General features: G+C 37.3%; 119 protein-coding genes and 2 pseudogenes (2 of these 121 only partly in view). 90 read left to right on the top strand and 31 right to left on the bottom strand.

Annotation, left to right across the window (positions count from 1 at the left end; genetic code table 11):
• The 35 genes and pseudogenes from ACWPWK_RS08160 to ACWPWK_RS07990 form a co-directional block, all read left to right on the top strand.
• Positions 1-687: the 3' portion of a phage antirepressor KilAC domain-containing protein gene (locus tag ACWPWK_RS08160; protein WP_109373183.1), read on the top strand. Its footprint begins 21 nt before the window's first position; the window shows 687 of its 708 coding nt (coding positions 22-708); its start codon lies off the left edge, out of view; its stop codon occupies positions 685-687.
• Positions 687-1,712, top strand: coding sequence for a DUF968 domain-containing protein (locus ACWPWK_RS08155; protein ID WP_109373184.1), 1,026 nt, complete (start codon positions 687-689; stop codon positions 1,710-1,712). The genes ACWPWK_RS08160 and ACWPWK_RS08155 overlap by 1 nt, the downstream gene beginning before the upstream one ends.
• Positions 1,713-1,739: 27 nt before the next feature.
• On the top strand, positions 1,740-2,519 hold the full coding sequence (locus tag ACWPWK_RS08150) for an antitermination protein (protein ID WP_109373185.1): 780 nt from the start codon (positions 1,740-1,742) through the stop codon (positions 2,517-2,519).
• Positions 2,520-2,732: 213 nt separating this feature from the next.
• Complete coding sequence (locus ACWPWK_RS08145; RefSeq protein ID WP_109373186.1) at positions 2,733-2,927, top strand: hypothetical protein; 195 nt, start codon at positions 2,733-2,735, stop codon at positions 2,925-2,927.
• Between the two features lie 73 nt (positions 2,928-3,000).
• Positions 3,001-4,017, top strand: a complete 1,017-nt coding sequence (locus ACWPWK_RS08140) for a DNA-methyltransferase (RefSeq protein WP_109373187.1) — start codon at positions 3,001-3,003, stop codon at positions 4,015-4,017.
• Positions 4,018-4,084: 67 nt separating this feature from the next.
• Positions 4,085-4,429: a hypothetical protein gene (locus tag ACWPWK_RS08135; RefSeq protein WP_109373188.1), complete on the top strand. Its 345-nt coding sequence runs from the start codon at positions 4,085-4,087 to the stop codon at positions 4,427-4,429.
• Between the two features lie 90 nt (positions 4,430-4,519).
• On the top strand, positions 4,520-4,909 hold the full coding sequence (locus tag ACWPWK_RS08130; protein ID WP_109373189.1) for a putative holin: 390 nt from the start codon (positions 4,520-4,522) through the stop codon (positions 4,907-4,909).
• Entirely contained in the window at positions 4,906-5,205 is a 300-nt protein-coding gene (locus tag ACWPWK_RS08125) for a phage holin family protein (protein WP_109373190.1), read from the top strand. Before ACWPWK_RS08130 ends, ACWPWK_RS08125 begins: the two co-directional genes overlap by 4 nt.
• Entirely contained in the window at positions 5,183-5,602 is a 420-nt protein-coding gene (locus ACWPWK_RS08120) for a structural protein (protein WP_109373191.1), read from the top strand. Before ACWPWK_RS08125 ends, ACWPWK_RS08120 begins: the two co-directional genes overlap by 23 nt.
• Positions 5,599-6,051 carry a lysis protein gene (locus tag ACWPWK_RS08115; protein ID WP_109373192.1) on the top strand — a complete coding sequence of 151 codons (453 nt, stop codon included), beginning with the start codon at positions 5,599-5,601 and terminating at the stop codon, positions 6,049-6,051. Before ACWPWK_RS08120 ends, ACWPWK_RS08115 begins: the two co-directional genes overlap by 4 nt.
• Before the next feature lie 867 nt (positions 6,052-6,918).
• Entirely contained in the window at positions 6,919-7,287 is a 369-nt protein-coding gene (locus ACWPWK_RS08110; protein WP_109373193.1) for a hypothetical protein, read from the top strand.
• Positions 7,253-7,519: a hypothetical protein gene (locus tag ACWPWK_RS08105; RefSeq protein WP_154066698.1), complete on the top strand. Its 267-nt coding sequence runs from the start codon at positions 7,253-7,255 to the stop codon at positions 7,517-7,519. The genes ACWPWK_RS08110 and ACWPWK_RS08105 overlap by 35 nt, the downstream gene beginning before the upstream one ends.
• 19 nt (positions 7,520-7,538) lie before the next feature.
• Entirely contained in the window at positions 7,539-7,679 is a 141-nt protein-coding gene (locus ACWPWK_RS08100) for a hypothetical protein (protein ID WP_157926018.1), read from the top strand.
• A gap of 384 nt (positions 7,680-8,063) precedes the next feature.
• Positions 8,064-8,576, top strand: a complete 513-nt coding sequence (locus ACWPWK_RS08095) for a KilA-N domain-containing protein (protein ID WP_109373194.1) — start codon at positions 8,064-8,066, stop codon at positions 8,574-8,576.
• Positions 8,577-8,588: 12 nt separating this feature from the next.
• The gene (locus ACWPWK_RS08090; RefSeq protein ID WP_099659611.1) at positions 8,589-9,083 is read left to right on the top strand and encodes a DUF1441 family protein; all 495 of its coding nucleotides are present in this window, start codon (positions 8,589-8,591) and stop codon (positions 9,081-9,083) included.
• Positions 9,080-11,182, top strand: a complete 2,103-nt coding sequence (locus ACWPWK_RS08085) for a phage terminase large subunit family protein (RefSeq protein WP_109373195.1) — start codon at positions 9,080-9,082, stop codon at positions 11,180-11,182. Before ACWPWK_RS08090 ends, ACWPWK_RS08085 begins: the two co-directional genes overlap by 4 nt.
• A complete protein-coding gene (locus ACWPWK_RS08080; RefSeq protein ID WP_109373196.1) occupies positions 11,179-11,394 on the top strand; it encodes a hypothetical protein in 216 nt (71 codons plus the stop codon). Before ACWPWK_RS08085 ends, ACWPWK_RS08080 begins: the two co-directional genes overlap by 4 nt.
• On the top strand, positions 11,391-12,881 hold the full coding sequence (locus tag ACWPWK_RS08075) for a phage portal protein (RefSeq protein WP_109373197.1): 1,491 nt from the start codon (positions 11,391-11,393) through the stop codon (positions 12,879-12,881). The genes ACWPWK_RS08080 and ACWPWK_RS08075 overlap by 4 nt, the downstream gene beginning before the upstream one ends.
• Entirely contained in the window at positions 12,847-14,829 is a 1,983-nt protein-coding gene (locus ACWPWK_RS08070) for a ClpP-like prohead protease/major capsid protein fusion protein (RefSeq protein WP_109373198.1), read from the top strand. Before ACWPWK_RS08075 ends, ACWPWK_RS08070 begins: the two co-directional genes overlap by 35 nt.
• Positions 14,830-14,917: 88 nt before the next feature.
• Positions 14,918-15,259, top strand: a complete 342-nt coding sequence (locus tag ACWPWK_RS08065) for a DUF2190 family protein (RefSeq protein ID WP_109373199.1) — start codon at positions 14,918-14,920, stop codon at positions 15,257-15,259.
• 11 nt (positions 15,260-15,270) lie between these two features.
• Entirely contained in the window at positions 15,271-15,543 is a 273-nt protein-coding gene (locus ACWPWK_RS08060) for an ATP-binding protein (RefSeq protein WP_109373200.1), read from the top strand.
• 9 nt (positions 15,544-15,552) lie between these two features.
• A complete protein-coding gene (locus tag ACWPWK_RS08055; RefSeq protein ID WP_109373309.1) occupies positions 15,553-16,116 on the top strand; it encodes a phage tail protein in 564 nt (187 codons plus the stop codon).
• Positions 16,116-16,511, top strand: a complete 396-nt coding sequence (gene gpU / locus ACWPWK_RS08050; RefSeq protein WP_167392495.1) for a phage tail terminator protein — start codon at positions 16,116-16,118, stop codon at positions 16,509-16,511. The genes ACWPWK_RS08055 and gpU overlap by 1 nt, the downstream gene beginning before the upstream one ends.
• 11 nt (positions 16,512-16,522) lie before the next feature.
• A pseudogene (locus tag ACWPWK_RS08045) lies at positions 16,523-16,984 on the top strand (phage tail tube protein); the annotation flags it as partial.
• Between the two features lie 71 nt (positions 16,985-17,055).
• Entirely contained in the window at positions 17,056-17,445 is a 390-nt protein-coding gene (gene gpG / locus ACWPWK_RS08040; protein WP_109373203.1) for a phage tail assembly chaperone G, read from the top strand.
• 65 nt (positions 17,446-17,510) lie between these two features.
• On the top strand, positions 17,511-17,786 hold the full coding sequence (locus ACWPWK_RS08035) for a phage tail assembly protein T (protein WP_241253972.1): 276 nt from the start codon (positions 17,511-17,513) through the stop codon (positions 17,784-17,786).
• On the top strand, positions 17,755-20,751 hold the full coding sequence (locus ACWPWK_RS08030; protein ID WP_109373205.1) for a phage tail tape measure protein: 2,997 nt from the start codon (positions 17,755-17,757) through the stop codon (positions 20,749-20,751). Before ACWPWK_RS08035 ends, ACWPWK_RS08030 begins: the two co-directional genes overlap by 32 nt.
• Positions 20,752-21,081, top strand: a complete 330-nt coding sequence (locus ACWPWK_RS08025) for a phage tail protein (protein WP_109373206.1) — start codon at positions 20,752-20,754, stop codon at positions 21,079-21,081. It abuts the gene before it with no gap.
• A gap of 13 nt (positions 21,082-21,094) precedes the next feature.
• Entirely contained in the window at positions 21,095-21,727 is a 633-nt protein-coding gene (locus ACWPWK_RS08020; RefSeq protein WP_109373207.1) for a hypothetical protein, read from the top strand.
• Positions 21,728-21,781: 54 nt separating this feature from the next.
• Positions 21,782-22,486 carry a phage minor tail protein L gene (locus ACWPWK_RS08015; RefSeq protein ID WP_109373208.1) on the top strand — a complete coding sequence of 235 codons (705 nt, stop codon included), beginning with the start codon at positions 21,782-21,784 and terminating at the stop codon, positions 22,484-22,486.
• Positions 22,487-22,507: 21 nt separating this feature from the next.
• Positions 22,508-23,236 carry a C40 family peptidase gene (locus ACWPWK_RS08010; protein WP_109373209.1) on the top strand — a complete coding sequence of 243 codons (729 nt, stop codon included), beginning with the start codon at positions 22,508-22,510 and terminating at the stop codon, positions 23,234-23,236.
• Positions 23,140-23,790 carry a tail assembly protein gene (locus tag ACWPWK_RS08005; protein ID WP_208623309.1) on the top strand — a complete coding sequence of 217 codons (651 nt, stop codon included), beginning with the start codon at positions 23,140-23,142 and terminating at the stop codon, positions 23,788-23,790. Before ACWPWK_RS08010 ends, ACWPWK_RS08005 begins: the two co-directional genes overlap by 97 nt.
• A gap of 14 nt (positions 23,791-23,804) precedes the next feature.
• Positions 23,805-27,197 (top strand): host specificity protein J, encoded by a 3,393-nt coding sequence (locus ACWPWK_RS08000; protein ID WP_162558379.1) that lies wholly within the window; start codon positions 23,805-23,807, stop codon positions 27,195-27,197.
• A gap of 3 nt (positions 27,198-27,200) precedes the next feature.
• Positions 27,201-28,241, top strand: coding sequence for a hypothetical protein (locus tag ACWPWK_RS07995; protein WP_109373211.1), 1,041 nt, complete (start codon positions 27,201-27,203; stop codon positions 28,239-28,241).
• Positions 28,242-28,282: 41 nt separating this feature from the next.
• Positions 28,283-30,007, top strand: a complete 1,725-nt coding sequence (locus ACWPWK_RS07990) for a phage tail fiber protein (RefSeq protein WP_454208679.1) — start codon at positions 28,283-28,285, stop codon at positions 30,005-30,007.
• A gap of 75 nt (positions 30,008-30,082) precedes the next feature.
• Here the strand turns inward: ACWPWK_RS07990 and ACWPWK_RS07985 are convergent, their stop codons facing one another.
• The gene (locus tag ACWPWK_RS07985) at positions 30,083-30,679 is read right to left on the bottom strand and encodes a hypothetical protein (protein ID WP_109373212.1); all 597 of its coding nucleotides are present in this window, start codon (positions 30,677-30,679) and stop codon (positions 30,083-30,085) included.
• A 621-nt stretch (positions 30,680-31,300) separates the two neighbouring features.
• Between ACWPWK_RS07985 and ACWPWK_RS07980 the strand changes: the two genes are divergently transcribed.
• The 6 genes from ACWPWK_RS07980 to potD all read left to right on the top strand — a co-directional run bounded on the left by ACWPWK_RS07980 (position 31,301) and on the right by potD (position 37,291).
• Positions 31,301-31,405, top strand: coding sequence for a CbrC family protein (locus ACWPWK_RS07980; protein ID WP_109373310.1), 105 nt, complete (start codon positions 31,301-31,303; stop codon positions 31,403-31,405).
• A gap of 161 nt (positions 31,406-31,566) precedes the next feature.
• On the top strand, positions 31,567-32,853 hold the full coding sequence (locus ACWPWK_RS07975) for a S8 family peptidase (protein ID WP_109373213.1): 1,287 nt from the start codon (positions 31,567-31,569) through the stop codon (positions 32,851-32,853).
• Positions 32,854-33,399: 546 nt separating this feature from the next.
• Positions 33,400-34,515 (top strand): spermidine/putrescine ABC transporter ATP-binding protein PotA, encoded by a 1,116-nt coding sequence (gene potA, locus ACWPWK_RS07970; RefSeq protein ID WP_098941766.1) that lies wholly within the window; start codon positions 33,400-33,402, stop codon positions 34,513-34,515.
• Positions 34,499-35,359 carry a spermidine/putrescine ABC transporter permease PotB gene (gene potB / locus ACWPWK_RS07965; RefSeq protein ID WP_109373214.1) on the top strand — a complete coding sequence of 287 codons (861 nt, stop codon included), beginning with the start codon at positions 34,499-34,501 and terminating at the stop codon, positions 35,357-35,359. The genes potA and potB overlap by 17 nt, the downstream gene beginning before the upstream one ends.
• Positions 35,356-36,135: a spermidine/putrescine ABC transporter permease PotC gene (potC, locus tag ACWPWK_RS07960; RefSeq protein ID WP_036934543.1), complete on the top strand. Its 780-nt coding sequence runs from the start codon at positions 35,356-35,358 to the stop codon at positions 36,133-36,135. The genes potB and potC overlap by 4 nt, the downstream gene beginning before the upstream one ends.
• A gap of 112 nt (positions 36,136-36,247) precedes the next feature.
• Positions 36,248-37,291 carry a spermidine/putrescine ABC transporter substrate-binding protein PotD gene (gene potD / locus ACWPWK_RS07955; RefSeq protein ID WP_109373215.1) on the top strand — a complete coding sequence of 348 codons (1,044 nt, stop codon included), beginning with the start codon at positions 36,248-36,250 and terminating at the stop codon, positions 37,289-37,291.
• Positions 37,292-37,440: 149 nt separating this feature from the next.
• Here potD and ACWPWK_RS07950 read toward each other — a convergent pair whose 3' ends face one another.
• The 6 genes from ACWPWK_RS07950 to ACWPWK_RS07925 all read right to left on the bottom strand — a co-directional run bounded on the left by ACWPWK_RS07950 (position 37,441) and on the right by ACWPWK_RS07925 (position 43,235).
• Positions 37,441-37,743 (bottom strand): helix-turn-helix domain-containing protein, encoded by a 303-nt coding sequence (locus ACWPWK_RS07950; RefSeq protein ID WP_023583055.1) that lies wholly within the window; start codon positions 37,741-37,743, stop codon positions 37,441-37,443.
• Between the two features lie 26 nt (positions 37,744-37,769).
• Complete coding sequence (locus ACWPWK_RS07945) at positions 37,770-38,843, bottom strand: fimbrial protein (protein WP_160230756.1); 1,074 nt, start codon at positions 38,841-38,843, stop codon at positions 37,770-37,772.
• The gene (locus ACWPWK_RS07940) at positions 38,843-39,361 is read right to left on the bottom strand and encodes a fimbrial protein (RefSeq protein ID WP_109373217.1); all 519 of its coding nucleotides are present in this window, start codon (positions 39,359-39,361) and stop codon (positions 38,843-38,845) included. The genes ACWPWK_RS07945 and ACWPWK_RS07940 overlap by 1 nt, the downstream gene beginning before the upstream one ends.
• Positions 39,361-41,880: a fimbria/pilus outer membrane usher protein gene (locus ACWPWK_RS07935; protein WP_109373218.1), complete on the bottom strand. Its 2,520-nt coding sequence runs from the start codon at positions 41,878-41,880 to the stop codon at positions 39,361-39,363. The genes ACWPWK_RS07940 and ACWPWK_RS07935 overlap by 1 nt, the downstream gene beginning before the upstream one ends.
• 36 nt (positions 41,881-41,916) lie before the next feature.
• Positions 41,917-42,597 (bottom strand): fimbrial biogenesis chaperone, encoded by a 681-nt coding sequence (locus tag ACWPWK_RS07930; protein WP_109373219.1) that lies wholly within the window; start codon positions 42,595-42,597, stop codon positions 41,917-41,919.
• A 98-nt stretch (positions 42,598-42,695) separates the two neighbouring features.
• Positions 42,696-43,235: a fimbrial protein gene (locus tag ACWPWK_RS07925; RefSeq protein ID WP_109373220.1), complete on the bottom strand. Its 540-nt coding sequence runs from the start codon at positions 43,233-43,235 to the stop codon at positions 42,696-42,698.
• 875 nt (positions 43,236-44,110) lie between these two features.
• Between ACWPWK_RS07925 and yddG the strand changes: the two genes are divergently transcribed.
• The 20 genes from yddG (at position 44,111) to ACWPWK_RS07825 (ending at position 63,072) form a co-directional block, all read left to right on the top strand.
• Entirely contained in the window at positions 44,111-45,025 is a 915-nt protein-coding gene (gene yddG / locus ACWPWK_RS07920; protein ID WP_099660500.1) for an aromatic amino acid DMT transporter YddG, read from the top strand.
• Positions 45,026-45,232: 207 nt separating this feature from the next.
• Positions 45,233-46,507 carry a bifunctional O-acetylhomoserine aminocarboxypropyltransferase/cysteine synthase gene (locus ACWPWK_RS07915; protein ID WP_109373221.1) on the top strand — a complete coding sequence of 425 codons (1,275 nt, stop codon included), beginning with the start codon at positions 45,233-45,235 and terminating at the stop codon, positions 46,505-46,507.
• Positions 46,508-46,619: 112 nt separating this feature from the next.
• Positions 46,620-47,234, top strand: coding sequence for a hypothetical protein (locus ACWPWK_RS07910; RefSeq protein ID WP_454208673.1), 615 nt, complete (start codon positions 46,620-46,622; stop codon positions 47,232-47,234).
• Positions 47,235-47,494: 260 nt separating this feature from the next.
• Positions 47,495-48,082, top strand: coding sequence for a TetR/AcrR family transcriptional regulator (locus ACWPWK_RS07905; RefSeq protein ID WP_109373223.1), 588 nt, complete (start codon positions 47,495-47,497; stop codon positions 48,080-48,082).
• A gap of 26 nt (positions 48,083-48,108) precedes the next feature.
• A complete protein-coding gene (locus ACWPWK_RS07900; RefSeq protein ID WP_109373224.1) occupies positions 48,109-48,969 on the top strand; it encodes a transcriptional regulator in 861 nt (286 codons plus the stop codon).
• Positions 48,969-49,487, top strand: a complete 519-nt coding sequence (locus tag ACWPWK_RS07895; protein ID WP_006536331.1) for a FidL-like protein — start codon at positions 48,969-48,971, stop codon at positions 49,485-49,487. Before ACWPWK_RS07900 ends, ACWPWK_RS07895 begins: the two co-directional genes overlap by 1 nt.
• Before the next feature lie 663 nt (positions 49,488-50,150).
• On the top strand, positions 50,151-50,429 hold the full coding sequence (locus ACWPWK_RS07890) for a BMC domain-containing protein (protein ID WP_004249182.1): 279 nt from the start codon (positions 50,151-50,153) through the stop codon (positions 50,427-50,429).
• 20 nt (positions 50,430-50,449) lie between these two features.
• Entirely contained in the window at positions 50,450-50,734 is a 285-nt protein-coding gene (locus tag ACWPWK_RS07885) for a BMC domain-containing protein (protein ID WP_006536329.1), read from the top strand.
• A 14-nt stretch (positions 50,735-50,748) separates the two neighbouring features.
• Entirely contained in the window at positions 50,749-51,027 is a 279-nt protein-coding gene (locus ACWPWK_RS07880; RefSeq protein ID WP_006536328.1) for a BMC domain-containing protein, read from the top strand.
• Between the two features lie 73 nt (positions 51,028-51,100).
• The gene (locus tag ACWPWK_RS07875) at positions 51,101-52,768 is read left to right on the top strand and encodes an acetaldehyde dehydrogenase (acetylating) (RefSeq protein WP_109373225.1); all 1,668 of its coding nucleotides are present in this window, start codon (positions 51,101-51,103) and stop codon (positions 52,766-52,768) included.
• A 26-nt stretch (positions 52,769-52,794) separates the two neighbouring features.
• The gene (locus ACWPWK_RS07870) at positions 52,795-53,058 is read left to right on the top strand and encodes a EutN/CcmL family microcompartment protein (RefSeq protein WP_064721253.1); all 264 of its coding nucleotides are present in this window, start codon (positions 52,795-52,797) and stop codon (positions 53,056-53,058) included.
• A 7-nt stretch (positions 53,059-53,065) separates the two neighbouring features.
• Positions 53,066-54,214: a 1-propanol dehydrogenase PduQ gene (locus ACWPWK_RS07865; protein ID WP_109373226.1), complete on the top strand. Its 1,149-nt coding sequence runs from the start codon at positions 53,066-53,068 to the stop codon at positions 54,212-54,214.
• 56 nt (positions 54,215-54,270) lie between these two features.
• A complete protein-coding gene (gene cutC, locus ACWPWK_RS07860; RefSeq protein WP_109373227.1) occupies positions 54,271-57,699 on the top strand; it encodes a choline trimethylamine-lyase in 3,429 nt (1,142 codons plus the stop codon).
• A gap of 100 nt (positions 57,700-57,799) precedes the next feature.
• Entirely contained in the window at positions 57,800-58,750 is a 951-nt protein-coding gene (gene cutD, locus ACWPWK_RS07855) for a choline TMA-lyase-activating enzyme (RefSeq protein ID WP_109373228.1), read from the top strand.
• Between the two features lie 13 nt (positions 58,751-58,763).
• Complete coding sequence (locus tag ACWPWK_RS07850; RefSeq protein ID WP_109373229.1) at positions 58,764-59,279, top strand: BMC domain-containing protein; 516 nt, start codon at positions 58,764-58,766, stop codon at positions 59,277-59,279.
• Positions 59,279-59,923, top strand: coding sequence for a phosphate propanoyltransferase (locus ACWPWK_RS07845; protein WP_109373230.1), 645 nt, complete (start codon positions 59,279-59,281; stop codon positions 59,921-59,923). Before ACWPWK_RS07850 ends, ACWPWK_RS07845 begins: the two co-directional genes overlap by 1 nt.
• A 17-nt stretch (positions 59,924-59,940) precedes the next feature.
• Positions 59,941-60,645, top strand: coding sequence for a hypothetical protein (locus tag ACWPWK_RS07840; RefSeq protein ID WP_109373231.1), 705 nt, complete (start codon positions 59,941-59,943; stop codon positions 60,643-60,645).
• Positions 60,646-60,680: 35 nt separating this feature from the next.
• On the top strand, positions 60,681-61,097 hold the full coding sequence (locus ACWPWK_RS07835; protein WP_109373232.1) for a DMT family transporter: 417 nt from the start codon (positions 60,681-60,683) through the stop codon (positions 61,095-61,097).
• Between the two features lie 67 nt (positions 61,098-61,164).
• The gene (locus tag ACWPWK_RS07830; protein WP_004245856.1) at positions 61,165-61,491 is read left to right on the top strand and encodes a DMT family transporter; all 327 of its coding nucleotides are present in this window, start codon (positions 61,165-61,167) and stop codon (positions 61,489-61,491) included.
• A gap of 171 nt (positions 61,492-61,662) precedes the next feature.
• A complete protein-coding gene (locus tag ACWPWK_RS07825; protein WP_244185053.1) occupies positions 61,663-63,072 on the top strand; it encodes a protein-tyrosine phosphatase family protein in 1,410 nt (469 codons plus the stop codon).
• Between the two features lie 88 nt (positions 63,073-63,160).
• Here ACWPWK_RS07825 and ACWPWK_RS07820 read toward each other — a convergent pair whose 3' ends face one another.
• Positions 63,161-66,238, bottom strand: coding sequence for a MexW/MexI family multidrug efflux RND transporter permease subunit (locus tag ACWPWK_RS07820; protein ID WP_109373233.1), 3,078 nt, complete (start codon positions 66,236-66,238; stop codon positions 63,161-63,163).
• 12 nt (positions 66,239-66,250) lie between these two features.
• Positions 66,251-67,351, bottom strand: a complete 1,101-nt coding sequence (locus ACWPWK_RS07815) for an efflux RND transporter periplasmic adaptor subunit (protein WP_109373234.1) — start codon at positions 67,349-67,351, stop codon at positions 66,251-66,253.
• 209 nt (positions 67,352-67,560) lie between these two features.
• Here ACWPWK_RS07815 and soxR point away from each other — a divergent pair, with 209 nt between their 5' ends.
• Positions 67,561-68,010 (top strand): redox-sensitive transcriptional activator SoxR, encoded by a 450-nt coding sequence (gene soxR / locus ACWPWK_RS07810; RefSeq protein WP_109373235.1) that lies wholly within the window; start codon positions 67,561-67,563, stop codon positions 68,008-68,010.
• Between the two features lie 6 nt (positions 68,011-68,016).
• On the opposite strand, the gene ACWPWK_RS07805 is transcribed toward soxR, so the two are convergent.
• The 8 genes from ACWPWK_RS07805 to ACWPWK_RS07770 form a co-directional block, all read right to left on the bottom strand.
• Positions 68,017-68,448, bottom strand: coding sequence for a hypothetical protein (locus ACWPWK_RS07805; RefSeq protein WP_109373236.1), 432 nt, complete (start codon positions 68,446-68,448; stop codon positions 68,017-68,019).
• On the bottom strand, positions 68,438-69,142 hold the full coding sequence (locus ACWPWK_RS07800) for a ubiquitin family protein (protein WP_109373237.1): 705 nt from the start codon (positions 69,140-69,142) through the stop codon (positions 68,438-68,440). Before ACWPWK_RS07800 ends, ACWPWK_RS07805 begins: the two co-directional genes overlap by 11 nt.
• Positions 69,123-69,686, bottom strand: a complete 564-nt coding sequence (locus ACWPWK_RS07795; protein WP_109373238.1) for a type III secretion protein — start codon at positions 69,684-69,686, stop codon at positions 69,123-69,125. The genes ACWPWK_RS07800 and ACWPWK_RS07795 overlap by 20 nt, the downstream gene beginning before the upstream one ends.
• Positions 69,667-70,428 carry a type III secretion system inner membrane ring lipoprotein SctJ gene (sctJ, locus tag ACWPWK_RS07790; protein WP_109373239.1) on the bottom strand — a complete coding sequence of 254 codons (762 nt, stop codon included), beginning with the start codon at positions 70,426-70,428 and terminating at the stop codon, positions 69,667-69,669. Before sctJ ends, ACWPWK_RS07795 begins: the two co-directional genes overlap by 20 nt.
• 2 nt (positions 70,429-70,430) lie before the next feature.
• Complete coding sequence (gene sctI, locus ACWPWK_RS07785) at positions 70,431-70,715, bottom strand: type III secretion system inner rod subunit SctI (RefSeq protein WP_109373240.1); 285 nt, start codon at positions 70,713-70,715, stop codon at positions 70,431-70,433.
• 23 nt (positions 70,716-70,738) lie between these two features.
• Complete coding sequence (locus tag ACWPWK_RS07780; RefSeq protein ID WP_109373241.1) at positions 70,739-70,993, bottom strand: EscF/YscF/HrpA family type III secretion system needle major subunit; 255 nt, start codon at positions 70,991-70,993, stop codon at positions 70,739-70,741.
• A 51-nt stretch (positions 70,994-71,044) separates the two neighbouring features.
• On the bottom strand, positions 71,045-71,398 hold the full coding sequence (locus ACWPWK_RS07775; protein ID WP_454208663.1) for a PrgH/EprH family type III secretion apparatus protein: 354 nt from the start codon (positions 71,396-71,398) through the stop codon (positions 71,045-71,047).
• 335 nt (positions 71,399-71,733) lie between these two features.
• Positions 71,734-72,114, bottom strand: coding sequence for a hypothetical protein (locus ACWPWK_RS07770; protein ID WP_454208661.1), 381 nt, complete (start codon positions 72,112-72,114; stop codon positions 71,734-71,736).
• Between the two features lie 296 nt (positions 72,115-72,410).
• Here ACWPWK_RS07770 and ACWPWK_RS07765 point away from each other — a divergent pair, with 296 nt between their 5' ends.
• From ACWPWK_RS07765 to ACWPWK_RS07660, 22 genes and pseudogenes are all read left to right on the top strand, one after another.
• Positions 72,411-73,166 (top strand): helix-turn-helix domain-containing protein, encoded by a 756-nt coding sequence (locus ACWPWK_RS07765; RefSeq protein WP_109373243.1) that lies wholly within the window; start codon positions 72,411-72,413, stop codon positions 73,164-73,166.
• Positions 73,150-74,862: a type III secretion system outer membrane ring subunit SctC gene (gene sctC, locus ACWPWK_RS07760; RefSeq protein ID WP_109373244.1), complete on the top strand. Its 1,713-nt coding sequence runs from the start codon at positions 73,150-73,152 to the stop codon at positions 74,860-74,862. Before ACWPWK_RS07765 ends, sctC begins: the two co-directional genes overlap by 17 nt.
• A gap of 4 nt (positions 74,863-74,866) precedes the next feature.
• A complete protein-coding gene (sctW, locus tag ACWPWK_RS07755) occupies positions 74,867-75,943 on the top strand; it encodes a type III secretion system gatekeeper subunit SctW (RefSeq protein WP_109373245.1) in 1,077 nt (358 codons plus the stop codon).
• Positions 75,944-75,970: 27 nt separating this feature from the next.
• Positions 75,971-78,074: pseudogene (locus tag ACWPWK_RS07750) on the top strand (EscV/YscV/HrcV family type III secretion system export apparatus protein).
• Positions 78,075-78,082: 8 nt separating this feature from the next.
• Complete coding sequence (locus ACWPWK_RS07745; RefSeq protein ID WP_109373247.1) at positions 78,083-78,496, top strand: InvB/SpaK family type III secretion system chaperone; 414 nt, start codon at positions 78,083-78,085, stop codon at positions 78,494-78,496.
• Positions 78,497-78,499: 3 nt separating this feature from the next.
• Positions 78,500-79,801, top strand: a complete 1,302-nt coding sequence (sctN, locus tag ACWPWK_RS07740) for a type III secretion system ATPase SctN (RefSeq protein ID WP_109373248.1) — start codon at positions 78,500-78,502, stop codon at positions 79,799-79,801.
• Between the two features lie 13 nt (positions 79,802-79,814).
• Positions 79,815-80,249, top strand: a complete 435-nt coding sequence (locus tag ACWPWK_RS07735; RefSeq protein ID WP_244185054.1) for a type III secretion protein — start codon at positions 79,815-79,817, stop codon at positions 80,247-80,249.
• Positions 80,227-80,667, top strand: a complete 441-nt coding sequence (locus tag ACWPWK_RS07730) for a hypothetical protein (protein ID WP_454208657.1) — start codon at positions 80,227-80,229, stop codon at positions 80,665-80,667. Before ACWPWK_RS07735 ends, ACWPWK_RS07730 begins: the two co-directional genes overlap by 23 nt.
• Positions 80,583-81,029, top strand: coding sequence for a hypothetical protein (locus ACWPWK_RS07725; protein ID WP_454208655.1), 447 nt, complete (start codon positions 80,583-80,585; stop codon positions 81,027-81,029). The genes ACWPWK_RS07730 and ACWPWK_RS07725 overlap by 85 nt, the downstream gene beginning before the upstream one ends.
• Before the next feature lie 50 nt (positions 81,030-81,079).
• Positions 81,080-81,571, top strand: coding sequence for a hypothetical protein (locus ACWPWK_RS07720; RefSeq protein ID WP_454208653.1), 492 nt, complete (start codon positions 81,080-81,082; stop codon positions 81,569-81,571).
• Positions 81,568-82,491: a FliM/FliN family flagellar motor switch protein gene (locus ACWPWK_RS07715; protein ID WP_109373251.1), complete on the top strand. Its 924-nt coding sequence runs from the start codon at positions 81,568-81,570 to the stop codon at positions 82,489-82,491. The genes ACWPWK_RS07720 and ACWPWK_RS07715 overlap by 4 nt, the downstream gene beginning before the upstream one ends.
• Before the next feature lie 4 nt (positions 82,492-82,495).
• Complete coding sequence (locus ACWPWK_RS07710; protein ID WP_109373252.1) at positions 82,496-83,155, top strand: EscR/YscR/HrcR family type III secretion system export apparatus protein; 660 nt, start codon at positions 82,496-82,498, stop codon at positions 83,153-83,155.
• Positions 83,155-83,409 carry a type III secretion system export apparatus subunit SctS gene (sctS, locus tag ACWPWK_RS07705; RefSeq protein WP_072069116.1) on the top strand — a complete coding sequence of 85 codons (255 nt, stop codon included), beginning with the start codon at positions 83,155-83,157 and terminating at the stop codon, positions 83,407-83,409. Before ACWPWK_RS07710 ends, sctS begins: the two co-directional genes overlap by 1 nt.
• Before the next feature lie 5 nt (positions 83,410-83,414).
• A complete protein-coding gene (gene sctT, locus ACWPWK_RS07700; protein ID WP_109373253.1) occupies positions 83,415-84,188 on the top strand; it encodes a type III secretion system export apparatus subunit SctT in 774 nt (257 codons plus the stop codon).
• Positions 84,181-85,239 carry an EscU/YscU/HrcU family type III secretion system export apparatus switch protein gene (locus ACWPWK_RS07695; protein WP_109373254.1) on the top strand — a complete coding sequence of 353 codons (1,059 nt, stop codon included), beginning with the start codon at positions 84,181-84,183 and terminating at the stop codon, positions 85,237-85,239. The genes sctT and ACWPWK_RS07695 overlap by 8 nt, the downstream gene beginning before the upstream one ends.
• Before the next feature lie 152 nt (positions 85,240-85,391).
• Positions 85,392-85,916 (top strand): type III secretion system translocator chaperone SicA, encoded by a 525-nt coding sequence (gene sicA / locus ACWPWK_RS07690; RefSeq protein ID WP_109373255.1) that lies wholly within the window; start codon positions 85,392-85,394, stop codon positions 85,914-85,916.
• Positions 85,909-88,014, top strand: coding sequence for a type III secretion system translocon subunit SctE (gene sctE, locus ACWPWK_RS07685; RefSeq protein ID WP_109373256.1), 2,106 nt, complete (start codon positions 85,909-85,911; stop codon positions 88,012-88,014). The genes sicA and sctE overlap by 8 nt, the downstream gene beginning before the upstream one ends.
• Positions 88,015-88,042: 28 nt before the next feature.
• Positions 88,043-88,888: a type III secretion protein gene (locus tag ACWPWK_RS07680; protein WP_244185055.1), complete on the top strand. Its 846-nt coding sequence runs from the start codon at positions 88,043-88,045 to the stop codon at positions 88,886-88,888.
• Positions 88,889-88,891: 3 nt separating this feature from the next.
• On the top strand, positions 88,892-89,164 hold the full coding sequence (locus ACWPWK_RS07675; protein WP_454208649.1) for a hypothetical protein: 273 nt from the start codon (positions 88,892-88,894) through the stop codon (positions 89,162-89,164).
• Between the two features lie 107 nt (positions 89,165-89,271).
• Positions 89,272-89,832, top strand: a complete 561-nt coding sequence (locus tag ACWPWK_RS07670) for a hypothetical protein (protein ID WP_454208647.1) — start codon at positions 89,272-89,274, stop codon at positions 89,830-89,832.
• A 29-nt stretch (positions 89,833-89,861) separates the two neighbouring features.
• Positions 89,862-90,107, top strand: coding sequence for an IpaD/SipD/SspD family type III secretion system needle tip protein (locus tag ACWPWK_RS07665; protein ID WP_454208645.1), 246 nt, complete (start codon positions 89,862-89,864; stop codon positions 90,105-90,107).
• A 152-nt stretch (positions 90,108-90,259) separates the two neighbouring features.
• A complete protein-coding gene (locus ACWPWK_RS07660; RefSeq protein WP_109373258.1) occupies positions 90,260-91,279 on the top strand; it encodes an IpaD/SipD/SspD family type III secretion system needle tip protein in 1,020 nt (339 codons plus the stop codon).
• 104 nt (positions 91,280-91,383) lie between these two features.
• On the opposite strand, the gene ACWPWK_RS07655 is transcribed toward ACWPWK_RS07660, so the two are convergent.
• The 6 genes from ACWPWK_RS07655 to ACWPWK_RS07630 all read right to left on the bottom strand — a co-directional run bounded on the left by ACWPWK_RS07655 (position 91,384) and on the right by ACWPWK_RS07630 (position 97,964).
• Positions 91,384-93,330, bottom strand: a complete 1,947-nt coding sequence (locus ACWPWK_RS07655) for a TonB-dependent receptor plug domain-containing protein (protein WP_109373312.1) — start codon at positions 93,328-93,330, stop codon at positions 91,384-91,386.
• 160 nt (positions 93,331-93,490) lie between these two features.
• Entirely contained in the window at positions 93,491-94,339 is an 849-nt protein-coding gene (gene modD, locus ACWPWK_RS07650; protein WP_109373259.1) for a ModD protein, read from the bottom strand.
• A complete protein-coding gene (locus ACWPWK_RS07645; protein ID WP_109373260.1) occupies positions 94,336-95,160 on the bottom strand; it encodes a class I SAM-dependent methyltransferase in 825 nt (274 codons plus the stop codon). Before ACWPWK_RS07645 ends, modD begins: the two co-directional genes overlap by 4 nt.
• Positions 95,147-95,941 carry an ABC transporter ATP-binding protein gene (locus ACWPWK_RS07640; protein ID WP_109373261.1) on the bottom strand — a complete coding sequence of 265 codons (795 nt, stop codon included), beginning with the start codon at positions 95,939-95,941 and terminating at the stop codon, positions 95,147-95,149. Before ACWPWK_RS07640 ends, ACWPWK_RS07645 begins: the two co-directional genes overlap by 14 nt.
• Positions 95,938-96,936: a FecCD family ABC transporter permease gene (locus ACWPWK_RS07635; RefSeq protein WP_109373262.1), complete on the bottom strand. Its 999-nt coding sequence runs from the start codon at positions 96,934-96,936 to the stop codon at positions 95,938-95,940. The genes ACWPWK_RS07640 and ACWPWK_RS07635 overlap by 4 nt, the downstream gene beginning before the upstream one ends.
• The gene (locus ACWPWK_RS07630; RefSeq protein ID WP_109373263.1) at positions 96,933-97,964 is read right to left on the bottom strand and encodes an iron ABC transporter substrate-binding protein; all 1,032 of its coding nucleotides are present in this window, start codon (positions 97,962-97,964) and stop codon (positions 96,933-96,935) included. Before ACWPWK_RS07630 ends, ACWPWK_RS07635 begins: the two co-directional genes overlap by 4 nt.
• A 231-nt stretch (positions 97,965-98,195) precedes the next feature.
• Between ACWPWK_RS07630 and gntR the strand changes: the two genes are divergently transcribed.
• The 4 genes from gntR to ACWPWK_RS07610 all read left to right on the top strand — a co-directional run bounded on the left by gntR (position 98,196) and on the right by ACWPWK_RS07610 (position 102,491).
• Positions 98,196-99,191, top strand: coding sequence for a gluconate operon transcriptional repressor GntR (gntR, locus tag ACWPWK_RS07625; RefSeq protein ID WP_109373264.1), 996 nt, complete (start codon positions 98,196-98,198; stop codon positions 99,189-99,191).
• A 322-nt stretch (positions 99,192-99,513) separates the two neighbouring features.
• Positions 99,514-100,068 (top strand): gluconokinase, encoded by a 555-nt coding sequence (gene gntK / locus ACWPWK_RS07620; protein WP_109373265.1) that lies wholly within the window; start codon positions 99,514-99,516, stop codon positions 100,066-100,068.
• Positions 100,065-101,402, top strand: a complete 1,338-nt coding sequence (gene gntU / locus ACWPWK_RS07615) for a gluconate transporter (RefSeq protein WP_109373266.1) — start codon at positions 100,065-100,067, stop codon at positions 101,400-101,402. Before gntK ends, gntU begins: the two co-directional genes overlap by 4 nt.
• A 150-nt stretch (positions 101,403-101,552) precedes the next feature.
• On the top strand, positions 101,553-102,491 hold the full coding sequence (locus tag ACWPWK_RS07610) for a methyl-accepting chemotaxis protein (RefSeq protein WP_109373267.1): 939 nt from the start codon (positions 101,553-101,555) through the stop codon (positions 102,489-102,491).
• 68 nt (positions 102,492-102,559) lie between these two features.
• Here ACWPWK_RS07610 and ACWPWK_RS07605 read toward each other — a convergent pair whose 3' ends face one another.
• From ACWPWK_RS07605 to ACWPWK_RS07575, 7 genes are all read right to left on the bottom strand, one after another.
• A complete protein-coding gene (locus tag ACWPWK_RS07605) occupies positions 102,560-103,792 on the bottom strand; it encodes an SGNH/GDSL hydrolase family protein (protein ID WP_109373268.1) in 1,233 nt (410 codons plus the stop codon).
• Complete coding sequence (locus tag ACWPWK_RS07600) at positions 103,767-104,969, bottom strand: SGNH/GDSL hydrolase family protein (RefSeq protein ID WP_109373269.1); 1,203 nt, start codon at positions 104,967-104,969, stop codon at positions 103,767-103,769. The genes ACWPWK_RS07605 and ACWPWK_RS07600 overlap by 26 nt, the downstream gene beginning before the upstream one ends.
• Positions 104,956-106,374, bottom strand: a complete 1,419-nt coding sequence (locus ACWPWK_RS07595) for an MBOAT family O-acyltransferase (protein WP_109373270.1) — start codon at positions 106,372-106,374, stop codon at positions 104,956-104,958. Before ACWPWK_RS07595 ends, ACWPWK_RS07600 begins: the two co-directional genes overlap by 14 nt.
• Before the next feature lie 163 nt (positions 106,375-106,537).
• Complete coding sequence (locus tag ACWPWK_RS07590; protein ID WP_109373271.1) at positions 106,538-107,332, bottom strand: protein bax; 795 nt, start codon at positions 107,330-107,332, stop codon at positions 106,538-106,540.
• A gap of 275 nt (positions 107,333-107,607) precedes the next feature.
• Positions 107,608-108,762, bottom strand: coding sequence for a DUF4056 domain-containing protein (locus tag ACWPWK_RS07585; RefSeq protein WP_109373272.1), 1,155 nt, complete (start codon positions 108,760-108,762; stop codon positions 107,608-107,610).
• Positions 108,762-109,904, bottom strand: a complete 1,143-nt coding sequence (locus ACWPWK_RS07580; protein ID WP_109373273.1) for a BamA/TamA family outer membrane protein — start codon at positions 109,902-109,904, stop codon at positions 108,762-108,764. The genes ACWPWK_RS07585 and ACWPWK_RS07580 overlap by 1 nt, the downstream gene beginning before the upstream one ends.
• Positions 109,904-110,899: a hypothetical protein gene (locus tag ACWPWK_RS07575; RefSeq protein ID WP_109373274.1), complete on the bottom strand. Its 996-nt coding sequence runs from the start codon at positions 110,897-110,899 to the stop codon at positions 109,904-109,906. The genes ACWPWK_RS07580 and ACWPWK_RS07575 overlap by 1 nt, the downstream gene beginning before the upstream one ends.
• Positions 110,900-111,260: 361 nt before the next feature.
• Here ACWPWK_RS07575 and ACWPWK_RS07570 point away from each other — a divergent pair, with 361 nt between their 5' ends.
• On the top strand, positions 111,261-111,722 hold the full coding sequence (locus tag ACWPWK_RS07570) for a regulatory protein RecX (RefSeq protein ID WP_109373275.1): 462 nt from the start codon (positions 111,261-111,263) through the stop codon (positions 111,720-111,722).
• Positions 111,723-111,726: 4 nt separating this feature from the next.
• Here ACWPWK_RS07570 and ACWPWK_RS07565 read toward each other — a convergent pair whose 3' ends face one another.
• Entirely contained in the window at positions 111,727-112,599 is an 873-nt protein-coding gene (locus tag ACWPWK_RS07565) for a LysR family transcriptional regulator (RefSeq protein WP_160230733.1), read from the bottom strand.
• Between the two features lie 422 nt (positions 112,600-113,021).
• On the opposite strand from ACWPWK_RS07565, the gene ACWPWK_RS07560 reads away from it, so the two are divergent.
• Positions 113,022-115,343 carry the beginning of a Tc toxin subunit A-related protein gene (locus ACWPWK_RS07560; protein WP_109373277.1) on the top strand. It continues 4,536 nt past the right edge of the window, so only the first 2,322 of its 6,858 coding nucleotides appear in the window; it begins with the start codon at positions 113,022-113,024; its stop codon lies beyond the right edge, outside the window.

The following is a 115,343-nucleotide window of genomic DNA, read 5'->3' as shown; positions in this document are numbered from 1 at the left end:
GTTACAGCATTACCCGCAATGAATCGCGAATTAACTATGTCGAGTAGAGAGATTGCTAGTTTAACGGGCAGCAATCACTCAGATGTTAAACGTTCTGCAGATAGGCTTTTTGTTGCTCAAATTTTAACCCAGCCATTGGCTGAGTTCCCTTTTGAGCATAACGGCAATCAATATACTGAATATCGTTTTAATAAAAGAGACTCTTTAGTGCTGGTGGCTCGATTATCACCTCAGTTCACAGCGAAAATTGTCGATCGCTGGCAGGAATTAGAGTCAAAAATGCAACCTCTCATTCCTCAAACATTACCAGAGGCATTGCGATTAGCTGCAGACTTAGCAGAAGAAAAACAAAAGCTGGAAAGTGAATTGGCGATTGCCACACCTAAGGCTCAGTTTGTTGATAATTATGTTCTATCAAGTGGCTCTATGACATTTCGACAAGTGTGTAAATTACTGCAGGTGAAAGAAACGGATTTTCGCTGTTTTCTAATAGATAAGAAAATCATGTATCGCTTGAATAATACATTTACGCCTTATCAAACCCATGTAGATCTTGGTCGCTTTGAGATAAAGACAGGCACTAACCAAACCAATAACCATTCATTTGCACAATCACGGTTTACCGCTAAAGGCGTGAAGTGGATCGCTGGGCTATGGGCTGAATATAAAGTAGGGGATATCATCTAATGAAATTATTATTAACACCCTACATTCAACCAGAACTAGGTGTTGTACTACTTAAACCGGGTGCTGAATTACTCGAGCAATTTAAGAAGCACCATCGTGTAATTATCAGTGATGTGCCTAAAAGTTTAGATGTATTGCCCTCAGGTGCATTAACGGGTGATGAACAGCCTATTTTAAACAATAAGCACATCGTCCAATTTCTCAATAACAAAAAAGTGATCCACACCATCGATAAAGTATCACCGATGGATACGTGGGTTATCCGTCATATTCAATGCTGTCAGATTGATAACGATGAAGATAATTATCATCACCATGAGTTAGTGACGACCTTTCAGGAGGCAGGCGTGATCCGCACCTGTTGGCATCATGATAACCATATTCGTCATTCATCTGCAGGGTGGGTTGCTGAATTAGCTCATAAAAATCGTATTAATTGGATGTTAGATACTATTCGTTTTCGGTTGAGATTAGATAGTGGCCACCAGCTAACGATACCTGATTTTTTCTCATTTGCAGTAATGCATAGCTTGGTTGATGAATTACCCGAAGCGGTATTGCGCCAGATTTTAAACTGGTCAGATAAACAAGAAGAACGAAGAGTTCACGGTGGTTTTCCAGAAGCTGACATTATCCCAAGCAACGTAACCGCATTATCCGCAATGAATGAACGTTTAGATGCGATAAAGCCGGTTATTAAAGTATCTGTCGATCCGGAGCCACCAGCGTCATTTCTTCTTAAACCTAAAATGCAACGTTGGGAAAATACCAACTGGCTTCAATGGGTGAAAACTCAACCGTGTTGCGTGTGTGGGCAACAGGCTGATGATCCGCACCACATCATAGGTCATGGCATGGGCGGTATGGGTACTAAGGCTCACGACTTATTCACTATTCCATTGTGTCGCATTCATCATGACGAGCTACACCGTGACCCAAAACAATGGGAAGCCACTCACGGTAATCAACTCGAATTGTTATTTCATTTTTTAAACCGTTCATTAGGTATCGGTGCATTTATTTAACGTGTGTACGGCACGAGGAGTATTAGCATGAAACTAGAGTCAGCATTAAAACAATTTTATCCAAAGTCACCGATGATCACCGATACGTCAAACTGTACAGATCCCGACAGAATGAAGGGGATGGATACCGCAGGAGCACTTGGCATGACGGAACATCGCGCCAAATTTGGTATGTCTGCGTTTTTTGCTAAGAATGACGTGAGCGAAGAGGATAAGTCCAACGCCGTTGGACAATTAACAAAATACGCATTAAAAGTAACGCCACGGCTGGTAGCTAAGTCAGCAGGTAATAAACTAGGTTACTGTTTGGTTATTTTATCAAAGATGGCGTTTGAAGATTATTCTCGTTCAGCAGGTTCGGTGTGTGAATGCCCTAGCTGCAAAGGTAAAAAGCTTATTTATAGCCACAAAGACGTCATTAAATATCCGGGCATTATAAAATCGAATGGCGAAGTGATTACGGAGCCAGTGATTAAAAATGAACTGGTTGGTGATAAATGCCAAATGTGTGGAGGAAAAGGAATTATTACGCATCGATGTCGTTGTAACGGGAGAGGTCAAGTCTTGGACGAAGAGCAAACCGAATTACAGGGTGTACCTGTATTTAAAGAGTGTCCTCGTTGTACTGGTCGCGGATATAGAAGAATGCCTTCCTCTGTTGCATATCAAGCTATTAGTAAATTATTACCAGAACTTAATGAAAGAACATGGCGTAGAAACTGGAAGCCATTTTATGAGCAATTAATTAGTAAATGTTTTAGTGAAGAAAGCAATGCTGAAGTCGTATTTAGTCAAGTTACTAATTAACTGGTTTTATATACAGATAAAAGTTGTATTTTGTCCGAACTTGGATTAAAGTCTTTTCATAGTGGGATATTTATTACTCAACCACACTAAATTAAACAAACCTCGCCTTGGCGGGGTTTTTTGTTATTAAAAAGAAGATAAGACTTGCTGTTCTATTTGGTCAGAGTTACATGTGTAGTTATGCACAATAACTAACCAAAGGTATAAAATATCATGTTAAAACAGAATGATATGACAACGCAGGCAAGTTGTGTACTTGAAACAATTTCAAAAAGTGATTGGCAAACAGTACAAGTAATTTCAAATCAAACTGGGTTAAGTAATGAAAATTGTGAGTTTCTATTAACTCAGTTTGAAATAGCGGGGTTTGTCGCAAAGCAAGGAAATAGCTATATGCGTACAGCCTAAAAAATAGAAAGAATTTATAAAGCTGGTGGCTTAACAGTCATCGGCTTTTTTATTGCGTAGAAAAGGACTTCTGATGCAACTATTTAACGACGACGCACTCTCTGTATTGAAAACACTACCCGAAAATAGCATTGATTTAATTGCGACTGATCCACCGTATTTCAGAGTGAAATCGTGTGCATGGGATAATCAGTGGGATAGTGTTGAGGCTTATTTATCGTGGCTTGATAGTGTTCTTGCTGAATTTTGGCGGGTATTAAAACCCAATGGCAGTTTGTATTTATTCTGTGGATCTAAACTTGCGTCAGATACTGAATTGCTTGTTCGTGGGCGATTTAATGTATTAAGCCATATCATTTGGGCTAAACAATCAGGACCATGGCGACGACAAAATAAAGAAAGCCTCCGTGCCTTTTTTCCTTCAACAGAACGAATTCTCTTTGCTGAACATTATCAAAAGCCAGTCACGGCTAAAGGTTCTGAATTTTCTTTAAAATGCAAAGAGCTAAAGCAGAACGTATTTAAGCCTCTGATTGATTATTTTAGAAATGCTCGTTTATCACTGCAGGTGAGTGCAAAAGAAATAGACCAAACAACAGGTAAGCAAATGTGCAGTCATTGGTTCAGTAATAGTCAGTGGCAATTACCTAGCGAAGAAGATTATAAAAAGTTACAAGCACTGTTTACACGCATTGCTGATAAACAAGAAAAACTATCACCGTTATCTCGTCACTTTAGTGAGTTAGAACGAGAACAACTCACTTTACAAAAAGACTACCAAGAGTTAATAAAAGAATATGGTTTATTGAGACGACCATTCTTTGTGACTGCAGATGTTCCTTACACCGATGTGTGGACTTATCCTCCTGTTCAATATTACCCCGGTAAACACCCTTGCGAGAAACCATCAGACATGATGGAACACATTATTCGTTCTAGCAGTCGTGAGGGAGATCTGGTTGCTGATTTCTTTATGGGATCAGGCGCAACTCTGAAAGCAGCATTAAAACTTAATCGAAAGGTTTTAGGTGTTGAGCTTGAGAAAGAGCGCTTTGAACAAACAGAGCAAGAAATAAAAACGAACTTGTAAGAGTTACTTACAAGCTCAACTATCCGGTAATTCCGGATGGTTCACATTGTTTCGTTTAGAGGCTGATATGACGATTAATAATTTAAAAGCAATCAATGATCGGTATATAGCCGAAGAGCGGAGAAAGGCAGTTATTGAAAGAGCAAAAATAAAAGCGAATGTTTATGAGTCTGCTAAAAGATTATTTCAGCTTGCAGAAGATAATGATTATGTGAAACGTAGTGATGGTTATATTGATGTAATTCTAACAGGTTGCAATGTTAATATTTTTCTCAACCTAATTAATGGTAGCGGGTTGTTTAAATGCTGTGGCAGTAAAATATACCAACACATGTTCTGCAATAAACTCATTATGCATGAAAAACTAAATCACATGGGTGGAGTTAATTTCGCCAGAATTATCCTTTCCTAATACGCAGACCACAGTATCAATCACACACTAATCACTTCACACAAGAGCTGTGTGTCTGCACCTTTTTAACCAAATAACAGGACTACACACATGAATGAGCCGTTAACGGGCACTACAACAGCATCGCTAGCGGGCGTTTCAATTGTAGGTCTGTTTGCTGGTATGGACGCTGGCGTTGTTATTGGGGCGTTTGCGGGAGCAGTTATTTTTGTTTTATCTGCTCATGATATTCGTCTATTAAAGCGTTGGACTTATTTTGCAGTTGCTTTCCTTATTGGTATTTATGGCGCTGATTTTATGTCGGGTATTCTCAGCGATATAACCGGTGGTCGTGATGTTGATAAGTCAGTAGGGGCAATGTTTTCGTCAGCAGGGCTGGTGGGTGTTTTAGTCTCAATATCAAAGCCGGGTGCAATGACTGACGGAATAAATAAATTTATTAATAATCTGATAGATAAATTCAGAGGAGGTGGCAGATGACCATCTCAATGTTTTGGATTTACATCAATTTCTTTTCTTGTTTACTCGCAGTCATTCGACTCATTAATTATCGACGTAATGGTGCTCAATATAAATTCGGAGCGTCATTTATTGCGTGGGTATTAATTATCCTATTGGGTTCGGTACCACTGCGGATCTTAACAGATGATTATTCTCATGCTGATCCATTTGAAGTCGGCATTAATTTATCACTATGCGTACTCATCTTATTGAGTCGTGGAAACATAATGCAAATATTCAGAGGTGTCAGACATGGCAAAGATAGCTCGCGGTGAGCGCAATAACAATCCGGGTAATATTGACTATAACCCCCGTAATAAATGGAAAGGTTTAGTTGGTATTGAAACAGGAGTGCCTAACCCTCGATTCTGTGTCTTTGAGTCGCCAGAATACGGCATCCGAGCAATTTATAAATTAACCCAAACCTATCAACGTAAATATGGTTTGAACTCAGTATCAGCAATCATTAATAAGTATGCACCGCCAGTTGAGAACAACACGAATGGCTACATTATCCGTGCATCAAAAGAGATTGGTGTTGGTATTAATGACAAGATAGATACTGAATCAAAACAGGTTGCTATCTCTTTAGCAAAAGCAATCGTGGGTGTTGAGTTAGGCTATCAGCCTTACGCAGATAAGGTTTATGAAGATGCCTGGTTATTGCTATGAGTAAATATATCCCATGGTTTTTTCTCATATTTTTAAGTGCTTTATTAATGGCATTAAGTTTATCAAATGCAAAAATAAAAACGCTAAGTAACGAGAATGAATTACTCAGTAAGGATTTGTCTGAGCAAATTAATATTAATAGCAATTATAAAGAGCGCATTGATAAGTTAAATAAACTCGATAGTGATCATCAGCAGGAGCTTTCTAATGCAAAAAAAGAAATTGATCAGTTGCGTGATATTAGCGAGCGTAATCCTGAACGGGTGTACATCAAAGCCGAGTGTCCAAAGAGCGCCAGCAATCCCGCCACCAGCATGGATGATGCAACCACCGCCCGACCTACTGACACCGCTATCAGAAATTATTGGTTACTCAGAGAGCGAATTACAGAATCAGAGCAAATAATTAAAGGGTTGCAGGATTACATTAGAACTGAGTGTGTAAATTAAAAAAGCCCATGTGAGGTATGGGCTGAAAAGTAAGGTATCGAACCAGAGGAGAGGATTGTTGTTATAGGAGTAGAAATAGTATAACGAGAAAGCTATCGTTTGTCTTTGAGTTACCTCAATAAAAAATGCGCCCACATAGAAATGGAGCGCAAAATAAAATAGGCAAGAAATTTATATACAATAATGGCTAATCAAATGACTCTATAGGTAAAGTCAAATGTCATAAATAGGATATACATGGGCGAGATATTAAATAATGATATCAGTCAAAGTTTATTGATTGTTTGCCATCAAATGGAGTTAAAAAAAGCCCAGCATGGGTATGTGGGCAAGACTGACAAGATATCAATTAAAGTATAGCGATAGCTACTTAGTATAGCTTAAGTAGGTATATATACTAGATTGATAATTCTGATTAACCTATCTCTTACCTAAATAAAAAAAGCAAGATAAAAATAACTCTGTGAGTTTGGGCTCCCGCAGGGATTTCACTAGTATATGTGAAAACAATAGATTACCAATATATCTTCATTCAATCTGTTAATAATCAATGTAAGTTTTTAGAAAACAATCGTCTCGCAATAGCGGGACTTTTTAATGCGTTGCGTTGTCGCCGTCTCCTATGTTAGCCATGACCTGTTTTATTCTCGACAGAGAGCGCATAGTGAGAATCAAAAACAACGAATACCACCATTTTGTTATTTTTCGGTCATTATCAGCAACGTCAGCTGTAGGTAGAAGAAACGGCGTGACTATGGAGAGACATAAACATATTTAATTCTACAAACGTCATTCATTGAGTGGCGTTGATAGAGTTTATTAGATAGCCATCAGTTAATAGCTGATGGTTTTTTATTGGAGAACACAATGTCAGATAACACTATTCAATTAAAAGTTTCAGTAGATACCACTGAGTTAGATAAGTTAGAAGAGCAACTCACTCGCATTAAGCAACTGATGCAAGATGTGGGTGTGAGGCCTAAATCAATTCCACCTTTCTTCTTTCAATCTTCTGGCGAATTTTTTATTAAAGATGCCTTTATTAATTCGGCTGAGTTCAAAGGTGTGCTTGTCGGTAATAAGTCAGAGCTAGATACCAAGGATCAGCCTGATAATGATGTGATAAGCCAAATAAAGCAGAACGCTATCGCTATTGCTGAACTTGACAGAGTCGTGCAAGCCAACCATCAAGCATGGGCTGATGCTGTCAACAGAACGTGGTGCAGTCAGAAGTAAAGGGGATAACATGCCAATGCCTAAATATAGAAACACAGAGACTGGTTTGACTGGGCGCTTTAGAGTTAGACGACAGGCTTTTTCTGGGTTATCGATATTGCAAGTTGAGGTTAGCGTGAAGCGTTCACGATATCCTCTAGATAGTTCAAATGATGATATCAAAACTATGACTGATTGGCGGGATGCAACTTATGAAGAGGCTATACGAATACAGATAGATTACGGTGGTTAACAATCAAAAGGAAATAACTATGGCTAGTCAAGGCTTTAAGAACCCCAATCAATTCAGAAAACAATTAGATGAACAATTGCAGGATAAAAGTCTAAACCCTAATGGGTATCAGCCCAAGCATGAGATTAAGAATCCCACTCCGCCACCAAAGAAACCTTAATCATAATAAATTGATTTTGTTATACATAATTCAAAAGGTACTCCCGGTGGGGTACCCTCTCCACGGGGCGGCGCGCACGCGGGAAACGGCACATTTTTCAATTTTTATCGGTCGTCACCACCAGTGTAATTATTTGATAAATATATGTTAAAAAAATAACAGTGATGAATTTGCTTGTTTTTTGTTCATCACTGGCTCAAAGCTTTAACTCTCATTTTTATTGTTTTACATCTCATTTCACTGCGCATTCACAGCGCAATCATTAAAACGTCGGATCCAATCACTTTGATATGAGCCTTCGAGGAAGTCAGTTATAGCTGGCGAGCTTCGACGGGCTGATTTTCTATGTGAACGAGGGTTCATTTCAAATGTAGGAAATACGTTATGCAATATCCAAGAGTCAGTATTAATGGTGTATCTGTTCGTGTTGATGATGAGGGAAGATATAACCTAAATGATCTTCATGTAGCTGCTGTTGCGGATGGTAAAGCAACGGAATCACAAAGACCTGGTGCATTTTTGAAAAGCCATCAGGTAAAGCGGTTTGTTCAAGCTTTAAGCGATGCAACAAAAAGTGCATCGGTCAAAGTGATTAAAGGTGGACTTAATCAGGGAACTTGGGCTTTAGAGTTAGTTGTTATTCGATATGCAGCTTGGTTAAAGCCTGAGTTTGAAATTCTTGTCTACAACACGTTTAAAGATGCGACGAGAAAAGGTTTAGATGTTATGTCTAAATTGAACAAGCTAGATCATGTCATTAATGCTGAAACTAAAAACGTCAGTAACTGTGCAAGGATAATGGCTAATTGGGGAGTTGGTGGTAGAAAACAATTACTGCTAATGGCAAGAGAGCGAATTATTAATGAAGCTCAAATCTATCTTCCGGGAGTGGAATAAAACAAATGAAATATGGACAAAGAACTCAAACACCTAAAACTCAATATCAGCCAGATAGCTGCACTTTCTGGTGTCCATCGGCAAACTGCTTCCGCTCGTCTTAATCATTTAGAGCCTGTTGCAGGCAATAGCTCAAATCTAAAACTCTACGCACTCACTGATATTTTATCTGAAATGATGAAGGCACCAGCTCCTGTCGATAATCAGGAAATGTTACCTCAAGATCGGAAGGCGTGGTATCAGTCTGAGCGGGAGCGTTTGAAGTTTGAGCAAGAAGTGGGGGAGTTATTGCCGGCTTCAGATGTTGCACGCGAATATTCAGCACTGGCTAAAGCGATGGTGCAAGTGTTAGAAACGTTACCTGACATATTAGAACGTGATTGTGCATTAACACCGACAGCCGTATCCCGTGTTCAAGGTATTATTGATGATCTTCGCGACCAGATAGCACATCAAGTTTTAAGTGATCAATCGGATGGCGAAGAGAGTGATGAGGATGAGTTATGACAGCAACAGTGTCAGCAACCACATTAAGAAAAAATGTGGCACAACTCATTAAAGCACCGAGACGAATGCCGGTTTCGGATGCCGTGGCAAAATATATGCGAGTACCAGTAGGTGCGGGTAACTCTGTTCCTTGGGATCCGGCGGTATCCCCTTACATTGTTGAACCTATGAATTGTTTATCGTCACGGCTCTATGATGCAGTGATATTTGTCGGACCTGCGAGAACAGGAAAGACGGTTGGGTTAATTGATGGCTGGGTGATTTACAATATTGTGTGCGACCCGTCGGATATGTTGCTGGTGCAAATGACGCAAGATAAAGCACAAGAGCACAGTAAAAAACGGCTTTCTCGTACCTTTCGTTGCAGTCCTGAAGTCAGTAAGCAACTCAGTCCTCGTCGTAACGATAATAACGTGTTTGATAAATACTTTTTATCCGGCAGTTTTTTAAAAATGGGGTGGCCATCGATTAATGTGATGTCCTCATCTGACTTTAAATGTGTGGCACTCACCGATTATGACCGTTTTCCTGAAGATATTGACGGTGAAGGAGATGGCTTTTCTTTAGCCTCAAAACGGACAACCACTTTTATGTCAGCGGGTATGACGTTGGTGGAAAGCTCTCCGGGGCGAGATATTACCGATACTAAATGGAGTCGTTTATCCCCTCACGAAGCTCCGCCCACAACGGGTATTCTATCGCTTTATAATCGTGGGGATCGCCGTCGCTGGTACTGGCAATGTCCTCACTGCCACGAATATTTTCAGCCTATTTATGATGCCGTAAAGGGGTATCGTGACAATCCAGATCCCGTAGAAGCGAGTGAATCTGCGTATGTGGAATGTCAGCACTGCTTAGGTCGCATCGAACCCCATCAAAAACGGGAACTCAATAATAAAGGGGTGTGGTTGATTGAAGGGCAGTCCATTGATAAGCAAGGGAAGATCTCAGGCACAGGGCGTCGTTCGCGTATTGCCTCTTTTTGGATGGAAGGGCCTGCTGCTGCTTATCAAACGTTGTCTCAGTTAGTTTATAAATTACTGACTGCAGAACAAGAATATGAATTAACCGGCAGTGAAGAAACCCTAAAAGCGGTCACCAATACAGACTGGGGCTTGCCTTATTTACCGCGCACAGCACAAGAGCAACGTCGGAGCGATGAATTAATCAATCGTGTTGAAGACTTAGGCGAATTGATTGTTCCTGATGGCGTACGATTCTTGGTTGCCACAGTTGACGTACAGGGCGGTAAAAAACGACGCTTTGTGGTTCAGGTGGTCGGTTACGGTGAAAAAGGCGAACGCTGGGTGATTGACCGCTTTGAAATCACCCAATCCCTACGTTATGACAATAACGGCGAATGTCGTCGAATTGATCCGGGTTCGTATCCCGAAGATTGGCAAGTATTAATCACGGATGTATTAGAGAAAACCTATCCATTGCAACATTATCCTCACCATGAAATGGAAATCATGATGTTAGGCGTGGACTCTGGTGGTGAAGATGGCGTTACTGATAATGCCTATAAATTTTGGCGTCGCTGTCGAAAAGAGGGATTACATCGTAAAGTTTATCTCTTTAAGGGCGATGGGCATAAACGCAGTAAGCTAATCACCAAATCATTCCCCGATAACACCAGTCGTTCTGAAAGGCGCGCCCAAGCGAAAGGGGATGTGCCTCTTTATTTACTGCAAACGGATCAACTCAAAGACCGGATCAGCTCTGCGTTATCGCGCGATACCGTCGGACCTAATTATATTCATTTCCCTGATTGGCTGGATGAATCGTTCTATGACGAGTTGACGTATGAAGAGCGTGATGAAAAAGGGCATTGGGAAAAGCCGGGTCGAGGTGCTAATGAGGCATTTGACCTGATGGTTTACGCCCATGCCTTGGTGATATTAAAAGGGTACGAGAATATTAATTGGGAAAAACCGCCTAAATGGGCGAGATTGCCTGATGTAATGCTTTCCTCATCCCCGCCAATTGCCGATATCGCCACAGAGCCTGAAATAAAACCCTCACCCGAAACCCAAAAACAGGAAACGCCTGCGGTATCTGCATGGGCACCGGTATCAAACAGCGGAGGCTGGATATGACGAAAGAAGAAATTGAACACATGATTGAGCAATACCGTTTAGCGGAAGAGGCGGTATTAAAAGGCAAATCCATCACTTTTAATGGGCAAGCCATGGCAATGGAAAATCTCAACGAGATCATAAAAGGTCGTGAGCGTTGGGAATCTCGTTTGTCGGCGTTGATATCGAGAAAACGAGATAATCCGATGTATAAATTAGCGAGGTTTAGATGACATTATTAGACAGCGCCATTGGTTATTTCGCCCCAAACTGGCAAGCTTCGCGCCTCCGCTCTCGCTTACAAATTAAAGCCTATGAAGCCGTTTTACCCACTCGTACTCATCCCGCTAAACGTGAAAATCGTAATGGTAACCAACTGACTCAATTTGGTGGCACATCATTACGGGAGCAAGCGCGATGGCTAGATAACAATCATGATATCTCTATCGGCATTCTCGACAAGATGGAAGAACGCATTGTCGGGGCTAAGGGCATTATTGTTGAGCCTCAGCCCTTAGATGGCGCAGGGCAAATCCATGAGGATTTAGCGTCGCAAATTCGTCAAGCCTGGGCGGAATGGTCAGTGTTACCCGAAGTGACAGGGCAATTTAGTCGCCCTGTATTAGAACGTTTATTGGTGAGAACGTGGCTACGTGATGGTGAGGTATTTGCTCAACTCGTCAAAGGTAAAGCCAAGGGGTTAGATCCTCAAGCCAATATCTATTTTTGGCTCGAAGCCTTAGAGCCTGACTTTGTGCCGATCCACATGAATATGCCAGAAAGTAAGATTATCCAAGGCATTAAGTTCAATGAGTGGGGGCGACCCACAGGGTATCAGGTATATAAAAACCTCCCCCAATTCAGTGCCAATTTAGGGGATATCAAAACCATTGATGCCGAAAATATGTTGCACCTGAAATTCACTCGTCGGCTTCACCAAGCACGTGGAGTCAGTTTGTTTTCGGGGATTTTAATGCGCTTAAGTGCATTAAAAGATTACGAAGATGCGGAATTAACCTCCGCACGTATTGCAGCTTCAATGGCGATGTACATCAAAAAAGGGGATGCCGGCTCTTTCCCAGAAGGTGAATACGACGAAGATGAGCAACGTAACATCGATATTCAGCCGGGTATGATTTACGACGGTTTAAAGCCAGGTGAAGAAGTGGGCATGATCAAATCAGACCGCCCCAACCCTAATCTACAAACCTTTCGCAATGGGCAATTACGTGCGGTTTCTGCGGGCAGTCGGGGTAGTTATTCCAGTATCGCCCGTGACTATAACGGCACATATAGCGCTCAACGACAAGAGCTGGTGGAGTCATTTGAAGGCTATAACATTTTTCAAGACACCTTTGTGGCGGGCATTAGCCGTCCGATGTATCGCAATTGGTTAAAAATGGCGATAGCCAGTGGTGTGGTCGCCGTGCCACCAGATGTTGACCCTAAATCACTGTTTAATGCGGTTTACAGTGGACCTGTGATGCCGTGGATTGATCCGAAAAAAGAATCTGAGGCATGGAAAACTTTGTTACGTGGTGGTGCGTCAACAGAAAGTGACTGGATACGCGCCAAAGGGGGAAACCCTGCGGATGTGAAACGTCGTCGTAAAACCGAAATTGACGAAAATAAACGATTAGGACTGGTATTTGATACTGATCCTGCTAATGACAAAGGGGCACAAAATGCTAAACAACAAGAACCTGATAACGATGCCTAAAATGTCGGGGCCAGTAACTGAAAAAAACTGGTTTCGCATGCAAGCTAAAGAAGACCAAACTGCAGATATCTATATTTATGATGAAATTGGTGGGTGGGGAATTAGCGCAAGACGCTTTACGGAAGATTTACTCTCGCTGGGTAATCTCAGTCATATCAATCTGCATATTCACTCTCCCGGTGGTGAAGTATTTGATGGTATCGCCATTTATAACCAACTTAAAAACCATTCCGCAACAATCACGGTTTATATCGATGGATTAGCGGCTTCAATGGCATCAGTCATTGCGATGGTGGGGGATACGGTCATTATGCCGAAAAATGCCATGATGATGCTCCACAAACCGTGGGGCGTTTCATGGGGGGATGCGAATGATATGCGTGAATATGCTGATTTGCTCGACAAGTTAGAAAACGTATTAATCCCTGCTTATGTGGCGAAAACAGGGAAAACAACCGAAGAAATTACCGCCATGTTAGAGCAGGAAACATGGCTTGATGGTGACGAGTGTGTTGAACACGGTTTCGCCGATAAAGTGATTGAGCCAGTAAAAGCAATGGCAAGTCTTACATCTAAACGAATTGAGGAATTTTCATCTATGCCAAGTGCAATTAAAAATCAAATTACCCCGAAAAATACCACTAGCCCTACACAGCCTCATCCAACTCCGGTACCGACACCAGAACAACAACCGAATGCAAATGATCAGGCGCGCTTAAATGGGATTAAAGATTTATTTGCCATGTTCGGTGGTCGTCACAATGATTTGATGATCACTTGTTTATCGGATGCGAGTTGTTCTGTTGAGAAAGCGCGTGAGCAATTACTTAACACGGTTGCACAACAACAAAATCCTGAGCCATCCAATAAAGGTAATGCGCATATTTACGCAGGAAACGGCAATATTGTGGGTGACAGTGTGCGTGCCTCTGTGATGGCGCGTGCGGGTTATCAGGATTATGAAAAAGATAACGCCTTTAATAGCATGACACTGCGTGAGTTAGCACGCGCATCACTGACGGAGCGTGGTATCGGTGTGGCTACGTATAATCCGATGCAAATGATTGGTATGGCTTTTACGCACAGCACCTCTGATTTCGGTAATATCCTGCTGGATGTCGCGAATAAAGCGATTTTACTGGGTTGGGAAGAAAATGAAGAAACCTTTGAAAAATGGACGAAAAAAGGGCAACTCAGCGACTTTAAAACCGCACACCGTGTGGGATTAGGGGCATTCCCTTCCTTACGTCAAGTGCGTGAAGGTGCCGAGTATAAGTACGTTACGCTCGATGATAAAGGCGAAACCATTGCGTTAGCGACCTACGGTGAGTTATTTAGTATTACCCGTCAAGCCATCATCAATGATGATATGAACATGCTGACAGATGTGCCAATGAAGTTCGGTCGTGCAGCTAAAGCGACAGTCGGCGATTTGGTGTATGCGGTACTTATCGACAATGAAAAAATGAGCGATAAAAAAGCACTATTTAGTGCCGATCATAAAAACATGATCACCGGCGGGATGGATGTAGAAACCATCAGTGCGGGTCGTACTGCTATGCGTCAACAAAAAGAAGGCGAACGCTCATTAAATATTCGTCCCGCGTTTATGTTGGTACCGACCACACTGGAAACACAAGCTATCCAAGTGGTTAAATCAGGCAGTGTGAAAGGCGCGGATGTTAATGCCAATATTATTAACCCAGTGCGCGATTTAGCGGAAATTATTGCCGAACCTCGTTTAGATGATGCAAGCGAAAAAGATTGGTATATGGCCTCACGTCAAGGTAGCGACACCATTGAAGTAGCGTACTTAAATGGGATTGATGTACCGTATATTGATCAGCTTGAAGGCTTTACTTCCGATGGTGTCACCACAAAAGTGCGTATTGATGCGGGTGTAGCGCCAGTTGATTATCGCGGTCTGCTGAAAGTTTCCGGTAAATAAGACGTCTTTTTTCTTCGTTTTACCCTGATGCCCTGATGGGCTTTTTTTATATCTAAAATCCGGTGCTTCGGCATCGGAAGGAGTTTTTATGGCTAAAAATTATGTACAACAGGGTGGCACAATTGCTCTGGTTAATAGCACAAAAGAGATCATTAAAAGTGGTCAACTGGTGCACGTTGGCGCTATTGCTTGTGTTGCGATTACGGATATTCAACCTAGTGAGAAAGGTGATGGTTTTTCAGAAGGTGTTTTCTTGCTGAACAAGAAAGCCGGTATTGCCTTAAAAGCCGGTGCGACGGCGTCCGTTAAAGACAATGTCGTGGTGGATACAGGTGGTACACCTGCTGGTGTTGTTTGGGATGATGCGGATGCATCGAGTGAAAATGTCACGGTTAAACTGAATGTGTTTGCGCCAGCGGGTACGCCATAAGGCAGGAAACGATGAATCCATTTGAACGGTTGGTAAAAAGAATGGATAACGTGACCGAAGAACGGATGGGGGTTCCCATCCGTATCAATGGTGTTTTTTATCAAGCACTCGAATCTCATTTTATCCCTGAATTGGGGTCGATGAGCGGTGATGGGGTGAGTTATGTTATTTTTTCGTCAACCTATCAACCTGACCGTAAGGATCCTGTTGAAATTGATGGCAAAACTTACCAAATCACGCGATATCAAAAGTTTAATGGTAAACCACATATTTGGATTAAATAGGTGGGTGATATGAAAGGGGTAGAGCAAGCCATTAAAAACCTAAATAGCATTAATGATGAAATGGTACCGAAAGCAACGGCAATGGCGATCAACCGTGTTGCTCGCCGTGTCATTAGCCATAGTGTTAAACGGGTTTCAGCTGAAACCAAAGTGCCTCAACGCCTGATCCGTCAACGTGTTCGACTTAGTCGAGCGAGTAGTCGCTATAAAACGCCTCGTGCTAGATTAGTGATAAATCGGGGTAATTTACCCGCCATTGCTTTGGGTAGTGCTCGCGTTCAACTATCAAGAAAACGAGGTAATCAGAAAGGAGCAGGGAGCGTGTTGAAAGTGGGCAAATTTTCTTTTCCTAATGCCTTTATTCAACAGCTTGATAATGGGCGCTGGCATATTCTTCAGCGCGTTGGGAAAAGTCGTTATCCTATCGAAGTGGTTAAAATTCCGCTCGTCACACCGTTAACAACGGCTTACACCGAAGAGTCAGAGAAGCTTATTGAATCTGATATGCCTAAAGAAATGGCATCGGCCTTAAAGCAACAATTACGGCTTTATATAAAAGGGAGGGTTTGGTGATCAAACACACACAGATCCGACACGCAATTAAAGAGGCGATTGAGCCTCATGCCAATGGGGCGACAGTATTTGATGGTCGCCCTTTTTTTGTGGATGAAAACGACTTCCCAGCGATTGCTGTGTATATCACCGATGCTATTTCAACAGGTGAAAACCTCGATGAAGACAGCTGGCAAGCGATTGTTCACATAGAAGTTTTTCTCAGTGCGAATAGCCCTGATGCTGAATTAGATAAATGGGTTGAAGCTGTGATTTATCCCGCACTGACCTCCATTCCCGCACTGTCCGATCTTATCGAAAATATGACCCCTAACGGCTACGACTACCATCGTGATGAAGAAATGGGGTTATGGGGTTCTGTCGATCTCAATTATCAAATTAGTTACTCAATGTAAAAGGAATCATTATGCCTACACCAAACCCATTAGCACCCGTAAAAGGTGCTGGTACCACGCTTTGGATTTATAGCGGTACCGAAGACCCATTAAAAGCGCCGTTTGATGATACGGATTGGACGCGACTGGCAAAAATTAAAGAGTTACAGCCGGGTGAAATTACCGCGGACAGTTATGACGATACCTATCTTGACGATGAAGATGCGGATTGGAAAGCAACTGCTCAGGGGGAAAAATCAGCAGGTGAAGCCAATATTACGCTGGCATGGAAACCGGGTGAGCAAGGACAAAAAGATCTGGTTGATTGGTTCCAACTGGGAGATGTTCGCCACTATCGTATTCGTTATCCGAATGGGGCAGTCGATATTTATCGTGGCTGGGTAAGTTCGCTGGGAAAAACGGTACCCGCAAAAGAAGTGATCACCCGCACGATTAAGATCACTAATAGTGGTCGTCCAGCTCTTGCTGAAGAAATTAAATCAGCGTCAGAGCAAGGAAAAAGTGCGCCCGTTATTAAAAAAGACGATGAATAAAAGGTAACAGTATGTTTTTAAATAAAAAAGAATTTACTTACGGCGGTAATTCTGTTGCGTTGTATGAATTATCAGCACTTCAACGCATTGAATACTTTGATTTTTTAGTCGAGCAATCAGAAAAAAACGACGATATTGAAAAAGTGGAAGGCGTTAAAAAAACAGCCCTGATTATTCGTGCAAATACAGAATCAAATGCCTGGTTAGTGTCTCGTTCATTAGCGCACGGTGGATCGGGTGATGTTGAGCTAATTTACAATGATGTTCTTTCTACATGGAATCCTGAAGCACTTGCTCTTGCAGCTAAAGAAGTGCTGGTGATTAGCGGGATGGCACAAGTTGAAAGCGCGGAAAATGAAAATATTCACAGTGATGCACAGGAAGAGTCACTGGAAAAGTAGTTGCCCGTGAACATCAATTTATCCTGCGTTTGTCACATGAATTTAAACGAGCGGATTGGCGCAGGATGCTCAGCGAAATGACAGCGACCGAGCTCGCTGATTGGTTACACTTCTTTAATGAAACTCCCTTCACTCTCCAACTCATTGATCATGCTTTTTCTGGACTTAACTTCACTGTCGCCAGTGTTTTTGGTGGCAGTGATAATTTATCGCCAGAGGATTTTAGCGTGTTGTTACGAAAACCCGCTGTTGATATGGACGATGAAACCATGATGGCGGTCAGTGAAGGGATAGCGGGCGGAGTACGATATGAGCCAACAAATAGCGGATCTCACGATTAATTTAGGCGCTGAAACAGCAGATTTCAGCCAGCAAATGGGGCGTGTTGAACGTCAACTGCAAGAAACCGCAGAAAAAGCCGAAGCCAGTCAACGACGTATGGCTCAACTGGTTGAACAACAAGCGCAATCTGCTCGCAGTTCAGCAGAGAGTACTGCGCAGTCTCTTCAAGAACTTAACAATCAACAAGAAATTTCCCAGCAACAACGGGCTGATTATTATCAGCGGATCGCACAGGAGGAAGCGCGTTCAGCTATTGAATCACGCAAACAAGCCGATGCTTTTTTAGAGCAAGCTCAAAGTGTTGGGCAAACGAGAGATGCACTCGAACAACTCACTGAGGTTTTAAATAAATCAACAAAGGCTTATGACAAGCTCAAAATTACAGGTGAGCAATTCGCCGAAATTCAAAATGTCACTAAATCAAGAATAAAGGCGATACAAGATCAACAAGATGCGAATACTGAAAAATACTACAAACAAATCGAAGCCGTTAAAGGATTATCAGGTAGTGCATCAGCGTTAAGAGCAATTCAGGCTCAGTTAAACCAAGAAGTGAAGAAAGGCACTATCCATCAGCGCGATTATCAGGTGCTTATTTCTGCTATTACTTCAGAGTCAATAAAGTTACGCCGAGAAGAAGAGTCTCTAACACAACAAAAAACACGGTTTATTCAGCGACTAAAAGAACAGGTTGCCACTCAAAATTTAAGTCGTGAACAGATGTTGCGTTATCAAGCCTCTCAACTTGGTGTCAGTTCTTCAGCTGAGATCTATATTCGTCGTTTATCTGAATCGAACAAAGAAACTAAAGAGTTTGATAAAAACAGCAAGTCATTAGCTAGCCGTCTTCAGAGTATTGCCAACTCCTTTAATATGGGGTCACTGGTTCGCGGTGGTATTTGGGGAGGGATTACTGCCGGTTTAACGGGCGTTGCAAAATTAGCTTATGATGCAGAAAGAGAGTTTTCCCAATTTAACAAGCAGTTGATATTAACGGGTAACTACGCAAATAAATCCGCGAGCCAATTAAATGAAATGGCGCGAACCCTTGCGGGGGGTGGTATTACGCGTGGTGAAATGGCATCATCTATTTCGAGTGTTGTCGGTACAGGCGTATTTTCAAATAATGAGATTTCCCGTGTTTCAAAAGCGGCCGCACAGATGAATTACATCACAGGGCAGGCGATTGATACCACGATTGATCAGTTTAAACGCTTGCAAGATGAACCACTTCAAATGTCGCTTGAATTAGAAAAAGCGAACCACCACCTCACCGCATCCCAATTAGAGCAAATCAGAACGCTCGAATTACAAGGTAATAAAACCGAAGCAGCACGATTGGCCATCGATGCTTATGCGCAATCTATTAATGATGGTGCTAATGATATTGTTGAAAACCTTGGATACTTAGAATCGGCATGGGTAGGCATTAGGAATGCTGCAAAAAAAGGTTGGGATGCCATGCTTGATGTAGGCAGAGAAAAAACACTTGCAGATCAAATTAGGGAACAGGAATCCTTATTAAGGAATTTAAATAATATCGGGATTTCACCTCAATATAGAATAAATGAGATACAGGAAAAGATTTCATCTTTAAATGAGCAAAAATTTCAACAAGACCTTAAAAGCGCTCAGGAGCAAGCCGAAAAAGTAGCTAATCAATTAGAAGTCAACAAATTGAGAATAAAAGATCGACTTTTTAATAAAAATGCTAGCTGGGAAAGTAAGAAAAATAGAGATCTTGCTGAGTTAATGGCAAATAAATGGGCACTTACAGAAGAGGAATATAAAGAATATGAAAAGATGATTAACTACCGACATAGAGACCGTCGAATGCCGGGTTCAGGTCGAAGTAAATCATATACAGTTCCTGCAGGTGATAAAGAAGAGGAAAAAGCTTCTCGTGATTTGTTGGCATTACAAGCTCAGTTAGAAATTCTTAAAAAACATCAAAGCGCTAATGATGTTATCAGTCAACAACGCAAGGAGTTTCAAAAAGAACAGGCGCAATTTGCAATTCTAGAAGAGGCGCAATTAACGCGCCGATTAACTAACGCCGAAAAATCTTTATTATCAAATAAAGAAAATATTCTTGCTCAAAAGGAAAAACTTGCATTAGTGGGTGATGAAGTTGCTTTGCAAGAGCGCTTAAATAAGATGCAAGATCAGGCTGATAAATATATTGCTCAACAATTGGAAAAACGTAAAGCGATTGAAGAAAGTATGGGTAAATCAGCAAGAGAGCAACAACGGTACTTAGAGCGCGCTCAATTGCTTGCTGGACAAAAAGACAGTCCGCATCTGAATAATATGTTAGCCGAGCAACAAAAAACCTATGAAGTTGAAGATCAGAAACGGGCAGATTGGTTAGCTGGCGCCCAAACAGCATGGGGTAATTATAAAGACACAGCACTTGATGTTAACTCTCAAGTACAAAATGCTACCTCTATGGCGCTTAATGGGTTTAGTAGCCAGTTAACCAACGTATTATTTGAAGGTGAAGCCAATTTCAAAGACTTTACAAAATCCATTCTCAAAATGCTAACGGATATTTTAATTAAAATGTCATTAGTTAAAGGAATAGAGGCGATGGGCTTTGGTTTTAGCGCACCAGTTGTGAATGCTAACGGTGGTGTTTACAACTCAGCCAGCCTAAGCGCTTACAGTGGGCAGATTGTTCATAAACCTACTATGTTTGCGTTTGCAAAAGGTGCAGGCTTGATGGGAGAAGCTGGGCCAGAAGGCATTTTCCCTTTGCGCCGTGGTGCTGATGGGAAGCTGGGTGTTATTGCGAAAATACCTAATCAGGGAGGAGGTGTTACTCAGCATTATCATATTAATATTCAAAATGACGGTAGCAATGGTCAGATAGGGCCTGAAGCATTGAAAAAAGTTTATGAAATCAGTAAGCGAGGTGCTCAGGACTATATTATGAGCCAACGTCGGGATGGTGGAGCTATGTAGATGGAAACATTTAAGTGGAAAGTTAAACCTGATATGAAAAAGGAGTTTGAGCCTCGAGTAAAATCAGTGAAATTTGGCGACGGCTATGAACAGCGTCGCCCTGACGGTATTAATAATAATCTAAAAAAATACAATGTAACGCTGATCTATATAAATAGTGAAAGTTTGCAGATTGAATCATTTTTAGAAAAACATGCTGGTGTTACCGCATTTTTATGGAAGCCACCTCATCAATCAGATCTAGTTAAGGTACTATGTCGAAAATGGTCGTCTTCAGTTGGGATGATTAGAACTGAAATAATGGCTGAATTTGAACAGGTTTTATTGTAATGAGGATATTAGTGTGAAAAGAATAATCTCAATAATTTTTATATTTTTTAGTATTAATGTGCAAGCGATTGAGAAAAAAATATCAGCTCCGTTTGGATTAAGTTGGGGTATGACGTATGAAGAAGTATTAAATAAAGCTGGAAATATAAAATTAATTGGGAGCAAAGAAAATAGAATAAAAGAATATTTAATTAACAGTGATTCTAAATTAATAGATGGTCTTGAGCGATATGATGTTGGTATCGATGATAAATATGGATTGGTTAATGTCGGAACATTAATTTCTATAAGTGATTACGAGAATACTGATAATGTTGTGGAAAAATATAATATATTAAAACAGGCATTGTCTTCTAAATATGGTGAGCAGTATTCTGAAGAGTATTTATGGAAAAATAGAACAAAAAGAAAATTAACTTTACCTGAATGCTTAAGTAATGAATTTTGTGGTAAATATATTTCTATATTTCAAGGTGATGATTCAAGTAGAGTTATATTAATGATTGGGGCATCGCCTAGTAAAGAAGATGTAATCATATCGTTATTTTATAAATCTAGTTTTATTGAAAAAATAAAACTAGAAGAAAAAGATCAGCAAGAAAAAGTTATAAAAGAAAAAGCAAAAGGTCTAGCTGATTCTTTATAATATTTTTGTTTAGAATATCAACCACCTTCGGGTGGTTTTTTATTTGGAGCTAATATGCAACATATTCCTCCTGAAATGCGAATTAGTGTTACCGAACTCTCCTCCACTGATGCTTTGCTTGAGCTTTATGAATTTGATTTAACTAAAATAGGCGGTATTCGGTACCGCTTTTTTGATGGACTCAATCAGCGTAAAGAGCCGTTAATCTGGCAAGGAAATACCTATGAGCCTTACCCCGTGAAAGGTGAGGGGTTTTCTTTTAATGGTAAAGGCCCATCAGGGCGACCCACTATTACATTGTCGAATTTATTCGGGCTGATTACAGGGATTGCCAGTCAGCTAGATAGTGCAATTGGTGGGCTGGTGGTGCGTCGCATTGTCAGCACCCAATTTTTAGATGCGGTCAATTTTCCCCAAGGCAACCCTAATGCCGACCCATCACAAGAGATTGCGACACGTTGGATCATCGAACAGATGACCAGTTTAAATTCAGTGACTGCTACCTTTATGTTGGCGACACCCAGTGAAACAGACGGATTAATGCTTCCTGGTCGCGTTATTTTGTCAGATATCTGCCCTTGGGGATATCGCTCAGAAGAGTGCGGATATAAAGGTGCTCCTGTTGCCGATGAGTGGGGAAAGCCAACCACCGATCCGTTAAAAGACAAATGCGGTAAGCGTCTTAGTGACTGTAAGTTACGAAAAAACGAATCCCGCATAGGGGCATTTGTTTCCACGTCCCGCATTGGTAACAGTTAATTCCCTCCTAAGGTGTTTCTCATGATTGAACAAGCAATTTTGGCGCATGCAAAAGAGCAAGCGCCCTTAGAGGCGTGTGGCTTATTGATAAGTACCGCGCAGGGTGAACAGTATTTACCTTGTGTTAATCAGCATGCCGATCCGAAAAACCATTTCACGATTTCTTTTGATGATTTTATTCGAGCCGAACAGCAGGGCGAGGTGATTGCGGTTGTACACAGTCACCCTGATGGTCAGCCTTATCTAAGCACCTTAGACCGACAACTGCAGGTGAACAGCGCATTGCCGTGGTGGGTGGTCTGTGATGAAAAAATCCACTGCTATCAGCCAGTGCCTCATCTATTAGGTCGTCAATTTATTCATGGCTCAACAGATTGTTATGGGTTGTTTCGTGATGCTTACCATTTGGCAGGACATGATCTGCCTGATTTTGAGCGTCACGATAATTGGTGGCGACAAGGCAAAGAGTTATATCTCGATAATATGATAAGCAGTGGTTTTCGGCAGGTAAAAAAAGAGGCGCAATCCGGCGATATTATTTTGTGTTGCTATGCCAGCTCTCGTGCTAATCATGCGGGGATCTATTTAGGCAATCAAACGATTTTGCATCACATACCTAATCAACTCAGTAAACGCGAGGAGTATAACGAACGATGGCAACGAATGACGCACTCAATCTGGCGTTACCGCGATTGGCAACCTTCCGACTTTATGGGAATTTGCAACGATTTGGACGTCGCTTTGATTTAAATGTGAATACCGCCTCTGAAGGGCTTCACGCGCTTTTTATTCAAATTCCAGCCTTACGCCTCGCCATTCGTGATGGTTGGTATCAAGTCCGCATTGCCGGTACCGATATTTCCCCGCAAGAAGTTCACCCAAAATTCAATGAAACCTTACCGGATAACGCGGTCGTCCATATTGTGCCGAAATTATCAGGCGCTAAAAACGTCGGTGTTTTTCAGTTTGTTGCGGGTGCTGCTTTATTTTCATTGGGATGGTGGGGGCCTGCGTGGATCTCCGCAACAGTGGCGACTTCTTTGATGGCAGGCGGTGCAGCCATGATGATTGGTGGCGTCGCCCAAATGCTGATCCCCGCCCCTAAACCCCCTAATTTATCTCGTGGCGATGAAGAAAAAGGCAATACCTATTTTAGCAATCTTGATAACGCGGTTGCTCAAGGGATGCCAGTGCCCATTGCGTATGGCGAAATTATGTGTGGTTCACGCGTCATTTCACAATCCGTTGAAATTATGGATGACAGTGACGGCGAAGATATCGATGCCGGTAAACACGGTGGATAAGAGGAGTTCGTATTATGGGTAAAGGTGGAGGTGGTCAAAAAACACCGTATGAGGCACCGAACGATTTAACATCACGGCAAAAAGCCTCATTAATTGATTTAATCAGTGAGGGACCGATTGAAGGCCCTATTCATATTCAAGGCTCGATGGATGATTTAGGGTGTATTTACTTGGATGATACGCCTGTGATAGACGGCTCTGGCAATAGCACCATTAATGGGATGTATGCACAATGGCGAGCAGGGACATTAGAGCAACCGGCAATGAGTGGCTTTACGGCATCTGCGAATGAAGTGCCCGTAGGGATTGAGGTTAAATATAATTCCCCTGTCACTCGTACTATCACCTCGCCCAATATTGACCGTTTACGTCTAACCTTTGGTACACAAGCTCTGGTTGAAACCAAAGATAATGGTGATCGCGTACCCACTTCTGTTCAATTACAAATCCAAATCCAGCGCAATGGGGTGTGGATAACAGAGAAAAACGTCACAATTAATGGCAAACGCTCTAACTCACCTTATTTAATGGCCGTTGTGTTGGATAATTTACCCCCCGCGCCATTTAGTGTACGCATGATCCGCATCACTCAAGACAGCACCTCTGACAAAATTCAAAATAATACCGTTTGGTCGAGCTATTCTGAGTTAGTGGATATTTCACAAACTTATCCAGGCTCTGCCGTTGCAGGATTGATGTTTGATAGTGAGCAGTTTGGTAATAAATTTCCTCGCCGTAATTATTTAATTAAAGGTCGCATTATTCAGGTGCCGAGTAATTATGATCCAGATAAACGGATTTACTCAGGGATTTGGGATGGCACCTTTAAACCGGCATTTACCAATAACCCAGCATGGATATTATGGGATTTATTAACTCATCCTCGCTATGGCATGGGGAAACGTCTCAATATCAGTGAGGTCGATAAATTCGCCCTGTATGCGATAGGTCGTTATTGTGATGAACAGGTTGATGATGGGTTCGGTGGAAAAGAACCCCGTATGACGTGCAATGCCTACATTACGGATATGCGCAAAGCCTATGATGTCATGGGCGATATGTGTGCCATGATGCGCATTATGCCGGTCTGGAATGGGCGAACATTAACCTTTATTCAAGATAGACCGTCTGATGTGGTGTGGCCCTATACCAACGCCAATGTGGTTGATGGTAACTTCCAATACAGCTTTAGCGCATTAAAATCGCGTCATACCGCTGTCGAGGTTCGTTTTATTGATCCCGATAATGGCTGGAAAACCAGTGTTGAATTGGTTGAAGATGATGCCAGCATTGCGCGTTTTGGACGTAATGTGATGCGCGTCGATGCCTTTGGTTGTACTAGCCGAGGACAAGCCCATCGTCATGGTCTTTGGTTATTAACCACGGAAAAATTAGAGACACAGACGGTTGAGTTTACTGTCGGCAGCGAAGGCTTACGTCATATGCCGGGTGATATTATCGAAATTGCCGATAACTATTACGCGGATAATCAAATGGGTGGACGCCTGACACACATTGATTATGCCTCTCAAACATTAACCTTAGATCGCAATATCGACACACCCAAAAGCGGTAAATCAAGCATTACACTCATCAATGCACAAGGTGATCCGCAATCTTATGAAGTCACTAGTTATCCTGCATCTAACCAAATAAAGCTAGATACTTTACCGTTAGGGTTACGAGAGGGCGGAATTTGGACGTTAACGCTCCCGTCTTTACGTCGTCGATTATTTCGCGCCATCAGTTTAGCTGATAACGGTGATAGCAGTTTTACGGTTATTGCTGTGCAGCACATACCCGAAAAAGAGGCGATTGTCGATAAAGGCGCTAAATTTGAACCAAAGCCCGATACGCCACTGGGTGGATTTATTCCACCGGTTGAAAACCTTTCTGTGGATATCGAATCGGATGCGAGTGCGTGGCAAGTGGAGGCCAGTTGGAACACGCCTTATTCCAGTCGAGGGGTAGACTTTTTATTAAAACTCACTACGGGTGATCGCATTGTCGGCACCGCCTCAACCACGGATACGATGTATCGTTTTGGTGGTTTACCTCAAGGAAATTACGTTTTATCCGTTGTACCTCAAAATGATCGGAAACGAAAAGGCGATGTGGCCACAACCTCATTTGCCATTAACCCGCCATTACCACCGAGTTATATTGAAGTGGAATCCGGTTATTTTAGCTTGGGGATTATTCCGCGTTCCGGTGGTCAAAATAGTCTACGTGCACAGTATGAGTTTTGGTTTTCAGAAAAGCAGATCACGGATATTCGCGAAGTGGAAAGTCGTGCTGAATATTTAGGTGTTAGTTCTATGTGGGTTATTCAAGGTAGAAACCTAAAAGCAGGGCATACCTATTATATTTATGTTCGCAGTATAAACGCTGTTGGAAAATCAGTGTTTGTTGAAGCCAAAGGGGAGCCTAATAGTAATACCAAAGAAATACTCGATGAATTAGACGGCCAGTTCATGACAACAGATGCCGGCAAACAACTCAGTGATAAATTAGATTGGAATGCTGAGACAGCAATTATTCTTAGTAATGAAGACTCTAGACTATCACGCAGTTTGTTGGTGAAACACGGTCAATCTCAAGCTGGAATCAAAGAGCTATGGCAAGTTCGTGCGACGGATAACGAAGCATGGGCACAGGAAGTTAAAGAAATTTACTCTGCGGTTGGTGACAATACGTCTGCAATTAAAGAGACTCAAACGTCAATTACCAAACTTGACGAGGCTTTTGGTCAGCGATTTACTGAAATCCGCACAGAAGTGGACAAGGCTCAAGCCGATATCGCTTCAAACTCTACTGCCATCTCTAACACAAACAAAGCTTTTGCTGAAAACAAAACACAAGTTCAAGCTAAATTTAATGAACAGGAGGGTTTGATTCAGGAGAAGATGCAAGCTACGTTTGAGCAGTCTGGTGACGGTGTTGTCACTCATTCAATCAATATTACGATTGTTCATAATAACGTGAAATACAATGCAGCAGGACAGGTCATTAGCGCTCAAGTTAAGAATGGCAAGCTTGAGTCGTATATTGGTTACAACGCGGATAATTTCGTTTGGTATAACCCTGTTAACGGAAAAATGGAATTATTCATGTATGCCAAGAACGGGCAATTGTTTATGCGTGAGGTCTTTATTAATGAAGCGTGGCTTAATTCCGTTGTTGTCACTGAATATATTAAATCTGGCGATTATGTTCCGGCGAAAAGTGGTTTTTTGATTGATGGTAAAACTAGCAATATTGAAATGAACAAAGGAACGTTCCGAGGTGAATTAGATATAGGAACAAACAAGACTGGTGCGCATACCGTTATCACCAATGAACGGATTGCGGTTTACGGTGCTAAAGGAGAAATTAGGATTGAAATAGGAAAAATAGAAGGAGCTTAATTAATGTATGGTGTTTATATTAAGCCAGATATTGGTAATGAATATTATTTAGATGCTGATGATAATCAAGTGATGGGATATCTTGGTACTGTCAAAATGGGGTGGTATGGCTATTTCTTCCCAAATACTGGATGGAATACCATGAAGCACAATATCCATGAATATGAACGGTATAACATCATTATTATTCCTAGAATAGTATCTAGGACATATAAGATCCCTGGTTCGTATTATTGGTTCTCATCAAATGTAACAGATTATAATATATCTGGTGATAGTTTTAATTTCTATGTCGATGAAAGACCAGCCGGATCACGAGTAAACTCAGAAGACGCAGAGGAAGATCCTGAGTTTGTATTTGATTTTTATGGTTATCCAAAATCAAATAGTGAATCATACGGAATTCGTCTACATGGAATGAACGGTATTAGTGAATTAACGCCATCAATGCGTGGTTATTGTGTTTTTGCTGAGATTGTAAAAATTAATGCAGGTAAAGATAATGGCTGGAGAATGCCGACTCATATTACCGATGAAATGAATCCTGTTATCTTTGTAAGGCCTAAAAATTCAGGTGCTGTATTCTCATATAATAAAGCAAGAGGTTTAGTTGTTAGTGATCCCTGTGAAATGTATATAGTTATATTTTGTACTAACTTTAAATTAAACCCACCAAAATATGGTCTTGTTATTTATAATGATAAAAAAGAAATTACATTTTCATCCAACTATAAACCTATGAAACTCGGAGAAACGACACGATTTAGTAATCGGAATGGTGCTTCATTCTCTAAACTTAAGAAGCCGATGATTATTCCAGATGCACAATTTGTTAACTGGAGAATACAGGGAAGTAATAGAGATGATGTTATTTATATGCGTACTGGCTTTGGCTTTAGAAATGATAGTAATAGTGTTTATTGGGATGACATATACAGTATAGGTTCAGAGTACGGTGGTCCATACGGAGCAGATGGCGGTAATGCATTTAAAATAGAATTTAATATCTACGGTATCGAACTCAGCGACTACTTCAATATTTAATTAACTCTTCATTTCATTTATACCTCTAGGAAAATCTATTTATGATATACACAACAGGCACAGTCTCTACTGTGTCAGGGTCTGCTATTGTCAAAGGCACTGGCACTAAATTTAAAAATAATAATCCAGCCATTAATATTGGAATGACAATTTTAATTAAATCGGGAAACACGAATATTCCGTATATGATTAAATCCGTTAATTCCGACACTGAATTAGTATTAGCACACCCTGCATTAGCCACAGCAACGAACACCACATTTTCAATTCATATTACTGAGCCAGACAATAATAGTGATGCAGCAAGAACGATGGTTGCAATAAATGCATACACGCAATATTTTCTCGATGCGATGAATACATGGATGACTCAGACTGGTCAAACAAAAATTGAGATGCCAAATGGTGAAGTTATCACACTTGATAGCATTAAGAAGATGCAGGGGGATATTAGTAAAAAGGCTGATGATAATAAGACGGTTCACGTTGGTGATTTTGGTGTTGGAGCAACTGCTGATAATGGCCCTATCATACCATTAACACCGCCTGACGCTAACGATATAACTTCTGCTGGTTTTTATGGTGCTGGTGGAGCTAATTCAGCTAACTATTTTGAACCATATAAGCCTCTTATTGTTTCTACAAGACAAGGCGGGGATGGTACTGGATCTGTTTTACAAATACAGTCGGGTGGTACTGTACAAGCTCCATTGCTTGCTAATAGGATTCGCGTAAACGCAAAAGCTTGGTCTGATTGGTCTGTATTAGCCTCTTTGACAAACTCAGAAACTCAGAGATTCAATGGTCAGTTAATGTCTTACCAAGGGCTTTATAGTTCAGATAAGTCTAATCCAACAAATTATTTTGGGTTATTGAGAGCTGAAAAGGGTGTTCCTTACGGATTTTATCTTTCCTATGATGGTTCTGGTAATAGTATTAGATTTCCAGAAAGGAAAGGTGGCACACTGATGCTTGCTGGTGATTATGGTCTTGGTTCTGGTAAGTTAGTTAATGGGAATAGGTTTGATGATTTTGGGACTGGCTTGGCTTCTGGTTTTTACTCATACGTTAACCCAAAGCAAATTCCAGATGGAGTCACTGCTTACGGTAATGCCATATCTATTCAGTATGATCAGCAAAATTGGCAGAAATTAATATTTTCCAACTACGGGGCTTATTTTCATGTTCAGCGATGCATAAATGGATCCAGATCTACTGTTCAGGTTATGACTAAAGATATGTGGACTGTAGATAGTAATGGTTTCTACAAACGAGCCTCCCCAATTATCAACATCAATCCTGACGGCACATTCACGACTAATGACGAATCCGAGGGTGCTACGGTTACTCAAGTAGCAAAGGGTGAATATCTTATTGAGGGGGTGCTAGGTTTTAATTCAGATGCAGGCTGGGGTGGTATCGATGGTGGTATTGAAATTCCACTCGATGTTAATAAACAGCCACTTATTTGGGTTAACTCTGAAGTAAATGAGGACGGTTCTATTCTCGTTAAAACTTATCATCGTACTCATCCTAACGCACCTGAGTTCGCCAGTAATGATATTGACGGTTTCAACGATGGGGATCCGATTGATATCCCTGATGGTCGTTTTATTTCCGTGCGTGTACAGATGCCAGAAGGCTCAATCTATAACGTGAGAATGCGTGAGATGGAAGAAGCGCAGAAAGCGGAAGAGGAGCGCAGACAAAAGGAAGAGAAGATGAAGGAGCAGTGTAATTTAGGAAGTGGTGACAAATTACTATAATAAAAAGAAGTTCTATTTTAAATAGCGGGCGGTTTAATTAAGTAATTAGCCCGCGTCTTATTTATTTTAATGACTTTACTCAAAAGAATAATTAGGTAAATAAACTGTGAGATTGTGTAACCCGCTTATTTTATTCAAAATATCTTCAGGAGCTTCATCACTAAATTCAATGTAATATCCTACAGGATAATTGTCATTATTATTATATACATGGATATCATATAAGTCATCTAGTACTTTCATTTCTTCATAGTATTTCAAACCAAGCATTTCGGCTAATGATATAGTTTTTCGTGTATCATCATCTGGACTATTAGTCCCTTTGGGAAGTGCTACTAATTCCGCCTTTATGATTCCTTTGTCACTCCAATTTCTTAAGTATCCAGACCATAAATTAGCACGAAGATTTGAATCCTTTGTGAACTTTTTAGCTTTCCAATGGACGATTTCTCGTTTACCACTCTTATAATAAAGAGCAATTTCTGAAATGCCTGAATTAAGAAAGTCTCTCTTAAATTCATCTTCATTTGGAGCAAAATAGAGCTCTGGTTTTGATGAAGAAAACCCATCAGATTGATCTAAGAGTCTAATTATTACTTGTTCTGGTGTGTCAAAACCAATTGCTTTTTGTTCGAGTCGTTTGTATGTGGATTCAGATATTGAAATATTCATTTAATTCTCCATATATGATTTGTATATAACTATATATGATGAATAATATAGATCAATGGTTTTTTGTAATTACAAGTTGTGATATTTGTAACTGGTTGATTTTATTTTTAATTTTATTAATGTAAAAACTTTGAAATTTCTTTTGTTATAAAGTAAATATTAGCGACTCATTGTAATTAATGTTAGATATAGGGTGAGGATGTATGATATGGAAAGAGCTAAAAAAGCGGAATAGAAACGCAGGATAAAATCAGGACACCAATAGCGCACCAGAAATTTATAACTAATTGATTATATAACTCGGTCGGTTCCATCGAGCATCGGCGCAACAGAGAAACGGTTCAAATTATATGTATTTGAATGGCTATTAACATGATGATTTTCTGTTGGTTTATTGAGTTCTGTATTTTCTGACATGCTGTAATTCTTTCGTCTATTTAGGCGTTGCTACCCTTATTTTTTTGTGAGGGTAGAAAATGAGGGCGCATTATAGCATAGAGAATAACTAACGCATGGTGGATCTGATGTTAGAATTGTTTTAATGAACTCAAGAAGAGTCGTCAGAAACAGCAAAATAGGAACTTATATGCCAACAGAAAAAAGAGCATTGCCTTATTTTAAATTAAATATCATCCTGAACCGATAAAAACAGGAGCTTTTATCACAGATGATACCGTTATATGTGATTGTTGTGGAAAGCTACGCCTATATATTGATTTTAGTTAATGAACATCATTCAAATAATATTAAGTCTATTTTTTAGAACATAGGCTTGATATTTATTTTTATAAAATAGCCTATTTATATTATCTCTATTAAAAATGGAAATAGTCACTGCTCAAGGTTTTACGCTATAAAGCGAAAAAATAAAAAGAGGAGCATTGAATATGAACATTAAAAGAAAGATCCTTATAAAATTAAATAATCTTGATTATGATAATAAAAAACTGTCATTTTCTACTTCCCATGAAATGCATCATTCCCTTTTAACTAATATGCCTTTAGTTCCGATAATATCATCTGTTCATCAATTACCACCCAAAAATTATATTGATTCTATTTCAATAAACTTTAATGATCTAAATAAATATTATTACCTTAATTTACCAGAGAATAATCATTATTCTTTAGATGAAGTGATTAAAATATTACAACAACACCCTGATATTGAATATGTACAAACGGTACCGATACAACCTATTGAACCTCCTAATATTACGCCTGATTTTACTCAATATCAGCAATACTTAAATACGCCAGAAAAAACAGTGAATATTAATAAAATTAAAGGGTTAGGAATTTGTGAGGCATGGAAGCAAGAAGCATATGGGCAAGGAATACAAGTCGCTGATATTGAGTGGGATTTCAATCTTTCTCATCATGATTTATCAACGGATAATATTACGTCGTTATTACCATTTAATGAAAAAACCAGTCAGGCAGATCATGGTACAGCGGTTGCGGGATTAATAATGGGAAAAAATGATGGTAAAGGGATCACTGGACTCGCTTATAAATTAGATATGTTTTATGCCATCTCTGAATTAACTTGTGGGCGTATTGATGCGATTATTGCGAGTAAACGCATATTACATGCTGGTGATATTGTTTTATATGAAATGCAGACAATTTGTGAACATCAAGCTTATGTACCTGCGGATTATGAAATGCATATTTGGGAAGCGACTCGCGCATTAACAGATGCTGGGATCATTGTGATTATGGCAGCAGGTAATGGGGGCGTAGATCTGGATTTACCTGCTTATGAAAGTTACCGACAACGCCATGATAATAACTCAATACGTGTTGGTGCAGGTTCGCCTTATACATTAAATCGATTACCTTTCTCAACGCATGGTTCACCTATTCATGTACAAGCGTGGGGAGAGGATGTTGCAACAGCGGGTTATGGTGATCTGTTTCGAAGTGATGATAACCATACTTATACCGCTAATTTTAGTGGAACATCGTCAGCCAGTGCTTTAGTTGCGGGAGCCGCTGCTGTGATCCAATCTTGGTATAAAGACCGTACAAACAGTGTGTTAACGCCGATACAAATGCGTGACTTATTAATTAGAACAGGCACTTTTCCACTGTTAAATGACAAAATTGGTCCTTTACCGAATGCGAATAACGCAATTTTGTATTTAAAAAAATTAATAAAACGTCATTAAGCACAATAGTATTAATTCCCTTAACACCTCCTAAATATTAGGAGGTGTTATTTAAATTTCATCTATATGATATATAAAGTTTTTATCATCATAATAAGATGAGAATATAAAAAGAAGTGTAATTTAATAAACTTTTCTTGTATAAACAACGACCATAAAATTGCGTTGCAAATAAACGAGCTAATAAGTTTTTATAGGAAAATAAGGCGATTAGACAACTTCTAAGAGAAAATTTATTTAATTATAAACTTAATCGATTTTTACGATTTATATAAATTAATAGCATTATGATTTTATTGTGTTTTTAGCCTAAACCCTAAAGGGCATGGTTTATGATGAAAAACTTAAATATGAATAGTTTTTCATTGTTTATGCACCTTTTTGCTTTCAATTTCACGTCACTGCGTTTATCATTTTCCGCTTGTACTATACATACGGCGTCGCTGGTTTTGGGCTTCTGTGGAGCATAATGCTCCGGCAGCTCACACAGTCTTTTCCAGTGGCGGTTCTATCTGCATTATTCTTCGGGATAGAGTATTACCTTAAATGACTGAGAAAACATCTCTGACACCAGTTGTCGAATTAAAATCCTTAAGTAAAGGTTTCGACGGAAAACAAATTATTTCCCGCCTCGATCTCACTATCAACCATGGCGAGTTTTTAACCATCCTCGGTCCTTCGGGCTGTGGTAAGACGACGGTTTTGCGTTTAATTGCGGGTTTAGAAGACGTTGACGATGGGCAAATTATCCTTGATGGACAAGATATTACGGATATCCCAGCGGAACAACGTTTTGTAAATACGGTTTTTCAAAGTTACGCGCTTTTCCCACATATGACTGTTTTTGAAAACGTCGCATTTGGTCTTCGCATGCAGAAAACACCTGCTGATGAGATTAATATTCGCGTTGAAGAAGCATTGCGTATGGTGCAACTTGAAGATTTCGCACAACGTCGCCCAGCACACCTTTCTGGTGGACAACAACAACGTGTTGCGATTGCGCGCGCTGTTGTGAATAAACCAAAGGTCTTATTGCTTGATGAATCATTATCTGCACTGGATTACAAATTACGTAAGCAGATGCAAAATGAATTAAAAGCCTTACAACGTAAATTAGGGATCACCTTTATTTTCGTGACTCATGACCAAGAAGAGGCGCTGACCATGTCAGACCGGATCGTGGTGATGCGTGAAGGGCGTATTGAGCAAGATGGTACTCCGCGTGAAATTTATGAAGAGCCAACAAATCTGTTTGTTGCGCAATTTATAGGTGAAATTAATATCTTTGATGCGCGTGTGCTCCATCGTATTGATGAAACACGTATTCGTGCTGATGTTGAAGGTCATGAATGTGATATTTATACCACATTACCGGTGACACAAAATCAGCAACTCAAAGTATTACTTCGACCTGAAGATCTCCGTGTTGAAGAAATTCACGATCTTGAAAACCTTCCTGGGCTAATTGGTTATGTTCGTGAACGTAACTATAAAGGCATGACGCTAGATTCTGTTGTTGAAATGGAAAATGGCAAGGTGGTGATGGTCAGTGAATTCTTTAATGAAGATGATCCAGATGTTGATCATTCGTTAGACCAAAAAATTGCAGTAACTTGGGTTGAAAGCTGGGAGGTCGTACTGGCAGATGAAGAAAACACGTAAACTATTTCAAAACATCGTTATTACTGGTGTTGTGGGTTGGTTGATGCTGTTCGTCTTCTTGCCGAATATCATGATCATTGCGACCAGTTTTTTAACGCGTAATGATGCCAACCTTGTCGAGATGGTCTTTACACTCGATAACTACTATCGCTTATTTGATCCGATGTATGCAGAAGTGTTACTGCATTCTATTAATATGGCGGTAGTCGCAACATTAGCTTGTTTATTATTAGGTTATCCTTTTGCTTATTTCCTCGCAAAAATGCCTAAGAAAATACAGCCATTAATGTTGTTTTTATTGATTGTACCTTTTTGGACAAACTCGCTTATTCGTATTTATGGATTAAAAATATTCCTAAGTACGAAAGGTTATTTTAACGAATTCCTGTTGTGGATTGGACTTATTGATAAGCCACTCAGAATTATTTATACCCCAGAAGCCGTTGTGCTGGGGCTGGTTTATATTTTATTACCTTTCATGGTATTACCGTTATATTCCAGCATTGAAAAGTTAGATAAACCTTGTTTAGAAGCAGCGCGCGATTTAGGTGCTAATAAATTTCAAACCTTTATTCGTATTATTATTCCATTAACAATGCCGGGCATTATTGCGGGTTGTTTACTCGTGATGTTACCTGCGATGGGCTTATTCTTTGTTGCTGATTTAATGGGTGGCGCGAAAAACTTATTAATTGGTAACGTAATTAAGAGCCAATTCTTAAATATTCGTGACTGGCCTTTCGGTGCAGCCACAAGTATTTGTTTAACATTGGTGATGGGATTAATGCTGTTTGTGTATTACCGAGCCGTGAAGCTACTGCATAAGAAGGTAGAAATAGAATGATAGGACGGTTATTGCGTGGTGGATTTATGTCCATTATTTACGCGTATCTTTATATCCCGATCATCATTCTGATAGTTAACTCTTTTAACTCATCACGTTTCGGGATCAACTGGAAAGGCTTTACCACAGATTGGTACGCCATTTTATTTAATAATGACAGTCTGCTTCAAGCGGCAGGACATTCATTAACAATGGCGGTCACCTCTGCGACATTCGCCACATTAATCGGCTCATTAGCGGCGGTTGCACTTTATCGCTACCGTTTTCGTGGCAAAAAATTTGTCGGTGGTATGTTGTTTGTTGTCATGATGTCGCCGGATATTGTGATGGCGATTTCGTTACTTGTACTGTTTATGATCCTAGGTGTTTCATTAGGATTTTGGTCGCTTCTATTTTCACATATTACATTTTGCCTGCCTTTTGTTGTGGTGACTGTGTATTCACGATTAAGTGGGTTTGATGTAAAAATGCTGGAAGCTGCTAAAGATTTAGGGGCAGGTGAATTTACTATTTTACGTAAAATCATTATGCCTCTGGCAATGCCAGCAGTAGCTTCAGGTTGGTTATTAAGCTTTACGTTATCTATGGATGACGTTGTCGTTTCCTCTTTTGTGACAGGGCCAAGCTATGAAATTTTACCACTGAAAATTTACTCAATGGTAAAAGTGGGCGTTTCGCCAGAAGTGAATGCGCTTGCAACCATCCTTTTAGGTCTATCTTTAGTATTAGTATTAATTAGTCAGTTGATTTTAAGAGACAGAACTGGCAAAGCGTAAACATGCATTAGTGCGAGTTTCTCGTACTTTTTGGGGTCTTGAAGACCAATCTGTTGGAGGTAGGCTCGCTGCCTATTTGATATTAACGCATCAACCACTGAAGGAAACATAAATGAAAAAGTGGTCCTCAGTACTTGCTGCCAGCGTAATGGCATTAAGTATCGGCACAGCATCGGCTGATGATGGTAAGACATTATATTTCTACAACTGGACGGAGTATGTGCCGCCTGGTCTGCTTGAACAGTTTACGAAAGAAACTGGGATTAAGGTGATTTATTCCACCTATGAATCCAATGAAAGCATGTATACCAAGTTAAAGACCTATAAAGAAGGTGCTTATGACTTGGTGGTTCCTTCTACTTATTTTATTTCTAAAATGAGTCATGAAGGTATGCTACAAAAAATCGATAAATCAAAATTAACCAATTTTGATAATCTCGATCCTAGCCTCTTACATAAATCATTTGATCCAGAAAACGATTACTCCATTCCTTACATTTGGGGTGCGACCGCTATTGGTATTAATAGCGATGAAGTTGATGTGAGTAGCATTACTTCATGGGCAGATTTATGGAAACCTGAATATAAAGATAGCCTGTTATTAACCGATGATGCCCGTGAAGTTTTCCAAATGGCATTATTAAAATTAGGCTATTCGGGGAATACAACCGATCCTAAAGAGATTGAAGAAGCCTATAAAGAGCTACAAAAGCTGATGCCAAACGTATTGGCCTTTAATTCAGATAATCCTGCTAACCCTTATATGCAAGGGGAAGTCAATTTAGGGATGATTTGGAATGGCTCTGCATTTATTGCTCGCGAAGCTGGTGCACCTATTGAAATGGTGTGGCCAAAAGAGGGGGGTATTTTCTGGATGGATAGCTTAGCTATTCCTGCTAATGCCAAAAATGTCGAAGGTGCTCATAAACTTATCGACTTCTTATTACGCCCTGAAATTGCAGCAAAAGTGGCTGAAAACATTGGTTACCCAACACCTAATCTCGCCGCACAAAAGCTACTGCCAAATGTGATCACTAAAGATAATTCTCTTTATCCAACAGAAGAGATTATCAATAAAGGCGAATGGCAAAATGATGTGGGTGATGCGACAGTGTTGTATGAAAGCTATTATCAAAAATTAAAAGCGGGACGCTAATCGCATCTTATTTGCTAAAAAGCCACCTTTATAAAGGTGGCTTTTTTTATGTCGAAAAAGGCATAAGGTTTCCATTAAGTTAATAATAAAAATAAATGAGAGAGGTTGTGTAAGCCAAAGATAATTAAAGAAAATAAGCGTGACTTGTATTATTTTTTTATACAACATTCAGCAACAAGTCGACTGTTTTTTTCTTGCGTTTTGCGTTGTTGTTCAATATTAATTAAATAATTGCTCTGTAGAAAATAACTAATATGAACATCAAATTTTTCAGAAATCAGATAAATAAATTCAATACTTATCCTATTTGTTCCCCGTTCATAACGAGAAAGTTGTTGTTGGCTTATTCCTAACTCTTGAGCAAAAAGGGTTCCTGAGTATTTTAATTTCTTTCGTAAATGACGTATTCGTTGCCCTATACGAAAATTAATGGTTTTGCTGTTATCAATCATTTAATCAGCCTTAAAAATTCAAATCATTATTGATAAGAAAAAGTCAGACTGGCTAACCCGTTTGCTTTACCAGGTTTTAGTGTTCCAGTCGTGATATAGCGAGTTGACAGGTTTAATGTGTAGTTTTCGTTATTAGAAGTTGTTATATGAAGTAAACGTTGATTAGGTTGTCCAGTCGCGCTGATATCAGGCCCATAAACGACGGGGGTTGGATTATCATTAAAAAGAAACTGTATCCCAATACCCGAAGCATCAGAGTCTGATGTTAGTGTGAGTACATCTGTATTATTAGAATAGGTAGATTGATCGGTCATGCTGGCATATAGGTGAACGTTGGTATCACAAGTGACAGAAATGGGCTTACTTTGTGTTTTTGACGTTGAACCAATGGTTGCCATATCTCGCATTGAGATATCGCCTAATTCATAGGTGAGATTTTTCGTATTGATCGTACAACCTCTGGCTTTAATGGTGATTGTCACTGGATTAATAGCAACGAGAGAGGTGTTATTACCTTTATGTGCACCACCATATTCAGACCAAGTATTGGCGATAACGGTATAAGGAATATTATAAATACCCGTTTCTAAGTGTTCATCTGTGACAACAAACACCACTTTGCCTTTTAACGAAACGCGGTCAACATTATGGTTAACAGTAGAGCCTGCTGCTGGATAAATGATGGTTGCACCAGAACCATTATTAACATCAATTGGTACATAAGAAACACTGTCATTGTTATCTTTTAGGCCGAAAGCATAGCCAATGCCTTTGACTCCAGGCAGTGAATAAACTGGATAACGATTTCCCCCTTCGTAATAGTAAATACCACTAATTTTTGAGCCTAACGCATTGGCATACAGTGTTTCTACCCAACATTTTTGTAAGAACTTATTTTCACATTTAAAGCCATTATGAACGGAAGTTTCACCTATCCATGTTGAGGTAATGGGAGTGCCTGCGGGTGTGCCATCCGCAGCGCCATCAAAATTCATTGGAGGCGGTGAAACTACAAGAGGATCTGCCACCGCCCATGCCATTTCTGTGGGAAGAAAAACAAGGGAAACCAGTAATGTAAGGGGGAATAAAATACGTTTCATTATTGGTACTCCAATAAAAATGTGGTGGTTGCATTGGCTTGTCCTGCACTGACTGGTACCTGAGTGGCGACATAGCGAGCGTAAAATTGCAGGGTATTATCTTGATTAGGTAACAGGGGATAAGATTGGCTTTTATCATTAACTGCGATTGATGTTCTATTTTTATCCATAATTGAAATAGCGACACCTTTTGCGCCATTATCATTAATCGCCAGTAATGTATTATCAGAGAGATCACCCGTACCGTTAAAACTGACTTTCACCGCACTAGCCTCTGGCTGACAGTCCACTAATTTAATACTAAAAGGAATAACAGGTGTTCGTTGTTGGCTCATCGCCGTTGATGTAAAGTCTTTCGTCGCAATGTCGCCAAGTTTCACTGTAATATTTTCTGAGTTTGTCTCAACGGTACAGGTGTTGCCTGTCACTCGTGCATGAATTTGCACTAAGGTGTCATAGGCATATCCTTTAGTCATAAAAAGGAGTGATAGAGCCAAAATAAGCGTGAGTTTATGCATTATTGGCACTCCTGTGTCATTTTTACAAAAGGTTCATCATGTTGATTTTCTGGTAATTTATAATTTACTTGGCACTGCTCAGACGCACGATTTCCCCAACGAATATCTAATACACCTGATTCAGGTACACCAGAAAGGTAAAGCAAGCCATCATCGCCAATAATGCCAGAGAGATGATTTTGCTTGTCAGATGCTATGGCACCAAAAGGAAGTGGGCGCCCTTGTCGTTGCAGTGTTAGGAGTAGACGATATCCTGTTTTAGCATCAAAATTGACTTTGATAACAGCGCCTTGGGTCGGAATAACTTGCTGAATATTCTGTTCAATTTCGACATTATCAGGAAGTGCTGTGGTATCAAGCGCGACTTTATTTTGGCGATAAGCGGTTGCGTAAGGAATAACGGCAAATCCACGCCAGTCGGTATAAATACCTGTTGCATTATCGATAGGAACATCTGCGGTTTTGCGAGCATCAACGAGAATGGCATTTGAGCTTAAAGGCTGGCTTAATGTTAAACCTTCGCTGTGAAGTAACATCCCTCCAGCAACGCTATAATTCAGTTGTTGAGCCTCTTTATTATAGTTATAGCCCACGTTAAGGTTGCCATAGCGACTTTGATAGCCTAATGCCGCGTTACCCGTATAACTTCCGCCTTGGTTGCTATATCCTTGCTGAACACTGTAATTGAGCGTGTTATCTTCAAATAATGTGCCTGCTACACCGGCATTATGTGCTGAATAACCATTATCAGTATGACTATAGTTATAAGTGAGATAAGCGCTATTTACGGATTGATAGCTTGAAGGCATTAATAATTGCAATGGAATCGAAATACCCAAAGAGAGCGTTTGATCGCGCTGACCGCTATTCATCATGCGGTTGTATCCATAAATAATATTGTAAGAGAGGCCTTTTACATTGCCGTTATAACCAGCTTGAAACAGAACATTTTTTTCATTAGTTTCCCAATAATTTTGCCAATTGGTTGTCATAAAAACAGAACCATAATCTCCAAGTTGCTGTGATAAATTCACTTGAAGACTGCCTTTTTTTCTATTGTATAAATTAAAATAGCGTAATGGTTCTTCTTTATTATTTTCATAGAGATAGCCTGACATTCGAGTATTAAGTGTTTCATCTAGCGTATAAAAACCCGAAGTGGAATAGCGATATCCTAATAATTGAAAATTTGTTCCAAATTGGTTTAATGATTTGGCATAGAGAAAGCGCAGGGAATACCCTTCAGAAGTAGAATTATCAGGTAATTTACTATGGGCAAAGGTGATATCCGTTGAGAATGCACCTAAAGTTCCCATATTCCGACCTACACCTAGTGCATAAGATTGATAATCAGAGGTAATTAATGCACCACCGTAAGCGGTGCTGTCATAAGGCAGACCATAAATAAGATGACCTTGGATAAAGCGAGGCTTTTTATTTTGGTTATCTTGGCGAACTTCACCCGCTTGAATAACAAACTTTTTTTGACCTTCTCGTTGTAAAATAGGCACAGCAGAATAAGGCACAATATAGTCGTGCTTACTTCCATCGTTCTCTTCAACCGAGACATATAAATCACCACTATTTGAAGTGGGATAAAGATCGCGAATTTCAAATGCACCAGGAGAGACAAAAGTCTGATAAATAACATAGCCATTTTGTCGAATAACAACTTTGGCATTGCCACTTGCAATACCTCTTACAACGGGTGCAAATCCTCGTTGGCTATCTGGCAACATGGTGTCATCACTTTCTAAAGAAACACCTCGGAAATTAACGCTGTCGAATAATGTTGATGAGGTATAACTATCGCCAACTTTTAACTGACTTCTTAATGACACAATATTTCGTTGAAGATAGGTATTGATGTGATCCCATTGATGCTTTCCATTTGATGAATTCCATGTGGAATAATCTCTCAATCGCCAAGCGCCAATATTGATCCCGCTACGTAGATTAAGGTAATAGCTATTATTATGAGAATTTCCCCAGTTATTGGCACCACTAAAACTGTAATTTAATAAACCTGCGGTAATTCCGTTATCCCATTTTTCCGGTGGAATATAACCTCGTGCTTGGAGATTTAATGCGGCTTGAGGTACTTGAATTTTTAATGCTTGTTTTTCAATATCATAATTAACGCTGGTATCAGGAATAGAATTCGAAATATCAATACATTCTTTTTCTGATTTTAAATCAAAATCAGTAATTAACTTAATGTTAATCCCTAGTGACTGTAAAAAAGCTTTATTTAAACAAGGGATCACATTTTTATTATTGCTAATAAAATGAATGCTTTCATTTCGTAGATATTCATTATTAAAAATAATATCCAGAGGGTAATCACCGGGTTTAATACTGTTTCCTGCTTCAAAATAGCTTAAATCAGTGACTGCTTCAGGTGAATCAGATAAAAATGCAGGATTAAATCGGTTTGCACTATATGAAGGAAATGGCAATATTAATGAAATCGTGATGATGCCAGAAAAAAGAAAACAAACTGTATTTTTATTAACCATGATTTTTAACCAACAAGCTAAAAGCAGATGTAATTATTAATGAGTAATTTCTTTTTTTAATACTGGGGTCTGTGCGCCGTAATCATTAATTGTTTGGAATGAAATTGTATTTTCATTTTTATTTATTTTTCCCAATGTTAATTGGGATAAAGGATTGAGCATGATACTTGATGGAAGTTGACTACCAGCCGCGGCTAGATTCACCATCGTAATATAATAAGGTGTTGGATTAGTAGCAATAAGCTCACCATTTTGATAAGAAAACTTAATTTCATTAGCAAATTTTTCACTATAAGCTGGTAAAATACTTGGGCGATAAAATAATTTAATTCGACTTTGTATTGCAATTTGCATGGTATTTTCTTTATCAAGCCCTTCTTGTAATGAAGGTATAACTTTTACATTCATCCAAAATAAACTTTCTTTATCTTTTGGTAATGATTTACCGACATACATAATTCTTAATGCATTTTCTTTATTAGCATCAAGAATATATAAAGGAGGTGTAACAATAAAGTCAGCTGTTTTATTTCCTTCGATATCTGAAACCCAAGATTGAATTAAAAAACTATTTCCTTTATCTGAATTCGTTACTACAAGATTCGTTTGTTTAATATTGGAATTATAAACAATACGTGTTGCACCTAATGAAACGCCATTAGAATAAGAAAATAACGGAAATAAAAACGTAATAAGGAAAATAAGTGTCTTTTTCATAATAAAAATTATCAAGTAATGAAGATATCGCAATAATATTTTGATAGAAAAATATGCCGTCCTTGGCAATAAGACATCAATCAAAAGTCATAAAGCAATTAAGAGTAAGTCACCATAAAGTTTGTGGTAACGTTTGCGCTACCTGCCTTAACCGCATCTTCAGTCGAAATAAGGGAGGCGTTATAATTTAATTGGTTTTCACCATCAATTAGTTTTTGAGTTGTAGAAGCTTGGTTTGGCGCAACAATTGCACTAGTAGAATCAGTGATTTTTAAGGCAATATTTTCTGCCGCATCAGCACCTTGTAATGCAAACGCATTTGCATCACCACTAGAAGCCGTACCGTTGAAGGTAATTGCAGCATTAGTTGATACTGTAGTATCACAATTATTTAATTTGATACTAAAAGGAATACGGCCTGTTTCATCACCTTTCGCTGCAAATTCAGCAACACGGAATTGACCTAAGCGAACAGTTTGGTTTGATGAGCTACTATCAACACCACAAGCTGCATTAACAACAGAACCTTCGAAGTTAACAGAACCGCCATTTACAGTGGTGGTAGTTGCTGCTAGTGCAGGTGCAGCCATGACTGCCATTGTTGAAGTAATAATTGCAGATAATAATAACTTTTTCATTCATTGTTCCTATATTTTCAATATATATCTTTGTTTTTAGCTTAATAAAATAAGCTATATTTAACTCTGCTTATCATTTCTATATAAATGAAGAAACAGTGATTAAAATAGGTTTGAGAAGCGTAAATAGAATTATTAATACACTTATTAAAATAAGAGTAGATAGATCAAAATTTAATTAAACAGGAATAAAATGCATATTGCACTTAAGTCAAATTTACGAAAATTATAGATGGGCTAGAAAAATTATAGAAATCGTTTAAAACGATCATTTTTGAGGGATTTGATAGTTAAAAACTACTGATAATCTGTTAACTATAGGTGAAAATTAATGTTAACAAATAGAAAAATACATAAGTTTATATAATGTATGTTAATTTTGAATTTATCTGATTGATATTTATTGTGTTTTTTGCGGTCAAATAATGATCATCCAAAATGGATGAGGTGTTTATACGTATAACATTATGTTTCATAATATATATTTTATGATAAAAATATTCACATGGTGAAACAAAAATTTACACGTATTGAGGGGAAAAGAAACGAAATAGAATGTTTTTTTACAGAAATAAAAGATTTAAATTTGTTTTTTATAAAAAAAATAGAAGTAATATTAATTCATTTTTTTTTGAAATTAGATGTCATAATTTTGCGATTCATAATTCTTCTCTCTTTTTTTACAACCAAGGGGAGTGGATCAATATATTTTATTTTTAATATAAATTGTAACAAAATGTTTCATTACTCAAGATTTCATTTTTATTTTTGCCTATTCGTTTTTCATTTTTTGCATGATAGTAATTAAAGCAATTACATTGATTCTGTTTTAATATCGGCTTTAATGACAGGATCTTGAACCCGAAGGCAAAAAAATGATATCTAGCTCATCAAAAGGGACATTATATGGCATTGTTGCCATTCTACTTTGGAGCACCATTGTTGGCTTAATTCGTAATATTAGTGAGTATTTTGGTGCTGTAGGGGGTGCCGCACTGATTTATACCACAGGTACACTCTTTCTTATTTTGATTTTAGGTGTACCTAAGTTATCACGCTTTCCTAAACGCTATCTTTTCTGGGGAGGGTTATTATTTGTTACTTATGAAGTCTGTTTATCTTTAGCTTTGGGATTTGCAACAGACAGAACACAAGCCATAGAGCTAGGAATGGTGAATTATTTATGGCCTAGTTTTACACTAGCGCTTGCCGTAATACTTAATAAGCAGCGATTCTCTATTTTACTGATTGTCGGATTATTATGTGCATTTAGTGGATTAGTCTGGGTTGTGAGTGGCGATAATCCGCTGACAATTGACGGTTTATGGAAGAATATTCAAAGCAATCCATTAAGCTATATATTGGCGTTTTCAGGTGCCATTCTATGGGCGTTTTATAGCAATTTAACTCGCCTTATGTCTGGCGGGAATAACGGCATTGTACCTTTCTTTTTATTAACATCACTTGCATTGTGGGGGCAATACCTATTTTCAGCACCAGTAGAGTGGATCGTGAATACAAAAAGTATCACGCTACTATTAATAACGGGTGCGGCTATTGGGCTTGCAAATGCGGCTTGGACAATCGGCATGATCAGAGGAAATGTGACCTTATTAGCCACACTCTCTTATTTTACTCCCGTTATTTCTACTGCATTCTCATCAATATTATTGTCTACCGCACTCTCTTTCTCATTTTGGCAAGGCGTAATGATGGTGACTGGTGGCTCTTTAATTTGCTGGTTAGCAACTCGTCAAAAAACGATAAAACCACTTAAAATGGCTAAATAGCACGAAAATTAGCTTCAATATAAACCAAATTGCGTATTTATTGAGAAGTGAATTTCGTCTTCCAGTTAATTAATCGAAGTTGAAATTATTTCACTATGCGATAGGTGAAATATCAGCTTATCTATATTAGTTATAGACTAAAAGATCCTACTTCGATTTAGTATCTAAGTAATACGATAAGAACAAATGCAATAAAAAGGGATTGCTATGAAACTTGAGACACTTTCTGTTCACGCCGGTTATTCACCTGATCCAACCACAAAAGCTGTTGCTGTGCCTATTTACCAAACGACGTCTTATGCATTTGATGATACGCAGCATGGTGCGGATCTTTTTGACTTAAAAGTACCCGGCAATATCTATACCCGTATAATGAATCCAACCAATGATGTATTAGAAAAACGTGTTGCAGCATTAGAAGGTGGGATCGCGGCAGTTGCTGTAGCATCGGGTATGGCTGCTATTACTTATGCAATTCAAACTATTGCACAAGTGGGTGACAATATAGTTTCTGTCGCGAAGCTTTATGGCGGTACCTATAACTTAATGGCGCACACATTTCCTCGTATTGGTATTGAAGCGCGTTTTGCTCCTCATGATGATATTGCTGCTCTTGAAGCGTTAATTGACGACAAAACAAAAGCAGTATTTTGTGAAACCATCACAAATCCAAGCGGAAATATTGTCGATATTCAAGCATTGGCTGATGTTGCTCATCGTCACGGTGTGCCTTTGATTGTTGATAATACCGTTGCAACACCTTATTTATGCCGTCCTTTTGAACATGGCGCGGATATTATTATTCACTCTTTAACTAAATATATTGGTGGTCACGGTAATTCGATTGGCGGCATTGTTGTTGATTCTGGTAAATTCCCTTGGGCTGAGCATAAAGATCGTTTTGAAATATTAAATACACCCGATGTTTCTTATCACGGGGTAAATTATGTTGAGCATTTTGGTGCCGCTGCTTATATAGCAAGATGTCGTGTTGCACCTTTGCGTGGAACAGGTGCTGCACTGTCGCCATTTAATGCTTTTTTAATTCTACAAGGGTTAGAAACGCTGGCGCTACGTATGGACAGACATACTGAAAATGCGCAAAAAGTGGCAGAATATCTGCAAAATCATCCTCAAATTGTATGGGTTAAATATGCGGGTTTAAGTGATCACCCAGAGCATGATTTAGCGGTACGTTATATGTCGGGTAAACCTGCGGGTATTCTCTCTTTTGGTATTAAAGGGGGGGCAGAATCGGGTGCTAAATTTATCGACGCGTTACAATTAATTGTACGTCTTGTGAATATTGGTGATGCAAAGTCATTAGCTTGTCACCCAGCATCAACGACACATCGCCAATTAAATGATGAAGAATTAGAACGAGCAGGTGTTTCACGAGATTTAATTCGTTTATCTATTGGTATTGAGCATATTGACGATATTTTAGAAGATTTAGAACAAGCATTAAAAGCCAGTATTTAATTTAAATCATTAATTTATCAATTGCTAACCTCCTTTATGTTAAGGAGGTTTTTTTATATTTTTTGATTTTGATAAAGATAAAAATACGTGTTTATTATATAAGGGAATGTATATGGCAACATTAATTCAACGTAATGGAAATCCTAATGTAAATCGTCCATTACCAGAAATACCTAAAGATATTGAGTTAGAAAATAAATTTAATTTTTTATCTAAAAATCGTGATGAAAAATGTGATGTGAATAATAATCATATTACCTTTGCTAATACGCGTGTTTCAAATAAAAATAATATATTAATCGATAAGAATATAATCTGTATTCATAATCAGGAGAGTGACTATGCACAACCGTTTGATAGCCTCAATATAGATTACGACTATGCCTATAGTAAACCATATAGGAATTTAGACGCTAACACAGGAGAATACGAGTCACTTAATAGAGAGACGATGGAAACTTGTAATGATCATCTATACGAAGAAATCCATCTATACGAAGAAATAGAACCATATAAAAAAATTGAAGATACAGCTTTAAATATTGATGATAACCAAATAAACCAATATGAAACTTTATTTCAATATGAAAAAAATGATGAAGAAATAGAAAATAATATTTATGACACTTTTGGTGATGAAAAAAAATCGGCTAAAAAAATGATCAATAAAATCGGAGAGAAATTAAACAATAATTTGGATAAGTTTATTTCTATTTTTACCAAGTGATAAAATTGATAAAAAATATATTATTATTTCTAATTGATCGGATTTATTGATAATAATCAATACCCAATTAAATCTCATTTTTTCGTTATATTATTTTAATCAATCTTTACTGTTTTATTTTATATTTTCAATAATAATTTAGTTAAATAAATAAAGGAATGTGAAGTCAACTGCATTATTTACATATAATAAGTACGAGTCTAAAAGGGATTGATTTCGATCAATAAGGAACATACCGACTGGTCGGTATCATCCTATGCATGAATACAACTGCGCATCACCGAAAAAAAGATCCTATCCGAGTTCAAGAACAATTATTGGAAGCGGCAAGCATTATTGTGGCTAATGAAGGAATAGCGTCTCTATCTTTAAATGCCGTCGCAAAAGAAGCGGGTGTAAGTAAAGGTGGATTACTTCATCATTTCCCTGGAAAACTAGAATTGGTGCATGCAGTCTTTAAGCGTCTATTAGGCATTATGGATAGTCGCATTGCAGTTATTATGGAAAATGATCCTATTGAAGCGGGGCGTTTTTCTCGCGCATATTTAACTTATATTTCTGATTTAAAACAGTCAGACGAAAGTCGCCAATTAGCTATATTGTCTTTAGCCATGCCAAACGAGCCTATTATGCGTAAATGCTGGCGTGATTGGATGTTAGAACATTTAGCCAAAGGCGATAAATTAGATAATAGTTATTTAGGGACATTAATTCGTTATGCCGCAGATGGTCTTTGGTTATCTGAATTAACTGAAGGTCCTACGATTTCACAAGAAGAGCGTAGCGCATTAGTTGAAAGATTATCTGAGATGACATTTGACTATATGGCAAACACAGCAAATCAGTAATTTTAATCAGGATGAATGAGGGCACAATGAAATACAAAATAAATGCCTTAATTTATTACGACGCAACGGATGGCGCGATATCGTTAGAAAAAGAGAGTGTTGATACACATCTTTCTATTACCGCAAATGCGTTACTCTTTTATTTTATTCAGCACCCTGGAGTTGTTAATCGTGATGAAGTATTAAAACGGGTTTGGGATGATAACGGATTAGTTTCATCAAACAGTAATTTAAACCAATATTTGAGTTTATTACGAAAAACATTTCGCCATTATGGCATTGAAAATATCATTGTTACCATTGCGAAAGGGCGGTTAGAGTTTAATCCCGATATTTCAGTTGAACTGATTGATGATTCAACGCTATTACCTTCAACTCAAACAAATGAAGAAGCACCTATTTTAGTTAAAGATGAAAATCAAATAGCGGTTGAAACAACAACACCTTTATCTTTAACGCAAACTCAAACACCTTTAGAGTCTACACAAGAAGAAGCGCCCGAAAAAACACAGAAACCCGAAATTTGTTGGTATTTAGCCAGCATCGGTTTTTTATTAGGTGCAGTATTTCTCGCGGTGATCATCTTTTTTAATCAACATCAATCAAAGCCAATTTCACTGACACCATTAACGCATAATGATTGTGAGTTACTTTCTAATGAAGCCATGATTAATTCTGCGGTAAGTGATAATTATGTTCGCAATTTTGACGCTGTAAGAAAGAAGCTTAATTTACAGTGTGCGAAAGGTGAGCGATTTGTTTTCTTTTATGGTGATAAATTACAAACAAATGGGTTGGGGCGAGTATTTTTAGCGCACTGCGCTAAGAACGAAGATAATCCATTTAGTTATTGTGACAATTACTTTTACTATTCTTGGAAATACTAATGAAAATCTCAGGGAAACTTTTATGTTTTTTATCGGCCCTGATTTTTATCTTGGTCGCCACTTATGCAGCAACAAGATTATTAACCATTAAAAACGAAGGTGTCATGGTTTGCTCAACCAAAGGTATTATGCGTTTTGAAAATATGGAAGATGAAAATGTAAATGGTAATATTCATTTTTCATTTGGTGCCAATGGTAAAGGGTCAATTGTCGTTGAAGGTTATACCACCTCAAAAGCAGGGTGGTTGTATTTACAACGCTATGTGAAATTTGATTATACAACTAAGCGTGTTTCACCGACTGAACGTCACTATTTTGTTAGCCAATGGGATGCTAGTGCATCATCAATTGATGAATCTCCTGATGTGATTTTTGACTATTTTATGCGTGAAATGTCAGACAGTCATGATGGGTTATTTATTAATGCCCAGAAGCTAAATGAGAAAACATTACTTTTAAGTTCGCTCAATTCACCACTCTATATTTGTACCTTAAAGCCGGGTAGTAAATTCGATTAATTGCCCTGATTATCTGATATTACTTTTGCAAGGTGGCCTCTATATAGCCGCCTTTTTGTTTATCTAAAACTCAATATATCCCATCCCTTTAATTAATATTCTTTCTCACACATTCCTGATTTTAGCTCTTTTGCCTATTCCTTAATTTGAACCGATTGTCTGCATGACATTTATAGTAAAGAGTCTCCATCTTTATTTTTTATACACCGTAGTAAAGGTTTAACTTTGATAAATACGTTATCGACAAAAAAATAGCACGATTTGTATATAGACTCGATTTAGCCTTTTTCAATTATTGATCTCACGTTCAAATATCAGTGATATTCCGCACATCTTTCCCGTCGATATGTACTACCTTTTTGCACCTTTTCAACATCCTTCTAACAAAGTTAATTTGCCTATTTTTTAATCTATTTTTTATAAAGTTCAATAAATTTATAACGATGAAAAAATTAAATTAACAGTATGAAAAGATAAATAGAGGCATAAATAACGCTAAATATCAGAGTTAAATTCTATATGTATTCATATTATGGATTTATATTTTGTTTTCTTTTTTGCGCGTTATAGTGATTTTGAAACCAACGTCTGCGTTTAAAAAATCACCACGCAGACACAATGGGCAAACGTAAACCGTTAAACGGCTTCTCGGAGGAAATGAAAATGGGTGATGCATTAGGTCTGATCGAAACCAAAGGTCTGGTGGCATGTATTGAAGCCGCTGACGCTATGTGTAAAGCCGCGAACGTTGAACTTATTGGCTATGAAAATGTAGGTTCAGGTCTCGTGACTGCGATGGTGAAAGGCGACGTAGGCGCAGTGAAAGCTGCAGTGGATTCTGGTGTGGAGTCAGCACAACGCGTGGGTGAAGTTGTTACATCGCTCGTGATTGCTCGTCCTCACAATGACATCAACAAGATTGTTATCAAACACAAGGCATAGTTTCTGCCTTAGGAGAACGTATGGGTGATGCATTAGGACTTATTGAAACTCAAGGGCTGGTTGCTTGTATCGAAGCAGCTGACGCGATGTGTAAAGCGGCAAATGTTGAGTTAATCGGCTACGAAAATGTGGGTTCAGGTTTAGTAACTGCAATGGTGAAAGGTGATGTAGGTGCCGTTAAAGCCGCTGTGGAATCTGGCTTAGAAGCTGCTCAACGTGTTGGTACGGTTGTGACTTCATTAGTCATCGCTCGTCCACATAACGATATTCAAAAAATCGTTGCCCAGTACAAAGTGACTGAATAACGAAGGAAATAAATATGAAAGAAGCACTAGGTCTAGTTGAAACCAAAGGTCTTGTCGCTTGCATTGAAGCTGCTGATGCAATGTGTAAAGCAGCCAATGTTGAACTGATTGGTTATGAAAACGTCGGTTCAGGTTTAGTGACAGCGATGGTGAAAGGCGATGTCGGTGCAGTCAATGCAGCGGTTGAGTCAGGTGTTGAAGCGGCAAAACGTATCGGCACCGTCGTGACTTCTCGTGTTATTGCAAGACCGCATAACGATATCGAGAAAATCGCACAACAGCACAAAGCCTGATTACTCAGGCGTGCTGTAAAGCAAAGAAATAAGTTATTCAGCTAAATTTTTTAACTCCTGTATGGGGGAAGACATGGTTGCATTAGATAAAGATTTGCAATCCAGACAACTGGCTCGTGAGCTAGTTCGTAACGCGAAAAATGCACAACTTGTTTATGCTAAGTTTTCGCAGGAAAAAATCGACAGTATTGTAAAACACATTGCATTTGAAGCCGCTCGTCATGCAGAAGAGTTGGCGAAAATGGCGAACGAAGAAACAGGCTTTGGTAAGTGGGAAGACAAAGTGCTGAAGAATACCTTCGCGTCATTGCGTGTGTATGAACATATGAAAGACATGAAGACCGTTGGCATTATCAATGACGATAAAGTGAAAAAAGTCATGGATGTTGGCGTGCCTTTAGGTGTTATCACGGCGTTAGTCCCTTCAACTAACCCAACATCAACCATTATCTATAAAACCCTAATTGCACTGAAAGCGGGTAATGCGATTATTTTCTCTCCGCATCCAAATGCAAAACAGTGTAGTTTCCGTGCGTTAGAAATTGTTAAAAAAGCGGCGCTAGAAGCTGGTGCGCCAGCAGGTATTGTTGATGGTGTGACATTATTGACTCTGGAAGCGACAAAAGAATTAATGCACAGCAAAGATGTGTCATTGATTTTAGCGACTGGTGGTGAAGGTATGGTGCGTGCAGCTTATGCATCAGGCACACCAACAATCAGTGGCGGCCCAGGTAATGGTCCTGCATTTATCGAACGTAGTGCTGATATCAAAAAAGCAGTGAGCGATATCATCACCAGTAAAACATTCGATAACGGCGTTATCTGCGCATCAGAGCAATCCATTATCGTAGAACGTTGCATTTATAACGAAGTTCACCGCGAGTTATTAGCGCAAGGTGCTTACTTTATGAATGACGAAGAAGCAACAAAAGTGGCTTCAATGTTACTGCGTGCTAACGGTACGATTAACCCAGCCGTTGTGGGTAAAGATGCGATTTATTTAAGCCAACGTGCAGGCTTTAGCGTACCCGCAAATACGCGTGTATTAATCGCATTACAAGATACTGTTTCACCAAAAAATCCGTATTCACGCGAAAAACTATGCCCAATCTTAGGGATGTATATCGAAGAAGATTGGAAATCAGCGTGCGATCGTGTGGTGCAATTACTGACTAACGAAGGTTTAGGTCATACCTTAGTTATTCATACTAAAAATGAAGATGTTATTCGTCAGTTCTCTTTAGAAAAACCTGTTAACCGTATTCTGATTAATACCCCTGCGGCATTAGGCGGTATCGGAGCAACAACCAATATTACTCCTGCACTTACTTTAGGTTGCGGTGCTGTTGGTGGCGGTTCTAGCTCTGACAACGTTGGCCCTATGAATCTACTGAATATTCGTAAAGTAGGTTATGGCGTGCGTACCGTTGAAGAGTTGAAACAACCTTGTCCTTTAGCACAAGAAGCTGCTCAACCTGCTGTTTCTGCTTGTGCTGTTTCTAGCGCAAATCACCAGACCAGCATTCTTGATGATGACCGTTTTCGTTCACCTTCTTTAAGCCCTGTTCATGCTGAATGTGCCACTGCACAACGTCAAACTCAAGGTGATGATCGCTTTGGTGCATCTCCTTATGCAACGACGGTCAGTGCTTGTGCGCAGCAAGTGATTGAACAAGGTGATATTACCGAAGAAAACGTGGAACGCATTATCAAGGAAGTTCTCGGACGTCTGAGTAAATAACTCATTGATATAAGGCGATATAAACCATGATCCTCGCAAAGGTAATCGGACACGTAGTAGCGACACAAAAAAGCCCAGAACTTAAAGGTAGCAATTTATTAATGATAGCCACCTTGGATGATGAGCTTAAACCACTGAAAAACAAAACTTATGTTGCAGTGGACAGTGTAGGTGCAGGTATCAACGATGTTGTGTTGGCTGAAGAATACTTTGCACTGAACAAAGATCGTTACAAGGCGATGTCAGTGGTTGCCATTGTTGAGAAGGTTTATCGGGACAGTAAGGAGTAATAACGACATGAGTGAGTTTCTGATAAAACCCAAAATTCAGTTTGGCGCCAATGCACTGGATTTTCTCTCTGGGTTAACTGCCCGCCGCGCATTTGTGGTGACAGATAAAGCAATGGTGAAGTTTGGCTTTGCAAATAAAGTCACTGATAAGTTAATGCAACGAGGTATCGAGTTTCAAGTCTACGATGATGTTGCTTCAGATCCAGATATTTCAGCCATCGTGAGTGGTATGAAGATCATGGATGCTCATTATCCAGACTTGGTTATCGCACTCGGTGGTGGATCAGTGATTGATGCCGCGAAAGCCGTTATGTACTCCCTCTGGCATACCCGTAAAGAGAGCAACAGAACAAAACCACAATTTATTGCGATCCCAACCACAAGTGGCACTGGCTCTGAAGTGACCTCTTTTTCAGTGATTAAATCACGTAGTGAAAAACTGGTCTTGGTTGATGAGTTTATGTTGCCTGATGTCGCCATTCTCGATCCTGAGTTGGTGAAATCTGTGCCACCTGCCATTACCGCTGATACAGGTATGGATGTCCTTTGTCATGCACTAGAAGCTTATGTTTCTAAAGCTGCATCTGATTTCTCTGATGCGATGGCAGAGAAAGCCGTCAAGTTAGTCTTTAGTCATCTTATTGATTGCCACCATCAAGGTGACAACTTGATGGCTCGTGAAAAAATGCATAACGCATCTTGTATTGCAGGCATGGCATTTACTAACGCTTCGCTGGGTATTACTCACAGTCTTGCCCACGCATTAGGCGGTGTATTCCACGTTCCTCACGGTCGTGCAAATGCGTTATTGATGACACATGTTGTCGCCTTTAACGCCAATCTTCATGGTGATTGTAATAGTGAAGCAGCAAAACGTTACGCCTATCTTGCTCAAAGCTTAGGACTTCCAGCTAGCACCGTAAGAGAAGGGGTAACCAGTTTAATCGTCGCCATTAATGTATTGAAAGATGAAATGGGTATGCCGAAGAGTATTCGCGATACCGGTGTCAGTGAAGCGGACTTTTATGCCCGTTTAATGGAAATGGTCGGACAGGCTTTACGAGATAGCTGTACGCCGACAAATCCGCGTGACGTGAACACACACCAATTAGAAACATTGTATCGTCAGGCATTTGCCGGTGTATCACACAGTTAATGCTCAACCGAATGAATACCGATTAGGTCAAGTAAAGAACATCAGGAGAGCCTCACATGGCCAAATATTCTTTGACGCCACGCGTAAAAATGCTGGCAGAACGTTTAGTTTCACGTAATAGCTCAATCAGTACAGAGCGTGCAACCATTTTTGATTCATTAGACAACAGCATTGCAGGTGTTCCTCAAGCGATTAAACCTGCACAGCGTTTTTATGAGTTTATTCGTCATTTTCCAAGCTATATCGCACAAGATGAATTGATTATCGGTAGCCAATCATCAACACCACGTGGTGCGATTTTCCACACTGAAGATGAAGTACGTAGCGACTCTATCTACCGTTTCTTAAGTATTAACAATAGCGTTGCATCACCTGATTATATGCTGGTGGTAAACCAAGGTTTCTTAGCAATTAAAGCACAGCTTGAAGACAGAATTAGAAGCATTGGTAGTGCAGTAAACCGCAGCAGTATGGATGAAGCCAATTTCTGTAAATCTGCTATTTATGCATGCGATGCAGCACTGTATTTCGCACAAATTCTGTCTGCAAAAGCAGAGAATTTAGCAGCAATGGAAGGTAACCCATACCGTAAAGCAGAGCTATTAGACAGCGCTGCAGTATTACGTAAAGTGCCAGCAAAACCCGCAGAAACTTTTAAAGAAGCGGTTCAAGTATTCTATTTATTGCAATTAGTCTTACATCTGGAAAATGGTAGCTACGCCATTAACCCAATGGGATTTGATAAAGCGTTATATCCATTCTATCAACGTGATATCGACCAAGGTCGTTTAACACAAGCACAAGCCTATGAAATTGTTGAAAGCGTATGGTTGAAATTGGCTGAGCTTTCAGAAGTACGCGCAACCAAAGAAGTTGATGGTTATCCAATGTTTGATGCAATGACACAGGGTGTGGATATAAACGATCCACGCGTCAGCATTAACGAATTGTCAGAGATGCTATTATCCGCGCGCGCTAACCTGTCAACCTTACACAGTTCACTGCAAGTGCGTTTATACAATGGTCGTGCGAATTCACAACCTCAATACGCTGCACCTTCTGCAAATTTTGTAGCGCCAAGCACTGATGCGGGCGAATTTAAAGTGATGGAAGGTTTAACGCCTCGCTTACAACGCTTACGTAATCGCTATTTAGAAGCACGTCCAAGTGTCTCTATTTATAGAGCATTAGCATTTACTGAAATTGTTCGTAATAACCCAGGTTTACCACCAATTTTACTACGCGCTAAAGCTTTCCGTCGCGCATGTGAAACCGCACCTATCTTAATTCAAGATGAAGAGCTGATTGTTGGACATCCTTGTGGAAAAGCGCGTGCTGGTGCTTTCTCTCCTGATATCGCATGGCGCTGGGTTCGTGACGAACTCGATACCATGAGCACACGTCCACAAGATCCATTCCAAATTTCAGAAGAAGACAAAAAAGTCATTCGCGAAGAGATTGTTCCATTCTGGGAAGGTCGTTCTTTAGATGAGATCTGTGAAGCACAATATCGCGAAGCGGGTGTGTGGGAATTTAGTGGTGAAACCTTTGTCAGTGATCTTTCTTATCACCAAATCAATGGTGGTGGCGATACTTGCCCAGGTTATGACGTCCTGCTTTTCACTAAAGGTATGAACGGCATTAAAGCCGATGCACAAGCCAAACTGGCTGAATTAAGCATGGAAAACCCTGCTGATATCGACCGTATCTACTTCTACAAAGCGTCTATTGAAAGCTGTGAAGGTGTGATTGCTTACGCACATCGCATTGCAGAACATGCGCGTGAATTAGCATCAAAAGAGAGCAATCCACAACGTCGTGAAGAGTTACTGACGATTGCTCAAGTCAACGAAAATGTACCCGCTAATCCACCAAAAACACTGCAAGAAGCATTGCAAAGTATTTGGACTGTAGAGTCACTGTTTGAAGTAGAAGAAAACCAAACAGGTCTTTCTTTAGGTCGTTTAGACCAATACTGCTTCCCAATGTATGAAAACGACATCAAATCAGGTCGTTTAACGCGTGAACAAGCACTGGAAATGATGCAAGCCTTTATCATCAAATGTGCTGAGTTAATGTGGATGTCGAGTGAACTGGGGGCGAAATATTTCGCGGGTTATCAGCCATTTATCAACTTAACCATTGGTGGACAAAAACGCTCTGGTGGCGATGCGTGTAACGACTTAACTTACCTGATTATGGATGCGGTACGCTTTGTGAAAGTGTATCAACCATCATTAGCATGTCGTATTCATAACCAATCTCCACAGCAATATATGGAAAAAATCGTTGATGTAGTAAAAGCCGGTATGGGCTTCCCTGCGTGTCACTTCGATGATTCTCATATCAAGATGATGCTACGTAAAGGCTTCGACTTTGAAGATGCGCGTGACTATTGCTTGATGGGTTGTGTTGAGCCACAAAAATCAGGTCGTATTTATCAGTGGACATCAACAGGTTATACCCAATGGCCTATCGCAATTGAATTTGTATTAAACCGTGGCCGTATGGTGCTGTTTGATAGCTATCAAGGTTTAGATACAGGCGATTTACGCGACCTGCGTACTTATGAAGATTTCGACCGCGCTGTAAAAGAGCAAGTGGCACATATCGTTCGTTTATCAGCAATTGGTACTGTGATCAGCCAACGTGTTCACCGTGATGTTGCACCGAAACCATTAATGTCTCTACTGGTTGAAGGCTGTATGGAACAAGGTAAAGACGTTACTGCGGGTGGAGCAATGGTTAACCATGGCCCAGGGTTGATTTTCTCTGGTTTAGCAACTTACGTTGACTCCATGGCGGCTATTCGCAAACTTGTTTATGAAGATAAGAAATACACCTTAGAGCAAATCCGTGATGCGCTATTAGCTAACTTTGAAGGTCATGATGAGTTGTTACGTGACTGCTTAAATGCACCGAAATTTGGTAATGATGACGATGTTGTTGACCAATATGCGCTGGATATTACGGAATGGACTGAGCGTGAATGTCGTAAATACAAAATGCTCTACTCCACTCTAAGCCACGGTACGCTGTCTATCTCTAATAACACGCCAATTGGTGAGTTAACCGCAGCGACTCCAAATGGTCGTTTCGCATGGAAACCATTGTCAGATGGTATCAGCCCAACACAAGGCGCTGATAAACATGGCCCAACAGCGATTATCAAATCAATCAGTAAGATGAATGTTGAAACCATGAATATCGGTATGGTTCATAACTTCAAATTCCTGAAAGGTTTATTAGATACCAATGAAGGACGCCAAGGTTTAATTACCTTATTAAGAACAGCTTCAATTCTGGGTAACGGCCAGATGCAATTTAGCTATGTTGATAATGAAGTACTGAAAAAAGCGCAATTAGAGCCTGAAAAATACCGTGACTTAATCGTCCGTGTTGCTGGCTACAGTGCTTACTTCGTTGAATTATGTAAAGAAGTTCAGGATGAAATCATCAGTCGTACTGTGATTGAGAAGTTCTAATCATAGCCATAGGGATGGCACAGGCTATCCCTTTTAATCGACAAGACAAGATTTAAATTTATCGAACAGGGATGTTTGATGCAGATTTGGAGGCGTAAAGATGGAGACGGCGGCAGAAACAAGAGGTCGGATATTTAATATCCAGAAATACTCTATTTATGACGGTGATGGTATTCGTACTCTCGTTTTTTTAAAAGGCTGTAATATCCGCTGCCCTTGGTGTTCAAATCCAGAAGGTCTTAGCAGTGAATTTCAGGTGATGTACTCTCACGACAAATGTGTAGATTGCGGTAAATGTGTTGATGTTTGTCCGGCGGGTGTTCATTACATGACAACCAATGAAAAGGGTAAACAAGTTCATCGTGTTGATCGCGCTGTTGATTGTATTGGTTGTCGCAAATGTGAAGAAGTCTGTATCTCTGATGCGCTTGATATTATGGGCAAAGATGTTTCTGTCTCTGAGTTAATGAAAATCATCATGCAAGATTATGACTTTTACATCTCTTCAGGAGGTGGTGTCACAATCGGTGGCGGTGAAATGAGTTTACAAACTGATTTTGCGGTTGCGCTTTTACGAGAATGTAAAAAGATGATGATCAATACCGCCGTGGAAACACAAGCAACCACTAATGTGGCGAATTATGAAAAATTAGCGGAAGTCGTTGATCAATTTCTTATTGATATCAAACACATTGATACCACTCAGCATAAAGCGTTGTTTGGTGTTGGTAATGAGAATGTCCGTCGTAATCTAGAGCGTTTAATGGATCTCGGTGCAAATGTGGTTGTTCGTATGCCTTTAGTGCGAGGTTATAACGACTCTTATGATGCGATCACTGGCGCGATTAACTACGCAATGGAACTTTCAAAACGCGGTAATCTTCAGCGCATCGATATTCTTCCTTATCACCAATTTGGACGTAATAAATACGAAAAATTGGAAATGATTTACCCAATGAAAACTGATCCAAGTTATACGCCTGAAGAGCTTGACAGCTTAGAAGCCTTCTTTAAGAAATTTGATTTCGATATCCGTCTTGTCCGCCACTAAGTAGGAGAGAAAGATGAACAGTTTAGGTGTGATTGAAACACGAGGGTTGACTGCAGCCATTCAGGCAGCTGATGCCGCTTGTAAAGCAGCAAACGTGGAAATTATCGGGTACCGAAAAGTGGGTTCTGGGTTGGTATCAGTCTGTTTTCAAGGTGAGATCAGTGCTGTTAAAACAGCGATTGATCATGGTGTTGATGTCGTGAGCCAAAAAGAGTTGGTTATCGGATCATTAGTGATCGCAAGACCAGAGCTAAGTGTTATTACTAAATTACTGACAGTAAAAAGTAAGAAAAAAGCGCCCGCTGTTGCTGAAAAAGTGCAAGAGACTGCTATTGAAAACATCGTTGAAACGGTCGTTGAAACAATAATTGAAGCCCCTGTTAAAAACGACGTTGAAAACGCTGAAGCCACAAAAGCAGTTGCAGATTTACAAGCTCCAAATATTGCCTCTGAAACTAAGACCGCGACAGATAAAACTCAAAGCAGTAAAAAAGAGATCAAACCAGAAAGCCGCAAAGGTAAAAAATAATGATTAATCAACAACTCATGGGAAAAATTCTCTCTCGCTTACCCGCACATGGCGTAATGTTGGGAGAGGCGCAAGGAATGGCTATCCCTGTTGGTATTTCTAATCGTCATGTGCATCTTTCACAGCAAGATGTAGAAGCATTATTCGGCAAAGGTTATCAACTTACTCCGTTTAAAGATCTTAAACAACCGGGGCAGTTTGCAGCAAAAGAGTGTGTGATTGTTGTGGGATCTAAAGGCTCGATCAGTAAAGTTCGTGTTTTAGGGCCTGTTCGACCACAAAGCCAATTAGAAATTTCAAAAGCGGATTGTTTTGCATTAGGTATAAAAGCGCCAGTACGTGAGTCGGGTGATTTAGTCGGTTCTGGCAATGCTGTTTTAATGGGATCTGCGGGTCATGTTGAATTAAAAGAGCAAGTGATTTGCGCTCAACGCCATATTCATATGAGTGAAATTGACGCCAGAATGTTAAATGTCACCAATGGACAAAAAGTGCATGTTAAGACAGAAGGCGAGCGTAGTCTGATTTTTGATGAGGTCGTTGTTCGAGTTAGTGAGAAATTTTCTTTAGAATTTCATATAGATACTGATGAGGCGAATGCGGCAGGACTTCGTAACAACGATAGCGTATTTATTGTCAGTTAAGGCAATGAGGTGACGTAATGGACAATCAGTTAATTGAAAGGATTGTTGCTGAAATAGAAAAAAGAATGAAAAAATCGGTGTTGTTAGCACTTACCCCAGCACCGGGATACCAAGATGAAATCTGTCAACGTATCAACATGTTTTCTCATATTCGATTTTCTCTTTTTGTTACAACACAGGCACAAGTCAGTCATGATTTGTCGAAATGGCGTCATCTAGGAGAAATGTATAACGCGAGTGAGTTTGATTGCCAGCAGTTATCGACTTATCACGCACTGTTTGTTCCTTATTTTGATAAAAAGCTGGTGGGTGAAATTATTAATGGGCTATTTATCAGTGAAGAAGGGAAGTTAATTCATTCTGCACTCGCTCAAAATATTCCTGTTATGGCATTACCTTATTTTTGCCAACCAGAAAGTGAATTAAATGAGATTTTAGGTTTAAATAAAAATAAAGAGTACAACCTGCTTATTCAGGAAAATATTAGTCGATTAAAATCAATGGGTATTATTTTTCATCCTATAAATGATGTTGAAGCTAATTTAATAAACCATGATATTAACCATCTAGCTAAACCTGAATATAATCCTGAAATTAAACAAGAGAATAATAATCGCTATATTACTTTAAATGAAGTAATGAATAAGCCTGGAAAATATCATTTATCGCAAGATAAATTGACGGATTCTGCTATTGAATATTTAAAAAGTTTGAAAAATTAATCTTAAATTATATCTGATAACTCAGGAGTCTTATTATGTCACCAAAAGCTAAATCATGGCTTTGGATGCTGGCGGTTATTATTTCAGAAACCTCAGCAACCTCTACCTTAAAAATGTTTGATAATAGTGAAGGTACAACTAAAACATTATTATTAGGCTTAATTGTTGTTCTTTATGTTATTTGTTATTACTCGTTATCGCGTGCAGTAAAAAATATTCCAGTTGGTTTAGCTTATGCAACATGGTCTGGTACAGGTATTTTAGTGGTTTCTTCTTTAGGTATGTTGTTTTATGGTCAACATCCTGATACTGCGGCAATAATAGGTATGGCAGTGATTGCTAGCGGTATTGTGATTATGAATCTCTTCTCCAAAATGGGCTCAGAAGAAGGGGAAGAAGAAAACACAGAACCTCAAAATATTAAACAAGCTGCATCGTCAGTGAATAAATAAATCTATTTATTAATAAATAGATTTTTAATAAAAAACAACTTTATTAAAATAAATAAGGATAACAATTATGTTTACTGGATTCTTATGGCTGGCGCTGTCTATTGGTTCTGAAATCACCGGCACGTCTATGATAAAAAAGACCAATGGCTTTAGTAAATTAGCACCTTCTGTTTTAGTTATTGCTGCTTACTGTATTTGTTATTTTGCCTTAACGCGTGCAATGGGATATATCCCTGTTGGTGTAGCGTATTCACTGTGGTGTGGATTTGGTATTGTGGGTGTAACATTAGTTGCTATGATCCTATATAAACAAAAACCAGACTTACCCGCTATATTTTCAATGGCATTAATTATCTCTGGCGGAATAATTATGAATACATTCTCTACGATGTAAGCTAACTTTATAAATTAGATGGTGATTTTACCTTTTTAACTTAAATGCCGATATTTTATTAAAAAGTATCGGTATTTTAATTTGTTTTTTATAAAGTTTATAAAGGTGTTTTTTTATATATCAAATCGTTCTCTAATAAGATAATACAGTTTTATATTTAAGGGCATAGATATGTTATTATCACCAGCTAATTTTAGATGTACACCTATTACAAATTCATTCGGATCAAGTGGAGAGGTAAAAAATAGTACTTGGAACAATATAACAAGTATTAAAAATAGCCATAATGAAATGCTTCCTAAACTACCAGCAGGTTCACCAATATATAAATCATCGACACGTATTGATAATCCTCTACCATTACCGCCTAAACCGTCAGCAAATTCACCAATATATAAATTATCAAATACAACTTATAGTCCTCCTACTGACTTTCCATCTAAAATACGAATAGTAAATAATAAGCCTCATTTATTACAGCCCCAGAGAATAAACACAGAAAATAATAGCTTACTTTCTAGACGACAAATTAATAATACAAATATATCAAATTTTAATTTTTCTCACTCTAATAAAGAAGTAAGGTTGCATAATGCCAGAGATAATTTTTTAGTCGCGGTTAAAAAATGTACTGGCACAGATAAGTATAATGAAAAAGCTAAAATATTATTTAATAACTTAAATGGTTTAAAATATAGTTCAGCCGATTATCAATCGGTTGAAAATTCAAGATACAGTAAGCAATTAACGTATCGTACAGATACTTTAATAAAATCAGGCGATGTATCATTGCCAGCGAATGATGTTAGTTCTTATAATTCTCCTAATATGACTATTGCATCCCAATACCCTTTGAATAATAAAGAAAGTTTAAAAAATTATTTTAATATGTTATTTGATAATGACATAAATACAGTTTATGTTTTAGCCTCGAAGGATGATATTAAAAAAGATCTTTCAAAACTTGGTGCTGAATATAATAAAAGCAATTTTGAGAAGGAAGGGTTTAAATATTTTAGAGAAGATTTGGATTTGGATAATATAAATTCTCGCCACATTCAAAAGTGGGATTTCAGTAAGTTTAAAATAAAAGATAAAAATGGAATGGTTAAAGTTGTAGAAAATAAAAATGGAGAAAATGAATTTTCAGGAAATGAAAGACATTTAGATTGCAAAGCATACTCTAGGTTCTTGACTAAAAAAGGTAGTAATGAAAAGAAAAAAATAAACTTTGTACATATTTTTGATTGGAAAGATCATACAGGAATAGATGCGACAAAATTAAAAAATACAATTAATGTTATTGGCGATAAATTAAAAATAAACCCAACAAAAGAAAATATAGCGGTTCATTGCCTTGCTGGATTAGGAAGAACAGGGGAATTTATTGCTCTAATGGAAATGATGAAAGCAGAACAATCAGGGAATAAAGAAGGAAAAAGTTTAGAAAGCATTATCTCTGATTTAAGAGAAAAACGCAGTTTCCGAGCGCTTTATCAGCCTGAGCAAATTGCTGAACTCTTTAAATATGCAATAGATAACAATATATCACTACTTAATGATGATATTAAAATAAAATAACATTTGTTTAAATGGCTATAAAAGATCCCCATTGCATTCACAATGGGGATTGATTTTACGACATATGACTTCTTGTTATTTATCTGACTTATAACTCACTCACTTGCTGTAACTGTTTTTGACGCTCAGTTTGGGCGCTGATTTGATGGTTTCGCGCTAAAAAGCTGTACATTGTTGGCAATACAAACAAGGTAAACAATGTGCCAACTAACATTCCTGAGACGATAATTAGTCCTAATCCATAGCGGCTATTTGCCCCAGCACCACTAGCGAATAACAGTGGGATAAGTCCAATCACCATTGCCGCCGTGGTCATTAACACAGGGCGTAAGCGGATTTTTGCTGCTTCAATAATCGCATCACGTCGGTTTAGGTTTTTATGAATTTGCAATTCATTAGCAAATTCCACCATTAAAATACCGTGCTTACTGATAAGCCCAATCAGGGTGACTAAACCAATTTGAGTGTAGATATTTAATGTCACCATACCTAACGCTAATGGCACAAGAGCGCCACAAATAGAGAGCGGTACAGTAATCAAAATAATCAATGGATCAACCAAGCTTTCATACTGTGCGGCTAACACTAAATAGATAATGATAAGCGCGGCAATAAACGCAAAAACTAAGGTATTTCCTTCTTGAGTAAATTGGCGAGAATCTGATTGCCAATCATGACTAAAGCCGGCTGGTAATGAATCTGCCACATTTTCAAGAAACGCGACCGCTTGTCCCATGGTGACACCTGATGCAGGGATCGCTTGGAAAATCGCAGCATTTTGTTGATTAAATTGCGTGAGCTTATTAGGCTCAACTTGTGTCGTAATATTTACCACTGTCGATAATGGAATTAACACATTATCTTGAGTACGAATATAGTGCCCAGCAAGTGCTGCTGGCGTTAAACGTTGGTGACGTACACTTTGCGGGATCACATCATAAGAGCGACCATCCATACCAAAGCGGTTGATATAATGTTCACCCACTAACAGAGACAGTGATTCACCAATATCTTGCATACGAATACCTAGGCTATTGGCTTTTGCTCTATCTATTGCAACTTGAATGACAGGGTTGTTGTAGTCTAAATCGCTATCCACCACGACAAACAGACCGCTTTCTCTGGCTTGTTGTTTGATTTGTTCCATTGTTTCAAATAAAACGGGATAACCTAATGGGCTGCGTAATACCATTTGCACAGGTAATCCCCCCACGGAGCCGGGCAAAGAAGCTAATTGGAAAGCAAAAATACTGGTTCCTTCAACATGAATTACGCGGTTTTGCAAGTCAGCTTGGATTTGATCTGCATTGCGGTCACGTAAATCCCAACCATCAAAGTTGATCCCGCCAAAGCTTGCCGAAGGGCCATCTGTGCCATTAATTATCCATGTGCTATCTGTTTCAGGCAGACTCATATAAATTTCATCAAGCTTCTGATTAAAACGTTCCGCATAGGCTAAATTTGCATGTTGTGGTGCTTTGACCGCGGTTAAGACACTCGCCTGATCTTCTGAAGGTGCCAATTCTTGTTTTGCCTGGCTATATAAAAACGGCAAACTGACAAACACAACTAAAGCGAAAACGAGGGTTAACCAGCGATTAGCTAAAGAAAAATGGAGGACGTAACTATAGTAATGAGCCAACTTATCAAAGAAATACTCGGCCATTTTAGCCATTTTGCCTTCATTTTCTTTGGGCTTTAACATTAATGAACTCATCACCGGTGATAAGGTTAATGCCACAATACCTGATATAATCACACTACCTGCCAATGTTATGGCAAATTCTTTAAATAATGCGCCTGTTAATCCAGCCATTAAACCAATCGGTGCATAAACAGCCGCTAAAGTGATGGTCATTGCAATAACAGGACCTGCCACTTCTCTTGCGCCCACTAATGCTGCTTCAACAGGCGATAATCCCTCTTCAATATGGCGATGCACGTTTTCAACAACCACTATCGCATCATCCACAACTAATCCAATAGCTAAAACCATTGCCAGCAAGGTGAGCAAATTAATACTAAAACCAAAGGCAAGCATTAATCCTGCTGCACCTAACATTGATAAGGGAATGGCAAGTACAGGAATAAGAACAGAGCGAAACGATCCCAAACAGAGATAAATAACAGCGATAACAATTAAAATCGCTTCAATTAATGTTTGCACTACTTGGTTAATAGAGGCTTTGATAAAACGTGAAGTTTCAAATGCCAATTCTACATCGACACTTGGCGGTAAGGTTTTTTGAATATCAACAAGATGTTCGCGAATACCATCAACAATTACCAACGGATTACCTGTCGGTGTGGGAAATAGACCTAAGAAGACGGCTTTTTTACCATTCATAATACCACTGGTTTCAGTGGCAGCAGCACCTAGCTCAACAGTACCAATATCACGTAAACGCACCAGACTATTGCCATCATTACTAATCACCATATCTTTAAATTCTTCGACATTAGTGAGGTCAGTATTGACATAAACGTTGGCAATCACAAACTTACCTTCGACTTTCCCGGGCGCGGCTTGATAGTTATTACGGCGTACAGCTTCTGCGACATCACTTGCTGTTAAATTACGACCTGCCAGTTTGTCTGCATCTAACCACAGACGCATTGCTAATTGTTGTCCACCAAAAACTTGTACTTTGGCAACGCCATTGATGGATGAGAACATCGGTTCAACAACGCGAGAAAGGTAGTCGGTGAGTTCAGGGATAGAAAGCTGCTCACTTGAGAATCCGACATAAGCCACCGCAGTCGATTCGCCAGATGAAAGCTCGATAACAGGATCATAAGCTTGCTCAGGTAACTTATAGCGCACTTGATTTACCTTCGCCATTACCTGTGTTAAGGCTTGGGTAGGGTCACGGTTTAATTCCATTCTGACGGTGACTAAGCTTTTTCCTTGTACAGAAGAAGACGAAATATAATCCACACCCTCTACAGAGGAAACGGCTTGTGTGATTGGTTGTGTCACAAATCCTTGCATCAGTTCAGATGATGCACCTGGGTAGTCTGTTGCAATCGTTATGGTTGAATTTTGCAACATCGGATATTGGCGAATTGGCAGTTTACTGAATGCAAATGCACCCAGTAAAAAGATGAGTGTGCTAACAACTAATGCCAAAACAGGGCGACGAACAAAAATATCGGTAAATTTCATTATTAGCCCCTGTTATGACTTGGTGCTGACCAATTGAGCCAGTGTATCTTGTTCAATAGGCTCAATAGTGATGCCATCACTAAGTTTTATTTGACCGGATGAGACCACATGATCACCAAGGGATAATCCTTCTTTGATCTCAATAAGGCCGTTGTAGCGCAATCCAACTTTCACAGAGACACGCTTAGCGATAAGGTTTTTTTGATTGTCAGATTGCGCTACAAACACGGTATCTCCATAGGCAGTATAAGTGACTGCCGTTTCTGGTACGGTTAATACCATCGGACTATCAGGAGAAGTAACTTGAACACGAGCAAACATGCCCGCTTTTAATTTATTGTCAGTATTCGGTAAAACAGCCTGTATTTGCACTGTACGAGAAGGGCCAATAAGAGGATCAATCGCATTTATTGAACCCGTAAAAATAATATCTGGGTAAGCATCGACTTCGATATTAATTGGCTGTTTTGTTGAAATTTTCGGTGCAGCTTGTTCATCAAGGGAGAAATTGAGCTTTAAATGGCTTGCATCAACGAGTGAAGCAACACGTTCACCCGCATTAAGATATTGCCCTTCATGGACAAGTTTTATCCCAACAATACCGTCAAAGGGCGCTTTAATTGCCTTTTGTGCAATCCGCGCTTTCACTTCACGAATGGAGGCCACAATCATATCGCGTTCTGATAACGTGCTATCTAATTGCGCTGTTGCCACCATATTTTTACTATAAAGTTGTCTGGTTCGAGAATAGAGTTTTTCTGCGTTGGTTAATTGCGCTTGTAAACGTAATAATTCGGCTTGTTCAGGTTCATCATTTAATTTCGCTAAAACTTGACCCGCTTTAACCGTTTGCCCCGACTCAAAGTTAATCACAGCAATCCGACCATTGGTTTCAGCGGCTAAATAAACTTGGCGTGCGGCTTCTAATTCTCCAACCCCTTGCATATTGTTTGGTAATTTTGATGATTGTACGGTTGCTAATGCCACTTTTGTTGGAGGGTAAGCAAATTGCTGAGTTTCCTCATCATTCGATGAAGTTGTCGCATAGACCATCGCACCTGCACTGAGCAAAAAGAGCGAGGCACAGACGGTAAAAGTGAGTTTTTTATTCATATTATTGCCTATCCCATGATGAGCGTTTTTCTATTTTTATTGATTGAATTGTTGCCACAGTGCTTTGAAATAACGGCTATTTGCCGTTGCTATAAATCATTTCTCAACGATCTTAAACACAGAAGTCAGCATTTCACTGGCTTGACTTAATTTGAGGAGAGGACTATAAAACCTCAAGTTAAGTTGAGGTCAAGAGGAAAAAATAAAAAATGAAAAAAGAAAAAATAGATCCCAATAGGGCGCTTACTGTCGGTGAGGTAGCAAAACGAAGTGGTGTTGCAATTTCAACGTTACATTTTTATGAAGAAAAAGGGTTGATAGAAAGCTATCGAAGTGCAGGTAATCAGCGTCGTTACCCTCCGGTTGTATTGCGTTATGTGGCAATTATCAAAGCGGCGCAGAGTACCGGTATCCCACTAAAAGAAATTCAGGAAATACTAGGAAAATATCCACCAAATAGTAAATTAACCGCAGAACAATGGCACGAAATATCAACGGATTGGAAAGTTCGGTTAGATGAAAGAATTCATCGTCTTAAACGACTACGTAACGGGCTTGACCACTGTATTGGCTGTGGTTGTTTATCGTTAAGTGATTGCCCATTACGTAATCCAGACGATATTTTAGGTGAGAAAGGTGCTGGAGCACAGATCTTATAATAAATGTTAAAATGAAAACGAAGCGCTATCAGGTTTAAAGAAGCCCTCATAATCATCTTGATTATCGTTCATACCTAATAAGTCGAGTGTAAATTGGTGATAAAAACCTTGGTAAGAAAGAAGTGAAATTAACGCCTGATTAATGACCTCTTTATTATCACTATTTTCTAATTCACTTTCTTGGTGAGCATACATTAATAGCGCAACTTGACGTTTTTCTTTTAAGGTTTGATTGCCTTCATTTTTAACATCAAATTTATTTAATAACGCTAAGATATCTTTGACTGTATTCACGTTGGTTGTTTTTAAATTTTGGTAAAAAGTAGGATTTAGTGTCGCCATTAAAGGATCTAATTCCTTATTTACGATACTTTTTGATGCAGGTAAATGAGGCTGTGGTTCATATAAAGTCTGTGTTTTTAAAGCATCAATCTTCATTATTACCCTCACTGGATGTTTCTATTTGAGGATGCATATCATCTGATGCATCAAACGTATTAATAAATTTCAGCAGAGTGTCTTTAATTTCTTGAGTAAATGTTGCTTGATAAGATTCAGAAAAAGGCTGGTGAAATTGTGATTTTAAATCATTGAGTAACAGCGCAGGATCAAAAAAAGCCACTTGATCATCGGCATGAATAGCAATGGCCTTGCTGTCATGAGATATCAATTCAATATTGATATTATTGAGCTCTTTCTCAAGCTCTTTCTCAAGATATGGGCGTAGCGTTGCTGGAATATCTAGCGTTATTTTTTTCTCTGAAGGTATTGCTGAAATTAAACGACGTGTGAGTTCAACTTGTATTTCTGGTGAGTCAAAAAATTGAGCAAGAGTTGCGATTATTTGCTCCCTTTGTTGAAATTCATACTGTGCCAGTTGTTCTTGGTATTGAATTGAGAATTTTAATATATCCCCTAATAATGCCTGTAATCCTTTACTATAAGCTTGGTTTTCAATCTCCTTATTATGCGCATCTAGTTTCTTATTAAAATCTCGGAGCATTTTTTTTGTCGCGAGTTTGGCCGCTAATTCGGTTTTATAAATATTATCAAGTTGTCGAACATATTTAGCCCGTATTAATACACCTTCACGAGTGTATGTTAAAAGATTTTCAGACAGCGAGCGCAGCATAATCTAGCACCAAAAGAAAAAGTGAACGGGATAAAAAGAGTGACTGAGGAAGTTCAACCGGTGATGATTGTGGTGCAAAAAGCAATGTAAAACGTTGAGCCAGTGCGGTTGAAATTGAATTAATAAAATCAAAGAGTAATTGATAGCCGATATTTATGGGTACGATACTTTCCAGAGGAGTCGTTATCTTCTTATCTATATTTAACACAGAATAAAGAGATAAAAACGCTTTTAATTGTGGTTCTAGCTGATAGTAATTACCAGATAATAAAAGCGTTTCTCTAGAGTACAAATAGCCTAAAAATAGAGCGCAACGGGGAAGTAATACCCAATGCGTAAAGATTTTCTCTACAATAATGTCGATGTCACAATCTAGTTGATTAATAAGTTGATATTGCTGAATTAATTGGCGATTAGCGAGTTTCTGCCAAATTATACTTTCTTTATTTGATGCTAATACATCGTAATCTGCATGAAGATAACTAAGTGGCTCATACATTACACTGGATATCATTTCGAATTGCTCAGAAGTTAGATTTGTCATTATTTTCTTCCTTCTGTGCTTTTTTACGTCGGAATATTATCAATGAAACCGTAATAAGAACGGCGATAACGACCAATAATAAACTTAGAAATAGCCAAGAAGTAAGAAATGAGTCAGAGCTATTTTGATAAAGCTGATTATTTATTATGTTGAACTTATTAATATTTCGTGGATACAACAAAACGGTAATATTATTCTCATTCATATCGTTAAAGGCATTATGAATAAAAGCACGAACATCTTCGCTTAATTGATCATTATCTAGCATACCCTCTTCATAAAAAACTAAAGCTGAAGCATGAGGTGTTGGAATAACGCGTTCAGCCGGGGATATTGGGTAACTTACATGTACCCTAGCATCAATAATATGGTCAATTGTGAGTAATGATTGTTCTAATCGTTGCTCAATAGCAGAAATTAAACGTGCTTTTTCGGCTTGCGGTGATGATACCAATGCATCTGATGGAAATAACTGAGTCACTTCAATTCGAGATAGTGTGGGTAATTGATATTCTTCTAAAATTTGAATCGCAATTCCCATATCTTCTTTTTTGACCGAAACATCAAATAACCCTTTTCCTAATGCTTTACGAGTACTGGTTATTTGGTGCTTTTGTAAAACAGCTTGAATTTCTGTTGCCTGTCTTTGATCCAAATTAGTGAGTAGAGATTGATCTTTACAACCACTTAATAATGGAAACAGGCAACATAATAATGCCAAAAACAAATATCGCATTTTCATTACTATTGTGCCTTGAGTAATGTTTCAACAATATTCAGTGATTTTCTGGCTAATGTGCTCGCTAAATTCATTGTAATTGTATAATCGTTAAGTGTTGTTTGTAGCTGTGTGTAACTTTGAACATCACTTAATTGGCTTAATGTTGTTAGCTTTTCTTGGATCTGTTTTTCATATTGAAAACCACTTGTGATGCTGTTTACCATTATTGAGGATAAATTATCATCACTTGTGCTTTTATCGTTTGATAATGTAGCCAAATGAACAGGAACAACTGGGGTAATCGCCATATACAGCCTCCATTAAATAAAAACTAACGCATATTCCCGATAATGCTCATTGCCAAATCTTTCACAACTTTAATCGACGTTGATTCTGCATTACGCGTAATATTATATTCAGCAAGTCTTGCTTGATAATCGGCTAAGGCCGCCGCGTTTGATGTATCTGTTTTTAATGCATCTAATGCAATTTTTAATGCCTCACTCTGGCTTTTTACAGGGTTTTGAAAATAACTATCAACTTGATTAATAGAGCTGACATCGTCGGCAACAGGATAAGCTGGCATAATAGTATTCCTCTAAGATTGATTCTAAATTATCGGTTATAAATATCGTTATTATCCTTGAGGAAAATAACGATGTTGGTTATCAAGAAAGATATATCCATGATCTTCTTGTAATGTTGCTTTATTTTTCAACATAGGATTACTTATATTTTCACGGTAAAAAATAAATTTTCTGCCAAAAATGGCCGTTTGTTTTTTGATATAAGTATCCAGTTTTTCTTTGTTAGTGATATTCAATGCATCATCAAAAATAAAGGTTAATCCGTTATTTTTTTCTTCAATGGTATAACCTATTGTTTTAGTTAGCTCAAATTCATTTATATCATTAATCATGTTAGGTATTGATATTCCTTTAATGGTTGGCTGGCAATTTTTTGAAAAATCAGAATTTATATTATTGATCATTTTTAATTTTTCAGTTTCATTATGATAAAAAAAACTAACAATAGGTTTGAATTTATCTTTAAAAATTATATGTACTTTTTGATGATTATTACCGGTAGATAAGTTTTTTACTTTCTCCAGATAGATAATTTTATTTTCTAATGCGCTTTCTATTTTTGACGTCGGGTATAAATTATCATAAATGCAATAATATCCATTTTTTCCTTGATATCCTTTAAAATTTAAACTTTTTGATACAGTTGGAATGATTTTTTCTTCTGTCGGTCTTTTTATATAAAAAACTAATGCTATAAAGAATAGCGTTATTAATGTTAATAATAAAATAATTTTTTTATTTATGATGCCTGTTTTTTTCTTTTTTTAAAATCAAATGATGCGAGAGATAAATCATTTTTATCACTAATCAAAAAGATAGGCGTATCATTGCTATATATTGGGCTATCGATTTCCAACGGATATTCTTTATCGATTTCTTTTTGTATTAAGCTACTTTCAATTCTATATTTATTATTTTCACTATTATCTTCATCAAGTATAATAGCGAGCTTTTTCTCATCTTCCTGTTTATCACAAGGGATGTAAAGTATAGTTTTATCATTTTCTTCTTTATTTTCAATGCATTCTTTATTGTATAAGAATAATGAATAGCGATTGGGTGGTAGAGGAATAATAGTTCCTTTTAAGGGGCCACTGAGGATGTAAATATAATAAAGCATGGAATTAGCCTAATGATAAATTGTTATTAATTCATAATATAAATATAGTTTAGTCAAATGAGCATGAAAATTCTTTTAAAAAAAAGCACATGTTTTTTATTTGATAGTGGGTATTGATATATTACTGCCACTTTTTTTAAATAATAAACGGAAAAAATTTGTTATTCATTTTTATAGTTAATAATAGGTGATATTATTGTAATATTATATAAAGCAAAACCATAAAAATGAGTTAACTAAAAATTTATTATCTTTACTTTTTAATTTTATGATAAGTATAACGAGAGGTATTTACCATGTTGATAAATGATATAAAAATAAGCGGCGATAAAAATATATTGTTAGGTAATTCATTGTTCTTTTGCATTCCTTTAAAGAATGATTATCCGATAAAAATATATGATGAAAAAAAGATCAAAATTATAAAAGGAAAGGCTTTTATTTATAATGCCAAAAGTGATGACGTTATTTTCCAATCAGAAAACCAGTCTTGGCGAATTGAAAAAAGATCATTTTTTATTTGTGCAAGATTATTGGCATTTATTGATTATGCTCGTGATTTTTCAAAAATGACAGCGATAGGATCTGAATTTGATATTAATCAGCAGATTTTTTATATAGAAGATACTAATAAATCTCTAGAATACGTATTAATAAATGAAGCAATAAAAGCAGAAAGCCAATTAGAACCTCTATTTGTCACAATAAGACACAGTGAAAGTTATTGGCTTATTTTGCATCTCATTAGTTATTTAGATGAGAAGAAAAGTAATATTGCACAAATTGGAGAACGATATGGAGTATCAGGTACGCATTTTAGACGACTGTGTAAACGTTATTTAGGTAACTGTGGAAAAAGCCAATTGCGTTCATGGCGTGCAGCGTCTTCAATTTTAACCACGCTATCAACCGATGAATCATTGACACAAATCGCAGTCGATAATGGATTTAGTTCCGCGTCTCATTTCTCTAATGAAATTAAGACGTTATTTGGTATTACACCAACAGAATTTCGTCGAATTGGTCAACATCTTTATGAAAATAAAAAATAAAATTTATTGTGTTATTGGGCTAGCACTTTGTTGCAGTTTGTCTTTTCAAATTCAAGCTGCGCAAGGAAAGGTTATCTACACGCATCAGGTGAAAAAACCGGATGTTTTTATTGCAGTTGATACACGAGTCGAACAATTTTTTCTCGTGTTATCAGATAAATTAGATAAACCTTTTATTCTGAGTAATGCAGTAAAAAAGGAAAGAGTAACTGGAAATTTTGATATTTCCTCACCAGAAGAAGCATTTGAATTGATGGTGAAACGTTTGTCATTGCTCTATTTTAATGATGGAAAATCAATTTATATTTATGAGAGCAGTGAGATATTACAAGAACTCTTTCAGGTAAAAAATATAGGTCTAGCCGAGCTAAAAGACTATTTACAAGATGTAGGATTATATGATCAGCGTTATCCACTGCGTGCAGGTCAAGATCAACGTACTTTTTATATTTCGGGGCCTCCTGTTTATATTAAATTAGTCAAAGCCGCAGCCGAGTTTTTAGATAATGATGTACAAGAAAAAATTAATGAAAATACCAATAACCAAGTACCGGTGGGGAGTTCTCGCTATGGTGATGAGTTTGTACAGATATTTCCATTAAAAAATACCTTTGTACAAGATAGAACTTATACCTTACGCGGTGAAACAGTGGTGCTACCGGGTATTACTTCTGTTTTACAGCAGTTATTTATACCCTCTAAAGGAATAGAAAGAACAGCGGTAGAACCTCATAAAACGCTAGAAAATAACGATAGTCAGAAATACGATGAAGCGGTAAATGGTATTGAAGAAACGAATGCGCCTATTATAACTAAAATAGGGCAATATAACGTCGAATTAGTGCCATTACCGGGTTCAAATAGTCTTTTAGTAAAGACAAGCCGAGAAGGATTAGCATTAATCGATTCACTCATTTCTCAATTAGATAAACCCAAAAGACAAGTTGAATTGTCGTTATGGATAATCGATATTTCTAAAAATAAAGCAGATAGTTTAGGTGTTAATTGGCAAGCAAGTTATGACTCGGGTAAAGGCAGCTTCTTTTTTAATACGGCAAGTTTAAGTGCTGCATCTGGTTTTAACTTTTTAGGAAAAATTAAAGCATTGAGTGAAGATGGTGAAGCGCAAATGGTATCTCGCCCAATGTTATTAACACAAGAAAATACCCCCGCTATTTTTGATAACAACACGACTTTTTATACTCAAATAAAAGGTGAACGCGTTGCTTCATTAGAATCGACAACATTTGGCACGATGATCAGTGTGTTACCACGTATTGGTAATTCAAGTAAAGATATTGAGATGATTATTAATCTTGAAGATGGTGCAGAAAAAAAAGACGACAATGGTGATGATGAAAGTGTTGAAAAATTACCTGTAATTAACCGTACAAATATTAGTACTGTTGCTCGTGTTTCGGAAGGTGGAAGCTTATTAATTGGTGGATATACACGAGAAGATAATGTGAAAGCCGAAACTAAAGTTCCTTTTTTAAGTGCTATCCCTTTAGTTGGTCGAGCTTTTAAATATGAGTCTGATAATAATAAAAAAATGATCCGTATTTTTATGCTGCAACCTCGATTATTAGAAAACACGGATGCTGAAGATTTTGGATCTTTAATTGAGAATCCATTTCAACCAATCGATAAAAAAACATCTCAAGCATTAAAACAGCTTCAAGCCTTTATGAGGTAGCACTATGATCGGGCCAATTAATAGCTTTACGTCTTCGAATTTGGCAAACAATAGTATTGGTAAAAAAAGCCAACAAGAAACAGAGTATAAACAACCAAAAATAAATGAAAGCCAAAACTATCAAAATCAATTAATAGAGATATCTGATGATATGTCTATGGTTGCAACACTATTTTCTCAACGTTTTGGTCAATCATTAGATAAAAAAGCAAATAGAGGTCAAAGTACATTATATATTGCAGAAGAGGGCGCGGATAAAAAACTTGATAAAGTCATGATGTTATTTAGAAAATCAGGGCGAAGTTTGCAAGAATTGCTTAGCTATTTACGTAAAATGTTCCCTGATGAAAGTGATCTCGTTATGGTTTTACGAGAATTACTTAGAAAAAAAAAGCTAGGTTCGCAATTAGATGCAGGTATTGAGAATGAGATAAATCGTTTGCTTGAGGGTGAAAATGGAAAGCAAATTAGAGCCGGTATTAATATTGCGCTTCAAGCTAAAACATTTGCAAAGTTACTCTCTCTCAATGCTTCGGCATTAAGAAATCTTTATCGTAGTTTTATTAACCTTGATTTTGAGCCTATTTATTTTTTTAAAATGTGGATAGAAGAATATGACATTAAACAATGTACAATTATCTTGAGCTTTCTAACACAAAGCTTGATTTGTGATATGCAATCATTAATGCCTAGTTGTTCTCAAAGTTCAGAATTTGGTTATTTCCTTGACCGTGTTAATAAATTACGGGCTTTAAGTAGTTTTATCGAAATCAATATAGAAAAACTAGAAAAACAAGATTTAAAAAATACAATAACAGATAAGGAACTGTATCAATTGGTTTTTCATGGAATGACATTTCCAGAGGAAATGGAAAAATATTTAGTCTCTCTTTTAGAAAATCAATGGATGAATTATTTAGTTAATATAAAAATGAAATTATTACAAGGGCTAAAGACGATATTCAATAATTATCCTGAATCATTATATTTATCTTATGAATTTAGAGAAGAATGCCAAATAATTATACAAAAGCTTATAGATAATTACCTCCGATTAGAACAATATCAACAAAGAAAATAAATAAAAAATAATTTATGGATAATTTCTATGATTTATAGATTCCTATTGGCAATAAAAAATAAACCAGAGCTAATCGTATTATCGGTTATGATTTTGGTTATTATGATGTTAATTATACCCTTGCCAACGTATATTGTTGATTTCCTTATTGGGTTGAATATTACGATCTCTCTTCTTATCTTTATGAGTTCATTTTATATTACCAGAATATTAAACTTTATGACTTTTCCTGCATTATTACTGATTACGACACTTTTTCGGCTTGCTCTTTCTATTAGTACAAGTCGATTAATATTGTTAGATGCAGATGCGGGTGAAATTATTACGTCATTTGGTGAGTTTGTTATCGGTGAAAATTTAGTCGTTGGTTTTGTTGTTTTCTCTATTGTCACTATCGTGCAATTTTTAGTGATTACTAAAGGTTCTGAGCGTGTTGCAGAAGTTGCGGCACGCTTTTCTTTGGATGGTATGCCAGGGAAACAAATGAGTATTGATGCTGATTTAAAATCCGGCATTATTACTAATGACGAAGTAAAAATAAGAAGAAAAGAATTAGGCCAAGAAAGCCAATTATATGGTTCTTTTGATGGTGCAATGAAATTTATTAAAGGTGATGCCATTGCTGGCATTGTCATTATTTTTGTTAACTTAATTGGCGGAATTTCTGTCGGTATGGCGCAAATGGATCTCTCAATTTCACAAGCGTTACATACTTATACACTTTTGACCATTGGTGATGGGCTTGTTGCTCAAATTCCTGCATTGCTGATTTCTATTAGTGCGGGTTTTATTGTCACGCGTGTTGGTGGTGAAAATAGTAATCTTGGTTTCAGCATTATGAATGAATTGCTTGCTCAAGATTTTGCATTATTAGTGACTGCCATCCTTGCTTTTGTTATTGGCTTTTTACCTGGCTTTCCAACGCCTGTTTTCCTTATTTTATCGGTAATATTAGGAGGCTATTTCTTTAAAAAACAATGGAAAGGTAAGAAAAAAGAAGCCGCTACAGAAAATGAGAATGAAAAAAATGAAGATAATGCTTCCGATCCTGAAAGTAAAAAAGGTATTATTTCAAACCTATTTTCAAATAAAAATGAATTAGATGATGAAAATAGTTTGTTAACTGAGAACATTACTTTATCTCAAGCAGAAACATTACCTTTAATTATTACCGTATCCTCAAAGAAGAAAGCGTATCTTTCAAAACTAGTTTTCGAAAAATGGTTGAAAAAAGAATTTATTTTACAATATGGCGTATTGCTTCCTGATATTGTTATTCATTACTCTGATAAAATTGATGAAAATAAAATCATTATTTTAATAAACGAAGTTAAGGCTGATGAATTTGATTGTCCTTTTCCCTTTGTTTATATTGAAAATCAATGATGAACTTTTTTCTTTAGATTTTAAAATGTTAGAAATTAAGGATGATGATATTAGCCATTATTGGGTTAATAAAAATGAGTCGGATAAATTAACATCGTTAAATTATAAAGTAGAATTACCAGAAAGTTATTTCTATAGAAAATTCTCCAATTTGATTACATTAAATATTGTTGAATTCCTCGGAATACAAGAGACAAAAAATATCCTTGATAAAATAGAGGAAAATTCTCCAGAGCTGTTAAAAGAGTGTTATAGACAAGTCTCTATTCAACGAATTAATGATGTTTTACAACGTTTAGTACAAGAAAAGATCCCTATTAGAAATATAAAAACAATTATTGGAGGATTAGTACAATGGGGAAGTAAAGAAAAAGATCCTGTGCTTTTAACGGAACATATCCGCTCACTACTTTCACGTTATATTAGCCACTTTTTTTCAAAAGATGGAAAATTTGATGTGATTATTTTATCTCATAATGTAGAAGAGATTATTCGTGGTGGAATAAGGCAGAGTTCTTCAGGGACATTTTTAAATTTAGAACCTGCAGAGCTTGATATGATAATAGAAAAAATATCTACCGCTATTGATGAGATTAAATATATTCAAGATTATGTTTTTTTAACAGCAATAGATATAAGACGATTTGTTAAAAAACTAATAGAAACACAATATCCACAGTTATCTGTATTGTCTTATGATGAAGTTACATCTGACATTGAAATTAACGTTTTACAATCTATTTAGGAGAAATTATGTCTGTTGATCTAGCAAGTTTAATTATGGATGCTATGAATGTAATTGGGCGCAATGATTTATTTCCTGAGGGAAAATCTGTTGATAATCATTCAACAATAACAATTAGTTTAGGTGATATGCCTGATATTAATTTATTGGTTGTTGATGAGGTTCCTATGATCTGGTCTGTGCTTGGTGAATATGATGAAAACTTATTATCACAATGCAGTACATCATTATTATTAACCAATATTAATAATCAAATGGAGAGTTTTTATCCGGGGCAACCTGCTTTAGTGAAAGTAGAATCTGAATTAGAACTACGAGCCTCATTTATGCCTATTGCTCTACAAAATGGTGAGTCAATGGCAAAAGCGATTGATGAATATTTTCAAATGATGAATAGCGTTCATCAACAGTTTATTGGGTAAAAAATGAATAACGCATTTTCAATATTTCATCACGCGGCTCATCCTATGCGAATACAAGGTAATATTCTTGAAGTTACGCTGCGTGATGTATTTATTGGAGAAATTTGTCTATTAAAAGATTCAATTATTAATGGTCAAATTATTGGTGAAGCTATCGTGATTGGTTTCCGTAATGGTATTACGATTTTGAGTATGATGGGAAGTTCGCAAGGTTATTCTTTGCAAATAATCGTAGTACCGACGGGGAATGCTTTTTCAGTCGCTTTAAGCCCCAATGTTTTAGGGAGTATGATTGATATTAAAGGTAACTATTTATTACGTTTTAGTAATAAAAAAATAGAAGAAGAAAACTTCTATTCATATTTACCTATTGATGGTCATCCTCCCTTATTTAGTGAAAGACGTCCTATCACCACAATTTTTGAATCAGGCGTTCGTGCCGTGGATGGATTATTAAGTTGTGGGTTAGGGCAACGAATGGGAATTTTTGCCAGTGCAGGAACGGGTAAAACAATGCTTATGAATATGTTTATCCGTTTTTCTCAAGCCGATGTTTTTGTTATCGGGTTAATTGGTGAAAGAGGACGTGAAATCACAGAGTTTGTCGAGGAATTAAAAGCAGATAAACGATGCGAAAAAACAGTATTAATTTGCTCAACCTCAGATCAGCCCGCAATAGAGCGTTGTAACGCAGCATTAGTTGCCACGACCGTTGCTGAATATTTCCGAGAGCAAGGCAAGAATGTCGTATTATTTATTGACTCAATGACACGTTATTGTCGAGCTTTAAGGGATGTTGCTCTTACGGCAGGCGAACTTCCTGTTCGCAAAGGTTATCCCGCTTCTGTTTTTGATAAATTGCCCGCGATCCTAGAAAGACCTGGAGTGACCCAAAAAGGTTCAATCACGGCATTTTACACAGTCTTGCTTGAAAGTGATGATGAGCCTGATGCCATAGGAGAAGAAATTCGTTCTATTTTAGATGGACATATTTATCTTTCACGAAAAATTGCCGCTTCGGGTCATTATCCAGCGATTGATATTTTAGGCAGTGTAAGCCGTATTTTTCAGCAAGTAACCCATGTTGAGCAACAAAAAGCAGCATTGAAAATAAGACAAATATTGATGCGTTTACAGGATATTAAATTATTACAAGAGGTGGGTGAATATCGTGCAGGTGAAAATGAATTAAACGATCTTGCTGTAAATAAACAATCAGCAATAGAGGCTTTTCTTGTTCAATCTTTTAAAGAAAAAGCCGATTTTCAACAAACTTTAAATCAACTTTATGCGCTTACCTCTTAATCAACAGGTGTTGATGAATGCTATTGCTAAGCGCCAGCAAAGAATAGAAAGAGAGCAACAAAAAAATCAACAGTTAATAAAAGAAGCAGAAGATAAGAAAAAAGAACAAATGCTATTAGCTTCTGCGCTAGAAAATGAAATACCTATGTATGAAAGGGCGGGGTATTATTCAACTCTTTCGTTAAATCAACAAAAACGTAAACAAGCTATTGTCTTAGCGTCATTGAATATTTCTATTACTCAAATTAAGGAAATAGAGTATCAATTAGAAAAATTAAAAAAAGGAAGCCTAAAGTTACAAAAAGAAAGGGAAGTGGTGATCAAAAAACAAAAGAAAATGAAGCTTTATCTTGAAAGAAAAGCATTAGAGAAAGAGTTATATATTGAAAGATTAGAACAGAACGAAATACAGGAGATGGTATTGTATGATATTAATAAAGACAGATAATGTTATCTTGAATACAAATTTATCTAATGAAAAAAATAGTGAGAATAAGTCTGTTTTTTCTAAAAAATCATCACTTTCTTCTGCTGATTTGGAATTATCAATGTCTGATAATGAGAGTGTTTCTTCTGAAAATATCAGTAAGATAAAACAAAAACTAGATGATTTTTATCATCTAAATCATAAGGATGATATTAACCTAAAAAGTCATCTAAAAATAAATTCCAATAAAACAAAAGCTAAAGATGAAAAGGATAAAAAGGATAAAAAGGATGAAACCGATTTTTTAAATTTAGAAGGATTATTATTAACACAAAGGAAAATATATTCACAAATTTGCGTTCATGCAAAGCACGTGAAAATAGAAAAAAATCACTATCTAATCATGAAAGTAAAAAAATACCTGTTTCTCATAAGATAACGGTAGAGAGTAATTTAAAAGTTACGAATGATCTTAAATCAAGCAAAGACATAGGTATTGGTGCTTCTGATGGCAAAAACGAAAATAAATTAGATATTAATGGGGCAGGTTTGCTTGATGAAAGGAAAGTCGTCAATCAGAAAGTAAAGAGTGTAGAGAAAAATAAAGTTATTAATCATAATGTAGAAGAAATAGATAATAAAATTAAAACTCATAAACTTATCAAGAACAATGAAAAACAAGTAGAAAACGACATAGAGAACAAGACAGAGAACTCTATACATTCTTTTTCTTTGCATTTCCTCCTCTTCATTTTTCATTTTCTCGTTTTCCACCCTCTCCTCCTCTTTTTTTTTTTTTAATGATACGGCGACCACCGAGATCTACACTCTCTCCGTCGTCGGCAGCGTCAATGTGTATAAGAGACAGAGAAAAATCAGATCATTCAGCCAATAAAAATAGTCTTTCATTTAATACTGAAAAACGAAATTTGAATATAGATAAATTGGATGAAAAAAAAGTACAAGAAGAAGTTAATGATATATCTATGTTCAATAATATAAAACCAGAGTATCAACAGACAATACAAGAGCCATTAATAGATAAAAAACTGCTTGATATACCCGCTTTAAGTCTTCTTTATAAAGAAGTATCAAAGATGACTCAACCTCCTAGTATTACTTATGTTTTTAAAAAATGGGGAAGTGAGCTTCATCAGATGAAAGTTAATTTTGATATTAATAAAAAGATCGAATTGATTGCTTCTACTGGACGCGTTTATCAATCCTCTTTAGACAATTTTAATCAATATCAAGGGCGATTAGCGCTTTCATTAGAAAATGATAATTCTCATTGGCAGATTAATGCAATTGATCCTTCCGATGACAAAGAAGATGAAAAATGATCTTATCAGATGTTAAAGAAAGTATTAATCAGGATCAAAATAGCGATTCAATGAGAATTCTATCTTCTTTATACGAAGCGCAATTACCTATCGCATCTGCTTATTATTTTAAAATAAAAGGTCAGAATACATTAGGTTTATTTACAGGGCTTGTTGCCGTTAACCAAGTCATGGATAACCTATATGCTGAAAAAAAAATAGATTGGGAAACGATTCCAGAAGCTTATCTTCGTGTTCTATTCTCACAGAGATGTTCACAATTATTGTTTCCTTTTTCGAAAGAAGAGATGTCAGTAACTGTAGACAATATCTGTTTAGGAGAGCAAAAAAAAGTTAGTTATCCCGTTGTTAATACCTCAATAGGAGATGTATTTATTTGCTCTTTTGAGGGGCATTATGAATGGATGTTGTCCTCAAAAAATAAAATAAATGCTATTGCTCAATTCCAGCTCGGTAATAGCAAAATATCTGTTTCGTTATTAAAAACCCTTTCTTTGGGCGATATTGTGTTGATTGATAACATTGATTCTTCACTTATTATTGGTGAAAAAAAATGGATGCGTTATCAATGGCAAGAAGGAGAAAACACGGTGGTTTTAGATGAAAAGTTACCGACTAATGAGGTAGAGAAAGAAGCATCAATAGACGATATTGATACAAACACAGCGACACAAGAAAATGGGGATTTAAAATCAATTGGTACTATTCCTATCACCTTGTCTTTTTTACTCGCAAGTAAAGTATTATCTATTGAAGAAATTGAAAAACTAGCCCCAGGACAACAAATTATATTACCTGATAATGCCTCGCGACAAATTACATTAGTTGTTAATGGTGTTGCTATTGCTCAAGGGGAATTAATTAAAGTGGGTGAGCGATTAGCTGTAGAAATTCAACGTTCCCCTTTACAGCAAGATTAAATATATGGAAAGCTCAACAACGCTCATTTTAACGTTAGCACTAGCAACATTAGCGCCCTTTATTATTGCTGCTGGAACCTGCTACTTAAAATTCTCTATCGTACTTGTTATGACTCGTAATGCTTTAGGTGTTCAGCAAGTGCCTTCTAATATGGTACTCAATGCGATTGCATTAATGATGGCTTTGTTTGTTATGACACCAATAGCAAAAAATACCTATCAATATCTTATTGAAAACCCTGTTGATATAACATCTCCTGATTCTTTTGAGCGATTTTCTGACGATGCATTAGGGGAATATAAACAATATTTGTACAAATATTCTGATCCTGAGTTATTAGATTTTTTTGAACAAGCACAAGGAAATCGACCTGATAGCTATGGCGAGAAAGAAAATATAGAAAAATCGTTGTTATCACTGCTTCCCGCATATGCATTAAGTGAAATAAAGTCTGCTTTTATTATTGGTTTTTATCTTTATCTACCTTTTATTGTTATTGATTTAGTTGTTTCTTGTATTTTATTAGCGTTGGGGATGATGATGATGAGCCCAGTCACATTATCAGTGCCGTTAAAATTAATTTTATTTATCGCTATGGATGGTTGGACTCTCTTAGCTAAAGGATTAATTAATCAATATCTTGAACTCATGGCGGTAAGGTAATGGATATGGTTTATGCGGCAAATAAAGCCGTTTATTTAGTGATATTACTTTCAGCGGGACCTATTGCCATTGCGACATTCATTGGATTGGCGATTGGTTTATTACAGACCATTACACAAATACAAGAACAGACATTGCCTTTTGGTGTAAAACTTGTTGGTGTTTTTGTTTGCTTATTAGTGACTATGGGGTGGATGGGCGATAAAATATTAGTGTATGCAAAAGAGATGATGACGTTAGGATTTGCAGGATAAATAATATGTTAATACTGCTAGGGTATATACAGACTTATTTAGTTGATCTTTTTCTACTTATTGCAAGATTATTTCCTATCTTTCTTTTTATTCCTTTTTTAAACAGTCGTGTTCTTAATAGCCAATTATTAAAATATATCATTATTTTTTATATTGCTATGGGGATTAGACCCAGAATTATTATTACAGATGAAGTAAGAAATATATGGGAAATTATATTATTAAGTGAATTACTTCTTGGCGTTTTAATTGGGCTTCTTTTTGCCACTCCATTTTGGATTGCGTCTGCATTTGGCGAGTTTGTGGATAACCAACGGGGCGCTAGTATTGGGGATACTATCAATCCAACTACGGGAATTGAGTCTTCTGAGTTTGCTTCATTAACGGGTTTATTTTGCGCTGCCTATTTTTTATCAACAGGTGGCCTAACCTTATTGATGAGTACCATAAAAGATAGCTATGATGTATTTCCCATTGGCTATTTTAACAAAGAAATTGGTTATTCTTTCATTGGGCACTGGCTAAATAATATGGTTCGTACTGCGCTTGTTTTGGTTTCACCTGTACTGATTATTATGTTTTTGAGCGAAGTGGCATTGGGGGTTTATTCTTTATTTTGTCCTCAACTAAATGCATTTTCATTATCATTATGTATAAAAGGAATTATTGCCTTTATATCATTACTTCTTTTCTTTACTTCGGCAATGACTACAGAGCTTTATGAATTTTTTAATAATAGATACTTTTATACGATTTTTATGAGTATTTATCATGGCTGAAAAAACAGAAAAACCTACCCAGAAAAAACTCGATGATTCTGCAAAAAAAGGGCAAAGTTTTAAGAGTAAAGAATTAACATCAGGACTTGTTTATCTTATTGGTGTTATGTATTTATTTCATCAAGTTGATTTAAGTGAATTTAGTCGTTTTTATCAATCACTTTTACTCCATCCAACGAATATCACGTTAAAAAGTTATGTCGATGTAATATCAAAACTATTCTTTGATATTGTTTTACCTATACTTGTTGTTGCTTTTTTATCTGGTGCGATCCCTTCTTTATTTAGCTCACGATTTAAGCTTGCGACAGAAGCCATTAAAATTGACATTAATCATATTAATCCAATCTCTGGATTTAAAAAAATATTTAGCATAAGAACAATAAAAGATCTGTTAAAAACATTATTATTTATAGTTATATTTTTAATTACTTGTTATGTTTTTATTATTTTACATGGTGCGGAAATATTTATATTATACCGCTCGAATTTAAATATTATTGTTGATAAATGGTGTTCACTCGTCGTTAATTTTGTATTTGTGTTTTTTATTCTTTCAATACCTATTCTTATTTTAAATATTATTGCTGATTTTTTTATCTTTATGAAAGATATGATGATGGAAAAACATGAAGTTAAACAAGAAAATAAGAATATGGAAGGTGATCCTGAAATAAAATCAACTCGTCGGCAGTTCCATAAGGAATTGCTTGATGAACCCATGAAAAAAGTGATCCAAGATTCATCTGCCGTTATTGTCAATCCAACCCATGTGGCTGTTGGTATCTATTTCGATCCTGATAATGGCATTATGCCTTTAGTTTCATTGAGCTGTATTAATGATAAAGCATTGGCAGTAAAAGCTTATGCTAAAAAAGTGGGAACACCTGTTGTTCGTTATCCTGAGCTGGCGAGAAAAATTTATCATAAATATCATTTATTTGATGTAATGATAGATCAAGATTTATTAGATGTTATGGATATTCTTATTTGGCTTAAGAAAATAGAAATTGAAGGATTATTAAGAGAAGAAATGGATTATATAAATTAGTAATAAATCTATCTAGCGTATATATATTTTAATTATAAAAATAATGTATTTATTTTTATAATTATAGGCGTGCGTTTTATTAAAGCAAGTAATTAATAGTTAAATTAGAATTTCATTATTAATTATTCATCATAGATGAAAGGATTAACATCATGTCAGTATATGAAAAAATGTCAGAAAAAGAAATTGATCAATTAGCAAACTATATTGTTTCTATTGTTCAGAATGGGGCATCACTCAAGGATGAAGGCGCTATCCCAGAAGGATTTATGGAAGGAATCTATTCATTTGCTTATGACTTTTACCAGAAGGGAAAACTGAGTGAAGCTGAAGCGATTTTCAAATTTTTGTGTCTCTACGATTTTTATAATGTTGATTACATTATGGGGCTTGCTGCTGTTAAACAATTAAAAAAACAGTATCAAGCAGCAATTGATCTTTATGCTTTAGCTTATCTCAATGCGAAAAATGATTATCGACCTGTCTTTTATGCAGGACAATGTAATTTATCGCTTGGTGAAAAAGAAAAAGCAAAATATTGTTTTCATCAAGTTTCAGAAAATATTAATGATCAAGCTATAAAAGAAAGAGCCAATATTTATTTAGAATCATTAAAAGATATTCCCCTTGTTGTTCTTAATACAGATAAAGAAGATAAGGAAGAACAGTATGAATGATATTAAGAAAGTTAATGATAACATGGTATTTTCCACACCTTTACCTTCTAAGGAAGTGGAAAATGTTGTTAAAAAGACAACGCAACAAGCGCAAAGAATCAATGCTGTAAATGAAAGTATTGTTTCTTCACAAATTAAAGATAAAGAAAATAAAAATTTTGCACCTGCTCTTAGAGCGCCTATTGAGCAGAAAAAAAATAATCAAAGGATTAATATTCAGGATGATGTGCAGTATAAAATAAATATTTTCTCTCAACAAAATACAAAGGCTAATAATAGAAATATATCTCAAGAACAACAATCATCACCAACCCCTTCTGTTATTATCTGCTCCACAAATAATAAATCAAGTAAAGAGTATGATTTTGTATACTTGCAATTATCCTATCAAAATGTCATTCACCAAAATATTTTAGATCAAATTAAAGATCCGGATAAACTTGATTATTATATAGACAAGCTAAATGCCTTATCGAAAGGTGTTGATGGTTTAAGAGAGAAATTTAAATCAGCGATCAATGAATTTAAAAATAATAAAGATGCTTATATTGATTATTGGATGGAGGTCTATAATCAAATAAAATCGAATGATTTTAAAACGGAATCTGAAATTAGAAACTTTTTAAAAAACAACAATATTCCCAGATCGTTAATTAAAGAATTATTATCAGGAAAAATTAAATCTAAAAGCGATATGGAAAAATCACTTGAAAAGATATTTCCATTTTTGAAATTACCTGATGATCTCTCTAATTTATCCTTAGATGATTTAGATAAATTATATAATAGTCTATCTCAATTCTTTGATAATATTTTTAAAGTTATGCCCAATGTTTCTATTAGTGAGGATAGAATTAATACAATCACTTCACATCAAGATGAACTAAGAGCATTAATTAATAAAAAAGAAAATGCGTCAATAAAAGAAAAATTAGAGCAAATAAAAGAAGTATATCGAGCGCTTACGACAACTCAAAGTGCATTAGAACTTGAAATAATGTCAAATTCTTTATCTGGAATGGCGTTATTAACTTTTTTATTAGCAAAAACACGAGAATTAACATTAAAAGTGATGTTACAGCGTTCTGAAAATGAGCAAAAACTCTTTGAGGAAATGCAAAAAGTGACGGAAAAATCACTTAAAGAAAAAATTGACGATCAAAAAAACCAAATAAAAAAGCAAGAAGAAATTCAGTTTTGGGCAGGTATTGGTTTAAAACTGTTAGCTGGATTAGTCGCCATCGTTGCGGGTATTGCTTCTATTTTTACTGCAGGCGCTTCCATGGCCTTAATGGCGGTTGCAGTTGTATTAATGGTCGCGGATGCTGCACTAACTGTTGCAGATGAAGTGTACCAAGCGATACATGGCACATCGTTTATGGATGAATTAATGCAACCTCTGACTGAAGCTTTGATGGAGGCTTTAGATAAGGTGGTCGATTTTCTAGCTGATGTGATTTATAACGCTATCGATGAATTAAAGAAATTAGGTATAGATAAAAAAATTATTGAGGATATAAAAAACTCAATACAAGATAAATTAAAAATGGGGCTTAAGGGGTTAATTACCGCAGTTTTATTTATTTCCGCAATTGCATTAAGTTTTGTTGTTGGTCCAGCTATGAATGGCATAACAAATGTAGCGAAGCAAATAATTAATCAACAAGTCAGAGATATGTTGAAAAGAGTCTTCAATGAAGCACTTGAACTTATGATGGGAAAAATGATTAAAGAAATCATTGTTCAAGTATTTGAAGAGGCGATAAAGAAAATTAACGCACTATTTGCTAAAGAGATCAGCCAGAAGGCAGGTGTGATGTTAAACAGAACCGTAGTTATTTCTAAGTTAATTAATGCAACAGCAACAAATGCAGTTAATATTTATAGTAGTGTTCTTTCTGCAAAAATTATGCAATCTGTCGCTGACAGTAAAAAATTAGATACCATATTAAATCTTATTCAAAAGTTAATGGATAAGATAATGGAAAGTTATCATGAGAATATCGATACTATCACTGGAATTTTAAAAAATATGAGTGAAAAATCTTCTATAAGTAATCGGACTAAATCAGACATGATTAGAAATATATCTATTTAATCAAGTTTATCTTTAATAAGGTATTAATATGAAAATAAGTAATGATAATGTATTTAATAACTATAAGTCTAAATTTAATGATATCCTTGATAACAAGGATGTTATTAATGATAGTAAACTAAATAAAGAAAATTTAGAGAGTTTAAGTAAAGATATTGATAATAAATTAAATAGTTCTTTAGAAAGAATAAAAAATAAATCAAAACCAATTCTAGTTGAACCAGAAGTAAAAACTCCGGATATAAAAAAGATATTAAAATCACTTGAAGTTGATAACGACAATGATATTTATGATCATATGAAAACAGATAAATCGAGTATGTTTAATTTCATCTCTACTGATATGATGAAATTAATCAACTTAATTGTTAAATATTTAGAGTCTATAATTAAAAAGTTCGAAGCATCTAGAGAAATGGGCGTGATGCTGATGAATATTGAATTAAATATGGCTGATCAGATAAAAGATAATCTTAATAAAAAAGCCAATATTATGATTGGTGCCGCAATTACGAGTGCGGGTATTTCAATGGCAGTTCATGGTATGGGGGCTTTTGTTTCAATTAAAGGGATGGGGAAAGATCTTATTGGTCATTCTAACCCAACGATGATCACCGGTAACTTAGTGACTTCAACAGCGGACCCTTTGGCTCGAGTAGCAGACCAAACTTTGCAGTCTCAAGGAATTGTACTTGATGGTAAGCAAAAAGTATTGGAAGCAAGAGGAAATATTAATAATCATGTTATTAATAATAATAATGAGATGCAACGCGAAATAACGGAAGTGATAAAAGCATTGTTACAAGCTATTGAAGCAATTATTCATGCGCAGCAAGATGCTGCTTCTGCAATTGGTTCGAATGTAAGAGGATAATTTATGGCTAAAGCTATTGATTCAGGGATGTCTAATATAGCAAGTCATTCAAAAATTTATTCTTCAGATAATAATGTTGTTTCTACATCTAAAAATGAAAAAACCGTTTTAGATGATATGAATGAGTTATTAATAAATATAAGACGAGAAAAAAAAGATTTTGATCTTGAACACTGGATTAGTTGTAATAATTTAAAGGGAAAAACAGAGAGGGAATATATGTTTCTCTCTCTGCACAATATGATAAAAATGTTATTTTTCATAATCAATGCTTAAATACCATAAAAAAACTAGAGCCAATTATAAAAGATGAAATTGCGGATGCTGGTTATTCTACAGATTCATTGAGTGATTTTTTTTATGAGGTTAAGCAATCAATAGTTGTGGGTAAAAATGACTATTTAGATGTTTTAAAAGATGTTTTTTCCAATTATATGAATTATGTAAGAGACTTAAGAGAGGCAATAACATCCATTATCCAATATACTAAAGCGGGTAAGAAAGATGGATATATAGCAATTAATTATATTGAATTAAAAAAAATATTGGAGAATGTTAAAAAAGAGTATCAGGAAAAATTAAGAGAGAAATCATTTTTTTACACTAAAATTTTATTTGAATATCAAAATGATGGAAATTACATTAGAAAAATAGGAAAAAACTTAATAAGTTATAAAGATAAAGAACAAATTCATCAATCATTAAATGCAATAGAAAAATTATTAACAGATATAAAAGGCATTAAGGTAATAAAGGAAAATCACGCATCAGAAATAAAAAATGATATTGGATTAAATTTTATTGGCCACATCGATTTTGATGATCTTGATAATTTCCTGAGTAAAATAAATACGGATATCTCTATGGATGGCGTATTATCAGATGCTGAGATAGAGAAAAAAGAGAACAACTACTTTATGATAATACATCTTTATTTGGTTTAGTTAGACCTGGTTTTGATATTGAAGAAGAGATGAGAAAAGTAAAAGAAGATAATGAAAATAAAAAAGAAGAAGCAAAATATAAAAATATTTTACAAACTGAATTTGATTTATTTAAAAAATCGCTTGATTCATTAGAAAAGAGAATGAATTCTAATCTTGATGAACTCTCTAAAAAATACAGCTCAGCAAATAGCAATTATGATAATTTTGTTAAAATAGTGAGCAGTACAATGAATACATTATTAGAAATGGCGAAAGGTTTTTTACGATTTTAACTTTTTATAGAGATTAAAAGTAAAGTTTATATTTTTAGAGAAAATAGCCCAATAGTGCTAACGTTTATGTGTTGTTTTAAGTTTTGTTAAAATATTAATTTTAATTTTTTCTTGAAACAACTTCTTTTATTTTTATATAAAAGGTTAATGTTATGGCTACAGCTATTAATTTTGATGTACCTAAAAGTAATCATAAACCACATGTGGAAAATAAGTTCTATAATGTGCAAACACATAATCAAGATGAATTTTTGAATAATTCAAGCTTTTTATTAGAAGACATAAAGAGAGAGTATCAAGATCTTTATATTAACGATAGTAAATATGATAATAAATTTGAATATCTCTCTAGCAAAGAAAAAGGTTTTTACCTTGATGAACAATATGTAAAAAATAATATTAATCAAAAGAAAAGTTTAAATGAAATTAGTTATGCTTCTCGTACCATAGAAAATGCGCAATCAAATGACAGTTATCCAACAGATTCATTAAGTGATTTATTTGATGAAGTAAAACAATCTATTATCGCGGGTAAAAATGATTATTTAGATGTTTTGAAAGATATTTTTTCCAAGTATATGGATTTTGTAAGAGAATTAAGAGAAATATTATCTGAATTAAGTAGGTCAACAAATGCCAGCGGTAAGGATGGATTTATAAGTGTATTTCCTGTTAATATTACCAATAAATTAATTGGATTTATGCGTAATTTAAAGTCATCATTTTTTTCTATGGAATTTTTTAAAGATAATGATGGCCGATTTTATAGAATGATTGATGGGGAAAAAATATATTATAAAGATGAGGCTGAGGTTAATAATGCAGTTAAGGCAGTAAGAAAATTACTTAGTCAAATTAAAGGAGTATCATTAGTAAAAGAAAGTAATACTAATATGAATTTTTCATTTGAAATTAAATTTGATGTATCGGGGATTAAAAAATTAAAGGAACATTTATTTAATATGCCAAATGGTTGGTCGGATATATTACAAACAGAGTTTGAATTATTAAAGAAAACATTCGATACCGTTGAAAAAGGCGTTAATACTAACTTGGATGAATTATCAAAAAAATACAGTGCAGCCAATAGTAATTATGATAATTTTGTAAAAATAGTGAGCAGTACAATGAATGCATTATTAGAAATGGCGAAAGGTTTTTTACGATTTTAATTATATTTAGAGTGTTGTTATGGAAAGTAAAGTTATTTTAGGGATAAAAAAGAGCTGATATTTATTTTAATATCAGCTCTTAAATTTATTAATAATAATTTAAATTAAAATTTATACTCTACACCTAACCAGTAATTACGACCGTCTTCCATATAACCTTGAGTGTATTCATAAGATTTATCAAACAGGTTATTAATAGAAGCATTAGCAGAAACACCATAACCAAAGTCATAATCTAAACGAAGATCGGTTTTTGCATAGCCTGCGAGTTTGTCATCTTCATCAATACGGTTATAAGTCCAGCCTTGTGCTTCTTCCATAATGGTAAAGCGAACTTGTTCAACTGGAATAAACGTCATCCACATATAAGCTTTATGTTTTGGTAAGCCTTCAATATGTTCGATTTTTTTCGGGTCACTGTGGATATAGCTATAGTTTACGCCAAGTTCTAACCAATCAGTGACGTTGCCTTTAGTGCCTAAATCAAGACCCACGTAGTCGATGCGTCCACTATTTTGGTTTTGGAAAAATGCTTTGCCATCACGATAAACTGTGTGTGCCATAATTGCATCACTGACTCGGTTGTAGTAAATGCTGGTTTGGTAACCCCATTTATCGGTAATGTGCCCTTCATAGGTTAAGTCGAACGATAATGCACGTTCAGGATCTAAATCAGGATTAATAATCCCTTTTGATCCATCTTTTGGTTTCTCAGTGGTATAACGCTCTTTTTGCGTTGGGAAACGACTACGATCAGATATCGAGAAGCGGACAGTATCGTCATTGGCTAAAGAATATTTTGCCATCATTTCCCAGTTAAAAGCGGTTTGTTTGTTGTTATCAGCGCCTTTATCGGTATCAACACTGTCACGCCAATCATAGCTAATGGCACCCACTAAATCGAGATCATTGGTGACAACCCATTGGTATTCTGTGGCTAAAGACCATGTTCTGTCTTTATAACGCATCCAATCGCCACCTTTCTCTTTTTGAGCGCGGTGAACGTCATCTTTCCAATGTGCGGCAAAAGAGAGTAGGTCACTGTCACGTGTATCAATACCTAATTGCAATGCCGCGCCTGTGCTGTAGTCGTCATAGTGGCTATAGTCAGGAGTATCCCCTTTTTTTGGATACATATAGAGGGTATTTTCAAATTTATCGTGATAAGCACGGCTTTGTAGATTAATGCCATCGGTGATTTGTGTTACACCGCTATAGTAATAGCTCTCTTTGTTGTAATCTGGCCATGCCCAATATTTAAATTTACCCTTACCTAATGTTGATGGTGGGCTATTTTTTTCACCGTCTTGTTTTACATAAGTCAGGGTATATTCGTCAGAAGCGCGTGGCGTCCAACCGACTTTAATCATGCCGCGCTTATCGTCAGTGGCTGAATTATCACGACGTCCATGTGTACCGGCTGCTTGATTATTTTCGTCAGCCCCCGGAATTGGCGTAAAGCGTTGTTTTAATTGGCTACCACTGATTTGAATAAAGCCTAAATCACTGCGAGCACCTAAACGCGCACTCATGTTATGTGCATAATCAGCACCGCGAGCAAAACCTTGAGAATAAGCAATACTTCCTTCTAAGGGTTTTTTCGGTGTCGCAGTGGTGATATTGATAGCGCCGCCCATTAAGTTAGGGCCTTGCAGTAATGAGGTATAGCCTTTGTTGACTTCGATGCTTGCCAGATCGTTAGTGGTAAAGCGCGCTAAGTCTAGGTTGCCATCATAAGGAACATACGTTGGAATACCATCAAAGAATACAGGCACTTGACGGCTATCAAAGCCACGCACTTTAATGGTGTATTCATTACGGTTGCCCGATTTTTGCATCACAACACCGGGTAATGTTGCAATAGCTTGTGCTGCATTCACTTTGTTTTGTTCAAGCATTTGCGCTTGTGTTAACACATCTGGATTGGCCGCAATCGGGCTACTCCAAACGGTTAATAGATCAGGCGTTGAATGTCCATAAGTAGTGTCAGCAAGCGCAATACTTGGTAGTAGAGCAACAGATAAACAGTAGCATAGAGGTTTTAATTTCATCATTCCAATCTCAATTTGCAGTCAGTATATAATTTTTTATATAACGAATTGCGTAAAAATAAATGAATAAAATGAGTGCTGACAATACGTTAGCACTCGGTTTTGTTTATTATTGATTAAATAGGTAAATACTCATTTACTCATAAGTTATTATTTTTATTTAATCTTTTGGGTAAAGACGAACTTTAATATCCGTCGGTGGTGCATAATAAGGCGCAGACGTTACCATTAAACGAATGCCTGTTTGTGCGTATTTTTCAATCGTATTCAGGTTAATTCCGCCAGCCAACGAAAGATGGCATTGAGGTGCAATTTGAGGCGCTTCATGTTGGAGTTGAGCAATATCTTCAACGGAGAATTTATCAAGCTGTAAGATATCTGGTTGGGCTTTTAACGCTTCTCTTGCTTGTTCAATATCGTCAGCTTCTACCACGATACATTTTTCAGGTGCCGCTTGGCGTAACTGTTTAACATGCTGTGCCCAATTATCTGGCTCTGATAAAAATCGGCGATGATTAGCAAAGAGCAAAATAGTTTCAGAACAACCTTGGCGATGGATCACACCACCGCCCGCAAGTACCGCTTGTGTTGCCAGTAACTTGGTATTTGGGATATTTTTACGGGTACACGCAATTTGCCCTTTCGGTTGATAGTGGTGATAGATTTCTAGCATTTTCGCCATATAGTCACTCACACCACAACTCCACTCCAGCACGTTTTGTACCACTTTCCAGCCTTGATGTAGTGCATCAGCACGACCTTCTGCTGTGATTAAACAATCGCCTTTGTCGGCAAAATCACCGTCTTGTCGATGTGCTTTTACCTCTAACCCTAACTTTTCTAATAAACGGCAACCTAGCGTGATCCCACTAACACAGCCTGCTTCACGACGTGTAAATGTCATCGTACCTAATTGATCACTGATATTCAGGGCGCGACTTGTTAAATCACCATACTGAATATCTTCCATCAATAAATTATCAAGAAAGGCATCCGGGTAATAAATCATAGTGTTAACTCACTTTCTGGCACGACATCCCAAGAAACCATCGCCCAATCACGCGTAGGCGAAATCAGTGAAACGCCATTTTTAATGCTGTTATGATAGTAGTTTGTTAAACGTGTTATTTCATCTTCACTTAAAGGCCCTACGGAGAAGTTGATCCCCTCAATAAATTGCTCAAGGCTATTGAAATTACTTTGGCAATTACGGCTACGGATATAATCCACTTTAGGGTGAATACCCATTTGGTTAAGCATATTTACTGCATAAATGTAGGTTGGTAGCGTAGGAATATCTCGACCCAGTAAGCGAATAATGCGTTGATCAACAAAAGTTGGGGATACGGTGTGGGTCGTATAAACACGTAATTTAGCTTGGCGATTAAGCTTTAATAGCGCAGCTTTTAAATCCATCACGAGCGTTGAGCGTGAAGCGACCGCAATATCACAACGAGGAAGTGCATCCCAGCTATCTTCCCATGAGCAAGTGATAAAGTCGGCGTGATTGATGCCTGCTTGTTCAGCTCTACGTTTAGCCACTGCGAGCATGCCTGTACTGTAATCAATACCAATGACTTTTTTGAATTTATCCGCAACATGAATGCTGATAGAGCCAGGGCCGCAACCCACATCTAATAAGGTTTCTGCACCTGTAAAATCCATCATTTCACGAAACTTAATTAAGTAAGGATCGTTAGGATTGGCACAGGTTTCTGCCATTTTTTCAGCACGTTTATCCCAATGTTCTGGCTCTTTTTTGGTTCTTTCAGCCTGTACCATGTGGTTTTTATAAAGTTCAGCAAAATCTGTGGTTTCAATGGTGTTCATATTCTTGCCTATATTCATTGTTATTATCCGAGTAGGCGTGAAAATGCGCCTGAATATCTGTGGGTTTTACACCATAAAGGTGCGCTAAATTGTTGGGTGTCAGCAAAATCTCAGGACTATTTTGCAAAACAGGAGCATGAGGTGTCAGTAAAATGACATCATCAGCCAATGAAGCGGCATGTTGTGGATGGTGTGTTGACATAAAAACACTGATCCCTAATGCTTTTAATGCCTTAACTTGGGTAAGTAGTTTTATTTGATTACCAAAATCAAGGCTGGCCGCGGGTTCATCCATAACCAGTAATTTGGGCTGTTGTACTAAAGCACGAGCAATCAAGACCATCTGCTTTTCGCCACCACTTAAGGTATCAAAAGTTCGGTGAGCAAGATGAGAAAGCGAGAGCATTTCTAAGGTTTCCATTGCCATTGTTTTATCTTGGTAACTTGGCATAGAGAAAAAGGATAAATGTGCACCTCGTCCCATCACAACCATATCGATAACATTGAAAGAAAAGGGGATATGCGTTGCTTGAGGAACATAAGCAACTACTTTGGCAAGTTCTGTTGGTGACCACTCACTTAGTTTTTTCCCCGCAACATTAATCTCACCTTCAATACAAGGTATTAGCCCTAACAACGTTCGCATCAGTGTGGTTTTTCCACAACCATTTGCGCCTAATAAGCAGATGATTTGCCCTTGTTCGATGTGGAATGAGAGATCTTTAATTAAGGTTTTGCCTTTATAGCCAATGGCGAGCTGTTTTGCATTAGCAATGATCATGCGCCTTTCCTTGTTCTAAGTAACAACATTAGGAAGAATGGCGCACCAATGGCGGAGGTTAAAATACCCAATGGAAGTTCAATACTGGCAATAGTGCGAGCTAGTGTGTCAGTGATTAACAGCATAATGGCGCCCACAAGCAAAGAAACAGGCAGTTGTTGGCTAAAGTTAGCACCCACTAACAATCTTGCAATATGCGGCACTATTAAGCCTAGCCAGCCAATAATGCCCGCAATAGAAACGGCACTTGCGGTTATCAATGTTGCTGACAAAATAAAAACTAACCGCGTCACTTCGACATTTAAACCTAATGCTCTGGCTTCTTCATCAGATAAACTGAGGATATTCATACGCCAGCGCAATAAAATCAGCGGAATAAAGCCAACCAGCATTAACGGTGCGACAGAAAATAAATCAGAGGCGGTAATCGTTGAAAGCCCCCCTAAAAGCCAGAAGGTAATTGAGGGCAATTGCGTATAAGGATCAGCGAGAATTTTCATTAATGAAATTGCCGAGCCACATAATGCACTAATCGCAATACCAACTAATACAAGGGAAAGGACAGGATCATGTTGTTTAGCAAGCCTTGCAATAAAATAGACTAAGGCAACCGTTGCCAAACCGCCTGCAAAGGCAAATAGCTGAATAGACAACATCGATTGCCCAAGGAAAATACCTAAAACCGCACCCACGCCCGCACCTGATGAAACGCCAAGAATATCAGGAGAAACCAATGGGTTACGGAACATACCTTGATAAGCAGCTCCCGCAATAGCGAGTCCTCCACCAATTAAGATTGCCGCAAGAACACGGGGAAATCTTATTTGCCAAAAGACGGTTTCAGTTCTGCTGTATTCTACATTGCCTATTAATTTATTACTTACCAGCGTCCACAGTTCATTAGCGGTAAGTGAATACTTACCACTAGTGATTGCAATTAACGCAACGATGAAGAATACCGCAAATAAAAGCGTGATACGTACTGATTGACTCATGAATACCCCAGCAATTGCTGACATTGTTCAGCACTTAATTGCGTATGGTAAAAATGAGCAAAGTAATTTTGTAGATCTTGAGCGGCTTGCTTTTCTATTCGAACGTCAAAATGGCTCTGTAAGCGTCGCATCCCCATTAAACGGTTGATACCCGGAGGGCCATCTAACCAACCAAATGGTAGCCCTTTAAACAGTAACACTTTGTTGTTTTTAACGGCTTGAATGCTGTTCCATACAGAACTTTGTGTGATTTGCTGATAGGCATTTTCATCTTGTGTGATGATAATTTCAGGGTTCCACATTAACAGTTGTTCAGGGGAAACATCAGTCAAACCAGTAAAATCAGGAATATCAACCACGTTTTCAAAACCTAAGGCTTCAATGGCTTCTGTGTGAATAGAGCCTCTTGCACCCGTTTGTAATCCTTTGGCACCCCGAGCAAGATAAAAACGTGGACTCTCTTTTTGTTCAGATACAAAAAGCGCGGCATCACTAAGATATTGCTCTGCAATCTGCGCTAATGTTTCTGCTCTTTCTGCAACACCTAATAAAGCCCCTGTTTGGCGTAACTGAGCTGGGCTATCTTTTAATATGCCATCAATTAACACATAAGGTACACCCGTTTGATCAGAGACACGCTTCGCTAATGAGCGATAGGTTTCATCCACATTACCACTATCAATAATGATATCGGGCTCTAACGTCAGTAAAGCTTCTAAAGAGAGTGTACTTCCTCGCCCTGATAAACGTCCTAAACGGGGGAGTTTGCGTAGTTCATCTGAAAATAAAGGGCTTTTTTCTAAATTAAGTGAGGAAAAACCCAATAATTTTTCAGGTGCTAATGCGAGTAACAATTGATCAGTAGGCGGTCCCGCACTAATCACCCGATGGATTGTGGCTGATGCAGGAATATGACCAAATTGTGCTGCAATACGCGAGGTTATTGCGGCTCTTACCGAATGTGGAAGTGCCGATAATGTCGCAATAGTCGTGAGGTAAGTTAAAAATTGTCGTCTGTGGATCGCCATAGGTTCACACTGTTTATTGTTTTATATTGATATCGTTATTTCATTTATTATACAGCGAAGAATACTATCTTTCCTTTGGCTTAAGTCAAGGGATCATCAGTCAAAATCAAATCTCGGCACACATCTGAAAAACTTTATTCGAAATAGTGTATAACCTAGGGCTATAATCAGCATTCTTGGAAAATTAAAGCGCGTATTAATACGAGTGTTTTTGGATAGTTGCGATATAAAATGAAGAAAAAACGCCCCTCATTACAGGATGTAGCTTCGCGAGTTGGTGTTACCAAAATGACCGTGAGTCGTTTTTTGCGTAACCCCGAACAAGTCTCTGAAGCTTTACGAGAAAAAATTGCGCGTGAATTAGAGAGCCTTAATTATATTCCTAATCGCGCTCCTGATATTTTATCTAATTCGACCAGTCATGCGATTGGGGTATTACTACCTTCTTTAACTAACCAAGTTTTTGCCGAAGTTATTCGTGGCATTGAATCAGTGACCGATAAATACGGTTATCAAACTATGTTAGCGCACTATGGATATCGTGCTGAAAAAGAAGAAGAGCGCTTGCTTTCATTACTCTCTTATAATATCGATGGGCTTATTCTTGCTGAAAGAACGCACACACCAAAAACAATAAAAATGTTAGAAACTGCGGGTATTCCTGTGGTGGAGATCATGGATAGCGTTTCGCCTTGTTTTGATTCGGCAGTAGGATTAGATAACGTTGATGCTTCAAAACAGATGGTCAATGAGATGATCAAACGTGGATGTAAACGCGTTATTTACCTTGGCGCAAGACAGGATGAACGAACCTTAATGCGTTTAAACGGTTATGAAAAAGCAATGCAAAATGCGGGTTTACCTGTTGGTAATGTGATGACGCCAAAAAGCTCATCTTATTCATTAGGGGCTGAATTATTACATGCTGCACGTAAGCAATATCCTGATTTAGACGGACTTTATTGCACCAATGACGATATTGCGATTGGTGCTGTTTTTGAATGTCAGCGTTTAGGTATTTCCGTGCCAGAGGATATTGCAATATCGGGTTTCCACGGACACGATGTTGGACAAGTGATGACGCCTCGTCTGGCGAGTATCTTTACCCCTCGTGATGAAATGGGGCAACAAGCAGCTGATCTATTGCTTAAACGAATGAAAGGTAAAATTGCGCGAGGCCAAGTGATTGATGTTGGTTTCCGCATTATTACTGGTGAAAGTATTTAAATATTTAACTTATTGATATTAAAATAAATTAATAATTTTATTAACCCTATTGTTATATGATTAACAGTAGGGTTTTTTATTGAGATACCTTCTCTCTTTCAGCGTTATTACTTCCCATTTTGCGGTGAATAAAAAGAAGCTGATCAGATGTTTTGTTGTCAGTTTGTAGATCATCTTACTTTCATTTGAGAGTCGCTTCACATTTTCGCTCCTTAGTTGATCTTCGTTGTTGTATTCACCTTACCACTTCGGATATGTTACCCGTAACAGTTACGGGTAACATTACAAAAAAGACTTAATATCTGCCTTAAAGGAGCATTCTATGAACGATACCCAATCCCTACACCATGTTTTTATCTTAATGGGGGTATCAGGCAGCGGTAAATCTGCGGTCGCAAGTGGTGTGGCACAACGTACAGGTGCGGCATTTTTAGACGGTGATTTCCTGCACCCTCGCTCAAATATTACTAAAATGGCATCGGGGCACGCTTTAAATGATGAAGATCGTAAGCCTTGGTTAAAAGCATTAAATGATGCAGCATTTGCGATGCAAAGAACCAATGAAGTTTCGTTAATTGTTTGTTCTGCATTGAAAAAACAGTATCGAGATATGTTAAGAGAGGGCAATCAATGTCTACACTTTTTATATTTAAAAGGTGACTATGAGCTAATTGAAAGCCGCTTAAAAGCACGTAAAGGGCACTTCTTTAAACCTCAAATGTTAGTGACTCAATTTGAAACCCTAGAAGAGCCAACAAAAGCTGAAAATGATGTATATGAAATTGATATTTCAATGCCACTTGATGACGTGATTGAAAGTGCAATTAAGACAATAAATTCAGTCACTCAAAAGACTTTTGAAGGGGAAATGGTATGAGTACATTAACACTGGTGCTAACCGCGGTTGGCTCGGTTTTATTATTGCTCTTTTTTGTGATGTACGCGCGTTTACACGCTTTTATTGCGTTAATGATTGTCGCCATTGGTGCCGGTATTTTCTCTGGCATGCCTTTAGAGAAGATCACACAAACCATGCAAAACGGGATGGGGGGTACGTTAGGTTTCCTCTCAATCGTCGTCGCGCTAGGGGCAATGTTTGGTAAGGTGCTACATGAAACAGGGGCATTAGACCAAATTGCAGTGCGATTATTAAAATATTTTGGTGAGAAACGGGCTAACTACGCATTAGGTATTGCAGGTTTAATCTGTGCTTTACCTCTGTTTTTTGACGTTGCTGTTGTCTTGTTAATTGGTGTTGTATTTGCTGTTGCTCGCCGTACTGGTGGCAATGTGGTGAAAATGGCCATCCCTCTCTTTGCGGGTGTGGCAGGTGCAGCTGCCTTCTTATTGCCGGGGCCAACACCAATGCTGTTAGCTGACCAAATGAATGCTGATTTTGGTTGGATGATTTTAATTGGTTTATGTGCAGCTATTCCGGGGATGTTATTAGCAGGTCCTATTTTCGGTAACTTTATTAGTCGTTACGTCACATTAGAATTACCAAAAGATTTGTCAGAACCAAGTTTAGGTCAAAACAAAATGCCTTCTTTTGGTTTTAGTCTTGCACTTGTGTTATTACCGTTAATTTTAGTGGGCTTTAAAACTATTGGTGCGCGTTTTGTTGAGAAAGAGACTGAGCTATACAATATTCTTGAGTTTGTAGGTCATCCTTTTATCGCTATTCTTGTTGCTTGTTTAGTGGCTATTTACGGTTTAGCTATTCGCCGTGGTATGAGCAAAGAAAAAGTGATGGAGATTTGCTCTGCAGCAATTCAACCTGCTGGGATCATTTTATTGGTCACTGGTGCGGGTGGTGTCTTTAAGCAAGTGTTAGTTGATTCTGGCGTTGGTCCTGCATTAGGTAATGCGTTAATTGGCGCGGGTATGCCAATTGCAATTGCGTGTTTTATCCTTGCAGGCGCTGTGCGTGTGATCCAAGGTTCAGCGACCGTTGCGTGTTTAACTACGGTTGGTTTAGTTTTACCAGTTATCAATGAGCTGGGCTATAGTGGTGCTCAAATGGCAGCATTATCAATCTGTATTGCGGGTGGCTCTATTATTCTTAGCCACGTTAATGATTCAGGTTTCTGGTTATTCGGTAAATTTACTGGCGCAACAGAAGCACAAACATTAAAAACATGGTCATTGATGGAAACTATTCTCGGCACAACGGGTGCTGTCGTAGGTATGATTTTCTTCGCTTTTTTATAAAATTGAATCTTTATTTTCTTGTAATTAGCGCGTCTTTTGACGCGCTTTTTTTCATTGCTATAAATGACTATGAAATGTGACAGAAAATATCCCGTTTCTCATTAATCTATAGGTTTATTTATTAAGTGGGCAAACTAGGGCTGTTATTTTATGGTTGACTATAATTCGCTTTTTATTAAACACACGGATTGTAATATCCACACCATCACGCTAATTCGAGATTCGATTTTAGCATCAAGTAATAAATTACAAGATAAGCTCAATTTGCTTGATGAAATGGAACATCTCTTTAGCCAGATGTTGGATAATTCGCAGTCATTGACTCAATTTCTAAATGAAGTGGATACGCATTTTACACATAGCCGAGAAGAGATAGACGATTTCTCAAGTTGGTTGAAAAAAATTAAAGATAGCGCCAGCAATATTGATAGGCTTTCCAGTCAGGCGAATCTTTTATCAATTAATTCAGCAATTGAAGCTGGACACATCGGGCGTGAAGGGGCGGGATTTTCAGTCTTAGCTCAAGAGATGAAAAAGTTGTCATTAGAGATCCAAAAACAAGCATCTTCTATTGCTAGCATTAATAATAATTTAGGTGCTCGCTTTATTCCCGTTAAAGAAACTACAGAAAAAAACCAACAGCAAGTTCAACAAGTTAAAACACTGGTTGAAGAAGGACATCAAAATTTAACGTCACTGTCAGAACAAGCTAGCGAGCTTAAACATATTTTTACCTTTCTTTCGATGCAACAGTTTTTTAATACGGTCAAACTTGATCATGTTTTATGGAAAGAAGCGATTTATATTCACTTATTAAATAATGATGATGAACACTGTGTTAATCAGCATACAGAGTGCCGTTTAGGGAAATGGTATTATCAAGGTGATGGTAAAAAATTTGCAAAAACTGACGCCTTTCGTCGCTTAGAAGAACCCCATAAATTAGTGCATGAATGCGGACGTTTAGCATTAAAGGCCAATATAGAAGATAATCAAGAAGCGGTTGCACACTATATAGAGAAAATGGAACAAGCCAGCGTTGATGTTATCAAATATGTCGATGTTTTATTAAATTTAGATAATTACTAACTTGATGAATAAAACAACAAAAATAAAAAGGAGCGATAAGCTCCTTTTTGTGTGTTGAACCGCGTGAATTAGCTCTTGTTTATTAAGGTATTCAATTGGCTATAAAGTGTATTGGCACTGCTTTCATAACCTTCACGAGAAAGATGAACACCATCAGGTCTTGCTAAATCATACAGCGCCCATGCTTTTATCGAACATTCGCCACCCATATAATCACGCCAATCCCAAAAGAGCGTTTTCTCTTGTTGAGCCACTTCTTTTTGAATTCTGATAATATCGCTTAGCCATTGAGGCTGTTGTGAGCGACAGTCAAGTGCTTCTTTATTCTTGATTGAGTCAGAAGGTCCAATTAATAAAATGGCGCTATTGGGAGCTTGTTGGCGAATTTGGCGAATTTTATCCGTAAGCTGTTGGCGATAGGCGTTCAAATCGAAAGTGTCATTAAACGCTTCATTTGTGCCATACGCTAAAATCACCATATCAGGGTTTAATTGTCCTAACGTTTCAGTCCATTGTGTACCCCATTTATCCATCATATTGATAGTGGCACCATTGATGCCTAATGAGGAAAGCATTACGCCAGGCTGTTGATTAGTGATCAACCAACCGCCTAATTTAACAGGCTGATTTTTGCTGACGGTAATACTAACAGGGAATGTCATGGCTGTTGGGTTTGAAAACTGCCATTTACCTTGCGTTTGCGATAATGAAAGCACTTTATTTGTTGATGATTGTACATTCATTTGTGCTGTTGTTGGGGCTTTATAGAGTGCTTGCAATTGATAACGTTGCTGAGTGACTGGGTTTTCAGATAACTGTAATTTTGCCCATTTCGCTTGAGGCTCACTAATAAAGCCACCTAATGGAAAATCAGGATCGCTATCTTTTCTGCTCGAAAGCAGTGTCCACGCTTTTTTATCACTCTGATATTGTACGTTTGCAATACGTTGACCTGCGATATTAGTCGGGGGAATAAAACCAATGCCGCCATTGCCATAGTCTGCTTGAAAACGCTCACGCAACTTACCACTGAAAAAGTCAGCCGCAGTATGGGAATCACCTAACTGAACGATATGCACCGTTTGGCCGCCTTGTTGTAATTTCTTAACAAAGCCTGCAAAGTGAGGATCGTGATAGTTGTAAAGTTGTCTTGAACCATCAGCAGGTAATACTGTGGGTGTCGGTAACTTCACCGTTTTTTCAGTGTCTTGATTACAAGCGACTAAGAGTGAAACCAAGGCCAGTATGATTGAACTACTGACTAAGGTTTTACGCTCAAGGATGTGCGTTAGTTGTTTCATTTACAATGACCGTGTTTTTATCTTTTACATCATCAACAGCATTATCTTCTTTCGTTTCTTCTTGAAGATGAATACGTGAGAATACGTGTTGAGCAATAATTTGCTGACCTTTTAAGCTAAAATGAATGCCATCACCAGCTCTTAACTTAACACGACTACTACCATCCCCCATATAATCAGAATAAATATCTTTTTCATATTTAAACATATCATTGACGGAAAGGTAAATTTCGCCCATTTTCTCAGCTTCTTCACGGTAAAGTTTATCAAGATATGCCATCCCTTCGGATAACTTCTGCTTGCGCATATTAGGTGGCCCAACCCAAATAACCGTGACATTATTCTGTCTGGCATTTTCTATAATGCTTGCAATTCGCGCTCGGTAGGCTGATTCCCATGCTTCGCTTGCAAATTTTAAGTAGCGTCCTCCACCATCTGGAGGCATATCCCAAGGATCGTTAGGGCCTAAAAAGACCACTAATAATTTAATAGAGTCATCACTGGCTAATCGCGTTGCAATCGTTTGAGGCCAATTAAAAAAGCGAGGATAAGCCAGCCCTGTACTTTGCTTACTTAAATCAATACTACTGATGTTGTAGTCCGCTTGAAGTTGGCGTTTAAGTAAAGGAGCAACACCCTGCATCATTGAGTCGCCTGCAAATAAGACTTTATCTTTAGGTGATAAAATAATTTCTGTCTTTTGTACGATAGGCTTTAAGGCTTCCAAAGCAGCATCAGACACATCCGTAACTGAATGGTAAAATAATCCACTCATTGCTTGTTTACGTTGCAGTAATTGTGGAAAGCGTTGCGTTAATTGGGATGCAGGTCGTGTATAACCATTAAAGAAATGCAATCCCACCGCAAAGCCTTCTGGAAGTTGCTCCGATGTTGAGATTTGTTCTATTGGCTTTGCCTGATTATCAGGATGATTAACTTGTAGATAATCTCCATAGCTTTCTACCGCAACAAATACGCCATCACGCAGTTGTCCTCCCACTTGCCAAGCATAATAATGAGAAAGTCCAGACCAAGGCGCAGGACGATGATATTGCTGCTGCCAAAAGCGCTCTAGTGATGTTTGGTTTAGCCAAATCAGCAAGAGGGTACTTAACAGTACCATTAAAGCGACTTTTGCTGTCTTTTTTAAGTTTGAGCAGAAATCAAAAGCTGGCATAAATAAATCCTGGCACCCCATCTGGAGACAACATAAAAATAATTGTGAGGATCAATGCAAGTGGCAGAGGATAAACATACCACGGCACTCTTTTCTCAAGACGAGCCACAATATCCCTTAAGGTGACAAAGCAAGGGTAAAGTAAGAAAAGTCCCCAGAACATAAAGAGCGTTAAGCCTTCAGCTTGTAATGAAGCCCAAGCACCTGCACTAAAGAGTTGTTGTATCAAAACAAGAGCATCTCCGATTGTTTGGCTGCGGAAAAAGATCCAAGCAAAGCAAACAAAGTGGAACGTGATAATCCATGATAACAACATATTTAACGAAGATAGCGCAGTGGGTGGCGCATTTTTCTTCACAGGAAACAGGCGGTGTTTAATATTTAATAACACTACGCCAATTCCATGAATTGCGCCCCAAATAATAAAGGTCATTGCTGCGCCATGCCACAATCCTGAAATGACCATTGCTGCAAAGGCATTAAAGTTCTGTCTGATAACGCCTTTACGATTGCCCCCTAAAGGAATATAGACGTAATCGCGAATAAAGGTAGATAGACTGATATGCCAACGACGCCAGAAATCAGCGAGGTTGATCGCTAAATACGGCGCATTAAAGTTACGAGGCACGATAAAACCGAGCAATAAGGCAATACCTGTCACTAGATTGGTATAACCCGAAAAGTTGAAATAGATATGCCATGCGTAGGCATAGATAGCCGTTAAGACTTGCCCGCTTTGCGCTAAATCGGGTGCATTAAAAACAGGATCAACATAGTTTGTTGAGAACCAACCACTTAACCAAAAGAGTTTTGCGATAGCTAAAACAATCAGCATGATCGCCCCTTTATAATCAATGATTTTTCGTGTTGGTGCCTGAATTTGAGGGAGAAATTCTTTGGCGCGATTAATTGGCCCCGCCACAATGCTTGGGAAAAAGCATAAATAAAGAACGACATCTAAAAAAGGCGCTTTAGGGATCTCTTTTCGACAAACGGAAACCACATAACTGACCGAGTGAAAAATATAGAAAGAGAGTCCTAATGGTGCCAGCAATTCAATAAGAGGAAGCTCAATACTGAGTCCCCATTGCTGGAATGCCTGTGTCAGTGATTCTTGGAAAAATGAGTAGTATTTAAAGGCAGTAAAATAAACAGCAACCAATAATCCCAATAGCCAATAGATGACTTTAGAAGAAGTGTACTTAGTTAATATATTTGCCAGTAAATAAATAAAGAGTGTATAGCTTAATAAGATAATCGCAGGACGATAATCTGCATAAAAGAGAAAAGCATAACTGACTGTAATCAGTAGAATATTTTGGATCTTAATCTGCTTTTGAAAGAGCCAGTATAGAATAAAAAAGCTAACAAAGGCTCCGAGAAACTCGAATGAAAAAAAATTCATAAATGGCTCTAAGGGTGTGATTTAAAAGTCATACCAAACGTATTACCACATATATTATGAATTCTAAGCCGGCTTTCAATCAAAAGATTGTCTTGTGATAAATAAAAGCCACTTTTCTCTAGAAAGAAAAGTGGCTTTTTACACAATGAAAGCCTGCTAAGGCCTAACTTTCTTGTCTCGACTGCAACTGAACTTGGGTGATCAGTTTTTTATTTGAGTCGAACATTTCGGTCAGATAATCGTTGTAACTTGAGCCCATTTCTGAGTAACCTTTCAAGTCAGTGATTAACTGGCGAGAGTCGAGTTGCTGTTGCGTCATTCTTTGCTGTGCTCTTGAGGAGCGCAATGAATTGTAGGCGCGGTGCGTATTGAGATTACGCATATAAGCAATCACAGAGCCTTCAATATCAGGGTAGGCTGCATAGCCTTTGGTTTTCCCTGGTACATTATTGCAAGACTGACTCCCACATCGCATACCGAATAAGTTATTGTTTTGCTGTGCCAACTTCGATGTGCCCCAACCTGATTCTGTAGCGGCTTGCGTTGCGACAAAGTGTGTCGGAATAATGTCAACGCGAGTCAATAACGAATCCCAATTTACTTTTTTGGGGCTGGTACATGTAACGCCATAGTATTGACAGATCTCACGCAGTTTTTTTAACTCTGCGCTGCCCCAGTGCTGGGCTTTACGTTGAGCGAGTAACCACTCACGATCTCTCAAAATCTTATTATTAACATTGTCAATAATAGGAACTATGACATTTAAAAACGCTTTCTTACGCTGCGTTCCCGATGGGTATTTTTTCAAATCTGGCAACGGTGTTGACGTGCTTTTGAAAGAATACGCCTGCAGCATTTGGGAACTGCCGGTACTGGTTGAAGCAAAGCTTACACCAGTAAAGAGTAGTGAAATCAAGAAAGCGAAGACGGCACTTGTCCTCATCAATTGAGAGGGCATTGCTTCTCCTCGTTTAACTGGATAAAAATCGAACGAATACTAACAAATTACTTTTTTCATAGCTACAAAATATCGCCTCACATTAGGATAACTACGAGTGATTTGTTAAATAAATGTATAAGATTTACTGGAAAGCCTCGTTTTATAATCGATTTTTTCCTTTAACAAAAAGTGCTTTTTTTGCGAAAACTTTAATTTATCTTATATAAAAAGGTGCGACTTAACCCAAATTTAGCAAAATTAAGGGTTTTTAATGTGTCAATTTTGTTTGTTATTTAGTCAATTTTTGTTGTTTTTGGTCTAGTTTTATTATCAATTTCGCGCGCTTTTTCTGTTAAATCAGTAAAATCCGCTTCACGCCAATAGGTTTTTGGTCGAGGTAAATCTTCCATTTGATTTGTTGGCCAAAGCTGAAATTCTGCTAATTGTTCTAGAATGTAACCGGAATAAGCACTAGGTAATGTGAGGTAATGAGGTGACGCCATTTCCTCAAAAGGTAAGACCGGATAGCGTTTATCAGAAATGTGATAATCACGCATTAAAACTAAAAACTTATCAGGTACACGTTGCTGACTATCCCACCATTGCCCATCAATCACATCAAACCATTGCTGAGTTAATTGACGAGGTTGAGCCTCTAATTGATAAAGCGCAGAAGGAATAATACCTTGCATCGATTGATTATATTGCTCAAGGCTGGTGGCGTGACCATTAAGGATCAAGGTGAGCGAAAGGCGAGCGCCAATCAAGTTAGAATAGAGATCTTCGGGTGAAAATGCGGATATTCCTTCTGGAAATCCGGGCACCGAACGTAAACCATACCACTGTGCAATCTCATGCCATATTGCAAGGCGATAACCTAATCGAGCAGCAAGATAGGCACTTAAGGTATAACGCTGTGCTTCATTTTTAGGCGGCGTAAAGGCGTTAAAGTGTATTTTACGTTGTGCCAACTCATTACTTAGCGTTAACGTCCACTCTTGCCCTAATTTTGGATAGATATGACTAAAGAGATAATAAGTATAATCTGCGGTGTCACGAATATGGGCAATATCAAGAAACCCACCTTTATGAGAGTAAATTAAACCCGATTTTTCGCTGCCAATCCCTAATACTGCCGCGGTGCCGAGCCAAAAACTGTCGTTATAGCGATGATTGCCCAATGCAGAGGCTTCAACAACATTATCAATACGATAAAACGGGATAGGAATTTCGAGCGCTTTGACTTTTAAGTCATAGCCAAAAGCACAGCAAGGTCTTAATCCATTAGGCGCGGTAAGAGGAGGTGGTGTTTGCCAAGCTTGTGACGCTTCTTCATGAGTGACACTTTCAAGATTAGCATGAATGGGATTAACAGGTGTGACTTGAGTGCAACCTGCAATAAATAAGAAGAAGGCAATGGTGTTAATAAAAAGAAAACGCTTGAACATCAAAATGCTTCACCTACTTGAAAATAGAATCCTGTACTTTCTTTACCTATACCAAAATCGAGACGCACATTCATGCGAGGCTTAAATTCAAATCGATAACCCACACCAACACTAGGTAGCCAGTGACCTTGACCTAAATCACGGGCTTGATCGCTTAACGTACCACCGCCAATCCAAAGTGCGATGCCATGGCGCCAATCGAGTTTTTGGCGGTATTCTAATTGCGTAGAAAAGACGTGATTATCTTGATATCGCCCTTCGTAATAACCGCGCATCTGGTGCCCATTACTTAACTTAGAAAGTTGGCTCCAAGGCACATCGCCTGATGTGAAGCGGGCATAATTATCAAAAGCTAAAACCGCACTGTCACTTAAAGGATAATAGTAGTTATATTGCATCTGTGTCGCATTAAAGCGGTTATTACTGCCTGTATCAGGAGAATAGTGAGTATAACTAATATCAAATGCCTGCCCTTGACTCGCATTAGGTAAAAAATCACGGCTGTCGTAAGTAAAGCGGAGACTTAACCCAGAGCTTGTGGAGCGCAAAGGTAAATCGCGTTTATCCATATACGCTTTAAAGGGGGCGTCTGGGGCTGCGGCTTGTAAATTTGAATAGTCCCACCCTAATCCGATATAGGTGTTTTGGGCGATTTGGCGCAATAAAGTCGGTGTTAAGTGCAATTCTTGAGAACGGTATTCACCAAAATGATCTTTTACACGACCTTCATGATAACCCTCTCCCCAATAATTGGTTGGCACATTGTTTAACGAGCCAGTGAGATAAAATCGCCAAGTATCATCCGCGAGATAAGTGTAGTTGCTAAAGGTCATTCCAAAAGCACCCGTTGATGAACCAAAGCCACTCAAAGAGAGTGACGAGATTTTGCTATCAAGGCGACTATCTGCTTGATAAAGACCAACAAGCGCAATACCTACACCAAACTCTAATTCTGGCGTATAGAAAGGTCCAGGCAAAACTCCCCAATCAATGGTTTTACTGCGGTCGAAACTATTTTCTCCCCCTAAGCCAACTAACCATTGGTCTATTTGTTGTCTATCTGGAAAGAGTTGTGCTTGTGCTGTGTGTGAAATAAAGAGGCTGGCAAATGCCAGCCCCAAAATAAAAGGGTATTTAACCATTAAAAACGGAACTCACCAGAAACAAGGAAGCTATTACGGTTATTAAAACCAAATTCAGTTATTACATTAAAATTACGCGTTAATTCTAAACGTGCACCTAAAGTTTGGTTCCATTTATGAGCAAGATGCTGTTCAACATCGAATTTGATATTACCCATCATTGATGGAGGCAGTATGTTCATCATGCCATCAAGTTCATCAGGTAAATTTAGTCTGCTAACGTCACCTTTAAAACGTTGGGTAATATCTTGGTACATGGCACCTGTCCACACTTGGAGTTTGGTATTACCTTGTCCAGAGATCAGTGGTGAAAAGATAAACTCATAACCCACACGAGGTGTAATCACTAATGCTTTAATATCACCATCTAAAATATCAAGGTTAGTCTTGGTATAGTTTAAATCAAAAGTACCAAAAAATTGGTTATAGCCACCCGCTAAAGTAAAGCCACCACCAAAGGATTTACCTTCATAATTTAAATCAAAAGGTAAATCATTAGCAATTTCTTGCCCACCTAAAGTCACCGCATTGAGTTGAGCATGAGAAGAACCTTTTGTTTTCCCATAAATACCGTAAACGTTCATAAATGGGAAAACCCAAGTATCAAGTTTCAGCATGTGAGATTCATTACTACTACGAGTATGCCCAACATCAACGCCGACAATAGAGAGAATATTTTGTCCTAAAGCTTTATCAGAACCAAACGCAATTTTATCGACAATAACGTCTTGGCGTAGATTCATGTAGTTATAACCAATCCCAAATGGTTCAGGAATATCATAACCATGGGCGCGGGCTTCATCACCCCAAATAGGTAAAACGCGAGATTGGCTGGCTGGAGTACGAGTATCTAACGAACCTTCGCTATTTAAGGCAGTACCACCGGATTGGCTCACACTTAAAGAGAGCAGTGGGCGATCGCTATCAGCATAAGAAAAGCCAGTAGCAAGAAGAGAGGCAGTTAACACCACCTTATTTAAATTGGAAAAGTTCATACATAACCCACAGAAAATGTTTAAAAAGAAAGTAGTAAGTAAAAGATTAGCCAGAAATTTTAATCTTTTTCTTATTAATGGTCACCAGCTATAAGTGCGATATACAGTAAGAGATGCTTATATTTAGCGTTATCATAGGATTATTAAGGGCTTATTAAGGAAAAAACGTGATATTTTCTAAGTTAATCTTAATAAAAGTAGAAGATATTTTTATAAAGAAGAATGATAACGTTTCTTTTAAGTATTCTTATTTTGTTATTTTTCTTTTTATTGAATAAATAAACATCGAAATAAGATATTTGTGTGATAAACCGTTATGATAATAATTATCTAGCATGGATTATTTTTATAAAGGATAAATATGACCTATCAAGAGCTTTATCAGTACGCTATTTTTATGCTTTCTCGCCGTGATTACGGCACAGTAGAGCTACAACGTCGCCTAGCACGAAGAATAAGAGAAAGCGATCGAGAAGCACAAACTGTCACTGATGAAACATGCTTACCTCAAGTGATGGAACATTTATTAGAAAATCATTATCTTGATGATAACCGTACTGTTTATGCTTTCTTTCGCAGTTATTTAAATAAATCTTATGGTCCTTTGCGTATTCGTCAAGAATTGAGAGCAAAAGGTTTCCCTGGTGAAATTATTGAACGTCTCTTTGAAGAAGATGAAACTGACTGGTACACCCTTTGCCAAGAGGTTCATGAAAAAAAATTTGGTGGTGGTAAACCCAAAGATTTTAAAGAGAAAGCGAAACATATTCGTTATCTACAATACCGAGGGTTTACCTCTGACACGATTAATGCGCTGTTTTAAGTCATTAACGTAGTGTCATTGCGATATCGGCTAATTTCTTATTATTCTCTTTTTTAAAATAGACTTTTTGATGTAAGAAAATATCAAAAGGAAAAGGAGAACGAATAAACTGCACTTCATCGTTTGTAATGGTTGAAATATAATGAATATTTTCAGGCATAAAGCAGTAACCCGCTCCCTCATCAACGCAATGCAAAACATCCGCCATTTCTGTTAAACCTAAAGTATGGTATTGATAACCTTGATTTTTTAGCTTATCTAAAATCGTTGAAAATATGGGGTTTTGCAAAGTACTGCTTCTTTGTATTAAGGTTTCTTTGGCAAAAAATGTTTTGGTATTGGGATATTGTTCAAAGAGTTTTTTGCTCACCAATAATCCGACTTTTTGTGTGCATAAATTAATTGCATTGATATTTTTTTGTGGATAGTCAAACTCGAGTGATGAAATCACAAGATCAAACTCTTTATCAAAAAGTTCCTCTTTAATATCATCAATATAACCATCTTCTAAAGATAGGCTATATTGACTGTTTTTTTGGCGGATCTCCAACAGTTTTGTTTTTAGATCAGGGTAATAAAGACCATCTAATTTAATGGAGAGCGAGGTTTTATCCTCATTGGGATTCATTATCTGATTTTCAATTTTTCTAATTTTTTCATAATAGGGATATAAACGTTCATAAAGTGTTTTTCCCGCAGGGGTAAGATCCATTCCACTTTTGGAGCGTTTAATTAGAGACTTACCAATTTGGTTTTCGAGTTCATTAATACCGTGGCGTAGTGCGGATGGGGTAACATTGATTTTTTCCGCTGCTTTTACTAGGCTTTGACAAGTCGCAACGGCAAAGAACTGATTTATTTTTCGTGAGAAAAACATGCAGACGTTCTCCATATTTATTTGTATATATATTTAAAATGAATAATCCTCTTGAATGAAATTTTTATATTGATATTTATCAATAATCATTTTGGCGCGACTAAAAATAAAAAAAAGCACAACGAATAATTTAAAGAATAATATTACCGACTAAAATTGATAATAAATCAGAATGTTTTTGATAAAAATAAAATCAAATGATTGATTGTATTATGTTGCCATATTTTGTTTGTTATTTACATCTCTTTTCTTGTTTTTTTCTTACTTAGAATCGCATTTAGCCGACAAAGAATAAAAAAACTCAATAACAGATTATAAAAAATTCAATTTTCAATTTTTATTTTCTTGATATTTTAATTTTCGAGATGAAACGACATTTCATTCTCTGAATTTTAAATTAACTTATATTAGGAAAATATTTAATGAAAAACATTAATACACTTTTAACGAAAATGAATTCTGATGCAGTAGAAAATATCACGTTAAATGATCTAGCTCCCTTATCACTTCATGAAATTCACGCGCTGAGTGAAGAGAAACTTAGTTGGCATGAAGCAAAAACATTATATAAAGAAGCCCAAGAAGCCGCAAAAATTAATAAGCTTAATGAAGCTCATCATTTAGCACGTAATAACCCACAAGTGCAAAATGCCGTGGCGTTAGGTGTTCAACAACAATCAGTACAAAGCCGAGCATTAGGTGATTGGATCCCTGAAAAAGGGGATCTATTTGTCGATAGTAAATCTGTGGCATCGATGTTTTCACCCGCAGGTTACTTAACTGAACTTTATCGTGAAGCAAAAGCCTTAGATGCAGAAAATTCAATTTATCACTTGGATAAACGTCGCCCTGATTTAGCGCAATTAGTGTTATCTCAAGATAATATGGATAAAGAAGTTTCTACCCTCTCTTTATCAAATCAAATTATAACCACAGCATTGCAAAGTAAATTAGGTAGTGGTAAAGATCTATTTCAAGAGCTAGCAACAAACCGCGTAATGGGCGAAAATCCTTATCATCGACCTTATGAAACTATTCGACAAACATTATTATTACGTGATGGCTTGGTTGATAAATTGGTAAAAGCTAAAGGTCATCTGGATATTTTAGATACAGAATGGATCTCAACGATTAGCTCATCTATTTCTCCTGAATTATATGCTATTTTAACAGAGGTAATCTCTGATGATAATATTGATGAACTAATAGAGAAAAATTTTGGCAATAAGGAAATTAGTTTAAGAAATAATTTAAAATTACTATCAGAATATTATTCTGTTCCAGAAGAAGACATATCACTATTATTTAATATACTTAAAGAGGATAATGAATTATCTTCAAAAGATATGTTGTTCTTAAATAAGATTATTCGCTTGCATAAAGCAACGGGGATCTCTTTTGATAATCTAATTATTTTAATTAAAACAAAAAATAATGATAATAATATTGATTCTGAGGTTATCCGTTCTATTCTTCATGTTCAATATATTATGGAGAAATACAATATTAATGTTGAGCAATCTATAGTACTTAATAGTGCTAATATTAATCAATACACATTGAATAACTCTTCATCGCTATTTGATGTTTTATTTAATTCCCCTCCATTAGGCGAAAATAAATTTATTGCAGATAATAAAGCACTTGATTTTAATTCATCATCTCCAGATGATATTATGCGTATTAATACCTTAAAACGCGCATTTCATGTCGATGATATTGGCATTGTCGCTATGTGGAAATTAGCTTTTGGCAAGCCAACTGAATTTACTTGTTCTATAGAAAATATATCACTTTTATATCGAGTGTATTTATTAGCAACGGTACATGATCTAGATATTTATTCTCTTTCTTTATTACTTGATATGTTACCTGAACCTTTCAATAAACCCATTAATAAACAATCTTTATCAGATGATGCAGGTAATTTAATTTATACAATAGATAATTATTGCAAGTTTATTAAAGAGTATAAATTGAATATTTCAGAACTATATTTAATGACAGCTAAACAATATGATTTGACTTATACAGAAAAAATGGAAAATCTCTTTAATGAGTTAATGAATTTTAATGTAGATGAATTCACTGAACGGGCAATTATTCCGTGCTATTTGCCTATACTAAGTTACCATTTATCCTTTCCTTCTTTAAGTGTTGCCAATGCTGTATGGAAATATCTCGATAGTAACGGGACATTAAATTTATCTATTGATGATTTTAGAGACTTGGTAAGACAGGATGATAAAACATTAGAAGATAAAAATAAACTTGTTACTTATATACAAATGTTGTGTCAAATAATTTCTATATTTACTAAGTTAGGATTAAATGAAAATGAAATATATATATTGGGAGAAAAACGTTTACTTAATTATGAATCTGTCCTTCCTAATATCGAATCAATAAAAGATATATCTGAATTCCATCGTTTCTATTTAGATAAAATAAATAATAAAGATGAGCTAATTAACCTTTTTAGAGGTTATGGAAAGGTCTCAATTTTATCAAAGGCATATGGAGTTTCTGATGAGGTAATTGAGCAAATTATCTCTTTATTAAAACTGGGTGATGAAATTAAATTTGATAATATCAAAGAAATCTCTAGCTATATTGATATGGTTAAAACATTTAATATTACACCAAATAATTTTAGTCTATTAACTCAGTTAAAATTTTCTACAAGTGAGAATAAAGAAAAAGACTACTTAAATTGGGGTAGAATTAGTAAAGTTTTACAAAGT

The sequence above is a fragment of the Proteus sp. Marseille-Q3619 genome, from assembly GCF_965283115.1.
This window is presented reverse-complemented; position numbering and strand designations above follow the sequence as displayed.

What these genes read in the sequence shown, in the direction of transcription:
- ACWPWK_RS08060 (WP_109373200.1), top strand. Translation starts at nt 15,271, where the DNA reads ATGAATCCATTTGAACGGTTGGTAAAAAGAATGGATAACGTGACCGAA.
- ACWPWK_RS07585 (WP_109373272.1), bottom strand. Translation starts at nt 108,762, where the DNA reads ATGTTCAAGCGTTTTCTTTTTATTAACACCATTGCCTTCTTCTTATTT.
- ACWPWK_RS07840 (WP_109373231.1), top strand. Translation starts at nt 59,941, where the DNA reads ATGGACAATCAGTTAATTGAAAGGATTGTTGCTGAAATAGAAAAAAGA.
- ACWPWK_RS07835 (WP_109373232.1), top strand. Translation starts at nt 60,681, where the DNA reads ATGTCACCAAAAGCTAAATCATGGCTTTGGATGCTGGCGGTTATTATT.
- ACWPWK_RS07570 (WP_109373275.1), top strand. Translation starts at nt 111,261, where the DNA reads ATGACCTATCAAGAGCTTTATCAGTACGCTATTTTTATGCTTTCTCGC.
- ACWPWK_RS07870 (WP_064721253.1), top strand. Translation starts at nt 52,795, where the DNA reads ATGATCCTCGCAAAGGTAATCGGACACGTAGTAGCGACACAAAAAAGC.
- ACWPWK_RS07600 (WP_109373269.1), bottom strand. Translation starts at nt 104,969, where the DNA reads ATGCCAGCTTTTGATTTCTGCTCAAACTTAAAAAAGACAGCAAAAGTC.
- sctT (WP_109373253.1), top strand. Translation starts at nt 83,415, where the DNA reads ATGTTAATACTGCTAGGGTATATACAGACTTATTTAGTTGATCTTTTT.
- potD (WP_109373215.1), top strand. Translation starts at nt 36,248, where the DNA reads ATGAAAAAGTGGTCCTCAGTACTTGCTGCCAGCGTAATGGCATTAAGT.
- ACWPWK_RS08135 (WP_109373188.1), top strand. Translation starts at nt 4,085, where the DNA reads ATGACGATTAATAATTTAAAAGCAATCAATGATCGGTATATAGCCGAA.
- ACWPWK_RS07590 (WP_109373271.1), bottom strand. Translation starts at nt 107,332, where the DNA reads ATGCCCTCTCAATTGATGAGGACAAGTGCCGTCTTCGCTTTCTTGATT.
- ACWPWK_RS07720 (WP_454208653.1), top strand. Translation starts at nt 81,080, where the DNA reads ATGTGTATAAGAGACAGAGAAAAATCAGATCATTCAGCCAATAAAAAT.
- ACWPWK_RS07880 (WP_006536328.1), top strand. Translation starts at nt 50,749, where the DNA reads ATGAAAGAAGCACTAGGTCTAGTTGAAACCAAAGGTCTTGTCGCTTGC.
- ACWPWK_RS07925 (WP_109373220.1), bottom strand. Translation starts at nt 43,235, where the DNA reads ATGAAAAAGTTATTATTATCTGCAATTATTACTTCAACAATGGCAGTC.
- ACWPWK_RS07730 (WP_454208657.1), top strand. Translation starts at nt 80,227, where the DNA reads ATGATATTAATAAAGACAGATAATGTTATCTTGAATACAAATTTATCT.
- sctI (WP_109373240.1), bottom strand. Translation starts at nt 70,715, where the DNA reads ATGGCGATTACCCCAGTTGTTCCTGTTCATTTGGCTACATTATCAAAC.
- sctC (WP_109373244.1), top strand. Translation starts at nt 73,150, where the DNA reads ATGAAAATAAAAAATAAAATTTATTGTGTTATTGGGCTAGCACTTTGT.
- ACWPWK_RS08025 (WP_109373206.1), top strand. Translation starts at nt 20,752, where the DNA reads ATGGAAACATTTAAGTGGAAAGTTAAACCTGATATGAAAAAGGAGTTT.
- ACWPWK_RS07775 (WP_454208663.1), bottom strand. Translation starts at nt 71,398, where the DNA reads ATGATCAATAATATAAATTCTGATTTTTCAAAAAATTGCCAGCCAACC.
- modD (WP_109373259.1), bottom strand. Translation starts at nt 94,339, where the DNA reads ATGATTTATTACCCGGATGCCTTTCTTGATAATTTATTGATGGAAGAT.
- ACWPWK_RS07940 (WP_109373217.1), bottom strand. Translation starts at nt 39,361, where the DNA reads ATGCATAAACTCACGCTTATTTTGGCTCTATCACTCCTTTTTATGACT.
- ACWPWK_RS07885 (WP_006536329.1), top strand. Translation starts at nt 50,450, where the DNA reads ATGGGTGATGCATTAGGACTTATTGAAACTCAAGGGCTGGTTGCTTGT.
- sctS (WP_072069116.1), top strand. Translation starts at nt 83,155, where the DNA reads ATGGATATGGTTTATGCGGCAAATAAAGCCGTTTATTTAGTGATATTA.
- ACWPWK_RS08105 (WP_154066698.1), top strand. Translation starts at nt 7,253, where the DNA reads ATGCTGTCAACAGAACGTGGTGCAGTCAGAAGTAAAGGGGATAACATG.
- ACWPWK_RS08155 (WP_109373184.1), top strand. Translation starts at nt 687, where the DNA reads ATGAAATTATTATTAACACCCTACATTCAACCAGAACTAGGTGTTGTA.
- ACWPWK_RS07845 (WP_109373230.1), top strand. Translation starts at nt 59,279, where the DNA reads ATGATTAATCAACAACTCATGGGAAAAATTCTCTCTCGCTTACCCGCA.
- ACWPWK_RS07905 (WP_109373223.1), top strand. Translation starts at nt 47,495, where the DNA reads ATGAATACAACTGCGCATCACCGAAAAAAAGATCCTATCCGAGTTCAA.
- ACWPWK_RS08065 (WP_109373199.1), top strand. Translation starts at nt 14,918, where the DNA reads ATGGCTAAAAATTATGTACAACAGGGTGGCACAATTGCTCTGGTTAAT.
- cutC (WP_109373227.1), top strand. Translation starts at nt 54,271, where the DNA reads ATGGCCAAATATTCTTTGACGCCACGCGTAAAAATGCTGGCAGAACGT.
- ACWPWK_RS08140 (WP_109373187.1), top strand. Translation starts at nt 3,001, where the DNA reads ATGCAACTATTTAACGACGACGCACTCTCTGTATTGAAAACACTACCC.
- sctJ (WP_109373239.1), bottom strand. Translation starts at nt 70,428, where the DNA reads ATGAAAATGCGATATTTGTTTTTGGCATTATTATGTTGCCTGTTTCCA.
- ACWPWK_RS07710 (WP_109373252.1), top strand. Translation starts at nt 82,496, where the DNA reads ATGGAAAGCTCAACAACGCTCATTTTAACGTTAGCACTAGCAACATTA.
- gntK (WP_109373265.1), top strand. Translation starts at nt 99,514, where the DNA reads ATGAACGATACCCAATCCCTACACCATGTTTTTATCTTAATGGGGGTA.
- ACWPWK_RS08075 (WP_109373197.1), top strand. Translation starts at nt 11,391, where the DNA reads ATGACATTATTAGACAGCGCCATTGGTTATTTCGCCCCAAACTGGCAA.
- ACWPWK_RS07575 (WP_109373274.1), bottom strand. Translation starts at nt 110,899, where the DNA reads ATGAACTTTTCCAATTTAAATAAGGTGGTGTTAACTGCCTCTCTTCTT.
- ACWPWK_RS07825 (WP_244185053.1), top strand. Translation starts at nt 61,663, where the DNA reads ATGTTATTATCACCAGCTAATTTTAGATGTACACCTATTACAAATTCA.
- ACWPWK_RS07680 (WP_244185055.1), top strand. Translation starts at nt 88,043, where the DNA reads ATGAAAATAAGTAATGATAATGTATTTAATAACTATAAGTCTAAATTT.
- ACWPWK_RS08120 (WP_109373191.1), top strand. Translation starts at nt 5,183, where the DNA reads ATGGCAAAGATAGCTCGCGGTGAGCGCAATAACAATCCGGGTAATATT.
- ACWPWK_RS08130 (WP_109373189.1), top strand. Translation starts at nt 4,520, where the DNA reads ATGAATGAGCCGTTAACGGGCACTACAACAGCATCGCTAGCGGGCGTT.
- sicA (WP_109373255.1), top strand. Translation starts at nt 85,392, where the DNA reads ATGTCAGTATATGAAAAAATGTCAGAAAAAGAAATTGATCAATTAGCA.
- ACWPWK_RS08085 (WP_109373195.1), top strand. Translation starts at nt 9,080, where the DNA reads ATGACAGCAACAGTGTCAGCAACCACATTAAGAAAAAATGTGGCACAA.
- ACWPWK_RS07950 (WP_023583055.1), bottom strand. Translation starts at nt 37,743, where the DNA reads ATGATTGATAACAGCAAAACCATTAATTTTCGTATAGGGCAACGAATA.
- ACWPWK_RS07850 (WP_109373229.1), top strand. Translation starts at nt 58,764, where the DNA reads ATGAACAGTTTAGGTGTGATTGAAACACGAGGGTTGACTGCAGCCATT.
- ACWPWK_RS07805 (WP_109373236.1), bottom strand. Translation starts at nt 68,448, where the DNA reads ATGAAGATTGATGCTTTAAAAACACAGACTTTATATGAACCACAGCCT.
- ACWPWK_RS08110 (WP_109373193.1), top strand. Translation starts at nt 6,919, where the DNA reads ATGTCAGATAACACTATTCAATTAAAAGTTTCAGTAGATACCACTGAG.
- ACWPWK_RS07990 (WP_454208679.1), top strand. Translation starts at nt 28,283, where the DNA reads ATGATATACACAACAGGCACAGTCTCTACTGTGTCAGGGTCTGCTATT.
- ACWPWK_RS07985 (WP_109373212.1), bottom strand. Translation starts at nt 30,679, where the DNA reads ATGAATATTTCAATATCTGAATCCACATACAAACGACTCGAACAAAAA.
- ACWPWK_RS08055 (WP_109373309.1), top strand. Translation starts at nt 15,553, where the DNA reads ATGAAAGGGGTAGAGCAAGCCATTAAAAACCTAAATAGCATTAATGAT.
- ACWPWK_RS08005 (WP_208623309.1), top strand. Translation starts at nt 23,140, where the DNA reads ATGGCAACGAATGACGCACTCAATCTGGCGTTACCGCGATTGGCAACC.
- ACWPWK_RS07695 (WP_109373254.1), top strand. Translation starts at nt 84,181, where the DNA reads ATGGCTGAAAAAACAGAAAAACCTACCCAGAAAAAACTCGATGATTCT.
- ACWPWK_RS07580 (WP_109373273.1), bottom strand. Translation starts at nt 109,904, where the DNA reads ATGGTTAAATACCCTTTTATTTTGGGGCTGGCATTTGCCAGCCTCTTT.
- ACWPWK_RS07930 (WP_109373219.1), bottom strand. Translation starts at nt 42,597, where the DNA reads ATGAAAAAGACACTTATTTTCCTTATTACGTTTTTATTTCCGTTATTT.
- ACWPWK_RS08115 (WP_109373192.1), top strand. Translation starts at nt 5,599, where the DNA reads ATGAGTAAATATATCCCATGGTTTTTTCTCATATTTTTAAGTGCTTTA.
- ACWPWK_RS08080 (WP_109373196.1), top strand. Translation starts at nt 11,179, where the DNA reads ATGACGAAAGAAGAAATTGAACACATGATTGAGCAATACCGTTTAGCG.
- ACWPWK_RS07660 (WP_109373258.1), top strand. Translation starts at nt 90,260, where the DNA reads ATGGCTACAGCTATTAATTTTGATGTACCTAAAAGTAATCATAAACCA.
- ACWPWK_RS07910 (WP_454208673.1), top strand. Translation starts at nt 46,620, where the DNA reads ATGGCAACATTAATTCAACGTAATGGAAATCCTAATGTAAATCGTCCA.
- ACWPWK_RS07595 (WP_109373270.1), bottom strand. Translation starts at nt 106,374, where the DNA reads ATGAATTTTTTTTCATTCGAGTTTCTCGGAGCCTTTGTTAGCTTTTTT.
- potC (WP_036934543.1), top strand. Translation starts at nt 35,356, where the DNA reads ATGATAGGACGGTTATTGCGTGGTGGATTTATGTCCATTATTTACGCG.
- ACWPWK_RS07935 (WP_109373218.1), bottom strand. Translation starts at nt 41,880, where the DNA reads ATGGTTAATAAAAATACAGTTTGTTTTCTTTTTTCTGGCATCATCACG.
- ACWPWK_RS08125 (WP_109373190.1), top strand. Translation starts at nt 4,906, where the DNA reads ATGACCATCTCAATGTTTTGGATTTACATCAATTTCTTTTCTTGTTTA.
- ACWPWK_RS08095 (WP_109373194.1), top strand. Translation starts at nt 8,064, where the DNA reads ATGCAATATCCAAGAGTCAGTATTAATGGTGTATCTGTTCGTGTTGAT.
- ACWPWK_RS08010 (WP_109373209.1), top strand. Translation starts at nt 22,508, where the DNA reads ATGATTGAACAAGCAATTTTGGCGCATGCAAAAGAGCAAGCGCCCTTA.
- ACWPWK_RS07895 (WP_006536331.1), top strand. Translation starts at nt 48,969, where the DNA reads ATGAAAATCTCAGGGAAACTTTTATGTTTTTTATCGGCCCTGATTTTT.
- ACWPWK_RS07890 (WP_004249182.1), top strand. Translation starts at nt 50,151, where the DNA reads ATGGGTGATGCATTAGGTCTGATCGAAACCAAAGGTCTGGTGGCATGT.
- ACWPWK_RS08145 (WP_109373186.1), top strand. Translation starts at nt 2,733, where the DNA reads ATGTTAAAACAGAATGATATGACAACGCAGGCAAGTTGTGTACTTGAA.
- potA (WP_098941766.1), top strand. Translation starts at nt 33,400, where the DNA reads ATGACTGAGAAAACATCTCTGACACCAGTTGTCGAATTAAAATCCTTA.
- ACWPWK_RS08150 (WP_109373185.1), top strand. Translation starts at nt 1,740, where the DNA reads ATGAAACTAGAGTCAGCATTAAAACAATTTTATCCAAAGTCACCGATG.
- cutD (WP_109373228.1), top strand. Translation starts at nt 57,800, where the DNA reads ATGGAGACGGCGGCAGAAACAAGAGGTCGGATATTTAATATCCAGAAA.
- ACWPWK_RS07745 (WP_109373247.1), top strand. Translation starts at nt 78,083, where the DNA reads ATGTCTGTTGATCTAGCAAGTTTAATTATGGATGCTATGAATGTAATT.
- potB (WP_109373214.1), top strand. Translation starts at nt 34,499, where the DNA reads ATGAAGAAAACACGTAAACTATTTCAAAACATCGTTATTACTGGTGTT.
- ACWPWK_RS08035 (WP_241253972.1), top strand. Translation starts at nt 17,511, where the DNA reads ATGCTCAGCGAAATGACAGCGACCGAGCTCGCTGATTGGTTACACTTC.
- ACWPWK_RS07735 (WP_244185054.1), top strand. Translation starts at nt 79,815, where the DNA reads ATGAATGCTATTGCTAAGCGCCAGCAAAGAATAGAAAGAGAGCAACAA.
- gntU (WP_109373266.1), top strand. Translation starts at nt 100,065, where the DNA reads ATGAGTACATTAACACTGGTGCTAACCGCGGTTGGCTCGGTTTTATTA.
- ACWPWK_RS07645 (WP_109373260.1), bottom strand. Translation starts at nt 95,160, where the DNA reads ATGAACACCATTGAAACCACAGATTTTGCTGAACTTTATAAAAACCAC.
- ACWPWK_RS07715 (WP_109373251.1), top strand. Translation starts at nt 81,568, where the DNA reads ATGATCTTATCAGATGTTAAAGAAAGTATTAATCAGGATCAAAATAGC.
- ACWPWK_RS07945 (WP_160230756.1), bottom strand. Translation starts at nt 38,843, where the DNA reads ATGAAACGTATTTTATTCCCCCTTACATTACTGGTTTCCCTTGTTTTT.
- ACWPWK_RS07795 (WP_109373238.1), bottom strand. Translation starts at nt 69,686, where the DNA reads ATGACAAATCTAACTTCTGAGCAATTCGAAATGATATCCAGTGTAATG.
- ACWPWK_RS07630 (WP_109373263.1), bottom strand. Translation starts at nt 97,964, where the DNA reads ATGGCGATCCACAGACGACAATTTTTAACTTACCTCACGACTATTGCG.
- ACWPWK_RS08030 (WP_109373205.1), top strand. Translation starts at nt 17,755, where the DNA reads ATGAGCCAACAAATAGCGGATCTCACGATTAATTTAGGCGCTGAAACA.
- ACWPWK_RS08015 (WP_109373208.1), top strand. Translation starts at nt 21,782, where the DNA reads ATGCAACATATTCCTCCTGAAATGCGAATTAGTGTTACCGAACTCTCC.
- ACWPWK_RS07765 (WP_109373243.1), top strand. Translation starts at nt 72,411, where the DNA reads ATGTTGATAAATGATATAAAAATAAGCGGCGATAAAAATATATTGTTA.
- ACWPWK_RS07770 (WP_454208661.1), bottom strand. Translation starts at nt 72,114, where the DNA reads ATGCTTTATTATATTTACATCCTCAGTGGCCCCTTAAAAGGAACTATT.
- sctN (WP_109373248.1), top strand. Translation starts at nt 78,500, where the DNA reads ATGAATAACGCATTTTCAATATTTCATCACGCGGCTCATCCTATGCGA.
- ACWPWK_RS07830 (WP_004245856.1), top strand. Translation starts at nt 61,165, where the DNA reads ATGTTTACTGGATTCTTATGGCTGGCGCTGTCTATTGGTTCTGAAATC.
- ACWPWK_RS07875 (WP_109373225.1), top strand. Translation starts at nt 51,101, where the DNA reads ATGGTTGCATTAGATAAAGATTTGCAATCCAGACAACTGGCTCGTGAG.
- ACWPWK_RS07565 (WP_160230733.1), bottom strand. Translation starts at nt 112,599, where the DNA reads ATGTTTTTCTCACGAAAAATAAATCAGTTCTTTGCCGTTGCGACTTGT.
- ACWPWK_RS07975 (WP_109373213.1), top strand. Translation starts at nt 31,567, where the DNA reads ATGAACATTAAAAGAAAGATCCTTATAAAATTAAATAATCTTGATTAT.
- sctE (WP_109373256.1), top strand. Translation starts at nt 85,909, where the DNA reads ATGAATGATATTAAGAAAGTTAATGATAACATGGTATTTTCCACACCT.
- ACWPWK_RS07610 (WP_109373267.1), top strand. Translation starts at nt 101,553, where the DNA reads ATGGTTGACTATAATTCGCTTTTTATTAAACACACGGATTGTAATATC.
- soxR (WP_109373235.1), top strand. Translation starts at nt 67,561, where the DNA reads ATGAAAAAAGAAAAAATAGATCCCAATAGGGCGCTTACTGTCGGTGAG.
- ACWPWK_RS08100 (WP_157926018.1), top strand. Translation starts at nt 7,539, where the DNA reads ATGGCTAGTCAAGGCTTTAAGAACCCCAATCAATTCAGAAAACAATTA.
- ACWPWK_RS08000 (WP_162558379.1), top strand. Translation starts at nt 23,805, where the DNA reads ATGGGTAAAGGTGGAGGTGGTCAAAAAACACCGTATGAGGCACCGAAC.
- ACWPWK_RS07865 (WP_109373226.1), top strand. Translation starts at nt 53,066, where the DNA reads ATGAGTGAGTTTCTGATAAAACCCAAAATTCAGTTTGGCGCCAATGCA.
- ACWPWK_RS07665 (WP_454208645.1), top strand. Translation starts at nt 89,862, where the DNA reads ATGAGAAAAGTAAAAGAAGATAATGAAAATAAAAAAGAAGAAGCAAAA.
- ACWPWK_RS07820 (WP_109373233.1), bottom strand. Translation starts at nt 66,238, where the DNA reads ATGAAATTTACCGATATTTTTGTTCGTCGCCCTGTTTTGGCATTAGTT.
- ACWPWK_RS07675 (WP_454208649.1), top strand. Translation starts at nt 88,892, where the DNA reads ATGGCTAAAGCTATTGATTCAGGGATGTCTAATATAGCAAGTCATTCA.
- ACWPWK_RS07815 (WP_109373234.1), bottom strand. Translation starts at nt 67,351, where the DNA reads ATGAATAAAAAACTCACTTTTACCGTCTGTGCCTCGCTCTTTTTGCTC.
- ACWPWK_RS07605 (WP_109373268.1), bottom strand. Translation starts at nt 103,792, where the DNA reads ATGAAACAACTAACGCACATCCTTGAGCGTAAAACCTTAGTCAGTAGT.
- ACWPWK_RS07900 (WP_109373224.1), top strand. Translation starts at nt 48,109, where the DNA reads ATGAAATACAAAATAAATGCCTTAATTTATTACGACGCAACGGATGGC.
- ACWPWK_RS07780 (WP_109373241.1), bottom strand. Translation starts at nt 70,993, where the DNA reads ATGCCAGCTTATCCTGTTGCCGACGATGTCAGCTCTATTAATCAAGTT.
- ACWPWK_RS07800 (WP_109373237.1), bottom strand. Translation starts at nt 69,142, where the DNA reads ATGCTGCGCTCGCTGTCTGAAAATCTTTTAACATACACTCGTGAAGGT.
- ACWPWK_RS07640 (WP_109373261.1), bottom strand. Translation starts at nt 95,941, where the DNA reads ATGATCATTGCTAATGCAAAACAGCTCGCCATTGGCTATAAAGGCAAA.
- ACWPWK_RS07915 (WP_109373221.1), top strand. Translation starts at nt 45,233, where the DNA reads ATGAAACTTGAGACACTTTCTGTTCACGCCGGTTATTCACCTGATCCA.
- sctW (WP_109373245.1), top strand. Translation starts at nt 74,867, where the DNA reads ATGATCGGGCCAATTAATAGCTTTACGTCTTCGAATTTGGCAAACAAT.
- ACWPWK_RS07635 (WP_109373262.1), bottom strand. Translation starts at nt 96,936, where the DNA reads ATGAGTCAATCAGTACGTATCACGCTTTTATTTGCGGTATTCTTCATC.
- ACWPWK_RS08070 (WP_109373198.1), top strand. Translation starts at nt 12,847, where the DNA reads ATGCTAAACAACAAGAACCTGATAACGATGCCTAAAATGTCGGGGCCA.
- gntR (WP_109373264.1), top strand. Translation starts at nt 98,196, where the DNA reads ATGAAGAAAAAACGCCCCTCATTACAGGATGTAGCTTCGCGAGTTGGT.
- ACWPWK_RS07655 (WP_109373312.1), bottom strand. Translation starts at nt 93,330, where the DNA reads ATGAAATTAAAACCTCTATGCTACTGTTTATCTGTTGCTCTACTACCA.
- yddG (WP_099660500.1), top strand. Translation starts at nt 44,111, where the DNA reads ATGATATCTAGCTCATCAAAAGGGACATTATATGGCATTGTTGCCATT.
- ACWPWK_RS07995 (WP_109373211.1), top strand. Translation starts at nt 27,201, where the DNA reads ATGTATGGTGTTTATATTAAGCCAGATATTGGTAATGAATATTATTTA.
- ACWPWK_RS08090 (WP_099659611.1), top strand. Translation starts at nt 8,589, where the DNA reads ATGGACAAAGAACTCAAACACCTAAAACTCAATATCAGCCAGATAGCT.
- gpG (WP_109373203.1), top strand. Translation starts at nt 17,056, where the DNA reads ATGTTTTTAAATAAAAAAGAATTTACTTACGGCGGTAATTCTGTTGCG.